The sequence below is a fragment of the Nocardioides palaemonis genome, assembly GCF_018275325.1.
In the GTDB taxonomy this organism is placed as follows: Bacteria; Actinomycetota; Actinomycetes; order Propionibacteriales; family Nocardioidaceae; genus Nocardioides; species Nocardioides palaemonis.
Map to the genome: position 1 here is coordinate 676,752 of NZ_JAGVQR010000001.1, position 110,643 is coordinate 787,394.

115 protein-coding genes (1 of these 115 cut by a window edge) are annotated in these 110,643 nt (G+C 72.8%); 55 read left to right on the plus strand and 60 right to left on the minus strand.

Annotated elements, in window-relative coordinates; all coding sequences use genetic code 11:
• Both KDN32_RS03160 and KDN32_RS03165 read left to right on the plus strand, forming a co-directional pair.
• Positions 1–618: the 3' portion of a YihY/virulence factor BrkB family protein gene (locus KDN32_RS03160; protein ID WP_307853661.1), read on the plus strand. 399 nt of this gene lie to the left of the window's left edge; 618 of the gene's 1,017 nt are visible here — the last part of the coding sequence; its start codon lies beyond the left edge, outside the window; the stop codon is at positions 616–618.
• Positions 615–1,265 carry an IMPACT family protein gene (locus tag KDN32_RS03165; protein WP_211730658.1) on the plus strand — a complete coding sequence of 217 codons (651 nt, stop codon included), beginning with the start codon at positions 615–617 and terminating at the stop codon, positions 1,263–1,265. The genes KDN32_RS03160 and KDN32_RS03165 overlap by 4 nt, the downstream gene beginning before the upstream one ends.
• Here the strand turns inward: KDN32_RS03165 and KDN32_RS03170 are convergent.
• Entirely contained in the window at positions 1,241–1,591 is a 351-nt protein-coding gene (locus KDN32_RS03170) for a YchJ family protein (protein WP_307853662.1), read from the minus strand. The genes KDN32_RS03165 and KDN32_RS03170 overlap by 25 nt on opposite strands.
• A gap of 94 nt (positions 1,592–1,685) precedes the next feature.
• On the opposite strand from KDN32_RS03170, the gene abmR reads away from it, so the two are divergent.
• The 4 genes from abmR (at position 1,686) to KDN32_RS03190 (ending at position 4,340) form a co-directional block, all read left to right on the plus strand.
• Complete coding sequence (gene abmR, locus KDN32_RS03175; protein WP_283093360.1) at positions 1,686–2,282, plus strand: ATP-binding transcription factor AbmR; 597 nt, start codon at positions 1,686–1,688, stop codon at positions 2,280–2,282.
• Positions 2,283–2,332: 50 nt separating this feature from the next.
• The gene (locus KDN32_RS03180) at positions 2,333–2,869 is read left to right on the plus strand and encodes a DinB family protein (protein WP_211730660.1); all 537 of its coding nucleotides are present in this window, start codon (positions 2,333–2,335) and stop codon (positions 2,867–2,869) included.
• 63 nt (positions 2,870–2,932) lie between these two features.
• Positions 2,933–3,586, plus strand: coding sequence for a response regulator (locus KDN32_RS03185; RefSeq protein WP_211730661.1), 654 nt, complete (start codon positions 2,933–2,935; stop codon positions 3,584–3,586).
• Between the two features lie 124 nt (positions 3,587–3,710).
• Entirely contained in the window at positions 3,711–4,340 is a 630-nt protein-coding gene (locus KDN32_RS03190; RefSeq protein WP_249216338.1) for a hypothetical protein, read from the plus strand.
• Between the two features lie 75 nt (positions 4,341–4,415).
• On the opposite strand, the gene KDN32_RS03195 is transcribed toward KDN32_RS03190, so the two are convergent.
• Together KDN32_RS03195 and KDN32_RS03200 are read right to left on the minus strand one after the other, a co-directional pair.
• A complete protein-coding gene (locus tag KDN32_RS03195) occupies positions 4,416–6,005 on the minus strand; it encodes a GAF domain-containing sensor histidine kinase (protein WP_211730662.1) in 1,590 nt (529 codons plus the stop codon).
• A gap of 41 nt (positions 6,006–6,046) precedes the next feature.
• Complete coding sequence (locus KDN32_RS03200; RefSeq protein WP_211730663.1) at positions 6,047–6,487, minus strand: pyridoxamine 5'-phosphate oxidase family protein; 441 nt, start codon at positions 6,485–6,487, stop codon at positions 6,047–6,049.
• A gap of 145 nt (positions 6,488–6,632) precedes the next feature.
• Between KDN32_RS03200 and KDN32_RS03205 the strand changes: the two genes are divergently transcribed.
• From KDN32_RS03205 to KDN32_RS03220, 4 genes are all read left to right on the plus strand, one after another.
• Positions 6,633–8,036 carry a sigma 54-interacting transcriptional regulator gene (locus KDN32_RS03205; RefSeq protein WP_211730664.1) on the plus strand — a complete coding sequence of 468 codons (1,404 nt, stop codon included), beginning with the start codon at positions 6,633–6,635 and terminating at the stop codon, positions 8,034–8,036.
• Entirely contained in the window at positions 8,029–8,553 is a 525-nt protein-coding gene (locus KDN32_RS03210; RefSeq protein ID WP_211730665.1) for a GNAT family N-acetyltransferase, read from the plus strand. Before KDN32_RS03205 ends, KDN32_RS03210 begins: the two co-directional genes overlap by 8 nt.
• The gene (locus KDN32_RS03215; protein ID WP_211730666.1) at positions 8,550–10,547 is read left to right on the plus strand and encodes a vWA domain-containing protein; all 1,998 of its coding nucleotides are present in this window, start codon (positions 8,550–8,552) and stop codon (positions 10,545–10,547) included. Before KDN32_RS03210 ends, KDN32_RS03215 begins: the two co-directional genes overlap by 4 nt.
• Positions 10,548–10,702: 155 nt before the next feature.
• Positions 10,703–11,008 carry an SRPBCC family protein gene (locus tag KDN32_RS03220; RefSeq protein ID WP_211730667.1) on the plus strand — a complete coding sequence of 102 codons (306 nt, stop codon included), beginning with the start codon at positions 10,703–10,705 and terminating at the stop codon, positions 11,006–11,008.
• Between the two features lie 166 nt (positions 11,009–11,174).
• Here KDN32_RS03220 and KDN32_RS03225 read toward each other — a convergent pair whose 3' ends face one another.
• On the minus strand, positions 11,175–11,585 hold the full coding sequence (locus KDN32_RS03225) for a nuclear transport factor 2 family protein (protein WP_211730668.1): 411 nt from the start codon (positions 11,583–11,585) through the stop codon (positions 11,175–11,177).
• Positions 11,586–11,610: 25 nt separating this feature from the next.
• Between KDN32_RS03225 and KDN32_RS03230 the strand changes: the two genes are divergently transcribed.
• The gene (locus tag KDN32_RS03230; protein ID WP_211730669.1) at positions 11,611–12,822 is read left to right on the plus strand and encodes an MFS transporter; all 1,212 of its coding nucleotides are present in this window, start codon (positions 11,611–11,613) and stop codon (positions 12,820–12,822) included.
• On the opposite strand, the gene KDN32_RS03235 is transcribed toward KDN32_RS03230, so the two are convergent.
• Entirely contained in the window at positions 12,752–14,092 is a 1,341-nt protein-coding gene (locus tag KDN32_RS03235; RefSeq protein WP_211730670.1) for an ABC1 kinase family protein, read from the minus strand. The two genes, KDN32_RS03230 and KDN32_RS03235, sit on opposite strands and share 71 nt — an antisense overlap.
• 116 nt (positions 14,093–14,208) lie before the next feature.
• Here KDN32_RS03235 and KDN32_RS03240 point away from each other — a divergent pair, with 116 nt between their 5' ends.
• From KDN32_RS03240 to KDN32_RS03250, 3 genes are all read left to right on the plus strand, one after another.
• Complete coding sequence (locus KDN32_RS03240; RefSeq protein WP_307853665.1) at positions 14,209–15,699, plus strand: S8 family serine peptidase; 1,491 nt, start codon at positions 14,209–14,211, stop codon at positions 15,697–15,699.
• 137 nt (positions 15,700–15,836) lie between these two features.
• A complete protein-coding gene (locus tag KDN32_RS03245; protein ID WP_249216340.1) occupies positions 15,837–16,118 on the plus strand; it encodes a DUF1905 domain-containing protein in 282 nt (93 codons plus the stop codon).
• An 88-nt stretch (positions 16,119–16,206) separates the two neighbouring features.
• Positions 16,207–16,752: a hypothetical protein gene (locus KDN32_RS03250; RefSeq protein WP_211730672.1), complete on the plus strand. Its 546-nt coding sequence runs from the start codon at positions 16,207–16,209 to the stop codon at positions 16,750–16,752.
• Between the two features lie 33 nt (positions 16,753–16,785).
• On the opposite strand, the gene KDN32_RS03255 is transcribed toward KDN32_RS03250, so the two are convergent.
• A complete protein-coding gene (locus KDN32_RS03255) occupies positions 16,786–17,127 on the minus strand; it encodes a YciI family protein (RefSeq protein WP_211730673.1) in 342 nt (113 codons plus the stop codon).
• A gap of 96 nt (positions 17,128–17,223) precedes the next feature.
• Between KDN32_RS03255 and KDN32_RS03260 the strand changes: the two genes are divergently transcribed.
• On the plus strand, positions 17,224–17,625 hold the full coding sequence (locus KDN32_RS03260; RefSeq protein ID WP_211730674.1) for a pilus assembly protein CpaE: 402 nt from the start codon (positions 17,224–17,226) through the stop codon (positions 17,623–17,625).
• Positions 17,626–17,712: 87 nt separating this feature from the next.
• Here the strand turns inward: KDN32_RS03260 and KDN32_RS03265 are convergent, their stop codons facing one another.
• Entirely contained in the window at positions 17,713–18,885 is a 1,173-nt protein-coding gene (locus KDN32_RS03265; RefSeq protein ID WP_211730675.1) for a TDT family transporter, read from the minus strand.
• Between the two features lie 92 nt (positions 18,886–18,977).
• On the opposite strand from KDN32_RS03265, the gene KDN32_RS03270 reads away from it, so the two are divergent.
• The gene (locus tag KDN32_RS03270; RefSeq protein ID WP_211730676.1) at positions 18,978–19,907 is read left to right on the plus strand and encodes a LysR family transcriptional regulator; all 930 of its coding nucleotides are present in this window, start codon (positions 18,978–18,980) and stop codon (positions 19,905–19,907) included.
• A gap of 8 nt (positions 19,908–19,915) precedes the next feature.
• On the opposite strand, the gene msrA is transcribed toward KDN32_RS03270, so the two are convergent.
• The gene (gene msrA / locus KDN32_RS03275; RefSeq protein ID WP_211730677.1) at positions 19,916–20,566 is read right to left on the minus strand and encodes a peptide-methionine (S)-S-oxide reductase MsrA; all 651 of its coding nucleotides are present in this window, start codon (positions 20,564–20,566) and stop codon (positions 19,916–19,918) included.
• Positions 20,567–20,734: 168 nt separating this feature from the next.
• On the opposite strand from msrA, the gene KDN32_RS03280 reads away from it, so the two are divergent.
• The 6 genes from KDN32_RS03280 to ilvA all read left to right on the plus strand — a co-directional run bounded on the left by KDN32_RS03280 (position 20,735) and on the right by ilvA (position 27,087).
• A complete protein-coding gene (locus KDN32_RS03280; RefSeq protein ID WP_211730678.1) occupies positions 20,735–21,484 on the plus strand; it encodes a hypothetical protein in 750 nt (249 codons plus the stop codon).
• Positions 21,485–21,575: 91 nt separating this feature from the next.
• Complete coding sequence (locus tag KDN32_RS03285) at positions 21,576–22,736, plus strand: cystathionine gamma-synthase (RefSeq protein WP_211730679.1); 1,161 nt, start codon at positions 21,576–21,578, stop codon at positions 22,734–22,736.
• Between the two features lie 2 nt (positions 22,737–22,738).
• Positions 22,739–23,062: a DUF202 domain-containing protein gene (locus KDN32_RS03290; protein WP_211730680.1), complete on the plus strand. Its 324-nt coding sequence runs from the start codon at positions 22,739–22,741 to the stop codon at positions 23,060–23,062.
• A complete protein-coding gene (locus tag KDN32_RS03295) occupies positions 23,059–24,486 on the plus strand; it encodes a glutamate mutase L (protein ID WP_211730681.1) in 1,428 nt (475 codons plus the stop codon). The genes KDN32_RS03290 and KDN32_RS03295 overlap by 4 nt, the downstream gene beginning before the upstream one ends.
• Positions 24,487–24,496: 10 nt before the next feature.
• Positions 24,497–25,882, plus strand: coding sequence for an AI-2E family transporter (locus KDN32_RS03300; protein WP_307853668.1), 1,386 nt, complete (start codon positions 24,497–24,499; stop codon positions 25,880–25,882).
• A complete protein-coding gene (ilvA, locus tag KDN32_RS03305; RefSeq protein ID WP_211730683.1) occupies positions 25,879–27,087 on the plus strand; it encodes a threonine ammonia-lyase in 1,209 nt (402 codons plus the stop codon). The genes KDN32_RS03300 and ilvA overlap by 4 nt, the downstream gene beginning before the upstream one ends.
• A gap of 114 nt (positions 27,088–27,201) precedes the next feature.
• On the opposite strand, the gene greA is transcribed toward ilvA, so the two are convergent.
• Positions 27,202–27,693 carry a transcription elongation factor GreA gene (gene greA, locus KDN32_RS03310; RefSeq protein WP_211730684.1) on the minus strand — a complete coding sequence of 164 codons (492 nt, stop codon included), beginning with the start codon at positions 27,691–27,693 and terminating at the stop codon, positions 27,202–27,204.
• A 234-nt stretch (positions 27,694–27,927) separates the two neighbouring features.
• A complete protein-coding gene (locus KDN32_RS03315; protein ID WP_211730685.1) occupies positions 27,928–28,317 on the minus strand; it encodes a DUF4307 domain-containing protein in 390 nt (129 codons plus the stop codon).
• Positions 28,318–28,355: 38 nt separating this feature from the next.
• On the opposite strand from KDN32_RS03315, the gene mca reads away from it, so the two are divergent.
• Entirely contained in the window at positions 28,356–29,255 is a 900-nt protein-coding gene (gene mca / locus KDN32_RS03320; RefSeq protein WP_211730686.1) for a mycothiol conjugate amidase Mca, read from the plus strand.
• Positions 29,256–29,292: 37 nt separating this feature from the next.
• Positions 29,293–29,535 carry a hypothetical protein gene (locus tag KDN32_RS03325; protein ID WP_211730687.1) on the plus strand — a complete coding sequence of 81 codons (243 nt, stop codon included), beginning with the start codon at positions 29,293–29,295 and terminating at the stop codon, positions 29,533–29,535.
• Between the two features lie 4 nt (positions 29,536–29,539).
• On the opposite strand, the gene KDN32_RS03330 is transcribed toward KDN32_RS03325, so the two are convergent.
• The 8 genes from KDN32_RS03330 to KDN32_RS03365 all read right to left on the minus strand — a co-directional run bounded on the left by KDN32_RS03330 (position 29,540) and on the right by KDN32_RS03365 (position 38,424).
• Complete coding sequence (locus KDN32_RS03330; protein ID WP_211730688.1) at positions 29,540–30,169, minus strand: SAM-dependent methyltransferase; 630 nt, start codon at positions 30,167–30,169, stop codon at positions 29,540–29,542.
• Between the two features lie 9 nt (positions 30,170–30,178).
• The gene (locus KDN32_RS03335) at positions 30,179–30,793 is read right to left on the minus strand and encodes a copper resistance CopC family protein (protein ID WP_211730689.1); all 615 of its coding nucleotides are present in this window, start codon (positions 30,791–30,793) and stop codon (positions 30,179–30,181) included.
• Entirely contained in the window at positions 30,790–32,022 is a 1,233-nt protein-coding gene (locus tag KDN32_RS03340; RefSeq protein ID WP_211730690.1) for a Dyp-type peroxidase, read from the minus strand. Before KDN32_RS03340 ends, KDN32_RS03335 begins: the two co-directional genes overlap by 4 nt.
• Entirely contained in the window at positions 32,022–32,624 is a 603-nt protein-coding gene (locus KDN32_RS03345; protein WP_211730691.1) for a copper chaperone PCu(A)C, read from the minus strand. The genes KDN32_RS03340 and KDN32_RS03345 overlap by 1 nt, the downstream gene beginning before the upstream one ends.
• Positions 32,625–32,739: 115 nt before the next feature.
• Positions 32,740–33,348, minus strand: a complete 609-nt coding sequence (locus tag KDN32_RS03350) for a hypothetical protein (protein ID WP_211730692.1) — start codon at positions 33,346–33,348, stop codon at positions 32,740–32,742.
• Between the two features lie 80 nt (positions 33,349–33,428).
• The gene (locus KDN32_RS03355) at positions 33,429–35,573 is read right to left on the minus strand and encodes an alpha-galactosidase (RefSeq protein WP_211730693.1); all 2,145 of its coding nucleotides are present in this window, start codon (positions 35,571–35,573) and stop codon (positions 33,429–33,431) included.
• Complete coding sequence (locus tag KDN32_RS03360; protein ID WP_211730694.1) at positions 35,570–36,403, minus strand: DeoR/GlpR family DNA-binding transcription regulator; 834 nt, start codon at positions 36,401–36,403, stop codon at positions 35,570–35,572. Before KDN32_RS03360 ends, KDN32_RS03355 begins: the two co-directional genes overlap by 4 nt.
• Entirely contained in the window at positions 36,403–38,424 is a 2,022-nt protein-coding gene (locus KDN32_RS03365; protein ID WP_211730695.1) for a beta-galactosidase, read from the minus strand. The genes KDN32_RS03360 and KDN32_RS03365 overlap by 1 nt, the downstream gene beginning before the upstream one ends.
• 168 nt (positions 38,425–38,592) lie before the next feature.
• On the opposite strand from KDN32_RS03365, the gene KDN32_RS03370 reads away from it, so the two are divergent.
• Genes KDN32_RS03370 through KDN32_RS03380 form a run of 3 tightly spaced genes read left to right on the plus strand, consistent with a single transcriptional unit; the run spans position 38,593 to position 41,818 of the window.
• Positions 38,593–39,921 carry an ABC transporter substrate-binding protein gene (locus KDN32_RS03370; protein WP_211730696.1) on the plus strand — a complete coding sequence of 443 codons (1,329 nt, stop codon included), beginning with the start codon at positions 38,593–38,595 and terminating at the stop codon, positions 39,919–39,921.
• A 5-nt stretch (positions 39,922–39,926) separates the two neighbouring features.
• Positions 39,927–40,874 carry a carbohydrate ABC transporter permease gene (locus KDN32_RS03375; protein ID WP_211730697.1) on the plus strand — a complete coding sequence of 316 codons (948 nt, stop codon included), beginning with the start codon at positions 39,927–39,929 and terminating at the stop codon, positions 40,872–40,874.
• Positions 40,871–41,818, plus strand: coding sequence for a carbohydrate ABC transporter permease (locus KDN32_RS03380; RefSeq protein WP_211730698.1), 948 nt, complete (start codon positions 40,871–40,873; stop codon positions 41,816–41,818). The genes KDN32_RS03375 and KDN32_RS03380 overlap by 4 nt, the downstream gene beginning before the upstream one ends.
• Here KDN32_RS03380 and nagA read toward each other — a convergent pair.
• From nagA to KDN32_RS03395, 3 genes are read right to left on the minus strand one after another with little or no spacing between them, the layout of a single operon-like run.
• On the minus strand, positions 41,793–42,944 hold the full coding sequence (gene nagA, locus KDN32_RS03385) for an N-acetylglucosamine-6-phosphate deacetylase (RefSeq protein WP_211730699.1): 1,152 nt from the start codon (positions 42,942–42,944) through the stop codon (positions 41,793–41,795). The genes KDN32_RS03380 and nagA overlap by 26 nt on opposite strands.
• Positions 42,941–44,200 (minus strand): PTS transporter subunit EIIC, encoded by a 1,260-nt coding sequence (locus KDN32_RS03390; RefSeq protein ID WP_211730700.1) that lies wholly within the window; start codon positions 44,198–44,200, stop codon positions 42,941–42,943. The genes nagA and KDN32_RS03390 overlap by 4 nt, the downstream gene beginning before the upstream one ends.
• An 11-nt stretch (positions 44,201–44,211) precedes the next feature.
• Positions 44,212–44,952 carry a GntR family transcriptional regulator gene (locus KDN32_RS03395; RefSeq protein ID WP_211730701.1) on the minus strand — a complete coding sequence of 247 codons (741 nt, stop codon included), beginning with the start codon at positions 44,950–44,952 and terminating at the stop codon, positions 44,212–44,214.
• 112 nt (positions 44,953–45,064) lie between these two features.
• Here KDN32_RS03395 and KDN32_RS03400 point away from each other — a divergent pair, with 112 nt between their 5' ends.
• From KDN32_RS03400 to KDN32_RS03415, 4 genes are read left to right on the plus strand one after another with little or no spacing between them, the layout of a single operon-like run.
• Positions 45,065–46,123 (plus strand): SIS domain-containing protein, encoded by a 1,059-nt coding sequence (locus KDN32_RS03400; protein WP_249216341.1) that lies wholly within the window; start codon positions 45,065–45,067, stop codon positions 46,121–46,123.
• Between the two features lie 42 nt (positions 46,124–46,165).
• A complete protein-coding gene (locus tag KDN32_RS03405; RefSeq protein WP_211730702.1) occupies positions 46,166–46,399 on the plus strand; it encodes a PTS sugar transporter subunit IIB in 234 nt (77 codons plus the stop codon).
• Positions 46,396–46,866, plus strand: a complete 471-nt coding sequence (locus KDN32_RS03410) for a PTS sugar transporter subunit IIA (protein WP_307853676.1) — start codon at positions 46,396–46,398, stop codon at positions 46,864–46,866. Before KDN32_RS03405 ends, KDN32_RS03410 begins: the two co-directional genes overlap by 4 nt.
• Positions 46,863–47,516 carry an HAD family hydrolase gene (locus tag KDN32_RS03415; protein WP_211730703.1) on the plus strand — a complete coding sequence of 218 codons (654 nt, stop codon included), beginning with the start codon at positions 46,863–46,865 and terminating at the stop codon, positions 47,514–47,516. Before KDN32_RS03410 ends, KDN32_RS03415 begins: the two co-directional genes overlap by 4 nt.
• A gap of 143 nt (positions 47,517–47,659) precedes the next feature.
• Here KDN32_RS03415 and KDN32_RS03420 read toward each other — a convergent pair whose 3' ends face one another.
• The 4 genes from KDN32_RS03420 to KDN32_RS03435 all read right to left on the minus strand — a co-directional run bounded on the left by KDN32_RS03420 (position 47,660) and on the right by KDN32_RS03435 (position 51,257).
• The gene (locus KDN32_RS03420; protein WP_211730704.1) at positions 47,660–48,652 is read right to left on the minus strand and encodes a YihY/virulence factor BrkB family protein; all 993 of its coding nucleotides are present in this window, start codon (positions 48,650–48,652) and stop codon (positions 47,660–47,662) included.
• Between the two features lie 34 nt (positions 48,653–48,686).
• Entirely contained in the window at positions 48,687–49,691 is a 1,005-nt protein-coding gene (locus KDN32_RS03425; protein ID WP_211730705.1) for an SRPBCC family protein, read from the minus strand.
• On the minus strand, positions 49,688–49,933 hold the full coding sequence (locus KDN32_RS03430; RefSeq protein WP_211730706.1) for a helix-turn-helix domain-containing protein: 246 nt from the start codon (positions 49,931–49,933) through the stop codon (positions 49,688–49,690). The genes KDN32_RS03425 and KDN32_RS03430 overlap by 4 nt, the downstream gene beginning before the upstream one ends.
• 196 nt (positions 49,934–50,129) lie before the next feature.
• The gene (locus KDN32_RS03435) at positions 50,130–51,257 is read right to left on the minus strand and encodes a glycosyltransferase (protein WP_211730707.1); all 1,128 of its coding nucleotides are present in this window, start codon (positions 51,255–51,257) and stop codon (positions 50,130–50,132) included.
• 62 nt (positions 51,258–51,319) lie between these two features.
• Here KDN32_RS03435 and KDN32_RS03440 point away from each other — a divergent pair, with 62 nt between their 5' ends.
• On the plus strand, positions 51,320–52,255 hold the full coding sequence (locus KDN32_RS03440; protein ID WP_211730708.1) for a DUF1353 domain-containing protein: 936 nt from the start codon (positions 51,320–51,322) through the stop codon (positions 52,253–52,255).
• Here KDN32_RS03440 and KDN32_RS03445 read toward each other — a convergent pair.
• Positions 52,242–52,616, minus strand: coding sequence for a hypothetical protein (locus KDN32_RS03445; RefSeq protein ID WP_211730709.1), 375 nt, complete (start codon positions 52,614–52,616; stop codon positions 52,242–52,244). The genes KDN32_RS03440 and KDN32_RS03445 overlap by 14 nt on opposite strands.
• A 166-nt stretch (positions 52,617–52,782) precedes the next feature.
• Entirely contained in the window at positions 52,783–53,529 is a 747-nt protein-coding gene (trhA, locus tag KDN32_RS03450; protein WP_307853679.1) for a PAQR family membrane homeostasis protein TrhA, read from the minus strand.
• 152 nt (positions 53,530–53,681) lie between these two features.
• Between trhA and KDN32_RS03455 the strand changes: the two genes are divergently transcribed.
• The 3 genes from KDN32_RS03455 to KDN32_RS03465 all read left to right on the plus strand — a co-directional run bounded on the left by KDN32_RS03455 (position 53,682) and on the right by KDN32_RS03465 (position 56,923).
• Positions 53,682–54,404 (plus strand): isoprenyl transferase, encoded by a 723-nt coding sequence (locus KDN32_RS03455; protein WP_249216586.1) that lies wholly within the window; start codon positions 53,682–53,684, stop codon positions 54,402–54,404.
• A 219-nt stretch (positions 54,405–54,623) separates the two neighbouring features.
• Positions 54,624–55,967, plus strand: a complete 1,344-nt coding sequence (phoH2, locus tag KDN32_RS03460) for an RNA 5'-3' helicase PhoH2 (RefSeq protein ID WP_211730711.1) — start codon at positions 54,624–54,626, stop codon at positions 55,965–55,967.
• Positions 55,968–56,230: 263 nt separating this feature from the next.
• Entirely contained in the window at positions 56,231–56,923 is a 693-nt protein-coding gene (locus KDN32_RS03465; RefSeq protein ID WP_211730712.1) for an aggregation-promoting factor C-terminal-like domain-containing protein, read from the plus strand.
• 21 nt (positions 56,924–56,944) lie between these two features.
• On the opposite strand, the gene KDN32_RS03470 is transcribed toward KDN32_RS03465, so the two are convergent.
• A complete protein-coding gene (locus tag KDN32_RS03470) occupies positions 56,945–57,523 on the minus strand; it encodes a DUF4396 domain-containing protein (RefSeq protein ID WP_249216343.1) in 579 nt (192 codons plus the stop codon).
• Positions 57,520–58,908, minus strand: coding sequence for a class II fumarate hydratase (locus KDN32_RS03475; protein ID WP_211730713.1), 1,389 nt, complete (start codon positions 58,906–58,908; stop codon positions 57,520–57,522). Before KDN32_RS03475 ends, KDN32_RS03470 begins: the two co-directional genes overlap by 4 nt.
• Positions 58,909–58,934: 26 nt before the next feature.
• Between KDN32_RS03475 and KDN32_RS03480 the strand changes: the two genes are divergently transcribed.
• Positions 58,935–60,818, plus strand: a complete 1,884-nt coding sequence (locus KDN32_RS03480; RefSeq protein ID WP_211730714.1) for a penicillin-binding transpeptidase domain-containing protein — start codon at positions 58,935–58,937, stop codon at positions 60,816–60,818.
• Between the two features lie 9 nt (positions 60,819–60,827).
• Here the strand turns inward: KDN32_RS03480 and KDN32_RS03485 are convergent, their stop codons facing one another.
• Complete coding sequence (locus tag KDN32_RS03485) at positions 60,828–61,505, minus strand: spermidine synthase (protein WP_211730715.1); 678 nt, start codon at positions 61,503–61,505, stop codon at positions 60,828–60,830.
• 35 nt (positions 61,506–61,540) lie between these two features.
• Between KDN32_RS03485 and KDN32_RS03490 the strand changes: the two genes are divergently transcribed.
• Positions 61,541–62,371 carry an alpha/beta fold hydrolase gene (locus KDN32_RS03490; RefSeq protein ID WP_211730716.1) on the plus strand — a complete coding sequence of 277 codons (831 nt, stop codon included), beginning with the start codon at positions 61,541–61,543 and terminating at the stop codon, positions 62,369–62,371.
• Here the strand turns inward: KDN32_RS03490 and KDN32_RS03495 are convergent, their stop codons facing one another.
• Positions 62,372–63,037, minus strand: coding sequence for an HNH endonuclease family protein (locus KDN32_RS03495; protein ID WP_211730717.1), 666 nt, complete (start codon positions 63,035–63,037; stop codon positions 62,372–62,374). It lies immediately after the preceding gene.
• Positions 63,038–63,138: 101 nt separating this feature from the next.
• A complete protein-coding gene (locus KDN32_RS03500; RefSeq protein WP_211730718.1) occupies positions 63,139–63,390 on the minus strand; it encodes a hypothetical protein in 252 nt (83 codons plus the stop codon).
• Between the two features lie 116 nt (positions 63,391–63,506).
• Between KDN32_RS03500 and KDN32_RS03505 the strand changes: the two genes are divergently transcribed.
• Positions 63,507–64,364 (plus strand): MerR family transcriptional regulator, encoded by an 858-nt coding sequence (locus KDN32_RS03505; RefSeq protein WP_211730719.1) that lies wholly within the window; start codon positions 63,507–63,509, stop codon positions 64,362–64,364.
• A gap of 9 nt (positions 64,365–64,373) precedes the next feature.
• Here KDN32_RS03505 and KDN32_RS03510 read toward each other — a convergent pair whose 3' ends face one another.
• From KDN32_RS03510 to KDN32_RS03520, 3 genes are read right to left on the minus strand one after another with little or no spacing between them, the layout of a single operon-like run.
• Positions 64,374–64,823 (minus strand): hypothetical protein, encoded by a 450-nt coding sequence (locus KDN32_RS03510; protein WP_211730720.1) that lies wholly within the window; start codon positions 64,821–64,823, stop codon positions 64,374–64,376.
• A gap of 5 nt (positions 64,824–64,828) precedes the next feature.
• The gene (locus tag KDN32_RS03515) at positions 64,829–66,523 is read right to left on the minus strand and encodes a fumarate hydratase (RefSeq protein WP_211730721.1); all 1,695 of its coding nucleotides are present in this window, start codon (positions 66,521–66,523) and stop codon (positions 64,829–64,831) included.
• A gap of 11 nt (positions 66,524–66,534) precedes the next feature.
• The gene (locus KDN32_RS03520) at positions 66,535–66,924 is read right to left on the minus strand and encodes a PLD nuclease N-terminal domain-containing protein (RefSeq protein ID WP_211730722.1); all 390 of its coding nucleotides are present in this window, start codon (positions 66,922–66,924) and stop codon (positions 66,535–66,537) included.
• A gap of 220 nt (positions 66,925–67,144) precedes the next feature.
• Between KDN32_RS03520 and KDN32_RS03525 the strand changes: the two genes are divergently transcribed.
• From KDN32_RS03525 to KDN32_RS03540, 4 genes are all read left to right on the plus strand, one after another.
• Positions 67,145–68,269, plus strand: coding sequence for an ABC transporter substrate-binding protein (locus tag KDN32_RS03525; protein WP_211730723.1), 1,125 nt, complete (start codon positions 67,145–67,147; stop codon positions 68,267–68,269).
• A gap of 119 nt (positions 68,270–68,388) precedes the next feature.
• A complete protein-coding gene (locus KDN32_RS23185) occupies positions 68,389–69,150 on the plus strand; it encodes an ABC transporter permease (protein ID WP_211730724.1) in 762 nt (253 codons plus the stop codon).
• Positions 69,147–69,938 carry an ABC transporter permease gene (locus KDN32_RS03535; RefSeq protein WP_211730725.1) on the plus strand — a complete coding sequence of 264 codons (792 nt, stop codon included), beginning with the start codon at positions 69,147–69,149 and terminating at the stop codon, positions 69,936–69,938. The genes KDN32_RS23185 and KDN32_RS03535 overlap by 4 nt, the downstream gene beginning before the upstream one ends.
• Positions 69,938–70,999 (plus strand): ABC transporter ATP-binding protein, encoded by a 1,062-nt coding sequence (locus KDN32_RS03540; RefSeq protein ID WP_211730726.1) that lies wholly within the window; start codon positions 69,938–69,940, stop codon positions 70,997–70,999. Before KDN32_RS03535 ends, KDN32_RS03540 begins: the two co-directional genes overlap by 1 nt.
• Before the next feature lie 207 nt (positions 71,000–71,206).
• Here KDN32_RS03540 and KDN32_RS03545 read toward each other — a convergent pair whose 3' ends face one another.
• Positions 71,207–71,968 (minus strand): isocitrate lyase/PEP mutase family protein, encoded by a 762-nt coding sequence (locus KDN32_RS03545; RefSeq protein ID WP_211730727.1) that lies wholly within the window; start codon positions 71,966–71,968, stop codon positions 71,207–71,209.
• 63 nt (positions 71,969–72,031) lie between these two features.
• Here KDN32_RS03545 and KDN32_RS03550 point away from each other — a divergent pair, with 63 nt between their 5' ends.
• The 3 genes from KDN32_RS03550 to KDN32_RS22785 are packed head-to-tail and all read left to right on the plus strand — an operon-like array spanning position 72,032 to position 75,557.
• Positions 72,032–73,120 carry an NAD(P)-binding domain-containing protein gene (locus KDN32_RS03550; protein ID WP_211730728.1) on the plus strand — a complete coding sequence of 363 codons (1,089 nt, stop codon included), beginning with the start codon at positions 72,032–72,034 and terminating at the stop codon, positions 73,118–73,120.
• Between the two features lie 58 nt (positions 73,121–73,178).
• Positions 73,179–74,864, plus strand: coding sequence for a CapA family protein (locus tag KDN32_RS03555; RefSeq protein ID WP_211730729.1), 1,686 nt, complete (start codon positions 73,179–73,181; stop codon positions 74,862–74,864).
• 45 nt (positions 74,865–74,909) lie between these two features.
• Positions 74,910–75,557, plus strand: a complete 648-nt coding sequence (locus tag KDN32_RS22785) for a DUF1707 SHOCT-like domain-containing protein (RefSeq protein ID WP_211730730.1) — start codon at positions 74,910–74,912, stop codon at positions 75,555–75,557.
• Here KDN32_RS22785 and KDN32_RS03565 read toward each other — a convergent pair.
• Positions 75,551–76,594: a LacI family DNA-binding transcriptional regulator gene (locus tag KDN32_RS03565; protein WP_211730731.1), complete on the minus strand. Its 1,044-nt coding sequence runs from the start codon at positions 76,592–76,594 to the stop codon at positions 75,551–75,553. The two genes, KDN32_RS22785 and KDN32_RS03565, sit on opposite strands and share 7 nt — an antisense overlap.
• A 35-nt stretch (positions 76,595–76,629) precedes the next feature.
• Between KDN32_RS03565 and KDN32_RS03570 the strand changes: the two genes are divergently transcribed.
• Complete coding sequence (locus tag KDN32_RS03570) at positions 76,630–78,018, plus strand: GH1 family beta-glucosidase (protein WP_211730732.1); 1,389 nt, start codon at positions 76,630–76,632, stop codon at positions 78,016–78,018.
• Here KDN32_RS03570 and KDN32_RS03575 read toward each other — a convergent pair.
• The 3 genes from KDN32_RS03575 to KDN32_RS03585 form a co-directional block, all read right to left on the minus strand.
• Positions 78,008–78,955 (minus strand): carbohydrate ABC transporter permease, encoded by a 948-nt coding sequence (locus KDN32_RS03575; protein WP_211730733.1) that lies wholly within the window; start codon positions 78,953–78,955, stop codon positions 78,008–78,010. The two genes, KDN32_RS03570 and KDN32_RS03575, sit on opposite strands and share 11 nt — an antisense overlap.
• Positions 78,952–79,920, minus strand: a complete 969-nt coding sequence (locus KDN32_RS03580) for a carbohydrate ABC transporter permease (protein ID WP_211730734.1) — start codon at positions 79,918–79,920, stop codon at positions 78,952–78,954. Before KDN32_RS03580 ends, KDN32_RS03575 begins: the two co-directional genes overlap by 4 nt.
• A gap of 93 nt (positions 79,921–80,013) precedes the next feature.
• On the minus strand, positions 80,014–81,399 hold the full coding sequence (locus KDN32_RS03585; protein WP_211730735.1) for an ABC transporter substrate-binding protein: 1,386 nt from the start codon (positions 81,397–81,399) through the stop codon (positions 80,014–80,016).
• 309 nt (positions 81,400–81,708) lie between these two features.
• Here KDN32_RS03585 and KDN32_RS03590 point away from each other — a divergent pair, with 309 nt between their 5' ends.
• Both KDN32_RS03590 and KDN32_RS03595 read left to right on the plus strand, forming a co-directional pair.
• On the plus strand, positions 81,709–82,794 hold the full coding sequence (locus tag KDN32_RS03590) for an ABC transporter ATP-binding protein (RefSeq protein WP_211730736.1): 1,086 nt from the start codon (positions 81,709–81,711) through the stop codon (positions 82,792–82,794).
• A 72-nt stretch (positions 82,795–82,866) separates the two neighbouring features.
• Positions 82,867–84,732, plus strand: coding sequence for an alpha-amylase family protein (locus KDN32_RS03595; protein WP_211730737.1), 1,866 nt, complete (start codon positions 82,867–82,869; stop codon positions 84,730–84,732).
• A 636-nt stretch (positions 84,733–85,368) separates the two neighbouring features.
• On the opposite strand, the gene KDN32_RS03600 is transcribed toward KDN32_RS03595, so the two are convergent.
• The 4 genes from KDN32_RS03600 to KDN32_RS03615 are packed head-to-tail and all read right to left on the minus strand — an operon-like array spanning position 85,369 to position 89,710.
• Positions 85,369–86,628: an ABC transporter ATP-binding protein gene (locus KDN32_RS03600; RefSeq protein ID WP_211730738.1), complete on the minus strand. Its 1,260-nt coding sequence runs from the start codon at positions 86,626–86,628 to the stop codon at positions 85,369–85,371.
• A gap of 7 nt (positions 86,629–86,635) precedes the next feature.
• Complete coding sequence (locus KDN32_RS03605) at positions 86,636–87,475, minus strand: carbohydrate ABC transporter permease (protein ID WP_211730739.1); 840 nt, start codon at positions 87,473–87,475, stop codon at positions 86,636–86,638.
• A gap of 1 nt (position 87,476) precedes the next feature.
• Positions 87,477–88,427 (minus strand): carbohydrate ABC transporter permease, encoded by a 951-nt coding sequence (locus tag KDN32_RS03610; RefSeq protein WP_307853685.1) that lies wholly within the window; start codon positions 88,425–88,427, stop codon positions 87,477–87,479.
• Complete coding sequence (locus KDN32_RS03615; RefSeq protein WP_211730740.1) at positions 88,424–89,710, minus strand: extracellular solute-binding protein; 1,287 nt, start codon at positions 89,708–89,710, stop codon at positions 88,424–88,426. The genes KDN32_RS03610 and KDN32_RS03615 overlap by 4 nt, the downstream gene beginning before the upstream one ends.
• Positions 89,711–89,865: 155 nt before the next feature.
• On the opposite strand from KDN32_RS03615, the gene galK reads away from it, so the two are divergent.
• The gene (gene galK, locus KDN32_RS03620) at positions 89,866–90,960 is read left to right on the plus strand and encodes a galactokinase (protein WP_307853687.1); all 1,095 of its coding nucleotides are present in this window, start codon (positions 89,866–89,868) and stop codon (positions 90,958–90,960) included.
• 6 nt (positions 90,961–90,966) lie between these two features.
• Here the strand turns inward: galK and KDN32_RS03625 are convergent, their stop codons facing one another.
• Positions 90,967–91,896, minus strand: a complete 930-nt coding sequence (locus tag KDN32_RS03625) for an alpha/beta fold hydrolase (protein WP_211730742.1) — start codon at positions 91,894–91,896, stop codon at positions 90,967–90,969.
• Positions 91,897–91,988: 92 nt separating this feature from the next.
• On the opposite strand from KDN32_RS03625, the gene KDN32_RS03630 reads away from it, so the two are divergent.
• Positions 91,989–92,819, plus strand: a complete 831-nt coding sequence (locus KDN32_RS03630; RefSeq protein ID WP_211730743.1) for an esterase/lipase family protein — start codon at positions 91,989–91,991, stop codon at positions 92,817–92,819.
• Here the strand turns inward: KDN32_RS03630 and glpX are convergent.
• From glpX to KDN32_RS03655, 5 genes are read right to left on the minus strand one after another with little or no spacing between them, the layout of a single operon-like run.
• Entirely contained in the window at positions 92,784–93,800 is a 1,017-nt protein-coding gene (gene glpX, locus KDN32_RS03635; protein ID WP_211730744.1) for a class II fructose-bisphosphatase, read from the minus strand. The two genes, KDN32_RS03630 and glpX, sit on opposite strands and share 36 nt — an antisense overlap.
• Positions 93,801–93,810: 10 nt before the next feature.
• Positions 93,811–94,776 (minus strand): sulfate/molybdate ABC transporter ATP-binding protein, encoded by a 966-nt coding sequence (locus KDN32_RS03640; protein ID WP_211730745.1) that lies wholly within the window; start codon positions 94,774–94,776, stop codon positions 93,811–93,813.
• On the minus strand, positions 94,773–95,564 hold the full coding sequence (gene modB / locus KDN32_RS03645) for a molybdate ABC transporter permease subunit (protein WP_307853689.1): 792 nt from the start codon (positions 95,562–95,564) through the stop codon (positions 94,773–94,775). Before modB ends, KDN32_RS03640 begins: the two co-directional genes overlap by 4 nt.
• The gene (modA, locus tag KDN32_RS03650; protein ID WP_211730746.1) at positions 95,561–96,325 is read right to left on the minus strand and encodes a molybdate ABC transporter substrate-binding protein; all 765 of its coding nucleotides are present in this window, start codon (positions 96,323–96,325) and stop codon (positions 95,561–95,563) included. Before modA ends, modB begins: the two co-directional genes overlap by 4 nt.
• Positions 96,322–96,729, minus strand: coding sequence for a TOBE domain-containing protein (locus tag KDN32_RS03655; protein WP_211730747.1), 408 nt, complete (start codon positions 96,727–96,729; stop codon positions 96,322–96,324). Before KDN32_RS03655 ends, modA begins: the two co-directional genes overlap by 4 nt.
• A 167-nt stretch (positions 96,730–96,896) precedes the next feature.
• Between KDN32_RS03655 and KDN32_RS03660 the strand changes: the two genes are divergently transcribed.
• Positions 96,897–97,439: a DUF4245 family protein gene (locus KDN32_RS03660; RefSeq protein WP_211730748.1), complete on the plus strand. Its 543-nt coding sequence runs from the start codon at positions 96,897–96,899 to the stop codon at positions 97,437–97,439.
• Between the two features lie 49 nt (positions 97,440–97,488).
• Here KDN32_RS03660 and KDN32_RS03665 read toward each other — a convergent pair whose 3' ends face one another.
• Complete coding sequence (locus tag KDN32_RS03665; protein WP_211730749.1) at positions 97,489–97,701, minus strand: exodeoxyribonuclease VII small subunit; 213 nt, start codon at positions 97,699–97,701, stop codon at positions 97,489–97,491.
• Positions 97,694–98,944: an exodeoxyribonuclease VII large subunit gene (xseA, locus tag KDN32_RS03670; RefSeq protein WP_211730750.1), complete on the minus strand. Its 1,251-nt coding sequence runs from the start codon at positions 98,942–98,944 to the stop codon at positions 97,694–97,696. The genes KDN32_RS03665 and xseA overlap by 8 nt, the downstream gene beginning before the upstream one ends.
• A gap of 47 nt (positions 98,945–98,991) precedes the next feature.
• On the opposite strand from xseA, the gene KDN32_RS03675 reads away from it, so the two are divergent.
• Positions 98,992–99,990: a 4-hydroxy-3-methylbut-2-enyl diphosphate reductase gene (locus KDN32_RS03675; RefSeq protein ID WP_211730751.1), complete on the plus strand. Its 999-nt coding sequence runs from the start codon at positions 98,992–98,994 to the stop codon at positions 99,988–99,990.
• Between the two features lie 7 nt (positions 99,991–99,997).
• A complete protein-coding gene (locus KDN32_RS03680; RefSeq protein ID WP_211730752.1) occupies positions 99,998–100,621 on the plus strand; it encodes an L-threonylcarbamoyladenylate synthase in 624 nt (207 codons plus the stop codon).
• A 185-nt stretch (positions 100,622–100,806) separates the two neighbouring features.
• Here the strand turns inward: KDN32_RS03680 and KDN32_RS03685 are convergent, their stop codons facing one another.
• Together KDN32_RS03685 and KDN32_RS03690 are read right to left on the minus strand one after the other, a co-directional pair.
• Complete coding sequence (locus KDN32_RS03685) at positions 100,807–101,235, minus strand: DUF6542 domain-containing protein (RefSeq protein ID WP_211730753.1); 429 nt, start codon at positions 101,233–101,235, stop codon at positions 100,807–100,809.
• A 22-nt stretch (positions 101,236–101,257) separates the two neighbouring features.
• Positions 101,258–102,424, minus strand: coding sequence for a DNA recombination protein RmuC (locus KDN32_RS03690; protein WP_211730754.1), 1,167 nt, complete (start codon positions 102,422–102,424; stop codon positions 101,258–101,260).
• A gap of 105 nt (positions 102,425–102,529) precedes the next feature.
• Between KDN32_RS03690 and KDN32_RS03695 the strand changes: the two genes are divergently transcribed.
• Complete coding sequence (locus tag KDN32_RS03695) at positions 102,530–103,831, plus strand: MFS transporter (RefSeq protein WP_307853691.1); 1,302 nt, start codon at positions 102,530–102,532, stop codon at positions 103,829–103,831.
• On the opposite strand, the gene KDN32_RS03700 is transcribed toward KDN32_RS03695, so the two are convergent.
• Positions 103,824–104,603, minus strand: a complete 780-nt coding sequence (locus tag KDN32_RS03700) for an exodeoxyribonuclease III (protein ID WP_211730756.1) — start codon at positions 104,601–104,603, stop codon at positions 103,824–103,826. The two genes, KDN32_RS03695 and KDN32_RS03700, sit on opposite strands and share 8 nt — an antisense overlap.
• 170 nt (positions 104,604–104,773) lie before the next feature.
• Here KDN32_RS03700 and KDN32_RS03705 point away from each other — a divergent pair, with 170 nt between their 5' ends.
• Positions 104,774–106,579, plus strand: coding sequence for an acyl-CoA dehydrogenase (locus KDN32_RS03705; RefSeq protein ID WP_211730757.1), 1,806 nt, complete (start codon positions 104,774–104,776; stop codon positions 106,577–106,579).
• Here the strand turns inward: KDN32_RS03705 and KDN32_RS03710 are convergent.
• From KDN32_RS03710 to KDN32_RS03730, 5 genes are all read right to left on the minus strand, one after another.
• Positions 106,576–108,123, minus strand: a complete 1,548-nt coding sequence (locus KDN32_RS03710) for a PH domain-containing protein (RefSeq protein WP_211730758.1) — start codon at positions 108,121–108,123, stop codon at positions 106,576–106,578. The genes KDN32_RS03705 and KDN32_RS03710 overlap by 4 nt on opposite strands.
• A complete protein-coding gene (locus tag KDN32_RS03715; protein ID WP_211730759.1) occupies positions 108,120–108,614 on the minus strand; it encodes a PH domain-containing protein in 495 nt (164 codons plus the stop codon). Before KDN32_RS03715 ends, KDN32_RS03710 begins: the two co-directional genes overlap by 4 nt.
• 79 nt (positions 108,615–108,693) lie before the next feature.
• A complete protein-coding gene (locus KDN32_RS03720; protein WP_211730760.1) occupies positions 108,694–109,239 on the minus strand; it encodes a hypothetical protein in 546 nt (181 codons plus the stop codon).
• Positions 109,240–109,373: 134 nt separating this feature from the next.
• Complete coding sequence (locus KDN32_RS03725) at positions 109,374–109,811, minus strand: hypothetical protein (RefSeq protein WP_211730761.1); 438 nt, start codon at positions 109,809–109,811, stop codon at positions 109,374–109,376.
• 88 nt (positions 109,812–109,899) lie between these two features.
• On the minus strand, positions 109,900–110,544 hold the full coding sequence (locus KDN32_RS03730) for a helix-turn-helix domain-containing protein (protein ID WP_211730762.1): 645 nt from the start codon (positions 110,542–110,544) through the stop codon (positions 109,900–109,902).
• Between the last annotated feature and the right edge of the window lie 99 nt (positions 110,545–110,643).

Genomic DNA, 110,643 nt, shown 5'->3' on the forward strand with positions numbered 1-110,643 from the left:
CCCAACCCGTTCTACGCACGCGTGAAGACGCTCATCCTGCTGCTCACCGCCGGCCTCTCGCTGCTGGCCGTCACGGTGGTGTCGACGGTCGCGAGCACCACGGACGTCTTCACCGACGTGATCGGCGGCGGGCTCAAGCAGCTGCTGCCGGTGCTCACCATCCTCGTGGTCGGCACCGGCCTGACCTACCTCTTCCGCTTCGCCGCCACCGGCCAGCACTCGTTCTGGCGCGCAGCGCCGGGCGGCTTCACGCTCGCCGTGCTGTGGCAGCTGCTCCAGCTCGGCGGCGCCGCCTACGTCGACCGCACGCTGGTCAACACCTCCTCGATGACAAAGACCTTCGGCCTGGTCCTCGGCCTGATCGGCTTCCTGTGGATCGGCTCGGTGATGGCGGTGCTCGCCACCGAGGTCAACGTGGTGCTCGCCCGCCGGCTCTGGCCGCGCGCCCTGCTGACGCCGTTCACCGACAACGTCCGCCTCACCGAGGCCGACAAGCGCGCCTACGTCTCCTACGCCCGCATGCAGCGCCACAAGGGGTTCGAGAAGGTGGTGGTGCGCTGGGAGCCGGGCCCGGCCGAGAAGCCCCCCGAGCCGGACAGCTCCGGCACCCGCACGTGACGTCGTACGTCACGGTGGCGCGGGCAGCGACCGGGCTGGTCGAGGACCGCGGCTCGCGGTTCTGGTGCCACGTGGCCCGGGTGTCGGACGAGGACGCCGCCCGCGAGCTGGTCGCCGGACTGCGGCGCGAGCACCACGACGCCCGGCACCACTGCTCGGCGTTCGTGCTCGGCCCGCGCGGCGAGGTCGAGCGGTCCTCCGACGACGGCGAGCCCGCCGGCACCGCAGGCGCGCCGATGCTGGACGTGCTGCGCGGCGCCGGGCTCAGCGACGTGGCGGCGGTGGTGAGCAGGTGGTTCGGCGGCACGCTGCTGGGCGCCGGCGGGCTGGTGCGGGCCTACGGCGACGCGGTGCGCGCGGCGCTCGCGGACGCGGGGACCCTGCGCCGCTCCCTGCTCACCGAGCTCGCGGTCGACCTCGACCACGCCGACGCCGGCCGGGTGGAGGGCGAGCTGCGTGCGCGCGGGGAGACCGTGCTCGACGTGGCGTACGGCGACCGGGTGCGGGTGGTGCTGGGCGCGGCCGCGGGTGACGTGGACCGGCTGCGCGAGGTCGTGGCAGCCGCGACGGGCGGGGCCGTGGTCCCGTCGCCGGTCGGGGAGCGCTGGGTCGACGGCCCCGGTCAGTCGACCTCGCCGTCGACGTAGACCCACCGCCCGGCGCGCCGCTCGAAGCGGCTCACCTCGTGCAGGGACCCGCCGTCCCACGACGCGACGAACTCGACCGTGTCACCGCTCGCCGCGAGCACCTCGAGCCCGGTCCAGCGGGTGCGCGGGTCGGGCGTCACGTCGTCGGGCCGGGTGCGCGGGTGCCAGGTCCGGAAGAGGTGGTCGGCGTCGCCGCGGACGAACGCGGTGTAGCGCGAGCGCATCAGCCGCTCCGGTGACGCGGCCTGCTCGCGGTTGGCCAGCAGCGGCCCGCAGCAGTCGTCGTAGGCCGGGCCGCGGCCGCAGGGGCAGGGGGTCGACGTCACGGCCCGAGGGTAGCCACGAGCCGGCCGGGAACAACCCGGTGGCATCCGTCGTTCAAGGGTGTAATCATGTAATAACTGCAAGAAGGAGAGGGACATGATGACCGAGAACGACGACGAGGGCCGCAGCCGACGCGGCCGTGGCCGCGGCGAGCGCGGCGAACGACGGGGTCGCCGCGGCGGCTGGCAGGTCGCCGACCTGCCGCCCGCCGACGACGCCGCGGACTGGTTCCGCGGACGGCTGCCGGACGGGTGGTTCAGCGAGGTGGACGTGCGCGCCGACCGCGAGGAGATCACCGTGCTCGGCACGCTGGCCGAGGAGCACGCCGCCGGTGCCGACGGCGCCGAGGCGGAGGGCCGGATCAGCCGGTTCCGCGCCGACACCAAGGCCGAGCGGATCGAGATCGCGCTGGAGGCGCAGGCGCGCTACGAGCGCAAGGTCTCGTGGGGCGTGCGTCTCGGCGACACCGAGGCGCTCTTCACCCACGTGGCCGCACCCGTGATGACGCGGCTGCGCCAGCCCGAGCGGCAGGTGCTCGACACCCTGGTCGACGCGGGGGTCGCGCGCTCGCGCTCCGACGCGCTGGCCTGGTCGGTCCGCCTGGTGGGCCAGCACGCCGAGGAGTGGCTCGGCCAGCTGCGCGACGCGATGTCGGAGGTCGACAAGCTGCGCGGCGAGGGCCCGTCGCTCTGACGGCCTAATCCGCTGTCGGGCCCGCACCGGGGCGCACTACGGTGCGGGCCATGACGATCGAGCGATCCGAGCCGCCCTACAGCACCGACGAGGTCGGGATGCTGCGCGCGTTCCTCGACCACTACCGCGCGACCATCCGGCTCCAGGCCGCGGGACTCACCGACGCCGAGCTCGACCAGCCGCTCGCGCCCAGCGACCTCACGCTCGGCGGGATGCTCAAGCACCTCGCGTTCGTCGAGGACTACTGGTTCTCCTACCACCTCGCCGCCCACGAGCCGGCGCCACCGTGGGACACCGCGCCGTGGGACGACGACCCCGACTGGGACTGGCACAGCGCGGCGGGTGCGACGCACGCCGAGCTCGATGCGCTGCTCGCGGCTGCGATCGAGCGCTCGGACCGCTTCCTCGACGACGCCCTGGCGGCCGACCCCGAGCTCGACCGCCCCGTCGCACGCCCGCGATCGCCCGAGAAGGGCGAGACCGCCACCGTGCGGTGGGTGCTGGTGCACATGGTGGAGGAGTACTGCCGCCACGCCGGCCACGCCGACCTGATCCGCCAGTCGATCGACGGGGCGACCGACGTGTGACGATCCGCGTCGACCTCGGTCGAGGGGGAGCGCTGCGGGCGTTCGTCTGGTGGAATGGGCCGCATGGCTGACACCATCCGCGTCTACCTCCTCGACGACCACGACGTCGTGCGGCAGGGGCTGAGGTTCCTGCTCGAGCAGCAGGACGACATCGAGGTGGTCGGCGAGTCCGCGACCGCGACCGAGGCGGCCGCCCGCATCCCGGCCCTGCGACCCGACGTCGCCGTCCTCGACGCGCGCCTGCCGGACGGCTCCGGGATCGAGGTGTGCCGCAGCGTGCGCACCGTCGACCCGTCGATCAACGCGCTCATCCTCACCTCCTACGACGACGACGAGGCGCTGTTCGCCGCGATCATGGCCGGCGCCGCGGGCTACGTGCTCAAGGAGATCCGCAGCTCCGACCTGGTCGCAGCGGTGCGCCACGTCGCGGCCGGCAAGTCGCTCATCGACCCCGCCATGACCGCGACGGTCCTGGAGCGGATCCGCAACGGGCCGGAGACCCCGGACGAGCTCGCCTCCCTCACCGACCAGGAGCGGGTGCTGCTCGGCCACATCGCCGAGGGCCTCACCAACCGCCAGATCGCCGAGCAGATGTTCCTCGCCGAGAAGACGGTCAAGAACTACGTCTCCAGCATCCTCTCCAAGCTCGGCCTCGAGCGCCGTACGCAGGCGGCCGTGCTGGCCTCCAAGCTCCTCGGCGACGGCCCCCAGCGCTGAGGGCAGGTCCCGGACGGGACCTTCGCCCCCCTCCTCCCGTGACCGCAGGCCCTGACCGCGGCCGCGTGGGCACGCGACTCTGGTGGTGACCCGGAGAAGCACACCATCGAAGGAGGGGATGACGATGAGCGTCATCCATCGCCACCGCCACGAGGCCGAGACCCGGACCCCGCCCGTGGTGGCACAGGCCGGAGCACCGGCCGCCGAGAGCCACGACCACGACCACGACCGCGGACCCTGGTTCGACCGGGCCCTGGCCACGCTGCGGATCGCCTACGGAGTCACCTTCCTGTGGGCCTTCCTCGACAAGACCTTCGCGCTCGGCTTCCACACCGGCTACGACCAGAACGGCGTGCTGGACCGGTTCGGCCCCGCTGCGTGGATCAACGGCGGCAGCCCGACCGAGGGATTCCTCTCCTTCGCCGTCCCCGCCGACAACCCGTTCCACGGCTTCTACACCGGCCTCGCCGGTCACGCGTGGGTCGACTGGCTGTTCATGGCCGGCCTGCTCGGCATCGGCGTGACGCTGCTGCTGGGAGTGGGCGTGCGGGTCGGAGCCGCGGCGGGCGCGCTGATGTACGCCTTCATGTACGCCGCGTCGCTCCCGCTCGAGAACAACCCCGTCGTCGACGACCACCTCGTCGGCATCATCGTGATGGCGGTCCTCGCCCTCGGCGCGGCCGGCACCACCTGGGGGCTGGGTCACTGGTGGAGCAGGCAGGAAGTGGTGAAGCAACACCCCGCCCTGCGCTGACACCAGGCCCCCGGTAGGCCCGACGCATCCCCCGCGTCGGGCCTTTCCGCATTCCCTTGTGTGCCGGCGTCGGGCTCAGGTGAGCGGCACCCGCCACACGAGGACCGTGCCGCGGTCCCCGACCGGGGACACCTCGAGGCTGCCGCCGAGGTCGTCGGCACGGCGGCGGGCGTTGCGCAGCCCGCTCTGCGGGGCGTCGTCGGGCACGCCCACGCCGTCGTCGGCGACCCGCAGCTCGAGGCGGTCGGCGGTGACGGTGACGTCCACCTCCGCGCTGTCGGCCAGCGCGTGCCGCGCCACGTTGGAGATCGCCTCGCGCAGCACCGCGACCAGCTGGGCGCCGAGCTCCGGCGAGACGGCCGTGTCGACCGGGCCGGACGTGCGGACCACGGGGGAGAAGCCCAGCACCGGGACGTACTCCTTGACCAGCTTGCGCACCGCCGCCCGCAGCGAGTCGCCGCTGCGGTCCTGCAGCTCGAAGATCGTGCCGCGGATCGCCTTGATGGTGTCGTCGAGGTCGGACACGGCGGCGTCGAGGCGCTCGGTGACCGGTCCGGTGCCCGACATGGCCGCGACTCCCTGCAGCTGCAGGCCGGTGGCGAAGAGCCGCTGGATGACGATGTCGTGCAGGTCGCGGGCGATCCGCTCCCGGTCGGAGATCAGGGCGAGCTCCTGGCGGTCGGCCAGGGCCTGCGTGCGGTCGAGCGACAGCGCGACCTGGTCGGCGAAGCCCGCGAAGAGGTCGCGCTCCTGCACGTCGAGCAGGCCGGAGCCGGGCTCGGTCACCGCGACGAGCGCCGACACCGGCGCGAGGTGGGAGCGCAGCGGCACCACGACGAGCCGGGCGTCGTCGACCTCGACGGTCGACACCGGGCTCCCCGTCTCGACCTCGGCGTCCTCCCGGGCCTGCGCCAGCAGGTCCGCGACCAGGTCCCGGTCGCCCTCGCGCGCGACGCTCACGGTGTCGTGCTCCGGACCCGCGGACGACCACAGCGCGACCGCCCGGGCGCGCGACACCTGGCGCGCGGTGGACACGATCTGGTGCAGCGCGGACGTGATGTCGACCGGTGGCTGCAGCACCTCGGCGAGGTAGCCGGAGGCCTCGAGCCACTGGCGCCGTCGCTCGCTGGTCGCGAAGGACCGCGCGTTGCTGACGACGTACCCGGCGGTGCGGGCGAGCTCCTCGACCAGGAGCTCGTCGGCCTCGGTGAACGGGCCGCCGCCTTCCTTCTCGGTGAGGTAGAGGTTGCCGAAGACGGTGCCGCGGATCCGCACCGGCATGCCGAGGAAGGTACGCATCGGCGGGTGGTTCGGCGGGAAGCCCACCGACCGCGGGTGCGCGGCGAGGTCGGCGACCCGCAGCCCCGACGGGTCCTCGATGATCACGCCGAGGATGCCGTGCCCGCGCGGGAGGTCGCCGATCAGCCGCCGGGTCTCCTCGTCGATCCCGGTGGTCACGAACTCGGCGAGCAGCCCGTCGCGGCCGAGCACCCCGAGCGCGCCGTAGCGCGCACCGGTGAGGACGGTCGCCGCCTCGACGATCCGGGTGAGGGCGAGGTCGAGGTCGAGGTCGCTGGCGATCGCGCTGACCGCCTGGAGCAGCGAGCGGGCGTCCGCGCCGAGGTCCGCCGACCTCGGTGCGGTCCCGTCGCTGGAGTGCGTCACGGGGCCAGTCTGGCCCACGCCCCGTGGGGGTGCCACGACCGTCAGGCGAGACGTCGTACGGGCAGGTGGTCCCAGGGGTCCCATCCGTCGCCGACCTGACGACCGCTCACCTCGGTCCACGGGATCCGGACGACCAGGTTGCGCTGTCCCGACGCCCACGGCCTCGGCTCCCAGGTGCGGGCGATGTGGGCGAGCTCGGCCGGGTCGTCCACGAAGACCGCGCGGCCGCGCACCGACACGCTCCACCCGCGCTTGTTCTCGTAGTCGAACTGGTCGATCTCGAAGCAGACCTGGGCGTCGCGTCCGTAGGTCCCGAGCAGGCTGTAGGCGGTCGTGCGGAGCAGCACCGACTCCTCGTCGACGGAGTAGTTGACCGGCAGGATGTGCGGCCCCGTCGGCGTGCTGAGCGCCACCCGACCGGCGACACCCGACGTCAGCAGCCGGGCGCACTCCTCCCGGGACAGGTCGTGGGTGGACTGCATGCGGGCCTCCTTCGCCGAGGGTTCCACCCTCCCCGAGCGGCCCCGACGCAGGCAGGGTCCAAGGTCCTGACCGCCGCGGGCCGCTGGACCGTCACGCGTGGCTTCGAGTGCGCTCCACGTTGACGGGCCGGTCTAGCGTGGAGACGTGAGCGACACCAGCCAGACCCCGCACCCCGAAGCCAGCACCCTCGGCCAGCTCCGCGCGAGCGGCCACGAGCTCAAGCCGCTGCGCGTGGAGCTGCGCGACAACCTGATCGCCCGTCTCGCCGCCGGGGAGGACCCGTGGCCCGGGCTGCACGGGTTCGAGGACACCGTCATCCCCCAGGTCGAGCGGGCGTTGCTGGCCGGTCACGACATCGTGCTGCTCGGCGAGCGCGGCCAGGGCAAGACCCGGCTGCTGCGCTCGCTGGTGGGCCTCCTCGACGAGTGGACGCCGGTGATCTCGGGCTCCGAGCTCGGCGAGCACCCCTACGAGCCGATCACCGTCACGTCGCAGCAGGCGGCCGCGACCTACGGCGACGACCTCCGCGTCTCGTGGCGGCACCGCGACGAGAGGTACGCCGAGAAGCTCGCGACGCCGGACACCTCGGTCGCCGACCTGATCGGCGACGTCGACCCGATGAAGGTCGCCGAGGGCCGCCACCTCGGCGACCCCGAGACGATCCACTTCGGCCTCATCCCGCGCAGCCACCGCGGCATCGTGGCGATCAACGAGCTGCCCGACCTCGCGGAGCGGATCCAGGTCGCGATGCTCAACGTGATGGAGGAGCGCGACATCCAGATCCGCGGCTACGTCCTGCGCCTGCCGCTCGACGTGCTGGTCGTGGCCAGCGCCAACCCGGAGGACTACACCAACCGCGGGCGGATCATCACCCCGCTCAAGGACCGCTTCGGCGCCGAGATCCGCACCCACTACCCGCGCGAGGTGGAGCAGGAGATCGCCGTCATCGACCAGGAGGCCGACCTCGTCGCCGAGGTGCCGGCGTACCTCCTCGAGGTGCTGGCCCGCTTCACCCGCAACCTGCGCGACTCCCAGTCGGTCGACCAGCGCTCCGGCGTCAGCGCCCGCTTCGCGATCGCCGGCGCAGAGACGATCGCCGCCGCCGCGCTGCACCGGGCCACCACCCAGGGCGAGGACGAGGCGGTGGCGCGCGTCGTCGACCTCGAGACGGCGGTCGACGTGCTCGGCGGCAAGATCGAGTTCGAGACCGGCGAGGAGGGCCGCGAGACCGAGATCCTCACCCACCTGCTGCGCACCGCCGTGGCCGAGACCGTCCGCGCCCACCTGGCCGGCATCGACCTGCGGCTGCTCGTCGAGGCGATCGAGGAGGGCGCGATGGTGACCACCGGAGCCCGCGTCGGCGCCCGCGACTTCCTCGCTGGTCTCCCGGTGCTGGGCGAGTCCGACCTCTACGACCAGGTCTGCGACCGGCTCGGGGCCACCAACGACGGCGAGCGCGCCGCGGCGCTCGAGCTCGCCCTCGAGGGGCTCTACCTCGCGCGGAGGATCGGCAAGGACGCCGACGCCGGGGAGACCGTCTATGGCTGAGGCGGTCCTCACCTTCCGGCCCGGCACGCTCGCCGACGTCCCGGGCTTCCGCGCGCTCGGCGAGGCCGTCGTGCCGCCGACCTACGGCCCGATCGACGCGGCGTACGCCCAGCGGATGCTCGACGAGTGGTGGATCCCGGCGCGCTTCGAGGCGTCGCTGGCGGTCAACGCCCACCTCGTCGCCGAGTGCGACGGGCAGGTCGTCGCGATGGCCGCGTTCGGCCGGCTGTCGCAGTCGCACCGCGAGTTCCCCCACGTCACCGGCGACCGCGAGGTCATGTGGAAGCTCTACGTCCACCCCGACCACCACGGGCGCGGCATCGGCAGCCGGCTGCTCGCCGAGGTCGAGGCGATGGTCGAGGGCGACGAGCTGTGGCTCGAGGTCGTCGAGGGCAACGAGCCGGCGTTCGCGTTCTACCGCGCGAAGGGCTTCGTCGAGGTCGAGCGGATCGGCGACCGGGAGTGGCCCGACGACGTGTGGCTGCGCAAGTCGTTGGAGCAGAAGGCGCTCCGATGAGCCGCTTCCGCAAGTACGAGGGCGGCGACCCGCTCGCCCCGCCGGTCGACCTCGCCGAGGCGCTCGACGCGATCGGGCAGGACGTGATGGCCGGCTACAGCCCCGAGCACGCGATGCGCGAGTTCCTGCGCCGCGGCGGCACCGACCAGGCCGGCCTCGACGAGCTCGCCCGCCGGGTGGCGGAGAAGCGGCGCGAGATCCTGCAGCGCAACAACCTCGACGGCACGATGCAGGAGGTCCGCGAGCTCCTCGACCGGGCCGTCCTCGCCGAGCGCGGCCAGCTCGCCCGTGACATCACGATGGACGACGGCGACCGGGCGTTCCGCGAGCTCATGCTCGACAACTTGCCGTCCTCGACGCCGGCTGCGGTCAGCGAGCTGTCGTCCTACGACTGGCAGTCCTCGGAGGCCCGCGAGGCGTTCGATGCGATCAAGGACCTGCTCGGGCGCGAGCTGCTCGACCAGCGCTTCGCCGGCATGAAGCAGGCCCTCGAGGGGGCCACCGACGAGGACCGGCAGGCGGTCCAGGACATGCTGTCGGACCTCAACGACCTGCTCGAGAAGCACGCGTCCGAGGGGGTGAGCGAGGAGGAGTTCGCCGACTTCATGGACAAGCACGGCGACTTCTTCCCCGAGCAGCCGAAGGACATGGACGAGCTGCTCGACTCCCTCGCCCAGCGTGCGGCTGCCGCCCAGCGGATGCTCAACTCGATGACGCCGGAGCAGCGCCAGGAGCTGATGGAGCTGTCCCAGCAGGCGTTCGGCTCCCCGCAGCTGATGGAGCAGCTCGCCCGGATGGACGCCAACCTCCAGGCGCTGCGGCCCGGCGAGGACTGGTCGGGCTCCGAGAGCTTCGAGGGCCAGGAGGGGATGGGGCTCGGCGACGGCACCGGGGCGCTGCAGGACCTCGCCCAGCTCGACGCGCTCGCCGACCAGCTCGCCCAGTCGCACCGCGGCGCCCGGATGGACGACGTCGACCTCGACGCGCTCGCCCGGCAGCTCGGCCAGGACGCGGCGGTCTCGGCCCGTGCACTGCAGGACCTCGAGCGGGCGCTGCGCGACAGCGGCTACCTCAAGCGCGGCTCCGACGGCGAGCTGCGGCTCTCGCCCAAGGCGATGCGCCAGCTCGGCAAGGCACTGCTGCGCGACGTGGCCGAGCGGATGAGCGGTCGCTCGGGCGCCCGCGAGACGCGTACGACCGGGCTGGCCGGCGAGCCCTCCGGCGCCACCCGGCGCTGGGAGTTCGGCGACACCGAGCCGTGGGACGTGCCGCGGACCATCACCAACGCGGTGCTCCGCGAGCGCGGCGCGTCGCCGGTGCGGATCCAGGTCGACGACATCGAGGTGACCGAGACCGAGGCCCGCACCCAGGCGGCCGTCGCGCTGCTGGTCGACACGTCCTTCTCGATGGCGATGGACGGCCGGTGGGTGCCGATGAAGCGCACCGCCCTGGCCCTCCACCAGCTCGTGCGCTCGCGCTTCCGCGGCGACGACCTGCAGCTGATCGCCTTCGGCCGGCACGCGCAGGTGATGGACGTCGAGCAGCTGACCGCGCTCGACGCGCGCTGGGACAAGGGCACGAACCTGCACCACGGGCTGCTCCTGGCCAACCGGTTCTTCCGCAAGCACCCCAACGCCCAACCGGTGCTGCTCGTCGTCACCGACGGCGAGCCGACCGCCCACCTCGAGCCCGACGGCGAGGTGTGGTTCTCCTACCCGCCGCACCCGCTCACCATCGCCCACTCGGTGCGCGAGCTCGACGCGGCCGCGCGGCTCGGCGCCCAGGTGACCTTCTTCCGGCTCGGGGAGGACCCGGGCCTCGCGCGCTTCATCGACTCGATGGCGCGCCGGGTCGACGGCCGGATGGTCAGCCCCGAGCTCGACGACCTCGGCGCCGCGGTCGTCGGCTCGTACCTCGGCTCGCGGGGCCCGGCCTCGTCCTACCGCGAGCAGTTCGGGGACTGGTACGGCGGTGGGCGCGGGTTCTGGGTCTAGCCTCCAGGCTGCCGTTCGGGCGCACCGCCGCCGCACGTGCGGTGGTTCTCGCCCTCGCGGACGTACCGACTCCGGCGACGTCATGGCCAGTGGCTGTTCCGGCGACCGCTCTCCATGACGTCATGACAGCTGCCGGTGCGTGGTTGGCTGGGTCCGTGACCGACCAGCTGACCGCCCGCCGCTTCCTCGAGGCCGAGCCGGCCGCCGTCTTCGCCGTCCTGACCGACCCCGAGGGGCACGTCGAGATCGACGCCTCCGGCATGCTGCAAGCGGCGACCGGCCAGCCCGTGACGGCTGTCGGCGACCGGTTCACGGTGCACATGGACCGCGAGGCCAAGGGGGACTACCCGATGGGCCGCTACGACGTCGAGGTCGTCGTCGACCGCTTCGAGCAGGATCAGGAGATCGCGTGGTGGATCGACGGCACCGTCAAGCCGCCGATCGGACACACCTACGGCTAAGTCCTCGAGCCCGGCGAGGTCGAGGACCGCGCCGGTACCTGGGTCACGTCGGTCTACGACTGGTCGCAGGTCGGCGACGACTGGCGTCCGATCTTCCCGGTGGTGACGGAGCCCGAGCTGCGCGCGACCCTCGGCATCCTCGACCGGGTCGTGCGACGCCGCGGCGTCACGGCGTAGGGCCGGCCGCCTCGAGCATCCGCATCAGCTCGGCGCCCATGTGCTCGATGACGGCGTCGAGGGCCTTCTTCGGCCGCACCATGACGGTGAAGTCGACGATCTGCCCGTCGGCGTCCCAGGTGATCATGTCGACGCCGGACACGTCGTAGCCGCCGACCCGCGTGCGGAACTGCAGGACCGCGGAGTCCTCGCCGAGCCACTCGCGCTCGTAGGCCAGCTCCGGACCGAGCACGGTGAAGGCGGCCGTGAGGTAGCCGACGACGGTGTCACGGCCCTCCTGAGGCGCGTGGACAGCAGGGCTGCGGAAGACCGCGTGCTCGGCGACCAGGGCGGGGAGGCCCGCGGGCTCGCGGCTCTCGACGACGGCGTGCCAGCGGGCGAGGGCGTCGGCTGCATCCATGACGGCATCGTGCCACCCTGACCCCGTGGACCTGCGTGACCTGCCCCGCGTCGTGTGGGCGCTGGCTGCGGCGCGGTTCGTGTCGTCGGCCTCGTCGTTCACGATGCTCTTCCTCACCCTCTACCTCACCGGTCCGCGCGACCTCGGCACCACGACCGCCGGTCTGCTCGCCGGCTCGGTCGGGGTGGGCATGCTGCTCGGCAACTTCACCGGCGGCCGCTGGGGCGACCGGCTCGGCCACCGCCGCGTACTGCTGGGGGCGAGCTCGGCCGCCGGCCTGCTGCTGGTCGTCGTGCCGGTCGTCCCCGTGTGGGTGCTGGCCGTCCTGCTGCCGGCGCAGGCCTACCTCGCGGCCACGGGCTCGGTCTCCTCCGGCGCCCTGTCGGCGCTCGCGGTGCCCCGCGGGCAGCGGCGTACGTCGGTCGCGGTCGGTCGCGCCGCCTCCAACGCGGGGTTCGTGCTCGGGCCGCCGCTCGGCGCCCTGCTGGTGACGTGGAGCTATGAGGCGATGTTCGTCGTGGACGGGCTGGCCATCGTCCTGGTCCGGCTGGCGCTGAGCCGGGCCCTGCCCCGGGAGGCGGTCCACACCGCGACCCCGGCGCAGGCTCCGGGCTTCGTCCGCACCCTGCGCGGCGACACCTCGCTGCTGGTCCTGCTGGTCGGGGTCGTGCTGGTCGACCTGGTCTACCGCCAGCTCTACTCCACGCTGCCGCTCCACCTGCGCGACGAGGGCCAGCCGGTGTGGCTCTACGCCACGGTGGTGGCCGTCGGCTCGGGCCTGATCCTGGTGCTGGAGATCCCGGTCGCCCAGCGGCTCCAGCGGCTCGGGGCGCTCGGGATCGTCGCCACCGGCTACGCCCTCGTCGGGCTCGGGACCGCGATGTTCGGCCTGCCGGTCTCGGTCGGCACCGTGCTGGCGGCGATGGTCGTCCTGACGGCTGGCGAGATCCTCTACAAGACCACCGCGACCGCGTACGTGCTCGATCGCGCGCCCGACCACCTGGTCGGGCGCTACCAGGGTCTCTACACCGGCGCCGCGACGAGCGGCACGCTCCTCGCCGCCCCGGTCGGGACGGCGGTCTACGCCTCTGCGCCGGAGCTGCTGTGGCCCCTGATGGGCGCGCTCGCGCTGCTCGCGGCCGCCGTCGTCGTGGCCGCCGACCGGCTCAGTCGGCGAAGCCCGGCAGCGACTCCTCGAGGATCTCGCGGAACGGCACCGACGCGCCGAGCTGGCTGAGCAGGCCGAGCGACCCCAGCCAGGTGCGGTGGATGAGCAGGTACGACGTCGGCAGGTTGAGCTTGGTCGCGAGCGTGAACGACTCCGCGCGCGGGTCGTTGATCCGCTCGAACTGCTCGCGCATCCAGTCGCGCGTGAAGGTGAACCGCTCCTGCCCGGCGGGCTCCACGAAGGGGGAGAGGTAGTTCAGCAGCATGCCGGGGTCGACGGTGATCCGGTCCTTGATGAAGCCCTCGGCGCGCAGCCCGGCCACCAGCGACTCCTCGTCGGAGTCGAGGGCGATCCGGATCAGGCGACCCATCGCTGACGGGAGCTGGCCGTCGGGCAGGCGCGCGACGGCCCCGAAGTCGAGCACGCCCAACCGACCGGCTCCGTCGTCCGGCACCACGCGGAAGTTCCCGGGGTGCGGGTCGGCGTGCAGCATCCCGGTGCGGTGCGGGCCCTCGAAGAGGAAGCGCACGAAGAGCTCGCCGTAATGGTCGCGCTCGGCCTGCGTGCCCTCGCGGATGACGTGGGCCAGCGAGTGCGAGGAGTCGAGCCACTCGCTGACGAGGACCTCGGTGCCGACGGCGACCACGCCCGGCACCACGATGGCGGGGTCGTCGGCGAACGCCTCGGCGTAGGCCGCCTGGGCGTCGGCCTCGAGGTGGTAGTCGAGCTCCTCGGCCGCCCGGTCCTGCAGCTCGGCGACCAGCGGCTTGACGTCGATGCCCGGGAAGACCGGCGCGACGCCCTTCGCCAGCCGGGCGATCTGGCGCAGGTCCGACATGAGGGCCTCACCCGCGCCGGGGTACTGCACCTTGACCGCGACGTCGAGCTCCTCGCCGGTCTCCTCGTCGAGCCACCGGCCGCGGTGGACCTGGCCGATCGACGCGGCCGCGGTGGGGGCGCCGTCGAGCCACACCAGCCGCTGGCCCCAGTCGGGACCGAGGTGGGTCGCGAGCTGCTCGCGGACGGTGGAGGTCGGCATCGGCGGAGCGGAGTCCTGGAGCGCGGTCAGGTGCTCGCGGTAGGGGGCGGACACCTCCTCGGGCAGCGCCGCCTCGAGGACGCTGAGCGCCTGGCCGAACTTCATCGCGCCGCCCTTGAGCTCGCCCAGGGTGCGGAACAGCTGCTCGGCGGTGCGTTGCTGGACCTCGGTCAGCACGGCCTCGGCCGGCTTGCCGCCGAGGCGCTTGCCGAGACCGACCGCCTGCCGGCCGGCGTACCCGAGGGGCAGCGCGGCCAGCCGTGCCGTGCGGGCCGCGGCCTTGCGGGGGAGCTCGGTCATGTCGCCATCATCGCCGATGGCTGGTGACCGGGGCAGGCCCGAAGGAGTGGGAGCGTGACCCCGGGCACGGTCGGTCGTTGGACGGTCACCGTTCCCACCACTCTCGGGAGGCACCAGTGCGTTCGAAGCTCCTGCTCGCCCTCGCGGCGACGACCCTCGCCGCGGCGGCGACGACCGTCGCCGGCGGCGACGCGTCCGCCGCACCCGACCGCGCCGTCGGCGCCCCGTCGGCCCCGGCGAACCTGTCCGACTTCCTCGCCGGCCAGCTGTCCCGGCTCACCGGACCGACCGCCGTCATGGTCCACGGCACGTCGATCAGCGCGGCGCGCGACGCGGTCGCCGCCACCGGCATGACGACGAAGGGCGAGTTCACCGGCATCGGCGTGGTGATCGCCCGGGCCACGAAGGCCCAGGTCGAGGCCGTCCGCACCCAGCCCGGCGTGACCTACGTCGAGGGCGGGGCCCAGCCGATCGACTTCTTCAGCCAAGACCTTGCCGAGACGTCGAACGTCGCGACCCGCGGCGCGGAGGCCGCCGCCACGCTCACCGGCGCCGACGGCACCCCGCTGACCGGCAAGGGCGTCAGCGTGGCGGTCATCGACTCGGGCGTCGACCCGACCCACCCGTACCTCCGTGAGGCCGACGGGTCGTCCGCCGTCGTCGCCAACCTCAAGGCGCTCTGCGAGCCGCTGACCGAGACCTGCAGCGTGCAGCGGCTCCCCACCGTGGTCGACACCGACACGCTGTCGGTCGGCGGCCACGGCACCCACGTCAACGGCATCGTCGCCGGCCGCCCGACCACGCTCACCGACGGCGGCAAGGTGCAGGGCGCGGCGCCCGGCGCGAACCTGGTGTCCATCTCGACGGGCGCCGGCATCGTGATCCTCGGCGCCGACAGCGCCCTCAACTGGGTGCTGGAGAACCACGAGGCGCCCTGCGGGGCGGGCGTGCCGGCCGCGACCTGCCCGCCGATCAAGGTCACCAACAACTCCTACGGCCCCACCGGCGGCGGCGCGTTCGACCCCGAGTCGGCCACCGTCAAGCTGCAGCGGGCGCTGGCCGCCGAGGGCGTCGTCACCGTCTGGGCGGCCGGCAACGACGGCGGCGACGGCTCGACCAGCCTGACCAACCCGCCCGGCCAGGACCCCACCGGCGGCATCCTCTCGGTCGCGTCCTACAACGACGGCGACACCGGCACCCGCGACGGCACCGTGTCCGACTACAGCTCCCGCGGCCTCGCCACGGACCCCTCCACGTGGCCGGACATCTCGGCGCCCGGGGAGAACATCACCTCGTCGTGCCGCCCGTACCTCGTGATCTGCGCGACCGGCCTGGACTTCCGCAACGGGCCCGGCCCGCTCGACCTCGGCACCTTCAACACCATCAGCGGCACCTCGATGGCCGCACCCCACATCGCGGGCATCGTCGCGCAGCTGTTCCAGGCCGACCCATCCGCCACCCCGGGTGACATCGAAGAGGCACTGAAGGTCTCGGCCCACACGTACGCCGACGGCGCCGCCTACCAGGCGGGTCCGCTCGGCAGCACCTCGTACGACAAGGGCTACGGCCTGGTCGACGTGGTCGCGGCCGTGGCCGCACTGCGGTGACCGGACTGCGCTGACCGGCGCACCACAGACCCCCTCCAGGGGACACCACCGCGCGACAGGGGTGCGGTGGACCGGGGCGGGCGGGAGATACAGGGCTCCCGCCCGCCCCCTCGGTCTGCTTGGGTGACGACGTGGAGATGGACTTCAGCGGGACCTTGGTCGAGTGGCGCGGTCCGGCGCCCTACCACTTCGTGCCGCTGCCGCCCGACGAGGCGGACCTCGTCGACGAGGTGAAGGCCGAGGTCGTCTACTGGGGCGTCGTCCCGGTGCGCGCCCGGATCGGCGCCACGTCGTTCACCACGTCGATGTTCCCGCGCGAGGGCACCTGGTTCCTCCCCGTGAAGGACGCGGTGCGGCGGGCCGAGGGGCTGGAGCTCGGGGACGCCGTCGAGGTCAGCCTGGCGGTCGGCCGGGACTGATCTGCGTCGGGAAGCAACCTCCCGAGCGGGTGGTGCGTCTCCTGAGTGCCTCCGACCGGAGGCGGACCCACGAGAACGGAACACCATCATGCGCAGGACCATCCTGGGCGCCGCGACCCTGGCGGTCGCCGCCCTCGCCTCCCTCCAGACCGCCCCGGCCTTCGCCGACAGCCTGACCGTCGACGACCCGCAGGACCTCCGCCACGGGGTCGACCTGCGCTCGGTGGAGGTGAAGCACGGCGGACGCAACGTCGTGGTGACCACCACCCACACCGACCTGCAGGAGTCCTACCGCAGCGGCTCGTCGGGCACGGTCTTCCTCGACACCGACCCCGACGACCCGGGCCCGGAGTACGTCTTCTCCGGCGGCTACTTCAGCGGCACCGACTACGTCCTGCTGCACACCGACGGCTTCAAGACCTCCGCGTGGGGCGAGCCGGTCGAGGGGTCGTACCGGATGCGCATCGACTACGACACCGAGCAGGTGCGGATGCGGATCGCCCGCGACGCGATCGGCTCGCCGGACGAGGTCCGGGTCGCCGTGCGCGTCGCCGGCACCCGCCCCGACGGGCGCGACACCCGCAAGGACTGGCTCGGCGACCCGCGCAGCTTCACCGACTGGGTCGCGCGCTGAGCGGCAGGCCGCGGGAGCGGGAGAGCCCGGGGATCACTTGATCTCCCGGACCTCCTGCGGCCAGCCGCACCCCTCGGCCACCTTCGCCGCCCACGCCTTCGCGGCGTCGACGTCGGGGACCTCGATGACGGTGATCCCGCCGAGGTACTCCGTGACCTCGGTGTAGGGCCCGTCGGAGACGACCATCGTCCCGCTCGTGCCGTCGGCGCTGAACGCCAGCTCCATCTCCTCGACGAGCCCGCCGGCGAAGACCAGGACGCCGGCCTCCTCCATCTCGCGCACCACGGCGCGGGACGGCTCGACCCGCCCCTGGTACCACTCGGCGGGGTGGTCGCCCACCCACTGCTGCATGAAGTAGATCGCGTAACGCGCCATCGTCGTCCCTCCGTCGCCGGCCGCCCGGTGCGGCCCGTCACCACTGTGACGGACGAGGGTGGTCCGGATCGACAGGCGACACGGCACACTGGCGAGGTGACCTCACCCGACCTCGCGCTCCGCCTGCACGACGCGGGCCTGGCCTGGTCGCCCGCCAACGGCGACCGGTTCTGGCTGCCGGACCGCGACCTCGACGAGGCCGTCTTCACCGTCAGCGACATGGTGGTCGAGGTCCGCGACCGGCCGTCGGGCCGGGTGCTCGCCTTCAACGGCACCACCGAGTGGGCGCTCGACGACGTCGAGGAGGCCGAGACCGTGTGGTTGCCGCGTCTCGACCAGCTCCTCGACGTGCTCGGCGAGCGCTTCGTCAGCCTGACCTCCCGCTCGGGCGGTCACGTCGTACGCGTCTCGCTGGGGGAGCGCGAGGAGGAGCACGTCGACGTCGGCGCCGCCGACGCGGCCGCGCGGGCGGTGCTCAGCGTGCTCGGGAGTGAGTGAAGCCCGCGGACGTCATGGGTCTCCTCGGTTCGGACCGCTGAGTCCCATGACGTCCCGGCCCGCGGCTCAGGCGCTCTCGGGTGGTGCTCATGCCGGGGCCTTCAACAGGTGTCCCTGGTAGACGCCGTGGGTGGTGCGTACGGCGACCGTTCCCCAGGCGACGAGCAGGCCGGCGTAGAAGAGGACGGCAGCGCCGGTGAACAGGTGTGCGCCGGTCGCGGCGGCGAGGCCGGAGGTGCCGGTGACGACGGTGCCGACGGGGAAGGTGAAGGACCACCAGGTCAGCGCGAACGGCATGCCGGCGCGGGCGGCGCGCACGGTGATCGTGATGGCAAGCGCGGCCCAGAGCGTGGCGAACCCCCACATCGGGACGCCGAAGACCAGGCCGGCGGCCTCGAAGGCGGTGCCGTAGGGGGCGGGGAGCACGCTGGTCGCGGTCGCGCCGAGGGTGTGGCCGGCGGTGATCGACTGGCCGAGCGGGCCGAGAACGATCCAGAGGGTGGGGATCGTGGAGGCGGCGCCGGCGCCGTGGCGGGCAAGGCGTCCCCAGATCAGGGCGATCACGACGAGACTGGCGATGATGGTCAGGCCGAACATCGCGGTGCAGAGCAGCTGCAGGGTCAGCTGCCACTGCCCGGCCGGCAGGTGCGGGATGAGTAGCGGACCGGTGGCCGCGCTGACCATGGGAGGCACGACCGGCATCAGCCAGCCGCCGAAGGCCGAGTCAGGCTCGACATCGTGGGTCATGAAGGTCTTGTAGGGCACGGCCACGGCGGTCCACAGTCCGAGGACCGTTCCGGCGGTCCAGAGCACGGCATCGAGGCCGATGGCGGCGGTGGTGCCGATGACCGGCTGACCGACGAGCACGGCGCCGGCGCCGACGGTCATCAGCGCCATCGCGGGGGCGCCGTAGAAGTGGGACATGACGGGGTTGTCCAGGTGCCCGCGCGCGGTTGCGGGGTGGCGGCTCCAGTGCATCGCGGTCGCGGCCACGATGGCGAGGAGCAGCACGACGTCGAGCACCCACACGGTCCGCGCGAAGGCCAGCAGACCAGGGAACTGGACGGGCAGGGTCGCAGCTGCGGTGGCGACGATGCCGGTACCCATGACGGAGGCGAACCAGTTCGGTCCGATGAAGCCGAACGCCGGCTGGCCCCCGAGACCGGACAGGAACGAACCGCGCCGGAACCCACGCCGCGGGGCGAGAGCGGGGGAGGAGGCGTGGCGGTCGTCGTGGTCGTGGGCCAGGAGGTTGGTCATGACTCCAGCCTCGGCGCGGCGGCGGCTCGGCAGTAGACGCCTCGATCCTGTGGAGCCACAACCGCAGCCTGTGGGTGTCGTACGGTGTGGTCATGGAGTCGTCCCACGTCCCGGACCTGGCGGGTCTGAGGCTGCTCGTCGCGATCGGGCGCACTGGCAGCATCGGCGCCGCGGCGCGGGCGAGCGGGGTCTCGCAGCAGGCCGCGTCCGAGCGGCTGCGCAGCGTCGAGGCCCAGACCGGCCTCACCCTCGTGCAGCGCGGCCCACGAGGCTCGGAGCTCACGCCGTCGGGCGTGGTGTTCACCGAGTGGGCCTCCCGGCTGATCGACCTGACCGACGAGGTCGAGACGGCCATCGTCGGCCTGCGAGGCGAACGCTCACGCGACCTGTCGGTGTGGGCGAGCATGACCATCGCGGACGCGCTCATGCCGCGCTGGCTGGTCCAGCTCCGGAGGCGTCAGGCCGCCGAGGGTGTGCCGGTCACGTCCGTCAGCCTGACGGCGTCGAACAGCCATCAGGTCGAGGACGCGGTGCGCGACGGCACTGCTCATCTCGGGTTCGTCGAGGGCGTCGAACCGCCGCTCCACCTGAGGTCGACGGTCGTCGCCCACGACGAGCTCGTCCTCGTCGTCTCACCCGACGATCCGCTCGCCCGACGCGAGCGGGCGCTCGACGCATCCGCGGTCGCCGACCTGCCGCTGACCAGCCGCGAGCCCGGGTCAGGGACGCGTGACGTGGTTGAGCGGGCCCTCGCCGCCCACGGGCTGACCATGCACGAGTCGGTCATCGAGCTCACCACCGCCACGGCCGTGCGCGAGTCGGTGCTCGCCGGCGGGGCGCCCGCGTTCCTCAGCCGCCGCGTCGTGGACCGGGAGGTCGACGCCGGCCACCTCGTCGCCGTCGCCACGACGCTCGACCTGCGCCGCGAGTTCCGCGCCGTCTGGACCGGCGGACCCCATCCGCCAGCCGGGCCCGCGCGGGACCTCGTCGCCCTCGCGCGGCGACCACGCCCGGCGGACTAGCTGCGCCGTCAGGCGGACTCGGGGAAGGCCACGCCGGTGTTGGCGTGGCAGCGGTAGCCGAACGGGTTCTTGGCGAGGTACTGCTGGTGCGCGTCCTCGGCGTAGAAGTACGGCGTCTCGGAGGCGGGGCGGATCTCGGTGGTGATCTCCCCGAGGCCGCGGCGGGCGAGCTCGTCGCCGTAGACCTTGGTCAGCTCACGGGCGGTCTGCTCCTGCTCGGGGGTGGTCCAGTAGATCGCGGAGCGGTACTGCGTGCCGACGTCGTTGCCCTGGCGCATGCCCTGCGTCGGGTCGTGGATCTCGAAGAACTTCTTCACCAGGTCGGCGTAGGACACCACCGTAGGGTCGAAGACGACGCGGATCGCCTCGGTGTGGCCGGTGCCACCGCTGCACACCTCCTCGTAGGTCGGGTTCGGCGTGCTGCCGCCGGCGTAGCCCACGGACGTCGACCAGACGCCGGGGACCTGCCAGTAGATCTCCTCCGCGCCCCAGAAGCAGCCGAGGCCGAGCAGCGCCACCTCGTGGCCGGCGGGGACCTCGTCGGTGACGACGGGCGCGTCGAGCACGACGTGCCGCCCCAGCTGCCACATCGGCTCCGCACGGCCGGGCAGGGCCTGGTCGGGCGTGGGGAGGGTGGTGGGCTTGCCGAATCCGAACATGGCTCCATTCTCCCCCTCCGGACAAGGCCGGGGCACCGCGTCTGGAGGGCGGACGCGGCGGCCGTACGTGGAATTACGTGGTCTAGACGTCGTGCTTGCACCGATGTGCTCGGGGCGTGGGGCGAGGACGGTGTTCGACGCACGCACACTCGTCGAAGGGGAACGCACATGTCGTCACGTCGCCCGGTCCGCCAGCTGCTGGTGGCCGTCCTGCTCGGGGTCCTGGTCGGCGGAGGCCTGATGGCCGTCACGCCCGCCGGGGCGGAGGTCTCGCAGGCCGCCGCCACGAGCTGGAAGAAGATCTGGAAGAAGGAGCTCAAGCCGCTCGCGGCCAAGACGTTCTACACCAAGAAGCAGTCCGATGCGGCCTACCAGCCCAAGGGCAGCTACGAGCCCGCGGGCTCCGGCTACACCAAGGCCGAGTCGGACGCGAAGTACGCCGGGGCAGGGTCGGGCTACACCAAGGCCGAGAGCGACGGGCGCTACCTCCCGAAGCAGGCCCTGATCCGCGGCCAGTACGCCGCGATCGGGACCGCCGCTGCCGCGAACGACTGGGTGGGCGACAACATCACGTTCGGCGTCACCCTGTCCGCCGCCCCGACGCCGCACTACCTGGCGGTCGGCGCTGCGCCGACTGCCGACTGCCCCGGAACCGCCGCCGCGCCGAACGCCGCGCCCGGTCAGCTGTGCTTCTACGAGCGCCAGGACATCAATGCCGCCTCGCGGTTCGTGTTTGACGCTGCTTCGGGGACGAACGGGGCGGCCAGCCCCTACGGCGCCAGCATGTACGTCTCCGCTGCTGCGGCGGGTGACACGTTCGTCTACGGCTCGTGGGCCGTGCGGCCGCTGGGCATCACTGCGGCGAGCCTGGGCAAGGGCGGAGGTGGCGCCGCCCTGACGGCACCCAGCGTGCCCTGACCCGGACCAGGGGGAGGAACGGCCGCCACGCCCCATACGTGGCGGCCGTTCCGCTGTGCCCGGCGCGGCAGGCGAGGTCTAGGCTCGCCACGTGACCCAGGAACGTGCCAACAAGGTCGGTTTCGAGACGCGTGCGATCCACGCCGGCTACGAGCCCGACGCGATGACCGGGGCGGTCAACCCGCCGATCTACGCCAGCAGCACCTACAAGCAGGACGGCGTCGGCGGGCTGCGCGGCGGCTACGAGTACAGCCGCTCGGCCAACCCCACCCGCACCGCCCTCGAGGGCGCGCTCGCGGCGGTCGAGGACGGCGAGCGCGGCTTCGCCTTCGCCTCCGGCCTGGCCGGCGAGGACGCGATCATCCGGGCGCTGACCCGCCCCGGCGACCACGTGGTCATCCCCGACGACGCCTACGGCGGCACGTTCCGCCTCTTCGACAAGGTCGCAAAGGTCTGGGGCCTCGACCACAGCCCGGCGCCGGTCGCCGACACCGAGGCGGTCGCCGCGGCGATCGAGCCCGGCCGCACGAAGCTGGTGTGGGTCGAGACGCCCACCAACCCGATGCTCACCATCGGCGACATCGAGGCGCTGGCCACGGTCGCCCACGACGCCGGTGCGCTGCTCGTCGTCGACAACACCTTCGCCTCGCCCTACCTCCAGCAGCCGCTCACGCTCGGCGCCGACGTGGTGCTCCACTCGACGACCAAGTACGTCGGCGGGCACAGCGACGTCGTGGGCGGCGCGGTGGTCGTGCGCGACCTCGACCTCGCCGAGAAGATCGGCTTCCACCAGAACGCGATGGGTGCGGTCGCCGGTCCGTTCGACGCCTTCCTCACCCACCGCGGGCTGAAGACGCTCGGCGTCCGGATGGACCGCCACTGCGACAACGCCGAGCGGATCGCGGCGTTCCTCGACGGCGACGCCCGCGTCACCGAGGTGATCTACCCCGGGCTCGCCGCCCACCCGGGCCACGAGGTCGCGGCCCGGCAGATGAAGCGCTTCGGCGGGATGATCTCGTTCCGCGTCGCCGGCGGCGAGGAGCAGGCGCTGGCCGTGTGCGAGCGGGCGGAGGTCTTCACCCTCGGCGAGTCCCTCGGCGGCGTCGAGTCGCTGATCGAGCACCCCGGCCGGATGACCCACGCCAGCGTCGCCGGCACCGACCTCGAGGTGCCCGCCGACCTGGTCCGGCTCAGCGTCGGCATCGAGAGCATCGACGACCTGCTCGCCGACCTCGACCGGGCGCTGGGGTGACGGTGCCCGGCTCCGACCCGACGGACCCGCGCTACTCGCTCGCCAACGAGCGCACCTTCCTGGCCTACGAGCGCACCGCCGTCGGCCTGCTGGTCGCGGCCGTCGGCGCGCTCAACCTGCTGCGTGACTCGTGGGCCGAGACGCTCCTCGGCGTGGCGCTGCTGGTCGCGGCCGCGCTCACTGCCGCGCTCGGGATGCGCCGCTACCGCGAGGCCGATGCGGCGATCCGTGAGGGTCGGGCCCTGCCGCCCAGCACCGCCGTGCCCGTGGTGTTCACGACCGTCGTGGTCCTCGTCCTGCTGGTCGGGCTCTCGGTGGTCGTGTGAGCCACGACTGCGTCGTCTGCGTCGACTTCGGCTCGACCTTCACCAAGGCCGCGCTCGTCGACCTCGGCACCGGTGACCTGCTCGCGACGGCGAGCCACCCGACCACGCTCCTGGACGAGGCGGGGCATGGCGACGTCCTCGACGGGTACGACGCGTGCGTGGACGCACTCGCCGAGCAGGACCCCCGTGCCCGTGACGCCGACGTGCTGGCCTGCTCCAGCGCCGGCGGCGGCCTGCGGATCGCGGTCGTCGGCAACGAGGAGCTCGTCACCGCCGAGGCGGGCCGCCGGGTCGCGCTGTCGAGCGGCGGCAAGGTGGTGCTCGTGCTCCACGGCGGCCTCGACGCGGCCAGGCTCGGCGAGCTGCGGTCCGCAGAGCCCGACGTCGTGCTGCTCGTCGGCGGGACCGACGGCGGCAACTCCGAGGTCCTCGAGGGGGATGCCGCCTTCCTGGCCGCGACGCCGTGGCCGGGTCCCGTCGTGGTCGCCGGCAACGTCGACTCCCAGGAGACGGTCTCCGCCCTCCTCACCGCCGCCGGCACGCCCCACGTCGTCGCGGCCAACGTGGTGCCGCGCATCGGCGTCCTCGCGCCCGACGGCGCGCGGCGGGCGATCCGCGAGATCTTCCTGTCCCACGTCATCGGCGGCAAGCACCTCAGCAGCCGCACCGACGCCGCGGGCCGGACCTTCACCGAGATGGTCCGGGGCGCCACCCCGGACGTCGTGCTCACCGGCGTCGAGCTCCTCGCGCACGGCCTCGACGAGCAGCACCCCGGCGCCGGCGACGTGGTGGTCGTCGACGTCGGCGGCGCCACCACCGACGTGCACAGCGTCGTCGAGCTCGACCCGGAGACGGCGTCCATCGATGGGGCGGGCCTCTCCCGCGAGGTCGTGGGAGTCACGCCCGTCACCCGGACGGTCGAGGGTGACCTCGGCATGCGCTGGTCGGCCGTGTCGACGGTCGAGGCGGCCGGCCTCGACGCCCTCCGCGACGCCGCGGCGCGTCGCCACGCCGACCCCGACCTGCTGCCGGACCACTGTCCGGACCCGGCCGCCGAGCAAGACGCCGACCTGGCGATCGCGGCCGGCGCGGTGCGGATCGCACTGGAACGCCACGCCGGCCGCAGCAAGGTCGTGGTCAGCCCCGAGGGCCGGGTCGTCGAGCGCAGCGGCAAGGACCTGCGCGAGGTCGACCTGCTGGTCGGCTCCGGCGGCGTGCTGCGCCACGGCGGCCCCGATGCGGTGGGGCGGGTGCTGCTGCCCGCCACCGGTGACGCGTTCGAGGGCGGCTGGCAGCTCCCGCGCGACCCGGTCGTGGTGGTCGACCACGACTACGTCCTGGCGGCCGCCGGACTGCTCGCCGACGACCACCCGGTCGCCGCCCACCGGCTCCTCGCCGGGCTCCGGACGGCGGGGGACCGCTAGCGTGGCCGACGTGACCGAGCAGCCCGTGCCCGACCCGGCCGAGACCGAGGACGAGAAGGTCCGGCGACGGATCTTCGCCGCCCTGGGGCGAGGCGACGAGGACGACCGGCTCGGCGAGCGGATCCTCGCCCAGTGGGCGCAGGCACGCGCCGAGCGCCGGGCCGAGCCCGCCTTCACCACCGGGCCCTCGAACTTCAGCCGGGCCCAGGTGCCGTGGGGCCTCGACCTCGCGGCCGCCTGGTCGTGGCGCCTGATCGTCATCGTCGTCGCCGCCCTCGGCCTGCTCTGGACGATGCGCTACTTCGCGGTGATCACCCTGCCGCTGGCGGTGGCGCTGCTGATCACCGCGCTGGTCGCGCCGCTGGTCGCCTGGCTGCGCCGCGTCGGCCTGCCCCGCGGTCCCGCCACCGGGATCGTGATGGTCCTCGGCATCGGGACCGTCGCGCTGCTGCTGACCTTCGTCGGCCAGCAGGTGGCGCAGGGCGCGAGCGACCTCGCCGAGTCGGTCGTCACCGGTCTCGGGCAGGTGCGCGACTGGCTGCGCACCGGTCCGCTCAACGTCTCGGACTCCCAGCTCGACGGCTACATCAAGGAGATCCAGGGGGCGGTCTCCGACAGCACCCAGACCGGAGGGGTCGTCACGCGAGTCACCGAGGTCGGCACGGCCGTCGGCCACGTCGTCGCGGGCTTCTTCATCGTGCTGTTCTCCACCTACTTCTTCCTCGCCGACGGCGACCGGATCTGGTCGTGGATGGTGCGGATCGCCCCGCGCGCGGCCCGCGAGCGCGTCGACGCCTCGGGCCGGGTCGCCTGGATCTCGCTGACCCAGTTCGTCCGGGCGACGGTGCTCGTCGCGCTCGCCGACGCGATCGGGATCATGATCGTCGCGGCGATCCTGGGCGTGCCGTTCGTGGTCGCGATCGGCGTGCTGGTCTTCCTCGGCGCCTTCGTGCCGATGATCGGTGCCACCATCGCCGGCACGGTCGCGATCCTCGTCGCGCTCGTCGACCAGGGGCCGTTCACCGCGCTGCTCATGCTCGGTGGCGTGATCCTGGTCCAGCAGATCGAGGGCCACATCCTGCAGCCCTTCCTGATGGGCCGCTTCGTGTCGATCCACCCGCTCGGCGTGATCGTCGCGATCGGCTGCGGCGTGCTGGTCGCGGGTGTGGCGGGCGCGCTCATCGCGGTGCCGTTGGTCGCCGCCGGCAACGCGGTCGTCCAGCACCTCGCGTCCTACACCGAGATCGGCGAGGACGACCCCGACGACGCGCTCGAGGACGACCTCGAGCAGGACGGCGTGCCACCCGACCCGGTGCCCGAGGACGACGGCCCGCTCGCGGGCCCCGACGAGCCCCACGACACCACCGACAGCACCCCCACGAAGGACGGACGATGACCGAGCAGGTGACCCTTGCCGACGTCGAGGCAGCACGCGAGATGCTGGCCGACGTCACGGTCGTCACGCCGATGGAGGAGTCGCGCTGGCTCTCCGCGCTCGTCGGCGGGCAGGTGTCGCTCAAGTGCGAGAACCTCCAGCGGACCGGGTCGTTCAAGTCGCGCGGGGCCTACGTCCGGATCGCCCGGCTCTCCGAGGAGGAGCGCGCCCACGGAGTCGTGGCCGCCTCCGCCGGCAACCACGCGCAGGGCGTCGCGCTCGCGGCGTCGACGCTCGGGATCCGCTCGACGGTCTTCATGCCCGAGGGCGCGCCGATCCCGAAGGAGAAGGCGACCCGCGGCTACGGCGCCGACGTGGTCTTCCACGGCCGCTACCTCGAGGACTCGCTCGCCGCGGCCCGCGACTTCGCCGACCGGACCGGCGCCGTGCTGATCCACCCCTTCGACCACGTCGACATCGTCGCCGGCCAGGGCACCCTCGGCCTCGAGGTGCTCGAGCAGTCGCCCGACGTCCGTACCGTGCTGGTGCCGACCGGCGGCGGCGGGCTGCTGGCGGGCGTCGCGGTCGCGATCAAGGCGGTGCGCCCCGACGTGCGCGTGGTCGGGGTGCAGGCCGAGGGCGCCGCGGCGTACCCGGGCTCGCTCGCCGCCGGCCACCCGGTGCCACTGGCCTCGATGAGCACCATGGCCGACGGGATCGCGGTCGGGCGTCCGGGCGACATCACCTTCGCCGCCGTCCGCGACCACGTCGACGACATCATCACCGTGTCGGAGGAGTCACTCTCGCGGGCGCTGCTCGCGCTGGTCGAACGGGCCAAGCAGGTCGTCGAGCCCGCCGGCGCGGCCGCGGTCGCGGCGATGCTCGACGACCCGACCGGCTTCGAGACGCCGGCCGTCGCGGTGCTGTCGGGCGGCAACATCGACCCGCTGCTGCTGAGCAAGGTGATCCGCCACGGCCTCGCCGCGGCCGGGCGCTACCTCTACCTCCGCGTCTGCATCCCCGACCTGCCCGGCGGCCTCGCGTCGCTGCTCGCCGAGGTCGGCGAGGCGGGCGCGAACGTCCTCGAGGTCGCCCACGAGCGGATCTCCCCGTCGCTGACCCTCAACGAGGTCGAGGTCCGCATCCAGCTCGAGACGCGGGGCGAGGCGCACGCCGAGATGCTGCTCGCGCGCCTGCGCGAGCGGGGCTACCGCCTGCCCGACTGAGCGGGCGTACGCCGTCCGGCCCACCAACGCCGAGGAGCGGTGCCCCACCCACCTTCCCGCGGCGGAGAGTGTGGGTGGGACACCGCTCCTGCGAGCGATGAGACGCGTACGCCGTCAGGCGCGGTAGGGCTCCGCGTCGACGATCGTGACGCTGAGCTCCTTGCCGTTGGGCGCGGTGTAGGTGACCTCGTCGCCCTTGGTGCGGCCGTTGATGGCGGCGCCCATGGCGGACTCGGGGGAGTAGACGTCGAGGTCGTCGCCCTCCATGAGGTTCTCGCGCGCACCGAGGAGGAACTTCTCGTGGTCGCCGCCGCCGAAGTCGACGGTCACGACCATGCCGGGCTCGACGACGCCGTCGTCGGCGGGCGTCTCGCCGACCTCGGCGCGACGGAGCATGTCCTCGAGCTGGCGGACGCGGGCCTCCTGCTGGCCCTGCTGGTCCTTGGCGGCGTGGTAGCCGCTGTTCTCCTTGAGGTCGCCCTCGTCGCGTGCCGCGGCGATCTTCTCGATGATCTCCTGGCGCTTGGGACCCTTGAGGTCGTCGAGCTCGGCCTGCAGCTTGTCGTAGGCCTCCTGGGTCAGCCAGATGGTGCCCTGGTCGGTCATGTCACTACTCCTGCTTCAACGTAGAACTTCAGGTGGTGCGAGGTGGTGTGCGCCGGGATGTGTCTCAGCGCCCCCGCACCGGGTGGGTGGTTCGTCCTCCGTCCGATCGAGGTCGGCGCGGCGGTGGGACTGGGCCAGCGCTCCCGGACGGGCGAACCCACAGGTTAGCAAGCACGCCGCCCGAGCGCAGGTCCTCTGCCCCCGGAGGGGTGGCGGGAGGGGTGGGCGTACGCCTCAGCGCGGGCGCGGCTGGTCGGCGGTGGTGCAGCCGACCTTCTCCACCGAGGTGGCCCGGCGCTCGGTGCGGATGGTCACCGTGTTGGTGCCGTCGACCGGCTCGAAGGCGAGCTCGCCGACCGTGGTGTGGTCCTCGGCGTAGGCGCGGACGCGGCAGCTGGCCGTGACGCCCTCGGTGAGGTCGACGTCGACGCGCGCGTCGATCGCGTGGTCGCTGACGACCTCGTAGGTCACCACCTCGGACGTGACCTCCGGGGTGCCGTGGAACCAGGCGGCCCACGCGAGCCAGGTGAGACCGACGACCGCGAGGGCGGCGGTCACCGCGATCGTCACCGGCCGGCGCCAGCGCGCGGGCGAGCCGTAGCGGTCGGCGAGGTCGGTGGTCACGCACGAAAGCGTAAGTGGCACCTCCTAGACTCGCGTCCATGCCCCAGCCCTCCGCGGACCGCTCCCGCAGCGGTCTCCGACTGATGCACGTGCACGCCCACCCCGACGACGAGTCGAGCAAGGGAGCGGCGTCGACCGCGAAGTACGTCGCCGAGGGGGTCGACGTCCACGTCGTCACCTGCACCGGCGGCGAGCGCGGCTCGGTCCTCAACGCGAAGATGGACCGGCCCGAGGTCTGGGAGAACATCACCGAGATCCGGCGCGAGGAGATGCACCGCGCCCGCGACATCCTCGGCATCCGCCAGGACTGGCTCGGGTTCGTCGACTCCGGCTGGCCCGAGGGTGACCCGCTGCCGCCGCTGCCCGAGGGCTGCTTCGCGCTGGTCCCGCTGGAGGAGTCGACCGAGCGCCTGGTCCGGCTGATCCGCGAGTTCCGGCCCCACGTGCTCACGACCTACGACGAGCGCGGTGGCTATCCGCACCCCGACCACATCCGCTGCCACGAGGTGTCCGTCGCCGCCTACCACGCGGCCGGCGACCCCGACCGGTTCCCCGACGCCGGGGAGCCGTGGCAGCCGCTCAAGCTCTACTACCACCACGGCTGGAGCTGGGCGAAGACCCACGCCCTCCACGAGGCGATGCTCGCCCACGGCCTGGAGTCGCCCTACGAGGAGCGGCTGGCGAAGTGGGAGCGCGAGCCGGAGTGGGACGACCGGATCACCACCCGGGTGCCGTGCGGCGACTGGTTCGGGGTGCGCGACCAGGCGCTGCTGGCCCACGCCACGCAGATCGACCCCGACGGCATGTGGTTCGCGATCCCGCGCGAGATCCAGCAGAAGACCTGGCCGACCGAGGACTACGAGCTCGTCGACTCGAAGGTCGACAGCTCGCGCCCCGAGGACGACCTGTTCGCGGGGATCCCGGTCCCCGCGCCCTGACGCACCAGCACGTGGGCCGGAGTGGGATGATGGGGTCATGCAGACGCTGGTGACCATCCTGGCCGACACCACGCCCGAGGACAGCGAGGTCGTCGCGGGCCCGCTCGGCTTCGCGATCTGGATCTTCCTGATCCTCGCCGTGGTCGTGCTGGGCTTCAGCCTGGTCAAGCAGCTGCGCAAGGCCGAGGCCGCCAAGGACGCCGGGGTCTACGGCGACGAGCCGGTGGTGCGCGACGAGGTGCCCGCCGACGAGGCAGCGCAGCAGAAGTCCGACGGCTGACCGGTCAGCGGCGTACGACCCGGACCAGGCAGTCCCAGGCGGTGCGCGACGCGTCGCCGGCGTGCTCGTGGTGGCCTGACGGCGCGGTGACCTCGCGCGCGACCCGCTCGGCACGGACCACCTCGACGTCGATGCCGTCGAGGTCGGCCAGGACGTCCTCGGCGCTCATCAGCACGGCCGGGTCCTGCGGGCCGCCGGTGCCCTCGGTGAGGTTGGTCGTGTCGTGCGCGACCAGCAGGAAGGTGCCGCCGGGGCGCAGCATCTGCACCGCGTTGCGCACCGCGAGCCGGCGCTGGTCGGCGGTGAGCTGGAGGTAGGCGACGACCACCAGGTCGACGGGCGCCTCGGGCCGCCACGTGGTGGCGTCGGCGCACGCCCACTCCAGCGCCGGTCGTGGGTCGAGGTCCTCGGCGAGCCGGCGCCCCTTGTCGAGGGCGACCTGCGAGAAGTCGACGGTGGTCGCAGCCCAGCCGCGTTGGGCGAGCCAGATCGCGTTGCGGCCCTCGCCGCCGCCGAGGTCGACGGCGACGCCCGGCTCGAGGTCGGCGAGCTCGGCCGCGACGAACTGGTTGGGCCCACGCGACCAGACCAGCTCGCTCGCGGCGTACCTCGCGTCCCAGTCGTGCGCGTCCATGCGGACAGCCTAGGACCCGGGCCGGCCGGTGGCGGGGGAACGACGGGCGGCGATCCACAGCCCCAGCGACCCGGCCAGGCACAGCGGGCCGACGGCCCACACCCACGCCGGACGGCCGCCGTCACCGGCTGACGGAGGGGCGGCGGACGCAGGGGCGGCGGACGCAACGGCCTCCGCCGTCCCGTCCGGCGCGGACGATGCACTGGCGCCGGGGCTCGACGTGTCCGCGCCGCCGGCGGAGGGCAGCTCGCCGTCGCCGACGACGAACTCGACGCGACCGGTGACCGCGTGGCCGTCGGACGACACGGCCTTGACCGCCATCAGGTAGCCGCCATCGGGACCGGGGCCCGCGAGCGACTGGGTGATGGTCGCCCCGTCGACGACGGGCTCGCCTGCAGCGAGGGAGCCCCCGTCCGGGCCGGTGACCACGACGTAGGCCGTGGGGTCCATCTCCTCGCTGAACTCGAACGTCACCTGGTCCGGCAGCGTGTCGAGCCGCTCACCTTGCTCCGGGCTGGACCCGGTCATCGAGGCGTGCGCCCACGCCGGGCCCGCCGCGACGCCGACCAGGAGGGCGGGGAGGCCGATGCCCAGGGCGAGGAGCAGCGCCGCCGCGCGCCTCACGCCATCACCCCCTGGCCCACCGGCTCGCCCTCGGCCGCGCCCGGCGGTACGGCGTAGACGGCCGACCCGATGGTGGTGACCCACTCGTTGAGCCGGTCGGACTCGGCGAGGCGCTGCTGGATCGGGACGAACTGGCGCTCGACGTCCGCGGCGAAGCAGATGAACACGAGACCGCTGTCCTCGCCCGTGCGACGGCTCGGGTCCGCGACCGTGTAGTTGTAGCCGCGACGCAGGATCTTCTCCTGTGGCGTGCGCCCCCGGGCGCGGGCGACGTGGGCGGCGGGGTCGATGACCGGCAGGCCGCTCGCGTCGGTGGCGTCGAGGTCGGGCACGTCGTCCTCGCGGGTCCCGGTCAGCGGGGCGCCGGTGTCGAGCCGCCGACCCACCGCGGCTTCCCGGCCGCGCCGGTCGACCTTGTCCCACGTCTCCATCTCGGCGCGGATGCGACGCACCACCATGAAGGTCCCTCCGGCGAAGCCGTCGGCGTCGGACCAGACGAGCCCGGCGAAGTCGGGCTCGGCCTCGCGGGGGTTGGCGGACCCGTCGACCTGACCGAGCACGTTGCGCATCGAGGTGCCGTCGGGGACGGAGCCGGCCGCGTAGCGGGTGCCGTCCTGCACCCAGCGCAGCCGGGCGAAGGCGTGGCTGTCCTTGAGGATCACCCGGCGCGCGTGCGAGACGGCGACCGGGTCGTCGGCGCAGATCTGCACCGCGAGGTCGGTCTGACCCCACGCCTCGTCGAGCCGGTCGGTGCCGAAGGCGGGCAGGTCGTCGAGGCGTACCCGGTCGCCCGGCAGCAGGTCGCGCACGACCCGCGGCCCGAAGCCGAAGGTCACCGACAGGCTGGCCGGGTGTGCGGCGAGCTCGGGCTCGGTGTCGGCGAGTGCGGGCAGTCCCCGGGTCAGGCGTGCGGCATCGTCGCTGATCAGCCGCATCAGCCGGCGCAGCGCCTCGAGGTCGACGTCGGCTCGCAGGTCGAGCCCGAGCAGAGCGAGGTGGGCCTGGGGTGGCGTTGCGACGCCCGCCTGCCGCGGACCGTGGAAGGCGACCGTGCGGTTGCCGAGCGGCGGTGCGGCCCCGACGTCCGCGGTCGCGGGGCGGGTGTCGGGTGTCGTGGACGCGGGGAGGGCCGCCGCCGCGGCGGTCCACCCGGCACCGACGCCCCCGAGGGCGACGGCACCGGAGTGGAGCAGCTGTCGACGACCCCAGGCGCGTGGGGTCCCGGGCATCAGTTGTCCCCGGAGTCCTCGGAGCCCATGTCCATGCCCTCGTCGGAGTCCATGTCCATGCCCTCGCCGTCCTGGTAGTTCTCGTCGGCGCCCGTGAACTCCTTGACCGTCGCCTCGACGTCGGTGGTGCTGCCGTCGTCGAGGGTCAGCGTGAGGGTGACCGTCTCGCCGGGCTCGACGGGTCGGGTGAGGTCCATGATCATCAGGTGGTCGCCACCGGGCGAGAGCTCGTGCTCACCGCCGGCGGGGATGACGAAGCCGCCCTCCTTGGGCTGCATGGCCATCGAGCCGTCGTCGTTCTGCACGGTCTCGTGGAGCTCCATCATGCCGGTGATGTCGGAGGCGGTGGCCGAGACCACCGTGATGTCGGAGTCGCCCTCGTTGACGAGGGTACCGAACGCCGCGGTCATGCCCTCCTCCGCGGACTTGACCCACGGGTCCGTGACGGAGAGCGACGAGGCCTCCGTGGTCTCGCTGGCCGAGGTGTCCGACCCGGACGAGGAGTCGGACGCGGTGGTCGTGGGGTCGTCGGAGCCGCAGCCCGACACGACGAGGGTGAGCGCGGCCGCGGAGAGCAGCGCGGCGAAGCGGGTGGTACGCATGGCAGATCTGTCCTTGTCTGGTGGTCCGGAGAGCGCGCAGGGTGGGCGCGCAGGGACGACCGCCCCGTCGGCGGTCGTCGGCTGGGCCGTCCCGGTCCGGGAGGACGAGACGGCGTCAGGCCACCAGCGGGGGACCTCGCCGTACGGACGGACGTGACTGCCGCAGCGCGACCCGGACGCGGGGGTAGCGGTGTGCCGTGGGGCGCGGAGGTGTGGGCGCGGGGGTGGGTTCGAGGACCAGCCGGGTGACGACCCGGAGCCGGTGGCGACACAGTCGCACCAGCGTCCAGAGGAGGCGCTCCCCGTGGCCCAGCCACAGGCCGACCGCGACGGCGGCAGCCAGGTGGGCGAGCATCATCGGCCCGTGGCCGAGCACGTGGGAGGCGGCCGCGTCGGCGAGGGAGGCGCCGCCGCCGGACGATGCGTGCTGCCCCGGCCCGTGCGCCGCCGCGTGCGTCGCGCCGGAGCCGGCGGCCAGGGTGAGCCCGAGGTGCACCGCGGTCTGCCCGGCGACCAGCATGAGCACGAGACGGAGGGCGGAGGCCTGCTGCAGCAGCAGCGGGGCGGCGAGGGCGACAGACGCGCCGGTGAGGAAGGTCATCGAGGTCGGTCCGGGCAGCAGCCCGCCCGCCGCGACGTGTCCCAGCGCTCCCAGACCGGTGGCCAGGACGCCGACGACGAGCGCACGGGGCCACAGCAGCAGCTGCGTGGCCCGCCCGTTCATGCCTGCATGGTCTCACGCACCCCTTGGGCCCGGTGCAAGGTCCGGTGCAAGGTCCGGTGCTGGTCCGGTCCGGGACGCGCCTAGGTCGCGACCACCCGCAGCACCCGTGCCTCCTCGGGGTGCAGGACAGGCAGGGCGACACCGGCGGTGGCGAGCACCCGTCCCGGCAGCACGGTGCTGACCGCCGACCAGCCGCCGCTGAGGTCGGCACCGGAGTGGGCCGGCGCCAGCTCCTCGACGAGCCGGTAGGTGGTGTCGGGGTCGAGGCCGGTGAGCCGGAGCGGGGCCGGGTGCTGGGTGTCGGTCGACGCGACCGTCGCGACGACGTAGCAGGCCTCCGAGCGGTCGGCGGCGACGACGCCGGTGACCAGGACGCCCGGGTCGGGGTGGTCGGGGTGGACGAGCGTGCCGGTGCCGACGAGCGGACGGACCCGCTTGTGCAGGTCGACCCACTGGGCGAGCTCGGCGAGCCCGGCCGGGTCGAGCCGCGACATGTCCCACTCGATGCCGAACCAGTGCAGCAGTGCCGTCGCCGCGCGGTAGCGCAGGGCGTGGGTGCGGCCCGTGGTGTGGGAGGTCGGCCCGCCGACGTGCGAGCCCATCAGCTCGGGCGGCACGAGCAGCGACGTCCAGCGCTGGAGGTGCTGGCGCTCGAGCGGGTCGATCGTGTCGCTCGGCCAGATCCGGTCGGTGCGGCTCAGCACCTCGGCGTCGACCCGCGCGCCGCCGGAGGAGCAGGACTCGATCTCCAGGCCGGGGTGGGCGGCGCGGAGCTCGTCGAGGAGGCGGTACGCGGCGAGCGTCTGCCCGTGCACGGCCGGCCGGCCGTCGTGGGTGGCGTCGGTGAGGTCGCGGTTGTGGTCCCACTTGAGGTACGCGACGTCGAGCTCGTCGAGCAGCGCGAGGAGCGCGTCGCGCAGGTCGGCGTAGGCCGCTTCGTCCTGCAGGTCCAGGACCTGCTGGTGCCGCCACGACAGCGGCTCGGTCGACCGGCCGCGCAGCACCCGCTCGGGGTGGCGCCGGGCGGTCTCGGAGTCGAGGTTGACCATCTCGGGCTCGACCCAGAGGCCGAACTCGAGGCCCGCGGCGGTGACGTGCTCGACCAGCGGTCGCAGGCCGTCGGGCCAGATGGCCGGGTCGACCGCCCAGTCGCCGAGGCCTGCGGTGTCGTCGCGGCGACCGAGGAACCAGCCGTCGTCGAGCACGAACCGCTCGACGCCCACGGTCGCGGCGGCGTCGACGAGCTCGGCGATCCGCTCGAGCGAGTGGTCGAAGTAGACCGCCTCCCACGAGTTGGCGATCACCGGCCGTTCGGTGCGCACCAGCGGCGTGATCGCACGGAGGTGGGCGTGGAAGCGGTGGCTCATCGGGTCGAGCCCCGCCGGCGACCACGACCCGAGCAGGGCGGGGGAGCGGTAGGTCTCGCCCGGGCCGAGCACGACCTCGCCCGGGGACAGCAGCTCACCACCCCCGAGCAGGCAGTCGCCCTCGGGGGTGCGCTCGGCGTAGTGGGTGTGGTTGCCGCTCCAGGCGGTGTGGACCGCCCAGACCTCGCCGGTGCCGAAGGTGAAGCCGGGCGTCCCGGCCACCATCAGGAGCGTGGCGTCGTGGCCGGTGCGGCCGTGGCGCGCGTCGCGGCGGTGGGTGCCCTGCACCCACGGGTGCCGCTGCGGCGAGCGTTCCTTGCACCAGCGACCGGTGAGGTCGAGGAGCTCGGTGGCGTGCGCCGCGACCGGCAGCGCCGACAGGACGGCGGAGAGGTGGAGGTCGCCGTCGGCGGAGTTGGTGACGCTGGTCCGGCTGTGCAGCAGGCCCGCGGCGTCGAGGGTGAGCTCGACCGCGACCGTCCAGCCCGCCTCCGCGTCGGTGGACGTGCAGGTGACGGAGGTGGGGCCGTCCGACCCGCCGTCCACGACCACGTCCCAGTCGACGAGGCTGGGCGCCGCAGCCGTGGCGCTGCCGCCGACCCGGTGACCGCCCAGCCCCGGCGTGCCGGAGTAGCCGCGGGTCCCGTCCGGCACCAGGCCGGTCCGGCGCGGGGCGTCGAACGCGGAGTGCGACACCCCGGGCCGGCGCGCCGTCGTGAGCGCGGCCAGCGCGGCCTCGTCGAGGTCGCCGAGGGCGGCACCCCAGTGCAGGACCGTCGGGATCCCGGCGTCGTCGTGGCCGAGCACGACGCTGACGCCCGCCCGGCTGAGGTGGACCGGGGAGGGGGTGTGGCTCATGCGTCGGCCTCCGGGGCGGCGTCGTCGTCGGCGTGGGAGTCGGCGGGGGAGTCGGACAGCGGGTCCACCACGACGAGCTCGCCGACGTGGTCGGCCAGCGCCCCGCTCGCCTGCGCGGAGAGCCCGGAGTCGGTGATGAGCACGGATGCCTCCGACAGCCCGGCCATGCTGCTGAGGCCCACCACGCCCCACTTGGTCGAGTCGGCGCAGACGATGAGGCGGCGCGAGCGCTCGATCATCGCCCGGTTGGTCTCCGACTCCAGCAGGTTGGGGGTGCTGAAGCCGGCGCGGACGTCCATCCCGTGCACGCCCATGAAGAAGGCGTCGACGTGCAGGCTGCGCAGCGAGGACACCGCGACCGGGCCGACCAGGGCGTCGGACGGCGTACGGAGCCCGCCGGTGAGCAGCACCGACGTGGTCGGCTCGCCGGTGCGGTGCAGCACGTCAGCCACCCAGACCGAGTTGGTGACCACCGTCAGGTGCGGGATGCGGGCGATGTGCTCGGTGAGGGCGTGGGTGGTGGTGCCGGCGGAGACCGCGATGGCCATGCCGGTGTGCACCAGCTCGGCGGCGGCCGCGGCGATGGCCTGCTTCTCCCGGAGGTGCTGGACCGACTTGGCGGCGAAGCCCGGCTCGGACGCCGACGGCTCGGCGACCGCGAGCGCACCGCCGTGGACCTTCTCCAGCAGGCCGTCGCGGTGCAGGGCGACGAGGTCGCGCCGCACCGTCATGTCGGACACGCCGAGCAGCTCGACGAGGTCGGTGACGCGGACGGTCCCGTCCCGGCTCAGCTCGGCCAGGATCCGGCCGCGGCGCTGGGCGGCGAGCATCAGGCGCCCCGCCCGTCGGCCCCGGCGCGCTCGCGGACCACGGCGACGCCACCGGGGGCGACCACCAGGTCGCCGTCGACCTCGGTGCCGGTGACCAGGTCGGTCCCGGACACCGGCACCGCTGCCTGCTCGTCGCCGTGGTTGAGGACGAACAGCCAGCTCGCACCGTCGCCGACGCGGCGCGTGACCTCGACCAGCGGGCCGGCGCCGGGCAGCCGCTCCACGCCGGCCTCGACGACCAGACGCTCGACGAGGCGGTCGGTGCCGGCCGCGTCGAGGCGGGTGGCGACGTACCACGCGGACCCGGCGCCGACGTCGCGCCGGGTGACGGCGGGCAGGCCGGCCGCGGGACCGTCGGCGTAGGTCGCGACGGCCTCGGCGGACGTGACCTCGAGGTCCTCGGTCCAGGTGTCGGCCGTGACCGCGTCGCCGAGGCCCTCGACGCGGACCCGCTCGCCGGCGAGCAGCGGCATCAGCTCGGTGGTCCGTAGGCCGAGCAGGTCGCGGAACGCGCCGGGGTAGCCGCCGAGGCGGACGTGGTCGTGCTCGTCGACCATGCCGCTGAAGTAGGTGACGACGACCGTGGCCCCGGCCTCGGCTGCCGCGGTCAGCGACGCGACGGTCTCGTCGGAGACGAGGTAGAGGGTCGGCACCACGACCAGGTCGTAGGCGGTGAGGTCGGTGCTCGGGTGCACCACGTCGGTGCCCACGCCCTGCGCCGACAGCGCGCGGTGGAGGTCCTCGGCGCGGTCGCGGTAGTGCACGTCGACGCTCGGGTGGGAGTCGAGCTGGCAGCCCCACCACGCCTCGTAGTCGAACAGGATCGCGGTGCGGTTGGCGGCGACGGACCCGGTGACCTCCTCGATCGAGTCGAGCAGGCGCGACAGCGAGACCACCTCGCGCCACTGGCGGGTGTCGGTCCCGGCGTGGGGGAGCAGGCCCGAGTGGTACTTCTCCGCGCCGGCGCGCGACGCGCGCCACTGGAAGTAGAGGACGGCGTCGGCACCGTGGGCGACGTGCGACAGGCTGTTGCGGGTCATCTCGCCGGGCCGCTTGGCACGGTTGCGGGGCTGCCAGTTGACCGCGCTGGTGGAGTGCTCCATCAGCAGCCACGGGCGTCCGCCCGCGGTGCCGCGGGTCAGGTCGGCGCTGAAGGCGAGCTCGCGGTGGCCGTCGGCCTCGGCGGCGATGAGGTAGTGGTCGTTGGAGACCACGTCCACCTCGCGGCCCCAGCGGAGGTAGTCCATCTCCATGGTCTGGCGCATCACCATGAAGTTGGTGGTGACCGGCACGCCGGGGGACAGCCGGTGCAGCACGTCGCGCTCGACGACGAAGTTGTCGAGCAGCTGGTCGGAGGAGAACCGCAGGAAGTCGAGCTGCTGCGTCGGGTTGGGGAAGGTCGGTGCCGAGCGCGGCGGCAGCACCTGCGCGAAGTCGTCGTAGCGCTGCGACCAGAACGCGGTGCCCCAGGCGTGGTTGAGGCGCTCGACGTCGTCGTCGTAGCGACGTCGGAGCCAGTCGCGGAACGCCGCGGCGCTCACGTCGCAGTAGCAGCGGGCGTTGTGGCAGCCGATCTCGTTCGACACGTGCCAGAGCGCGAGCGCGGGGTGGTCGTGGTAGCGCTCGGCGAGGCGGGTGCACAGCTCGAGGGCGTGCTCGCGGTAGACCGGGGAGCTGGGGCAGAACGCCTGCCGCCCGCCGGGCCACAGGGTGGTCCCGTCGGCCGTGACCGGCAGCATCTCGGGGTGGCGGTGGGTCAGCCACGGGGGCGGCGACGCGGTCGCGGTGGCGAGGTCGACGCGGATGCCGGCCGCGTGCAGCTCGTCCATCTGCTCGTCGAGCCACGCGAAGTCCCATGTGTCGGGTCCGGGTTGCAGCCACGCCCACGAGAACACGCCGAGGGTGACCAGGTCGACGCCGGCCTCGCCCATCAGCGCGCGGTCCTCGGCGTGGGCCTCGCGAGGCCACTGCTCGGGGTTGTAGTCGCCACCGAAGGCGAGGGCGGGCAGCGGAGTCGGCATGGCGCAACTGTGTCGACCCTCACACGGCAAAGTCAACGCCCGGCCGAGGATTTCGGTTCGGAAATGTTCGTTCTGGTGTGAATTGTGACCACGGTGAGGCTTGACGGGCCTGTGTTGGTCGTCACATGCTGTGCATCCCTGTTTGGTTTTGTCTCCAGGAGGCTCCTCGTGTCCCGTTTGATCTCCAGCGCCGTCCCCCGCTCCGCCATGGTCACGATGGAGGCCTCGCGCCGCTCCGTCCTCCGCGGCATGGCGCTCTCCGGTCTCGCCGTCGGCGGGGCCAGCCTGCTCGCCGCCTGCGGCGGTGGCGACTCGGGCCCGGCCACCGGCTCGGGCGCCACGGTGAAGTTCGGCATCAACGAGGCGGAGGGGTCCGGCGCGGCGTACGACCGGCTCAAGGCGATCGCCGACGCCTACGCCAAGGAGAGCGGCACCAAGGTCGACCTCAACGCCGTCGACCACAACACGTTCCAGGAGAGCATCAACACCTACCTCCAGGGCACGCCCGACGACGTGTTCACCTGGTTCGCCGGCTTCCGCATGTCGCAGTTCGCCGACAACGGCCTGATCACCGACCTGAGCGACCAGTGGCCCATCGACGGCCTCGGCGACTCCTTCAAGCAGGCGGCGACCGCCTCGGACGGCAAGCAGTACTTCGTGCCGATCAGCTACTACCCGTGGGCGGTCTTCTACCGGAAGTCGGTCTGGGAGAAGAACGGCTGGACCCCGCCGGAGACCAACGACGACTTCATGGCGCTCATGGACGAGATGCAGGGCAAGGGCGTCACCCCGTTCGCCTTCGGCGACAAGGACGGGTGGCCCGCGATGGGCACCTTCGACATCCTCAACATGCGGCTCAACGGCTTCGACTTCCACATGAGCCTGATGGCCGGCGACGAGGCGTGGGACGGTGACGAGGTCAAGCTCGTGTTCGACACCTGGCGCAAGCTGCTCCCCTACCACCAGGCCGACCCGCTGGGCCGCACCTGGCAGGAGGCGGCGACGTCGATGGGCAAGGGCGAGTGCGGCATGTACCTCCTCGGCACCTTCGTCGTCGACGCGCTCGGCGAGAACGGCGAGGACCTCGACTTCTTCACCTTCCCCCAGCTCGACTCCTCGATCGCCGCCGACTCCCTCGACGCCCCGATCGACGGCTTCTGCGTGGCCGCGGCGGGCAAGAACCAGGAGGCCGGCAAGGCGATGGCCAAGTGGCTCGGCAGCGCCGCCGCCGCGGACGCGGGCAACAACGGCGCCGACGCGCCGTTCATCGCCGCCAACGACGGCGCCAGCACGTCCACCTACAGCGACCTGCAGAAGAAGTCGGCCGAGGTCGTCGGCGCGGCGGCCAACATCGCGCAGTTCATGGACCGCGACACCAACGCCGACTTCGCCAACACCGTGATGATCCCGTCGATCCAGGACTTCCTGAAGAACCCCGACGACATCGACGGGGTGACGGCCAGCATCCAGGAGCAGGCCGCCTCGATCTTCGGCTGACCGACATGTCCCACACTGACGAGGCGCCGCAGCAGGCAGCTGCTGCGGCGCCCGCGCAGGCACCGCCCCAGGGCCGGGAGAAGAAGCTGCCGGCACGCGACCGGCTCACCGTGATCCTCATGGTGACGATCCCGCTGCTGCTCGTGCTGCTGCTGGTCTGGCTGCCGGCGCTGCTGTCGGTGGTGCTGTCCTTCGGCAAGTGGAACGGCTTCGGCGGCGTCGACACCATCGAGTGGGTCGGCTTCCAGAACTACGAGGACATCGCCACGATCTACCCGCCGTTCTGGCCGGCGATCCAGCACAACCTGATCTGGCTGGGGTTCCTCTTCCTGTTCCCCACGCTGCTCGGCATCCTGCTGGCGGTGATCCTCGACCGCGAGATGCGGGGCAGCCGGATCTACCAGACCGCGTTCTACATGCCGGTCGTGCTGTCGCTCGCGCTGATCGGCTTCATCTGGCAGCTGTTCTACTCGCGTGACCAAGGCCTGATCAACGACGTCTTCGGCACCCAGGTCGACTGGTACGGCGACCCGGACATCAACCTGTGGGCGGTCCTCGTCGCCACCGCCTGGCGGCACACCGGCTACATCATGCTGATCTACCTGGCCGGCCTGAAGGGCGTGGACGCGTCCCTGCGCGAGGCGGCGGCCGTCGACGGCGCCAGCGAGGTGAAGACGTTCTTCAACGTGATCTTCCCGGTGATGCGCCCGATCAACATGATCGTGGTCGTCATCGTCGTGATCGAGTCGCTGCGGGCCTTCGACCTGGTGTGGGTGGTCAACAAGGGCCGCAACGGCCTCGAGCTGATCGGCGCGCTGGTCGCCCAGAACGTGGTCGGTGAGGCCACCCGCTACGGCTTCGGCTCGGCGCTCGCGGTCATCATGATGCTGATCTCCTCGGTCTTCATCACCATCTACCTGCGCAACGTCTTCCGTGAGGAGCGTCGAGGATGAGCAGCCACGACCCCGTCCTGGTGGCGACCACGCCGCCCGACGACCAGGTGCGCGACGCCCGCACGCCCCCCAAGCGCGTGGAGGGCGGGGTGATGAGCAAGCCGCGCGGCGTCGTGGTGACCGTGATCGTCGCCCTGCTCGCGCTGGCCTGGCTGTTCCCGCTGCTGTGGGCGCTGGTCAACTCGTTCCGCGAGTACGACTACACGCAGGCCAACGGCTACCTCTCCTTCGGCGGGTGGACCTTCGCCAACTACGAGGACGCCTGGTCGCGCGGCAACTTCGGCCTGCACATGAAGAACTCGCTCCTCATCACGGTGCCCGCGGTCCTGCTGACGCTCTGGCTGTCGTCGATGGTGGCGTTCGTGCTGGCGCGCTTCAGCTATCGCTTCAACCTGACGCTGCTCGGCGTCTTCCTCGCCGCGAACCTGCTGCCCCCGCAGGCGCTGCTGATCCCGGTCTTCCGCATGTTCCGCGAGGTCCCGCTGCCCTACTTCATGAGCGACTCGGGCTCGATGCTCAACAGCTTCTGGGCGCTGATCCTCGTCAACACGGCGTTCCAGCTCGGCTTCTGCACCTTCGTGCTCAGCAACTACATGAAGACGCTGCCGCACGAGATCTACGAGTCGGCCGAGCTCGACGGCGCCAGCGTGTGGCGCCAGTACTGGCAGCTCACCATGCCGCTCGTACGTCCGGCCCTGGCCGCGCTCGCGACCTTGCAGGTGACCTGGATCTACAACGAGTTCTTCTGGGCGACGGTGCTCATCCAGCAGGGCGACAAGCTGCCGGTCACCTCGGCGCTCAACAACCTGCGCGGCCAGTTCTTCACCGACACCAACCTGGTCGCGGCGGGCTCGATCATCGTCGCGCTGCCGGTGCTGGTCGTGTTCTTCGCCCTGCAGAAGCAGTTCGTCTCCGGGCTCACCCTCGGGTCGACGAAGGGCTGACCCAGGCGCCCGACCGCATCACCCGCACCACCTCGAGGCCGGCGTCGAGCACCACCAGGTCTGCTCGGCGGCCGGCCTCGAGCGCGCCGACGTCGTCGAGCCCCCACACGCGGGCGGGTGCGGCGCTCGCGGCGTGGACGGCGTCCACGAGCGGGACCCCGGCCCCGTGCACCGCGAAGCGCACGGCGGCGTCCATGGTGAGCGTCGAGCCGGCGATCGCGCCCTGGCCGTCGTCGGAGGCGAGGCGGGCGACGCCCTCGCGCACCTCGACGTCCATGGTGCCGAGGCGGTAGTCGCCGTCCGGTGCGCCCGCGGCCGCCATCGCGTCGGTGACGAGCAGGCACCGCCCGGGCTTGGCCGCGAACACGGTGGCGAGGACGGCCGGGTGCAGGTGCACCCCGTCGGCGATCAGCTCGACGTCGGCGTCGGAGGCGAGCAGGGCGCCGACCGCGCCCGGCTCGCGGTGGTGCATCGGGCGCATCGCGTTGAACAGGTGGGTGCCGAGCCGCGCGCCGGCGTCGATCGCCGCCCGCGCCTGGTCGTGGGTCGCGTCGGTGTGCCCCACGGCGGCGACGACGCCGCGCTCGACCAGAAGGCGTACGGCGTCCAGCCCACCGGTGAGCTCCGGCGCGAGGGTGACCATCCGCACCGTGCCCTCGCCGGCGTCGAGCAGCGCCTCGACGTACGAGCGCTCCGGCAGTGCGAGGGCGCCGGGGGAGTGGGCGCCCGACCGCGTCGGGCTCAGCCACGGCCCCTCGAGGTGGAGGCCCGCGAGCAGGCCGTCGTGGACGCACTGGGCGAGCTCGCCCACGGTGTGCTCCATCACCTCGCGGGTGTCGGTGACCAGGCTGGCCGCGATCGACGTGGTGCCGTGGGCGAGGTGGGCGGCCGCGGCGGTGCGCGCCGCCTCCGGCGTGCCCGTCTCGAACGCGGCGCCGCCCCCGCCGTGGACGTGGACGTCGACGAAGCCGGGGCACACGGTGACGTCGCCCAGCGCGAGGTCGGGGCTCCGTGGCGGGTCCCCCTCGCCGACCTCGAGGACGCGGTCGCCGTCGAGGAGCAGCCACCCCGGCGCGAGGACCCGCGCCGGGGTGACGACCTGTGCGGCGGTGAGGAGGGTGGTCACGCGCTGGTGTCCGCCTCGACGAGCGAGTCCTCGTCCTCGTCCTCGCGACCCGGGGTCTTGAGGTTCCACTTCCGGATCACGGCACGGAAGAGCACGTAGTAGAGCGCTCCGTAGGCCAGGCCGATCGGGATGAGGAGGATCGGCTTGGTCGCGATGTTGAAGTTGAGCACGTAGTCGAACAGGCCGGCCGAGAAGCCGAAGCCGTCCTTGATGCCGAGCGCGTTGACCAGCGCCAGCGAGGTGCCGGTGAGGAGCGCGTGGATGACGTAGAGCGGCCACGCGACGAACATGAACGCGAACTCCAGCGGCTCGGTGACGCCGGTGAGGAAGGCGGTCAGCGCGGCCGACAGCATGATGCCGCCGACGGCCTTCTTGTGCTGCGGCTTGGCCTCGTGCCAGATGGCGAGGGCGGCGGCCGGCAGCGCGAACATCATGATCGGGAAGAAGCCGGTCATGAACGCGCCGGCGGTCGGGTCGGCGTGCAGGAAGCGGGCGATGTCGCCGGTCCACACCGCGCCGCTCGGGTCCTCGTAGGAGCCGATGAGGAACCACGGGCCGGAGTTGAGGATGTGGTGCAGCCCGAGCGGGATCAGCAGCCGGTTGAGCGTGCCGTAGACGAAGCCCCCGGTGACGTCGTTGCTGGTGACCCAGTCACCCAGCGACGTGAGGCCGGCGTCGAAGCCCTTGTAGAGGAAGCTGGTCGCGACGGCGATGAGCATCATCGTGATGGCGGTGATGATCGGGACGAACCGGCGCCCGCCGAAGAAGGCGAGGTAGGGCGGCAGCGAGATCCGGTGGTAGCGCTGCCAGAGCCAGGCGGCCACGAGGCCCGAGACGATGCCGCCGAGGACGCCGTAGTTGACCAGCTGCTGCTCGGCGTCGCCCTCCGGGAGGCCGAGGACGGTCGGCGACATCGCCTCGCCGACGCCCTTGAAGACGAGGTAGCCGACGACGGCCGCGAGCGCGGTCGAGCCGTCGGCCTTCTTCGCCATGCCGATGGCCACGCCGAGCGCGAAGAGGAGCGGCAGGTTGTCGAAGATCGCCCCGCCGGCGGCGCCGATGACAGCGGCCACGTCGTTCCAGCCGAGGCCGTCGGCGCCGAGCAGGTCGGGCTGGCCCAGGCGCAGCAGCAGCGCGGCGACGGGGAGGGCGGCGATCGGGAGCATGAGGCTGCGCCCGAACTTCTGGATCGGCGCCAGGTTGAACCGACGCCTCTCGGTGACGGTGCCGCCCGAGGCGGCGTCCTGGGTGGTCATGGTGGATCCCTTCAGGTGGTGGCGGTCGGCTCGGTCGGGCCGAGGGTCATGTGCAGCTGGTAGCGGTCGCCGCGGTAGCGGGAGACGACGTGCTCGATCGGACGTCCGTCGGCGCTCGAGACGCGGCGGAAGACGAGGAGCGGCGTGTGGACCGGCGCCTCGAGGCGGCGGGCGGTGGTGCCCTCCGCGGACTCGCCCCACAGCGTCTGCTCGGCGGCGTCGATGACCAGGTCGTAGCGCTCGGCGAAGACCGTGTAGAGCGAGCCGGAGAGGTCCTCGGTGTCGAGGTCGGGCAGCAGGGAGCGGGGGTACCACCCCTGCTCGATCGCCATCGGCTGCTCGTCGGCGAGGCGGATCCGGTCGATGCGCCACGCCGTGCCGCTCGCGCCGAGCCGGAGCGTGCGCGCGACGTCGGCGGGCGGACGCTCCTCGTCGACGCGCAGCAGCCGCGTGGCGGGCGTGAGGCCACGCCGGCGCATGTCCTGCGAGAACGACGCGAGGTGGAGCCGGCTCTCCACCCGGGGCCGGGCGACGAAGGTGCCCTTGCCCTGGATCCGCTGCAGCAGGCCGCCGGCCACGAGGCTGTCGATCGCCTTGCGGACCGTCGCACGCGACACGTCGTAGGTCGTCATCAGCTCGCGCTCGGACGGGATGGCGACGCCGGGACCGAGGTCGCGCAGCGCGAGCTCGGCCAGCACGTCGCTCAGCTGCGCGTGCTTCGGCCGGGGGCCGTCGTCGATCCTGCGGGTCATCGGGGCCTCTCGACGGGAGCGGTTCTTATTGGTACGGTCTGGTACGTACCAGTTGGAGCATGGCCGCCGCCACCGCGGCTTGTCAAGGACCTGCAGGACAGAGGACACGCCCATGAGCACCACCGAGACCACCCGGACCAGGATGGCGGCGGAGGTCGCCGAGCAGCCCGAGGCCGCCCGCCGCACGCTCGACCACCTGCTGCCGCAGCGCGAGGCGCTCCGCGACCTCGCTCGCGACCGTCGCCGCGTGCTCCTGGTCGCCCGCGGCTCGAGCGACAACGCCGCGATCTACGGGCGCTACCTCCTCGAGGTGGCCGCGGGGGTCCCGGCGGCCCTGGCCGCACCCAGCGTCGCCACCCACTACGGCGCGCGCCTCGACCTCTCCGACACCCTCGTCGTGTCGGTCTCCCAGTCGGGCTCGACCACCGAGATCGTCGACACGCAGCAGTGGGCCCGCGACTGCGGTGCCGCCACCGTGGCGGTCTCCAACGTCGAGGGCTCGCCGCTCCTCGGGGCCGCCGACCTGGCGCTCGCCACCCGGGCCGGGCCGGAGGTCGCCGTGCCGGCCACCAAGACCTACCTCACCCAGCTGCTCGCCCTCGGCGTCGTCGCGGCCGCCCTCGGCCCGCAGGACCGCGCCGAGCAGTCGGAGGCGGACCTGCGGCGGGTGCCCGATGCCGTCGCCGGCCTGCTGGACGGCGACGTGAGTGCCGCCGCGGACGCCCTCGCCGGCGCGCGCCAGGTCGTCGTGTCCGGACGCGGGCTGCTCCTCGGCACCGCGCTCGAGACGGCGCTCAAGATGGAGGAGACGTGCCTGCGGCCGGTCCGCGGCTACTCCTACGCCGACCTGCGCCACGGTCCGATCTCGGTGGTCGGCGACGGCGTCCTCGCCGTCCTCGTCGCGGCCGCGAGCGGGCCGCTCGCGGGCGCGATGGCCGAGCTCGCCGACGACCTCCACGAGCGCGGTGCGCGCGTGCTCGGCATCGGCGGCACGCCCGACTTCGCCGGGCGCTGCGACGTCCACCTCGCCGGGCCGGACCTCCCCGAGACCGTCGAGCCGGTCGCGAGCATCGTGCCGGCCCAGCTCATGATCGAGCGCCTCGCGCGCACACTGGGGCTGGACCCCGACAACCCCCGCGGACTGGCCAAGGTCACCCGGACCGACCGCTGACGCGGACCCCCGTACTCCACCACCGATCGAGAGGAACCCCTGATGAGCACGAAGGCAGAGCAGATCCTGGCCGGCCTCGGCGGCGCCGACAACGTCGTCGAGATCGAGGCCTGCATCACCCGGCTCCGCACCGAGGTCAAGGACGGCTCGCTCGTCGACCAGGCCGCCCTCAAGGCCGCCGGCGCGCACGGCGTGATGGCCAGCGGCACCGTCGTCCAGGTGGTCGTCGGCCCCGAGGCCGACAACCTGGCCGACGACATCGAGGACCTGATGTGACCTCCCCCGACAGGACCGTCCTCGCTCCCTGCCCGGGTCGGGTCGTCGCGATGGCCGACGTGCCGGATCCCGTCTTCGCCGAGGAGATGGTGGGCCCGGGCGTCGCCATCGAGCCCTCGGGCGGTCGGACCACCGTCGTGTCCCCGATCGCCGGGAAGGTGCTCAAGGTGCTGCCGCACGCCTTCGTCGTGCTCGGCGACGGCGTGGGCGTGCTGGTCCACCTCGGCATCAACACGGTCCGCCTCGAGGGCGAGGGCTTCGAGGTCCTCGCCAGCCAGGGCGCGGAGGTGGCGGCCGGCGACCCGATGATCACGTGGGACCCCTCGGCCCTCCCGCCGAGCGCCGGCGACCAGGACGTCTCGCCGGTCGTGCCGGTCGTGCTGATGGACGGCGTGAAGGGGTCGGTGACCACCGACGCGCTCGGCAGCGCCGTGGCCGCGGGCGACCCGCTGTTCGCGCTCCCGTGACGGCCGCCCCGCAGCCGGTCTCCGGGTTCCTGCTCGACCTCGACGGGACGCTCGTCGACTCCGAGCCGCTGCACCGCGCCGGCTACGAGTCGTACTTCGCGCACCGCGGCTGGGACGTGCCCGACCTGTCGGTCTTCACCGGCCGGCGCGCCGAGGACGTCTTCGCGACCGAGCCCGGCCCGTGGGCCGGCCTCGACCCGGCGGAGGTGCTGGCGGGCGTGCTCGCCCACGTGCCCGACGAGGCCGCCCGGCCGGTGCCCGGCGCTCGCGACCTGGTCGTCGCGGCGCGCGCCGGCGGGGTGCCGGTCGCGATCGTCACCTCGGCGCGTCCGGCGTGGGTGCGCCGCTCGCTCGTCGAGTCGCTCGACCTCCCCGCCGACGGCGTCGACCTCGTGGTGACCGCCGAGGACGTGGCCGACGGCAAGCCGCACCCGGCCGGGTTCGCGCTCGCCTGCGAGCGCCTCGGGATCGACCCGGCCGCCGCGGTCGCGGCTGAGGACTCGCCGGCCGGCGTGCACGCCGCGACCGGTGCAGGCGTACGTCGCGTGCACGGCATCGCGACCACCCACCCCGAGGCGGTGCTGGTCGGCGCCGGCGCCACCGCCGTCCACGACGACCTGCGCCCCCTGCTGGGGCTGCTGCCGCGCTGACGCCGCTCTCGGCTCCTGCCCCTGGGGGCCCGCCTACGCCGGTATCTGGGGACGTTCTGGTAAGCGGATCGGCGCTTTCGCCCACCATTTCGTCCCCAGATACCTGGGGTGGGGACACGGGTGGACCGCGGGCTGAGCCGGAGTCAGTCGACCGCGCCCTCGCCGACCGTACGGGCGTGGGGGCGGCCCGGGTCGCCGAGGGCGGGCGTCTCCTCGCCGGCGCGGAGCGCCTCGAGCTGGGCGCAGACGGCGGTGCCGTAGAAGAACGAGATCGAGGACAGCAGCGCCCACAGCAGGAGGGCGACCACGCCGGCCAGCGGCCCGTAGACGTCGCCGAACGACCCGCTGAGCCGGACGTAGAGCGCCAGGCCGACGGTCGCGAGGCCGATGAGCGCGACCGAGATCGCCGCGCCGAGCGCGAGCCACGACAGCGCCGGCTGGCGCCGGCGCGGCGAGTGGTCGAGGAGCACCGCGATCGTCAGCACGAGCAGGGCGACGCCGACCGGCCAGCGGACCACGTCCCACCACAGCACGGCGCGGTCGGACCAGCCGTAGCTCTCCGCCATCGCGTCGCCGAGCGCGCCGCCGCCGACGATCATCACGAAGCCCACCCCGACCGGCACGGCGAGCAGGGCGGTCAGCACCGCGGCCCGGCCGTACTTGTGGAGCGCGGGGCGGTCGCGGCGGATGCCGTAGATCCGGTTGGCGCCCCGCTCGACCTGCGCCATGGCCGTGGTCATCGACACGAGCGCGAAGCCCAGGCCGAGCACGAGCGCCACCTCGCCGGCCTCCTCGGACGTCTCGTCGGACTCCGCCACCGCCGAGGCCAGGGCGTCCGCCTTCCCCGCCCCGGGGGAGAGCGAGTCGACGACCTGGGCGACCACCGTCGCCGGCCGCTCCTCGTCGAGGTCGGAGGCGAGCCCGGTCAGCGCCAGCAGGAACGGCACCACCGCGAGGCAGGCCTGCAGCGCGAGCGCGCGCGAGTTGGTGAACCCGTCGCCGTAGCGGAACCGCACGAACGACTCGACGACGATCCGGCGCAGCCCGTGGTGGCGGGCGAGGTGCCAGGCGTCCAGCGCGTCGAGCTCGTCGCCGTCCATCTCCGTGGTGACGGGCACGGTGCGCGCGGTGGTCATGGGCGCACCCTAGGGCGCGGCGCTCGGTCGGTCGCTACCGGAAGGCCCGGCTGATGCCGCTGCCGAGCTGGGACAGCTGGAACCACAGGGCCGTGTGGAGGATCGGACGGGCTGCGAGGCGCAGTGCGCGTGCGCGCAGACCGTCGGGCGCGACCCGCTCCCAGGTCAGGGAGAGGGACAGGTCCGTGCCTCCCGTCGACGGGGCCAGCGCGACCCGGATGGTGCGGGCGTTGGACCGCGGGGAGTCGGGGTAGGTGATCCGCCAGGCGACGTGGACCCGTGGGTCCAGCTCGTGCAGCTCGACGACCTGCCGACGAAGCTCGGGCTGCACCTCGACGGGCGTCCCGTCGGGCTGCACCGTCGGCGTACGTCCCTCCCACGCGTCACCCGGTGCGGGATCCGATGCGTCCACGGCGTCCACCCGAGCCAGGCTCGCGTCCCACTCGGGCAGGCGCGCCGGGTCCGACACCAACAGCCACACCTCGTCGATCGACGCGGGAACGAAGACCTGCGACTGCCGGGTCATCGCGCCGGGGCGCGGCTCGGTGGTCGCCGGTGACTCGGGAGCGGCCGCCGCGGGTGGGGCGTCCAACCGGGCGAGCAGCGTGTCCGGCTCGACGTCGAGCCGTCGGAGGAGGGCGACGACGAGGCCGCTGGGCTCGGCCACGAGGGCGCGCAGCACCGCCGTCGCGTCGCCCTGCTGGTCGCCGCTCGCTGCCTGCTTGAGGACGTCGACGCAGCGGTCCGTCCAGGTGTAGCTGCCCGTCTCGTGGAAGACGATGCGCCCGGGGCCGGGCATCGCGACGGTCAGGCCCAGGCTCTCCAGCTGCTCCGCGTGCTGGGCGCCGACCGCGTCCCTCGCCGCGTCGAGGGTGACCCCGAGGTCGCGCAGCACCCGGCCGGCGGGCTGCTCGGAGACGGTGAGGGCGAGGAGGAGGTGGTCGATGTCGGCCTCGCGCTGGCCGAGGCGCGAGGCCTCCTCCATCGCTGCTGTCGACAGGGCGTGGGACGTCGCTGCCGTGCGGGTGAACCTGCTCATCTGCTCCTCCTCGGGACCGCGATCGTCGGATCGATCTTCCGGGCGTACTTCTTGTGGACGGCCTGGCGCGTGACGCCGAGGGCGTCGGCGACCTCCTGCCAGGACATGCCGTCCCGCAGGCCGGCCTCGACCTGCGCGAGCTCGAGCCGCTCGGTGAGCGTCCGCAACGACGACACGGCTCGCAGGCCGGCCCGCGGGTCGCGGGTGTCGGCGGCGACCCGGGCGACGTCGTTCGACTCCATGGCTGTCAACCTAGGTTGCTCGGCTTCTGGTTGTCAACCTACGTTGCTAGAGCCGCTCACTACGGCTAGGTCTCGCGGTAGTCCAGTGACGAACGGCTCCCGAACCCCGGTAGTCCAGTGGCGAACTGCTGTCCTGAGGCCGCATACGCAGCCGTTCGCCACTGGACTACCCCGGCCTCGGCGACCCGGCCCCGGACTACCGGGCGGCGGCCTCGAGCGCGGCCACGGCAGCGGAGGCGTCCGGCAGGGCCGCGACCTCGGAGGCGACCGCGCGGCAGCGGTCGCGGACGGACCCGTCGCCCAGCAGGGTCCGGGCCCGGTCCGCGACCTCCTCCGGGGTGACGGTCGCTGCATCCAGGCGCTCGGCGAGCCCCAGCTCGAGGGCCCGCGCCGCGTTGTGCGGCTGGTCGGCACCGAGAGGCACGAGCAGCGAGGGCAGACCGTGGGCGAGCGCGGCGAGCAGGCTCCCCGACCCGCCGTGGGAGACCACCAGGTCGACGGTGGGCAGGACCTCGGCCTGCGGCACGAACCGCTCCACCCGGACGTGCGGTGCGCGCGGCCCGAGCGCGGCGGGGTCGACGCCGCGGCCGACGGTCGCGACCACGTCGACGTCGAGGTCGGCGAGCCCGTCGAGGAGGCGCTCGAACAGGTCGCCCGAGCCGGCGTTGAAGATCGTGCCGAGCGTGACGTAGACGCCCGGGCGACCGTGCGGGACCCGCGCGGGCGGCCTGTCGGCGCGGTAGTGCAGCGGGTCCAGCGCCAGCGGGGCGGACGGGCTGCGGAACGAGGGCGGCGCGGCCGACAGGACCAGCCCGGACGACAGCCGCGTCAGGTGCGGGTCGGGCGCGAGGCCGTGCTCGGCGCGCACGACGTCGAGGACGGGCGCGACCAGCTCGGGCCGCAGCAGCATCCCCGACGCCAGCACGAGGTGCGTCGCGACCGGGACGCCGACGACCTCGGCGGCGATCGTGGTGCCGAGGTCGGTCTCGTCGCGCAGCACGAGGTCGGGACGGAAGTCGCGCAGCACGCCGGGCATCGCGCCCGCCATCCGGCGGGCGCCCCGGTCGCCGAAGTTGGCGGCGAACTCGACCTCGGTGGCGTGCGCGTCCATCACCTCCAGGGCCGTCCGCTCCTGGTCGACGCCCGCGTGGTGGCGCGGCTCGCTGGTGGCGTACGCCGCGAAGCCGTGCTCCTCGATCCGCTCGACCAGGCCGCCGGACCCCGCGAACGCCACGTCGTGCCCGGCTGCGCGCGCGGCGCGCGCGACGGGCAGGAGGGGCGTGAGGTGCCCGAGGCCGCCGACGAAGCTGACGAGGAGGCGCATGGACGCACCACCCTAGGCCGCGGGGCCTTCCCGGTGTCGGCGGTCGGCGCCACACTGGCCCCATGCAGGCTCGGGATCGTGTGGCGTCGATGGTCGACCCGGTGGCGCAGGAGGCCCGCCGGTTCTACGACGGCGGCACGCTGCCGGTCGACGGGCGTCCCGGCGAGCCGCCCGACCCCGGTGCGGACCCGAGGATCGTGCTCGAGCGGCACGCCGAGGAGGGCGTGGAGACCTTCGCGCTGGAGCGCCGCCTCGCCTACCGTGACCGGCTGCTGGGCGAGCTGGTGGTCCCCGACGACCCGGACTTCCGCACCGACCTCACCTCGGTGCCCGCGCTGTTCACCTGGCTGGTGCCCAAGACCGGTGCCCACCTCCCGGCGGCGCTGCTCCACGACGCGCTCGTCGCGGGGCCCGACGGTCCGTCGTCCTACGTCTCCACCGAGGGGCGCGTCGTCGACCGGGTGAGCGCCGACCGGGTCTTCCGCGACGCGATGGCCGACACCGGCACGGGCGTGGTGCGCCGGTGGATCGTGTGGACGGCGGTGACGGTCGCGACCGTCTTCGTCGGCCGCGAGGTGCCGTGGTCGCGGTCCCGGCAGTGGTCCTACCGGTTCGCGGCGGCGACGACCATCGTCGCGATCCTCTACCTCGGCTACAGCGCCACGAGCGACCTGGTCGATCGGTCCTGGGTCGGCGCCGTCGACCTGCCGTGGATGGGCGAGCGCGCGTGGTGGGTCGAGGTCGCCGGCGGCCTCAGCGGGGCGATCGTGGTGCCGCTCGCGCTGAGCCTGCTGTGGGGGCGGCTGCGGATGGCCGGGGCGATCGCCGGGGTGATGCTCGCGGTGCTGCTCCACGTCACCGTCGGGCTGGCCGTGATCGCCGCAACCTACGTCGCCGTCGAGCGGCTGGCGCGCCGCGCTCCGCTCGCGGCGCTGGTCCTCGCCGGGCTGGTGGTCGCGGCGGCGTTCGCGACGTTCGCCGTCGTCAGCCTCGGCTGAGCCCGACCTCCGCCAGCCAGCGCGCGGCGAAGGTGCCCGCCGGCAGGTCGCGGGTCACCAGCGAGACGCCGGTGTGGAGCGCGAACGCCACCAGGCCGAGCGCAGCGGCCGTGACGAGCATGCCGTTGACGTTGCGCGGGAAGCGGCTCGGGACGCTGCGGACGCGGTGCCAGCCGCCGACCAGGCCGGAGGTGACCACCGCGGAGACGATGCTCGCGACGGCCGCGCCGATGACGGTGCCGAGCAGGCCCATCCGGCCGATCAGGACGGCCGACGTCGCGGCGGCGGTGGCGCCGGCGACGAGCTGGGGGAGGCTGAGGTCGAGGAGGGGCGGGCGGTCGTTCTCGGGAGCTTCAGGCATCTCGCGTCGGGGGTCGGGGACGGGGGGCTTCCCCTGTACGACGACCCGCGCCGCGCGATGGTTTCCGGTCGTGAGCAGCCTCACGCCGGGGGCATCTGAGGACGTCCTGCAGCTCCGGAGGGCGTCGAAGCCTGCACCACGTCCTCAGATGCCCGGCGGGACCGGGTCAGCGCAGGCTGTAGGTCGCCAGCGAGACGCCGACGTAGTGCGCGGCGAAGGCCAGCACGGTGAAGGAGTGGAAGACCTCGTGGAAGCCGAACCACCGCGGCGACGGGTTGGGGCGCTTGAGGCCGTAGACCACGCCACCGAGCGTGTAGAGGATCCCGCCCGCGGCGACCAGCACGAGGGTGGCGATGGCGATGCCGGAGCTGAACTTGTCGGCGCCGTCGACGAACTGCGGGATGAAGAACACCGCCGCCCAGCCGAGCGCGATGTACATCGGGGTGTAGAGCCAGCGTGGGGCGTCGGTCCAGAACACGCGGAACACGACGCCGGCGATCGCGGCGCCCCACACCACGCTGAGCAGCGTGGTGCGCGCGGTGCCGTGCAGGAACAGCAGGGCGTAGGGCGTGTAGGTGCCGGCGATCAGCACGAAGATGTTGGCGTGGTCGAAGCGCCGCAGGAACGCCCACGTGCGCGGCGACCAGGTGCCGCGGTGGTAGATCGCGGAGACCGTGAAGACCAGCAGCGCGGACAGCGCGAACGCCGCCGAGCCCACCCGGGTCGAGGCGGTGGGGGACAGCGCGACCAGCACGATGCCGGCGGCGAGGGCGAGCGGCGCGGTGCCGGCGTGCAGCCAGCCGCGCAGCTTGGGCTTCACCTCGGCCATCTTGTCGGCCATCACCTCGCCGGCGCGCTCGACCCTGTCGGCCACCAGCTCGGAGGCACGCTCGACGCGGTCGCGGGGGGTCACGAGTCGGTCTCCATGGAGGAGAAAATACCGGCTCGGCGGTGACGCGCGCAGCCGGTCGCGCGGAGTGCTCGCTCACACGGCGTTACGATCGGTCGGTGGGCAAGGCAAAGGACGCGGTGCGACGGGTGCTCTACCCGGCCTACGAGTCCCGCATGGTGCGCAGCCTGTCCAGCGACCAGATCCCCCAGCACGTGGGCGTGATGCTCGACGGCAACCGCCGCTGGGCAAAGGCCGTCGGGCTCAACACGGCCGAGGGCTACCAGGCCGGCGCCGACAACATCCGGCCGCTCCTCGGCTGGTGCGAGGAGGTCGGGGTCGGGGTCGTCACGCTGTGGCTGCTCTCCAGCGACAACCTCACCAACCGGCCCCCCGAGCAGCTCACCGGCCTGCTCGCGATCATCGAGGGCGCCGTCGAGTCGCTCGCCGAGGCCGGCCGCTGGCGGATCCACCCGGTCGGCGCGCTCGACCTGCTGCCCACCGAGACCGCCGCGCGGCTCAAGGCGGCCGAGGAGGCGACCCGCGACATCGACGGGATCCTGGTCAACGTGGCCGTCGGCTACGGCGGACGCCGCGAGATCGCCGACGCGGTCCGCGCGCTGCTCGCCGACCACGCCACCCGCGGCACCTCGCTGGAGGAGCTCGCCGAGGTGATCGACGTCGAGCACATCGCCGAGCACCTCTACACCAAGGGCCAGCCCGACCCCGACCTGGTGATCCGCACCTCCGGCGAGCAGCGCCTCGGCGGCTTCCTGCTGTGGCAGTCGGCGAACTCGGAGTTCTACTTCTGCGAGGCGCTGTGGCCCGACTTCCGCCGCGTCGACTTCCTGCGCGCGATCCGGGCGTACGCCGCGCGCGAGCGCCGCTTCGGCGGCTGACGCAGTCGTCCACGAGACGTCACCGCGCCGTCACCTCGCGTTCGGGCGTGTCGCCCCGGATCGGGCTCCCGGCGGGCGTACGTTCCCGACATCGGCAGGTGGGGAAGCCTGCCGAACCGGGAGGCAGTCCGTGGGCACTCAGGTGGAGGCTCTCCGGTCCGTTGAATGACATCGGACCGGGGCGGGGAGTGCGCGCGCCGGTCCGCTGAGGGGACAGTCGTGGCCAGCAACTCAGCATCGCCCAGCACTGCCGCAGCTCCCGCCGGTGACCGGCTCACCTACGTCCTGGACACGAGCGTCCTGCTCGCCGACCCGGGCGCCATCAAGCGCTTCGCCGAGCACGAGGTCGTGCTGCCGGTCGTGGTGATCACCGAGCTGGAGGGCAAGCGCCACCACCCGGAGCTGGGCTTCTTCGCCCGCTCGGCGCTCCGCGCGCTCGACGAGCTGCGGATCCTGCACGGCCGGCTCGACGAGCCGGTGCCGGTCGGCACCGACGGGGGCAGCCTGCGCGTCGAGCTCAACCACACCGATCCCTCGACGCTGCCGTCGGGCTTCCGCCTCGGCGACAACGACACCCGGATCCTCGCGGTCGCGCGCAACCTCGCCGACGAGGGGCACCGGGTCACGCTGGTCTCCAAGGACCTGCCGCTGCGGATCAAGGCCTCGGCGGTCGGCCTCGACGCCCAGGAGTACCGCGCCGAGGCGATCAGCGACTCCGACACCGGCTACACCGGGATGGCCGAGCTGGAGGTGCCGGCCGCCGACCTCGACGAGCTCTACGAGGACGGCGTCATCGACCTCGCCGAGGCGCGGGACCTGCCCTGCCACAACGGCCTGGTGCTGATCTCCGAGCGCGGCACCGCGCTCGGGCGGGTGGGCGCCGACAAGCGGGTCCACCTCGTCCGCGGCGACCGCGACGCCTTCGGCATCCACGGACGCTCGGCCGAGCAGCGGGTGGCGCTGGAGATGCTGCTCGACCCCGAGGTCGGCATCGTGTCGCTCGGCGGCCGCGCCGGCACCGGCAAGTCGGCGATGGCGCTCTGCGCCGGCCTGGAGGCGGTGATGGAGCGTCGTCAGCACAAGAAGGTCGTGGTCTTCCGGCCCCTCTTCGCCGTCGGCGGCCAGGAGCTCGGCTACCTCCCCGGCTCGGAGAACGAGAAGATGTCGCCGTGGGGCCAGGCGGTGTTCGACACCCTCGGCGCGCTGACCTCGACCGACGTGATCGACGAGATCATGGACCGCGGGATGCTCGAGGTGCTGCCGCTGACCCACATCCGCGGCCGCTCGCTCCACGACGCCTTCGTCATCGTCGACGAGGCCCAGTCGCTGGAGCGCAACGTGCTGCTCACCGTGCTCTCGCGCATCGGCGCCAACTCCAAGGTGGTCCTGACCCACGACGTCGCCCAGCGCGACAACCTGCGGGTCGGGCGGCACGACGGCATCGTCGCGGTGGTGGAGAAGCTCAAGGGCCACCCGCTCTTCGCCCACGTCACCCTCACCCGCTCCGAGCGCTCGCCGATCGCGGCGCTGGTGACCGAGATGCTGGAGAACGTCACGCTCTGACACCCGGCTCGCTCGTGTGACCCGCGTCCCGGCGTGGCGGTGTGGGGCCGCCGCGTCGGGACGTACGGGACGGGTGCGTCCCCTGTGACGGCTGGGACAGATGAGGCGGGACGAGTTCGACCGTTCGGTTTGCACGCCTCCGACGCCTCATGCATGGTGGCTCGTGACCGTTCCGTGATCTTGGTCCGTGGGCACCACCCACGAGCACGTCGGTCGGCGAACCCCCGCGCCGAACGTCCCTGTCCTCTACCCCCGAGAGAACTGTGCCGAAGCCTGACAAGTACGTCCCCACGCACCGCGCCCCCGGCAAGCACAAGGCTGCTCGCCCGCACCGCAAGGCCCTGCGCACCGGTGTGGCCCTGACCGGCCTCGCTGCTGCTGCCACGGGCCTCACCGTCTCCGGTGGGCTGCTGTCCGACGACCCCTCGCTGAGCCCGGCCGCGGCCGACGTGAGCAGCCAGTCGTCCACGTCCGGGTCGTCGTCCGAGGCGTCCGAGTCGTCCGACGCGCCCACGATGAGCGCTGCCGAGCTCGAGCAGCGCCAGCAGGAGCAGACCGTGTCGCGCTCCGCGACGCGCCGCGCGCGCTCGGGCTCGGAGAAGGCCGCCGCCCTCTCGGTGTCGTCGGGCACCGCGGTCACGAAGTCCGAGAAGCTCTCCGAGGGCGACCCGCGCGACATCGCGCGTGCGCTGCTGCCGGCCTACGGCTTCTCCTCCGACCAGTTCTCCTGCCTCGACTCCCTCTACATGAGCGAGTCCGGCTGGCGCATCGACGCCGACAACCCGACGTCGTCGGCCTACGGCATCCCGCAGGCGCTGACCGAGCTGCACGACATGCCGGCCGGCTACATGACCTCCGCCGAGGTGCAGATCCGCTGGGGCCTGGAGTACATCCAGGACACCTACGGCACCCCCTGCAGCGCGTGGAGCTTCAAGCAGGGCAACGGCTGGTACTGACCGGCCCGGTACGGCGACTCGTCAGGCGGCCAGCGCGACGACGAGGCCGCCGAGCATGAAGGCGCTGATCGCCGCGACCAGCGTGGGTGTGGCGAGGTCGGGGACGTAGCGACGGGCGCCGACCGGCTCGGCGCCGTGGTACTCGTGGGTGAGTGCGTGGCCCTTGCCGCGGGCCAGCAGCCACCGGTTGACCGGCCACGCCGCGAGGAAGGCGACCACCAGCGACAGCGCCATCGACAGCCAGAACAGCGCGTCGACCAGCCCCGCCTCCATCGCCCCGGGAACCACGGCGACCACGAGGTTGTCGACGACCTCCATGGTCAGGATGGAGAGGGTGTCGGCGGCCAGCACCACGGAGAACGCCGCGCCGACGGCCAGCCCCGCACGCAGGAGCGGGAGCGTCGAGAACGTGTAGCCGAACACGAACGCCAGCCCGAACGACAGCGCGATCGTGGCCACGTTGCCGAGCGCGAGAGCGCTGCCGAGGACGAGGCCGACGACCTCCCCGGTCGCACAGCCGGTCAGGCAGTGGAGGGTGGCGGCGACGGCCATCGCGTTGGTGGCGCCGTGCTCGTGGTGCCCCGCGTGCTCCATGCTCATCGGCCCGTCATCGAGTCCACGTCGAGGGCGGCGTCGAGCTGCTCCTCGGTGAGGTCGCCGCGCTCGACGTGGCCGAGCGCGATGACGGTCTCGCGGATCGTGGCGCCGTCGGCCAGGGCCTTCTTGGCCACCGTGGCGGCCGCCTCGTAGCCGATGTGCTGGTTGAGCGGCGTGACGACCGACGGCGACGACTCGGCATAGCGCCGCATCCGCTCCGCGTCGGCGGTGATGCCGTCCACGCAGCGCTCGGCGAGCAGCACGGTCGACGTCGACAGCACGTGGATCGACTCCAGCAGCGCGTGGGCCATCACCGGCATCTGCACGTTGAGCTCGAAGGAGCCGGACGCCCCGGCCCACGCGATGGTGGCGTCGTTGCCGACGACCCGCGCACAGACCATCAGCGTCGCCTCCGGCAGCACCGGGTTGACCTTGCCGGGCATGATGCTCGACCCCGGCTGCAGGTCGGGCAGGTGGATCTCGGCCAACCCGGTCGTGGGGCCCGACGACATCCAGCGCAGGTCGTTGCAGGTCTTGGTGAGCCCGACCGCGATCGTCCGCAGCACCCCCGACAGCTCGACCAGCGAGTCGCGCGTGCCCTGCGCCTCGAAGTGGTTGCGCGCCTCGGTGAACGGCTGGCCCGTGCGCTCGGCCAGCGCGGCGATCGCCCGCTCGGCGAACGAGGCGGGCGTGTTGATGCCGGTGCCGACGGCCGTCCCGCCGAGCGGCAGCTCGCGCACGCGTGGGAGCACCGCCTCGAGCCGCTCGACGCCGAGCCGGAGCGACGCTGCGTAGGCACCCATCTCCTGCCCGAGCGTCACCGGAGTCGCGTCCATGAGGTGCGTACGACCGGCCTTCACCGTGGTCGCGAACTCGTCGGCCTTGCGCTCGAACGACGTCGCGAGCCGCTCCAGCGCGGGGACCAGGTCGTCGACCACCGCGAGGGTCGCCGCGACGTGGATGCTGGTCGGGAAGGTGTCGTTGCTGCTCTGCGAGGCGTTGACGTGGTCGTTGGGGTGGACCTCCACGCCCGCGCGCGCGGCGAGGGAGGCGAGCACCTCGTTGGCGTTCATGTTGGAGCTGGTGCCGGAACCGGTCTGGAACACGTCGAGCGGGAAGTGGTCGTCGTGCTCGCCGGCGACGACGGCGTCGGCCGCGGCGACGATCGCCTGCGCCTGCTCGGCGGTGAGCACCTCGAGCGCCTCGTTTGCGGTCGCGGCTGCGGCCTTGACGTGCCCGAGCGCCTCGACGTGGCGACGCTGCAGCCTCAGCCCGCTGATCGGGAAGTTCTCCACCGCGCGCTGGGTCTGAGCGCGCCAGAGGGCGTCGCGAGGCACCTCGACCTCGCCCATCGAGTCGTGCTCGGTGCGTGTCTCGGTCACGGTCACGACCGTACCCCCGGCACGATGGGGCCATGCGATCTCTCCGTCTCGGGGTCGTCGTCGCGCTCGTGGGGGTCTCGTCGGCCTGCTCCGTGCTCGGCGGCGACGAGGACCAGGACACCGCCGCCGCGCTCGCCGACGAGCTCGCCGCGGCGCTGTCCGACCACACGCTCGGCGACCTGCCGCTGACCGACGAGGCCGACCGGACCGCGTTCGCCGGTCAGGTCGGGCCGCTCGACGAGACCCCGGTGGCGGTCGAGGCGCGCGCGGTGCAGGAGGACGAGGACGGGCGCGCGGCGACCGCGACGCTCGGCTGGGCGTGGGACCTCGGCGGCCCGACGCCGTGGGAGTACGACACCACCGTCGCGCTCGACGGCACCGGTGAGCAGTGGCGGGTGGACTGGTCGAGCGCCTCGCTGGCTCCGGACCTCGCCGACACCGACACCCTCGGGCTGCGCACGATCGCTCCGGCTCGGGGCGACATCACCGGCGCCGACGGCGCGGTGCTGGTCACGGCGCGCCCGGTGCTGCGCTACGGCCTGGACAAGACCAAGGTCGAGGGGGCGCAGGTCGCGCGGAGCGCGCGCCGGATCGCCCGCGTGCTGGAGGTCGACCCCGGGGCGTACGTCGAGCGCGCGGAGGCGATGGGCCCCGACGCGTTCGTCGAGGCGCTGGTGCTGCGCGAGGACGACGCGCTCGAGGTGCTGCCGGAGTTCCGCGAGGTCCCGGGCGCCCTCGCGGTGCGCGACACGCTCCCGCTCGCCCCGACGCGCGAGTTCGCCGCGGCTCTGCTGGGGCGGGTCGGGCCGGCGACGGCCGAGCTCGTCGAGGGGTCCGACGGCCGGATCGTGGCCGGTGACGAGGTCGGGCTGTCCGGGCTGCAGGCCCGCTACGACGAGCAGCTGCGCGGGATGCCCGGGACGGCGGTGGTCGCGCGCGACGACCAGGACGCGCTGCGCACGCTCGTCGAGGTGCCGGCCACCGACGGCGTGGACCTGGCCACCACCCTCGACCCCGACCTGCAGGAGAAGGCCGAGGCCATCCTGGCCGGGACGGGGGAGCAGGCCCCGGCGAGCGCGCTGGTGGCCATCCGCCCCTCCGACGGCGCCGTGCTGGCCGCCGCCAACGGCCCCGGCGCGGCGGGCGCCGACCTCGCGTCGACCGGTCAGTACGCGCCGGGCTCGACCTTCAAGGTCGTCTCCGGGCTCGCTCTGCTCCGCTCGGGGCTCGCGCCCGGCGACACCGTCTCGTGCCCGGCGACGACCGTGGTCGACGGCCGGTCCTTCAAGAACTACGACGACTACCCGTCCTCGGCCCTCGGCGACGTCACCTTCACGCGAGCGATCGCGAACTCCTGCAACACCGCCATGATCGGCAACGCCGACCGCCTCGCGCCCGGCGACCTGACCGCCGCGGCGGCGGCGCTCGGCCTCGGCGTCGACCACGACCTCGGGTTCCCGGTCTACTTCGGGCAGGTGCCTCCGGCCGAGACCGAGACGGGCGCGGCGGCCGACATGATCGGCCAGGGCACCGTGCTGGCGAGCCCGTTCGCGATGGCCACCGTCGCGGCGTCGGTGTCGGCCGGGCGCGCGGTGCTGCCGGTCCTGCTCCCCGCCCACGAGGTCACCCAGATCTCGCCCGAGCGCCCCCTGACCGCCGGCGAGGCGAACCAGCTGCGCGGCCTGATGCGGGCGGTGGTGACGGAGGGCTCGGGCCGGTTCCTGCTCGACGTCGCGGGCACGGTGGGCGCCAAGACCGGCACGGCGGAGTACGGCGAGCCGGACGCGTCGGGTGCGCTGCCGACCCACACCTGGATGATCGCCACGCGGGGCGACCTCGCCGTCGCGGTCTTCGTCGAGACCGGCGAGTCCGGCTCGCAGACCGCCGGGCCGCTGCTGGAGGCGTTCCTGCGCTGAGGGTGTGGCTCAGCGCCGGGAGAGGTAGAGGTAGTACTCCTCGGGCCGGTCCTGCAGCAGCACGTGGTGCGCCTGCTCCTCGGCGTCGCCGAAGACCTCTCGCATCGCGGCGAGCAGCTCCGGCGCCGGGTTCGCCGACCAGACGACGAGGACGCCCCCGTCGCGCAGCACGTCGCGGCAGCGGCGCAGGAACGGGTGCTCGTAGACCGCCTCGTTGGCCTGGTGGACGAGGTAGCCCGGCCCGTTGTCGACGTCGAGCAGGACCAGGTCGTAGGTGGAGCGGGCCTCGGCGACCGCCATCGCGATGTCGGCGTTGACGATGCTCGCGCGGGTGTCGGCGAGCAGGGCCGGGCCGTGCGGGACCGTGCCGTCGCGCATCCACCGGACGAGCGGCTCCTCGATCTCCACGACCACGGCGCGCTCGACGCGGGGATCGGCCAGCACCCGCTGCAGCGTGAACCCCAGGCCGAGCCCACCGATCAGCACGGAGCCGGGCGAGGCGACGGCCTCCAGCGCCTGGGCGGCGAGCTCGATCTCGCTGGTGGTCTCGAGCGTGTCCATCACGAACACGCCGTTGACCCGGAGCTCGAGCACGTCGGCGCCGGTCCCGTTGGTCCGGCGACGCAGCACCACCTCGCCCCGCTCGGTCTCGGCCCGGGCGACCTCCACGGCCTGTGCGTTGTCCACGGACACATCCTGACCGACCGGGCTAGGTTGCCGGCATGCGGTGGCGAGCGGCGGACGGCAGGGTGCTCCAGGGCTGGGTCGGCGGGGCAGACCACGGGCCGCTGGTGGCGGTGCTGCACGGGTGCCCCGACACCCGGCACGTGGCGATGACCGGTGACGGCGCCGCGCGCGAGGTGGGCGTACGGCTGCTCTGCGTCAACCGGCCCGGCTACGGCGCCTCGACGCCGCACGCCTCGACCCACGTGACGGTGGCCGACGACCTCGCCGAGGTGGCCGCCGGCCTGGGGCACGACCGTTTCGCGGTGCTGGGCATGTCGGTCGGGGGCGGGTACGCCGTCGCCTGCGCGGCGCGACACCCCGACCGGGTCTCCGCGCTCGGCCTGGTCTCCGCGCAGCCACCGGGAAGCAGGACCGAGTCGCCTGAGGAGCTGGCCGAGGAGGTCGCGCCGGAGTTCCACGACTGGCGTGCGGCGGTCGGGCCGGACGAGCCCGACGACGAGGTCCTCGCCGCGCGCTGGTGCCGGGGCCTCCCCTCGGCCGACGCTGCTCTGGTCGAGGCACGCGGAGCGACAGCGGTCGCCGCGTCGGTCCGCGAGGCGCTGGCCGACCCGGCCGGCTACCTCCGCGACGCGGCGCTCGTGCTACGCCCGTGGTCCCACCGCCCGCAGGACGTGCGGTGCCCGGTCCGCGTCTGGGCGGGGGAGCTGGACGACCGCAGCAGCCCCGGTGCGCCGGAGCTGGTCGCGGGCATCGACGACGCCGTGGTCCGGGTCTGGCCGGGCACGACCCACCTGGCCGCCCTGGTGGCGCACTGGCCCGAGGTGCTGGCGGCGCTGGCGGACCCCGCCGGCACCGGGCGCGGCTGATCAGGACACGACGACGACGGTGATCGCGGAGTCGGCGCAGCCGGACGCGACGTCGCGCAGCGCCGCGATCTCGGTGGCGTCGGCGGTCAGGCTCCAGCGGATCTTGGCGGCCACCCAGTCCTTGACGTAGCGGCACTGGTTGATCGGCGGCAGCCACTCCGCGACGTCCTGGTCGCCCTTCGAGCGGTTGTAGGACGCGGTGACGCCGACGAGCGTGCGGCTGTCGCCGAGGTCGTTGGCGTAGGCCTGGCGTCGCGCCGACGTCCAGGTGCGGGCCCCGGAGTCCCACGCCTCGGCCAGGGGCACCATGTGGTCGATGTCGAGGGCGGACGCGGACGTCTGCGACGCGCCCTCGTAGTAGGAGTACCAGCGGCCGCCGGTGAGGCTGCAGCCGGACCCGACCGTCGGCGCGTCCTCGGCCTCGGCGATCAGCACCTCGTCGCGGGTGTCGCAGCCGTCGCCGTCCGCGTCGATCCAGTGGTTGAACAGGTCACGCGAGTAGCCCGTGCGGTTCTCGGTGCCGACCGGGATCGCGGAGATGCCCGAGGTGAGGGTGCCGCTCCACGTGCTGTCGGCCCGGGCCGACGTGCTGGAGAACGCCAGCAGGGTGGAGGTGAGCAGGACGGTGGATGCGGAGGTCGCGAGGACCCGCCCGAGAGAGGTCATGGCCGTCATCCTGTGGCGCGCGGACAGCCACCGGAAGGCTCAGGAACGTGCACTGCACACACCTGAGGCAGGTGGGCGTGGTACGCGGGTCAGTGCCCGTGTCAGTGCGCGGTGTCGGCCGAGGCCGGGGCGTCGCAGCCGCTGCTGAAGCCGGCGGCGTCGGCGACCCGCATGACGCAGTCCCCGTCGCCCACGGCGCCACCCGCCAGGGTGGAGTGGCTCCACACCGAGCCGAGGGCGGCGAGCAGGATCGCCACGACGCCCGCGACCCGCAGGCGACGGTGGAGGCGCTCGTCCTCGCGCGCGGCGCGCACGTCGACGGAGGCGTCCGACTGGAGCTCGATCACCGTCATGGGTCCTCCTCGACCGCGGCACGCGCGGGTTGTCCACAGTTTGTCCACTGTTGGTGGACAACGGGAGCGTAAGTCCATGTCCAAGGTTTGTCCAAAGTCGGTGTACCCTTGCGAACGTGTACACCGTCGGACGGACCGCGCAGCTCACCGGAGTGCCTCGGGAGACGCTGCGCAAGTGGGAGCAGCGCTACGGCGTGGTGAGCCCGGTCCGCACCGAGGGCAACTACCGGCTCTACGACGACGAGTCGGTCCGACGCCTCACGGTCATGCGCGACCTGGTCGACTCCGGCTGGTCTCCCAAGGAGGCGGCGCGGCGGGTGCTGCAGGCTCCGGATGCCCCGCCGTCCGCGGTCAGCGACGCCCCCGCTCCACTGGACGAGCTGGCGCGCTGTGCCGAGGCCTTCGACCTCGGCCGCGTGGAGCAGGTGCTCGACGAGGCGTTCGCGCGCTCCGACCTCGACTCGGTCATCGATGACTGGCTGATGCCCTCGCTGGTCCGCCTCGGCGAGGCCTGGCAGCGCGGGCAGGTCACCGTGGCGGGGGAGCACTTCATCAGCGCCGCGGTCCACCGCCGCCTCGCGCACGCCTTCCAGCAGCTGCCGTCGGCGGCGCCGGAGGCCCCGCGCGTCGCGGTCGGCCTCGCCCGCGGCTCGCGCCACGAGCTCGGCGTGCTGTCCTTCGCCGCCGTCCTGCGCAGCCACGGCATCGGCGTGACCTACCTCGGCAGCGACCTCCCGGTGGAGGCGTGGGTCGACATGGTGCGCGCCCTCGACCCCGCCGCCATCGTGATCGGCGTGCCGACCGTGGAGGACCTGCCCGCCGTGCGCGAGGTCGTCACGGCCGTCGCCCGGAGAAGGAGCCTGGTGCTGGTCGGCGGCGCCCACCAGGACCGCGTCGAGGGCGCTGAGCCGCTCGGGCACGCGCCCGGTGCAGGCGCGCGCAGCCTGGCCGTGCGCCTCGCCGGCGCCAGCTGACCGAGCCTCTCAGCCGCGGTGGCGGCGCCACCTGTCACGCATGACCGGTACGCCGATGGCCAGCATGAGCGCCATCAGGAACGGCGCGGTCGCCACGCTCCACCGCTCGAAGGTCGGTGAGGTCCAGCGGACCTCCCCACTGCTGGTGGTCCACACCGTGTCCTCGCCGAGGGGCACGGACGTCTTGCGGCACTTCGTCGTGGTGGTGCGGACCTCGCCCGTCGCGACGACGCGGAACCGCACCTCGTAGCGGACCTTCGGTGCCACGCACGCGTCGCCAGCCGTCGAGTCGAGGACCTCGACCGGCGTCGCCTCGCTCTGCCCGAGCAGGTGCTCGCGCTCGCCCGCGTCGAACGCGAGCACGGCACCGAGCATCACCGCGACGGCCAGCAGCGACCAGGCCAGCATGCGCGCGTAGAGCCGGACGAACGACCGTCCTCGCTCCTCCCCCGAGACCACCCTGTCTACTCGGCCGAGCGGACGCGGATCCCCGACAGCGGCACCGTGGTGGTGCCTGCGGGGTCGGTGAAGAAGTCGTTGCCCTTGTCGTCGACGACGATGAAGGCGGGGAAGTCCTCGACCTCGATCTTCCAGACCGCCTCCATGCCGAGCTCCTCGTACTCCACCACCTCGACGGACCTGATGCAGTCCTGCGCGAGCCGGGCCGCCGGGCCGCCGATCGAGCCGAGGTAGAAGCCGCCGTGGGTGCCGCACGCCTCGGTGACCTGCCTGGAGCGGTTGCCCTTGGCGAGCATCACCATCGAGCCGCCGGCTGCCTGGAACTGCTCGACGTAGGAGTCCATCCGGCCGGCCGTGGTGGGGCCGAACGAGCCCGAGGGCATGCCCTCCGGGGTCTTGGCCGGACCGGCGTAGTAGACCGGGTGGTCCTTGAGGTAGGAGGGCATCTCCTCGCCGGCGTCGAGGCGCTCCTTGATCTTCGCGTGGGCGATGTCGCGCGCGACGACGAGCGGGCCGGTGAGGGAGAGGCGCGTCTTCACCGGGTGCTTCGAGAGCTCGGCGAGGATGTCGGCCATCGGCTGGTTGAGGTCGACGGCGACCACCTCGCCGCCGGCGATGTCCTCGGCCATCCCGGCCTCGGGCATGTAGTGGGCGGGGTCGGTCTCGAGCTGCTCGAGGAAGACGCCCTCGGGCGTGATCTTGCCGAGCGCCTGGCGGTCGGCGGAGCAGGAGACCGCGATCGCGACCGGGCACGACGCGCCGTGGCGGGGGAGCCGCACCACGCGCACGTCGTGGCAGAAGTACTTGCCGCCGAACTGCGCGCCGATGCCGAAGGACTGGGTGAGCTCGAAGACCTTCTCCTCCAGCTCGGTGTCACGGATGCCGTGCGCGGCCATCGAGCCCTCGGTCGGGAGGTCGTCGAGGTAGTGCGCCGAGGCGTACTTCGCGGTCTTGAGCGCGAACTCGGCGCTCGTGCCACCGATGACGATCGCGAGGTGGTAGGGCGGGCAGGCCGCGGTGCCGAGCGAGCGGATCTTCTCGTCGAGGAACTCCATCAGGCGCGTCGGGTTGAGGACGGCCTTGGTCTCCTGGAAGAGGAACGACTTGTTGGCCGAGCCGCCGCCCTTGGCCATGAAGAGGAACTTGTACTCCGGCTGGTCCTTGGCCGGCGTGGAGTAGAGCTCGATCTGCGCCGGGAGGTTGGTGCCGGTGTTCTTCTCCTCGAACGTCGTCAGCGGGGCGAGCTGGGAGTAGCGCAGGTTGAGCCGGGTGTAGGCGTCGTAGACCCCGCGGCTGATCGCCTCGCCGTCGTCGGCACCGGTGAGCACGCCCTCGGACTTCTTGCCCATCACGATCGCGGTGCCGGTGTCCTGGCACATCGGCAGCACGCCGCCGGCCGAGATGTTGACGTTCTTGAGCAGGTCGAGCGCCACGAAGCGGTCGTTGCCCGACGCCTCGGGGTCGTCGATGATCTTCCGCAGCTGCGACAGGTGACCGGGCCGGAGGTAGTGGCTGATGTCGTGCATCGCCTCCTCGGTGAGCCGGCGGATCGCCTCCGGATCGACCTTGAGGAACGTGCGCCCGTCGACCTCGACGGTGGAGACGCCCTCGGTCGTCAGCAGCCGGTAGGGCGTCTCGTCGGCGCCGTTGGAACCGGCGGTCGGGAGGAGGTCGGAGTAGTGGAACTCAGCATCGCTCACGGCGGCTGATGCTACGCCGGGCCCGCGCCCTCGCCCGACTCGCCCTCGAGCTCGCGCCGCTTCCTCTCCCGGGCCAGGCGCCGCTGCTCCTCGGCGCGCTCGCGCACCTTCTTCAGGAATTCCTCGTCCGCGGCCGGGTCGGCCGCCGCGAACCGGCCGGGACGGTCGTACTCGGGGAACGCGGAGGCGCTGCGCTCGTGGGGGGCCGGGCGGCGTGGTGTGCGCTGGGGGCGACCGGCGGCGAGCCACGCGACGGACCCCACGAACGGGAAGAACAGGATCAGCAGGATCCACCAGGTCTTCTGGAGGTGGCGCACCTCGTCGTCGCGGCTGGTGATCGCGTCGACGAGGCAGTAGACCGTCAGCACGAGTGGCAGGACGTAGAACAGCACGATGCGCATGACGAGACCCCCGCAGGTCGGCCCTGCCGGGGCCGCGGACGCCGGGGACGACCCGGCGCGAGCGGGAGCGTAGCGCCCCCGCGACGGGATCCGGTACGAAATCGACGTTCACCGATCGGTTGCTACGAGGTCATCCGGGAGTAGCCTCCGATCCAACGGGACCGATCAGGCTCCGCGCGGCAACCCCACGACTCTCGGCACGTCACCCCCTGGAGGCACTGTGAACACCCGCAAGACACTCGTATCCCTCACCGCGCTCGCGACGCTGATGTCCGTCGCCGCCTGCGCGGCGCCGGAGAAGAAGGCGGACACCACCACCGAGAGCGGGGTCGACGCGGCCACCGCCACCTCGGCCGAGGACTTCGGCGGGATGGACGAGCTGGTCAAGGCCGCCCAGGACGAGGGCGAGCTCAACGTGATCGCGCTGCCGCCGGACTGGGCCAACTACGCCGAGATCATCTCCACGTTCGAGGACAAGTACGACATCGACGTCAACTCCGACCAGCCGGACGCTGCGTCGCAGGACGAGATCAACGCCGCCAACGACCTCAAGGGCACCGACCGCGCCCCCGACGTGTTCGACCTCGGCCAGTCCGTGGCGCTCGCCAACACCGACATGTTCGCCCCCTACAAGGTCGAGACGTTCGACGACATCCCGGCCGACTTCAAGGACGCCGACGGCACGTGGGTCAACGACTACGGCGGCTACATGTCGATCGGCTACGACTCCTCCAAGGTCCCCGACGTGACGTCGGTGCAGGACCTGCTCGGTCCCGACTTCAAGGGCAAGGTCGCGCTCAACGGCGACCCGACCCAGGCCGGCGCGGCCTTCAGCGGCGTGATGATGGCCGCCATCGCCAACGGCGGCTCCGCCGATGACATCGCCCCCGGCGTCGACTTCTTCGCCGAGCTGAAGAAGGCCGGCAACTTCCTCACCGTCGACCCCGACTCCGGCACCATCGAGCAGGGCACCACCCCGGTCGTCATCGACTGGGACTACCTCGGCTCGGCGGCCGCGGCCAACGTCGACACCTGGAAGACCGTCGTCCCGGAGGAGGCCGTCGTGGCCGGCTACTACTTCCAGGCCATCAACGCCGACGCGCCGCACCCGGCCGCCGCGCGCCTGTGGCAGGAGTTCCTCTACAGCGACGAGGGTCAGAACCTCTGGCTCAAGGGCGGCGCCCGGCCGGTCCGCGGCGACCAGATGGCCGAGGACGGCACCATTGACGCCGACCTGTGGGACGCGCTGCCCGAGGTGACCGGCGACCCGGTCATCCCCACCGACGACCAGACCACCACGGCCGGTGAGTACCTGGCGGCCAACTGGTCCAAGGCCATCCGCTGAGCACCACCGCCACCGGCGGTCCGGGGTCGGGTCGACGCAGTGCCGTCGGCCCGGCCCTCGGGCTGCTGCCCTTCCTCGTCTTCGTCCTGGTCTTCCTCGTCGTCCCCACGGTCACCGTGGTGGTCGGGGCCTTCCAGGACGGCGACGGGCGCCCGACGCTCGGCAACCTCGACGCGCTGACCAGCGACGCCGCGCTGTCGGCGCTCAAGGGCTCGCTGGTGCTGTCGGCCACGACGGCGCTGATCGGCGCCGCCCTCGGTGCGCTGCTGGCCTACCTCGTGGTCTCGCTGCCCTCGCAGAGCCTGCTGCGGCGCACCACCCTCGCGATCAGCGGCGTCCTCGCCCAGTTCGGCGGCGTCGTGCTCGCGTTCGCGTGGATCGCGACGATCGGGTCGGTCGGCATCGTGACCAAGGCGATGTCCGACGTCCTCGGCGTCGACATCTACGGCTCGGGGTGGCTCTTCGACCTCCCGGGACTGGTCGTGGTCTACGCCTACTTCCAGATCCCGCTCATGGTGATCGTCTTCGCCCCGGCCTTCGAGGGCCTGCGTCCGCAGTGGCGCGAGGCGGCGGTCAACCTCGGCGCGTCGACGTGGGACTACTGGCGCCACGTGGCCCTGCCGCTGCTGACCCCGGCGTTCCTCGGCGCGCTGCTGCTGCTCTTCGCGAACGCCTTCGCGGCCTACGCCACCGCCGCCGTGCTGGTGAGCCAGGGGCAGCCGATCGTGCCGCTGCTCATCCGGCAGGCGATCACCAGCGAGGTGCTGCTCGGCCAGGCGAACGTCGGCTTCGCGCTCGCGCTGGAGATGATCGTCGTGGTCACCATCGTGATGGTCGCCTACAACCTGCTGCTCAAGCGGACGTCGAGGTGGATGCGATGACCCCCACCCGGACCTTCAAGGTCGTACGCGCGGTCCTGCTGCTCGCCTTCGCGGCGTACTTCTTCGTGCCGCTGATCGCCATGCTCGACTTCTCCACCCAGGCCCGCGGCAGCACCGAGGGGCGCACGTGGGACAACTGGCAGTTCATGGTGACCGACGAGGACCTGCGCTCCTCGATCATCGCCTCCCTGCTGCTCGCGCTGTTCACCGTCGTGCTGATGGTGGCGCTGCTGGTCCCGACGATGGTGTGGGTGCGGCTGCGGGTGCCGCGGGCGCGCGGGCTCGTCGAGTTCCTGTGCCTGCTGCCGCTGACCATCCCGGCCCTGGTGATCGTGGTCGGCATCAGCAACGTCTACTCGTGGGTGACCTACCTGCTCGGCGACTCGCCGCTGGTGCTGACCTTCGCCTACGTCGTGCTGGTCCTCCCGTACTCCTACCGTGCGATCGACGCCGCCCTGTCGGCGATCGACGTGGCCACCCTGGCCGAGGCCGCCCGCTCGCTCGGCGCGGGCTGGTTCACCGTGATCGCACGGATCGTCCTGCCCAACATCACCGGCGGCGTGCTCGGCGCGGCGTTCATCAGCGTGGCGCTGGTGATGGGCGAGTACGTCTTCGCCTCCCTGCTGCACTTCGACACCCTGCCGGTCGCGATGGCGGGCATCTACCGGAGCAACCCGGCGGCCGCGATGGCCGCGGCACTCGCCTCGATGCTGTTCGTGGCGCTGCTGCTGGTGGGCCTCACCTTCCTCAGCCGCGACCGGCACCGGCACGACCAAGGAGCATCCTGATGACCGACGTGACCACCCGCCCCGGCACGGAGCGCGGCCTCGCCGTCGAGCTGACCGACCTCACCCGCGTCTACGGGGCGATGCGAGCGCTCGACGGCCTCACGCTCCACCTCGAGCCCGGCGAGCTGGTCTGCCTCCTCGGCCCGTCCGGCTGCGGCAAGACGACCGCGCTGCGGATCCTCGCCGGCCTCGACCACCCGACGTCCGGCTCCGTGTCGGTCGGCGGCAAGGACCTGACCAAGGTGCCGGCCAACAAGCGCGACATGGGGATGGTCTTCCAGGCCTACAGCCTCTTCCCGCACATGACGGTCGTCGACAACGTCGCGTTCGGGCTCAAGCTGCGCGGCCGCGACGCGGCGAGCCGGCGGGCACGGGCCGGGGACATGCTCGACCTCGTCGGGCTCGGCCAGCACGCCGACCGCTACGCCCACCAGCTCTCCGGCGGGCAGCAGCAGCGCGTCGCCCTCGCGCGGGCACTCGCGGTCGAGCCGTCGGTGCTGCTCCTCGACGAGCCGCTGTCGGCGCTCGACGCCAAGGTCCGGGTCCAGCTGCGCGACGAGATCCGCCGGGTCCAGGTCGAGGTCGGCACCACGACCCTCTTCGTCACCCACGACCAGGAGGAGGCGCTCGCCGTCGCCGACCGCGTGGGTGTGATGAACGCCGGCCGGCTCGAGCAGCTCGCACCGCCGTCGGAGCTCTACTCGGCCCCGGCCACCCAGTTCGTCGGCGAGTTCGTCGGGCTGAGCAACCGGATCCCCGCGCAGGTCGACGGCGCCGAGGCGTCGGTCCTCGGCCAGCGGGTCCCCGTGCTGCCGGGGTCGGCGTCCGGATCGGGCCACGCGCTCGTACGTCCCGAGGCGGTGTCGGTCACCGCCGACGCCGCCGGCCAGGCGACGGTGACGACGGTGATGTTCCTCGGCCCGCTCTCCCGGGTCACCTGTGCCCTGGCCGACGGCACCAGCGTGGTCGCCCAGCTCAACAGCTCCGACGCGCTGCGCCTCGAGCCGGGGATGCGGGTCACCCTCGGCGTCGAGCCGTCGCCGGTGCTGGTGGTCGCCTGACGGATCCGGGGGCCGGTGGGTGCTGCTTCAGCGATCCCCGGCTGACCGGGGATCGCTGAACTTGTCAGGCCGTGCACGCCCTGACAAGTTCAGCGAGAGCCTGACCGACCTGCGCCACGGGTGTGCTCGAGCGTACGTATGTGCGCTCGACGCCCGCCGTGGTCGCCCCCGGCGTACGTCCCCTCACTGACCCGCCGCGTACGCCGCTCAGCGCCAGGGCGCGACGAGCGCGGCGAGGTCGGGGGCGAGCTCCTTCATCAGCAGCGGACCGAAGGTCACGCGGTGGACGCCCATCACCTGCAGGTCCTCCAGCGAGCCGGCGGGCGAGCCGGAGCGGGGGTTGGCGGTGACGTTGACCGGGCCGTCGAGGGCGTCGAGGAGCGCCTGGAGGGCGGCCGCGTCGGGCACCCGCACGGGATAGCTGCTGCGCGACCCGGCCTGCTCGCAGGCGGTCAGCCGGGCGATCGCCTCGGCCAGCGGGTCCGCGAACCGGTCGGCGTGGATGAAGGCGTCGGTGCGGGCGTTGATCACCAGGTCGACCCCGGCCGCGTCGGCCGCCTGTCGGACGGCGCCGATGTAGTCGGCGTGCTCGGCCACCTCGCGCATCCGCCCGCCCTCGGAGTGGACGGTGTCCTCGATGTTCACCCCGACCGCTCCGGCCTCGAGCACCCTCTCGACCAGCTCGGCGGCGGGGGTGGCGTAGCCGGACTCGACGTCGGCGGTCACCGGGGTGTCGGGCACCGCGGCGCAGATCCGCCGGATGCCGTCGAGCGCGTCGTCGAGGGTCATGCCCTCGTTGTCGGCCTGCCCGCGCGAGTCGGCGAGGGGGTGGCTGCCGATGCTGAGCGCGGGGAAGCCGGCGTCGACGACGGTGCGGGCCGACCACGCGTCCCAGACCGTCGGCAGGACCAGGGTGCTCCCGGTGTGGTGGAGGTCGAGGAGGGTCGTGGCGCGGGTGGTGGTGTCCATGGTCCGAGGCTGCCACGCGCGGCCCCGCGGGCATAGAGCAACGACCGTCGGCGTTCCGTGGGCGTGGACATCCTCGACTCCGTGGTGATCGGTGCCGGCCAGGCCGGTCTCGCGGCGTCGTACTTCCTGCGCCGCCGCGGCATCGACCACGTGGTCCTCGACGCCAACCCCGGGCCGGGCGGTGCCTGGCAGCACCGGTGGGCCTCGCTGGGCATGGACGACGTGCACGGCGTCGCCGACCTCCCCGGCGCTGCTGCCCCCGGGCGGTCGCCACGCGCGGCCAACGTCGTGGTCCCGGACTACTTCGCCGGCTACGAGCGCGAGCAGGGGCTCCCCGTCGTCCGTCCGGTCCGCGTCGACCGGGTCGACGGCGAGGGCGACCTGCTCGTCGTCCGCGCGGGCGAGCGCGCATGGCGCACCCGGACCCTCGTCAACGCCACCGGCACCTGGACCCGGCCGTTCGTGCCCTACTACCCGGGGGCAGCCGACTTCACCGGCGAGCAGCTGCACACCGCCGACTACCCGGGCGCGGAGCACTTCCGCGGGCGTCGGGTCGTGGTCGTCGGGGGCGGCGCGTCCGCCGTCCAGCTGCTCGGCGAGCTCGCGCCCGTCGCCGACACGCTGTGGGTGACGCGCCGACCACCGGTGTGGCGCGACGACTTCGACGCCGCGGCCGGGCTCGCCGCCGTCACCGCCGTCGAGGAGCGCGTACGCCGTGGCCTGCCGCCGGCGAGCGTGGTCAGCGTGACCGGCCTGGCGCTGCGCCCGCAGGAGCAGGAGGCGGCCCGCCTCGGGGCCTACGACCGGCTCCCGATGTTCGCGCGGGTCGAACGGCACGGGGTCCGCTGGGCCGACGGGAGGTTCGAGGCCGTCGACGCGATCCTCTGGGCGACCGGGTTCCGCCCGGCCGTCGACCACCTCGCGCCACTGCACCTGCGCGGCCCCGAGGGCGGCATCGCGCTGCTCCCCGTCCCGGGCAACGTGCAGGGCGCCACCACGGCCGCCCGCGACCCGCGCGTCCAGCTGGTCGGCTACGGGCCGTCGGCGAGCACCATCGGCGCGCCCCGCGCCGGCCGCCAGGCGGCGCTCGCGGTCGCGCGGCAGCTGGCGTCGCCCGCGGTGCCGGGCCGCGCGGACGACCTGACCGGCTGACCCGCGCGGGACGGTCGGTCCGGACGGCCCGTGTGGAGGGGGCGGGCACACTCGGGAGATGGGAGTCCGGGCCTGGGGCGGAGCGGCGGCGGCCACGCTCGCCCTGACGGCGTGCACCTCCGCGCCCGTCGAGGACACCCGCACTCCCGGTGACGCACCGACCGCGGACGGTGCCGCGGCGGTACGCGCCGGCGGCGAGGTCACCCTCGCGCTCGCCGGGGACGTGCACTTCGAGGCCCACGTGGGCGCGTTGCTGCGCCGGGGGCTCGGTCCGATCTCCCGGACCCTCCGGGCGGCGGACGTCGCGATGGTCAACCTGGAGACGCCGGTCACCACCCGAGGGCGGCGCGACCCCAAGGAGCTCGAGCTGGCGTCCGACCGCTACCACTTCCGCGCGCCGTCCGGCGCCCTCGGCATGCTCGCGGACGCGGGGGTCGACGTGGTCAGCGTCGCCAACAACCACGCGGGTGACTACGGCCAGGTCGGGCTCGACGACACGATCAGGTCCGCCCGGCGCAGCGGGGTCGCCGTGGTGGGGGCGGGCGCCGACGCCGACGCCGCCTTCGCCCCGCACGTCCAGCGGGTGGGCGACCTCGACGTGGCGATCCTCGCCGCCGACACCGTGCAGCGCGAGGGCAGCAGCGGCGTCTGGGAGGCGGGTCCGGACAGCGCCGGCATCGCGGCCGCACGCGGGAGCCGCGACGACCTGCTGCTCGACGCCGTCGAGACCGCGGCGCAGCGCCAGGACCTGGTCGTGGTCTACCTGCACTGGGGGCGCGAGAACGAGGCCTGCCCGACGCGTGGCCAGCGTCTGCTCGCCGGCCGGCTCGCCGCGGCCGGTGCGGACGCCGTCGTCGGCAGCCACTCCCACGTCCTGGGCGGCGCCGGATGGTCCGGCGACACCTATGTCTCCTACGGCCTGGGCAACTTCGTCTGGTACCACTCGCGCCAGCCCGACACCGGCGTGCTCACCCTGCGCCTCGACGCCGACGGGGTGGTCGGCGAGGAGTGGACGCCGGCCCGGATCGCTCCCGACGGGCGGCCCGTCCCGGTGACCGGCGCGGCTCGCGACGGCGCGGTGCGGGACTGGGACGCACGGGCCCGCTGCACCGGTCTCGGCGCCACCCGCGGCGAGCCGCAGGCGGCGGACCCCGCGTACGAGGCCACGATCGCGCGCGTCGACGCGGAGCTCGCCGCACGGATGCGGGGCAGCAGCCACCGGCCCGGCTGTCCCGTCCCGCTGGCCGACCTGCGCCACCTGACCATGACCTACCGCGGCTTCGGCGGCGCGTCCCGCACCGGGGAGATGGTGGTCCACCGCCGCTTCGCCCGCGACGTCACCCGCGTCTTCGAGCGGCTCTACGACGTCGGCTTCCCGATCGCGCGCATGCGGCTGGTCGACCACTACGGCGGCGACGACGACGCGTCGATGGCCGACAACAACACCTCGGGCTACAACTGCCGCACGGTCGCGGGCCAGCGGGAGTGGTCCGACCACGCCTACGGCGCGGCGATCGACGTCAACCCGGTGCAGAACCCCTACGTGCGTCCCGGCGCGATCGACCCGCCGGCGGGCCGTCGGTTCGCCGGGATCGATCGTGGTCGGTCCGCACCGGTGCCGGTCGGGACGATCCGCCAGGACGACCTGCTCGTGCGGGCCTTCGCCCGGATCGGGTGGGAGTGGGGCGGCGACTGGATCTCCTCGCAGGACTACCAGCACGTCGCGGCGCGAGCGCGACCCTGACGCCCGTCATGGCCGGCACGCCGGACCGCTCGCTAGTCTGGGCCCATGGGGGAGATCGAGAACCGCCCGCACGATCCGTCGCAGATGCGCATCTCCGACGCCGACCGCCAGCGCGTCGCGGAGGTGCTGCGCGACGCGGCCGGTGACGGCCGCCTCGACCTCGACGAGCTCGAGGAGCGCCTCGAGCAGACGTGGGCCGCGAAGACCTACGGCGAGCTGGTCCCGATCACCCTCGACCTGCAGGCGACCGGCCCGGTCACCCCGCCGGCCGCAGCGCCCGTGCGGCGCGCACCCGGTGGCGTGCCGGCGGTCGGCCACAACTCGTCGACCGCGATCATGGGCGACTGCAAGCGCCGCGGCGTGTGGCAGGTGCCCGAGCACCACTCGGCGTTCTCCCTGATGGGCAGCGTGACCCTCGACCTGCGCGAGGCGATCCTCAGCAGCCACGACACCCAGATCAACGCGAGCGCGATCATGGGCGATGTCCAGATCATCGTCCCGGCCGACATGCACGTCGTCGTCGACGGCACCCCGATCATGGGCGACTACGGCCAGGCGAAGGACAAGGTCCCGGCCGAGGTCGGACCGGACTCGCCGACGGTGCGGGTGCGGGGGATGGCGCTGATGGGCTCGGTGCAGGTGCGCCGGCTCCCCGCCCCGGGGACCCCCAAGAAGTACCTCGGCACCTACTGAGCGGGGTGCCGGACGGGCGCGGGGCCCGTCGAGCCACGCACCACCAGGTCGGCGGGGAGCGTGAGGCAGGTGTCGTCGGGCTCGCGCCCGGAGAGCAGGTCGAGCACCATCCGGCTGGCCGCGCGGGCCTGGTCGACGACGTGCTGGTCGATCGTGGTGATGTCGAAGAGCTCGCCGAGCCCGTTGCCGTCGACCCCGACGAGGGAGAGGTCCTCCGGCACCCGGAGCCCGCGCCGCCGGGCCGCGGTGGCGGCGGCGACCGCGATGTCGTCGGAGTAGCAGAACACCGCGGTCGGCGGGTCCTCGAGCGCGAGCAGCCGCTCCATGCCCACCGCACCGGCGTCGACGCCGTAGGGGGCGGTGACGAGCAGCGCGGGGTCGTGGTCGATGCCGTGACCGGTGAGCGCCTGGAGGTAGCCGGTGCGCCGGTGCAGGTCGCTCGCCCACCGCGCGCCGTCGGTGTCGCTCGTGCGGATCATCCCGATGCGGGTGTGGCCGAGGTCGAGGAGGTGCTGGACCGCCGTCACGGCGATGGCCACGTCGTCGACGCTCACCGACGGGAAGTCGCGCAGCCGGAAGCCGGCGACCACCACCTCCACGCCCATCAGGTCGAGCCGCTCCTCCTCCTCGGGCCGGATCGGGAGGGTGATCAGGACGACCGCGTCGACCTTGCGCCGGGTGGGCAGGTCGCGGAAGAAGTGCGTGCGCTTCTCCTCGGTGCCGACCTGGTAGAGCAGCACGTCGAGGTCGGCCTGGCGCAGCCCCGCCTCGACGGTCGCGAGCATCGTCGAGGAGAACCAGCTGTCGAGCCGCGGCAGCACGACGGCGACCCGGCGGGTGGCTCCGCGCAGCGACGACGCGGCGGGGGAGACGACGTAGTCGAGCTCCTCGACGGTCGACAGGACCCGGCTGCGGGTGCGGGCGCTGACGCCCGGCAGCCCGCGCAGCGCCCGGGACACGGTGGCGATCGACACGCCGGCCCGCTCGGCCACGTCGGCCATGTTGACGTGCCCGCGTCCGTCGGGGGTCTCGGTCATCGTGGCGACCTCCCGGACCTCACTACAGTGGCGACGTGACCGGATCCTCGCCCCGCCCGCTGTCCCTCGGTGTCGCCACCGCGTCCTACCAGATCGAGGGAGCCGTCGCCGAGGACGGCCGCGGCCCGTCGATCTGGGACACCTTCGCGGCCCGTCCCGGCGCGGTGCGCGGTGGCGACGACGGCACGCACGCGTGCGACTCCTACCACCGCCTCGACGACGACGTCGCCCTCGTGCGGGACCTCGGCGTGGACGCCTACCGCTTCTCCGTCGCGTGGCCGCGGGTGCAGCCCGAGGGCACCGGCCGCATCGAGCCGCGTGGCCTGGACTACTACGAGCGGCTGGTCGACCGGCTGCTCGCCGAGGGGATCGAGCCCGTCGCCACGCTCTACCACTGGGACCTCCCGCAGCCGCTGGAGGACGCGGGGGGCTGGCCGGAGCGGCGCACCGCGGAGGCCTTCGTCGACTACGCGCGTGCCGTGCACGACCGGCTCGGCGACCGCGTGACGTCCTGGGCGACCCACAACGAGCCGTGGTGCGCGGCCTACCTCGGGTACGCCGCCGGCGTGCACGCGCCCGGGCGGCAGGAGGGCGAGGCGGCGCACCGCGCGGCCCACCACCTGGTGCTGTCGCACGCCTGGGCCGCGGAGGCCCTCGGCGACGCCCACACCGGGATCGTGCTCAACCTCGCGCCCGTCTGGGCGGAGTCCGACGACCCCGGCGACCTCGCGGTCGCGGACGGCGTCGACGCGATCCGCAACCGGGTGTGGCTCGACCCGCTGGTCGACGGCGCGTACGACGAGGGGCTGCTGCGGGTGGCGCCGGTCCTGGCCGACCCCGGGCTGGTCCGCCCCGGCGACCTCGAGGCGGCGCGCGGGTCGGCCGCCTGGCTGGGTATCAACTACTACACGCCGGTGCGTCCCCGACGCGCCCGCGGAGATGCACCGCCCCACCCCGAGCAGGGAGCCTTCCCGGGAGTGGCCGACCTCGACCTGGTGGTGCGCGAGCCCCGCACCGACATCGGGTGGGAGGTCGAGCCGCGCGGGCTCGAGGAGCTGCTGGTGCGGACCCACGAGCGCACGGGCCTCCCGCTGGTCATCACCGAGAACGGTGCGGCGTACGCCGATCAGGTCGTCGTGGACGGTCGGGTCGAGGACGCGGACCGGATCGCCTACGTGCGCGACCACCTGGCCGCGGTCGCGCGGGCGCGCGCGGCCGGCGCCGACGTGCGCGGCTACTTCGTCTGGACCCTGATGGACAACTTCGAGTGGGCCGAGGGCTACGCGAAGACGTTCGGCCTGGTGCACGTCGACCGGTCCTCTCCCTCGCTGACGCGGACGCCGAAGGCGTCCTTCCACTGGTTCGCCGAGCAGGTGGCGGCGCCGGCCCGGGGGCGCGGCGCCGCCGGGCTGGTCAGCCCTTGACGCTGCCGGCCAGGAGGCCGCGCACGAAGTAGCGCTGGAGCGCCAGGAACACCACGAGCGGGATGGCCAGCGACACGAACGCGCCCGAGGCCAGCAGCTGCCAGTCCTCACCGCGCTGACCGACCAGGCTCACCAGCTTGACCGTCATCGGCGAGACCTGCGGGCTGCTGAACACCAGGGCGACCAGCAGGTCGTTCCACACCCACAGGAACTGGAAGATGCCGAACGCCGCGATGGCGGGCATCATCAGCGGGACCATGATCTTGGTGAAGATCGCGACGTGGCCCGCCCCGTCGACCCGCGCCGACTCGATGAGCTCGCCGGGGACCTCCCGCATGAAGTTGTGCAGCAGGAAGATCGCCAGTGGCAGCGCGAAGATCGTGTGCGAGAGCCACAGCTCGTAGAGACCGCCCGCGGGTGCGTCGCGCCCGGCCAGCGGCATCAGGTTGAACGGCGGGTCGACGTAGAGCTGGAGCAGCGGCACGAGCGTGACCTGGATCGGCACGATCTGGAGCGCGAAGACCGCGACGAACAGCGTGTCGCGGCCCTTGAAGTCGATCCACGCGAAGGCGTACGCCGCGAGCGTGGCGAGGCTGATCGGGATCAGCACCGCCGGCACCGTGATCACGATCGTGTTGATCAGGTTGGTGGTGAGGGACTCGCCGGTGGATCCGCCGCTGAGGACGTCCTTGTAGTTCTGCAGGGTGAAGGACGGGTCGGTGAAGAAGTTCCACCAGCCGCTGGACTTCACGTCCTCCTCGGGGCGGAACGAGGAGATCAGCAGTCCGAAGGTCGGGATCGTCCACACCAGGGCCACGATCAGCGCGACCGCCGAGGCCCACCTGCTGGTCAGCTGCTTCTTGGCCGCGGTGGAGGCGGGGATCGCCGGTGCGGTGTCGGCCGGGACCTGGGCAGCGGTCGGGGTGCTCGTGCTCATCGGGCCTCCAGCTTGCGCATCTGACGGATGTTGTAGATCACGATCGGGACCACGAGGATGAAGATGACCACCGCGATGGTGGCCGACAGGCCCTGGTTGCCGGCCACGAAGCTCTGCCGGTAGAACTCGTAGGCCAGCACGCTGGTGTCGAAGTTGCCGCCGGTCGCGGTCTGGACGATGTCGAAGACCTTGAGGGTGGCGATCGTGATCGTCGTGAGCACGACGATCAGCGAGGGACGGATGCTCGGCACGGTGATGTGGCGGAACATCTGCCACGGCCCGGTCCCGTCGAGGCGGGCGGCCTCGACCATGTCCTCGGGGATCGCCTTGATCGACGCCGAGAGGATCGTCATCGCGAAGCCGGCCTGGATCCAGATCAGGATGATGATCAGGAAGAACGTGTTCCACGGCGGCTCGAGCAGGAAGTTGTAGGTGTCGATGCCCAGCCAGCTGAGGATCTGGTTGAGCAGGCCGATCTGGGTGCTCTCGCCGGACTTGTAGTCGTAGACGAACTTCCAGATGATCGACGCGCCGACCATCGAGATCGCCATCGGCAGGAACAGCAGCGCCTTGGCGAACTTCTCGAACGACGCGCGGTCGACCAGGACCGCGTAGACCAGGCCGATGATCGTCGAGATCGTCGGCGTCAGCAGCACCCAGAACAGGGTGTTGCGCAGCACGGTGAGCTGCTGGGAGTTGGTGAAGAGCGCGGTGTAGTTGTCGAAGCCGACGAACGGCGGGTCGAAGACGGCCGCGCCGAAGAACGACTGGTAGATCGTCACGCCGGCGGGGTAGAGGAGGCCGATGCCGATGAGGGCCAGCGAGGGCCCGAGGAACGCGGCGGCCTGGACGCGCTCGCCGTTGCGGGAGCGGAGCCGTTGGGTCAGCAGCAAGATGGCCGCCATCACGCCGTAGAAGAGCAGGACGGCGATGGCCATGTGGAAGAACTTCTCGGAGGTGGTCACGTGGTCGGCACTCCCTCGGGTCGACGGTCGGGTGTGACAGCGAGGAAGGGGGTGGCCGGGCCGGGCTCGCGCCCGCCCCGACCACCCCTCGGCTCACGATGCGGGCCAGGACTCCTCGATGTTCTTGAGGGCGTCGGAGGTCGACTCGCCGGTGATCCAGGCGGTCATCTCCTTCCAGAACGAGCCGGCGCCGACCGCGCTGGGCATCTGGTCGGAGCCGTCGAAGCGGAAGACGGCCTCCGGGTCCTGCAGGGTCTCGGCCGACAGCTTGTCGATCGGGCTCTTCAGGTTGTTGATGTCGAGGCCCGTGTTGGCGCTGACCCAGCCGCCGCCGGGCGTGGCCTTGGCCTTCTCGTTGGCCCAGACGTCGGAGGACAGGTAGGTCTGGAAGGCCTGGACCTCCGGGCGGTCGTCGAACGCCGCCACGAACTCGCCACCGCCGAGGACGGGCTTGCCGTTGTCCTCGTTGGTCGTGGGCAGGTAGAAGGCGAAGACGTCGCCGTCCTCGGCCACCGTGGTGCCCTCGGGCCACTGGGCGGCGTAGAACGACGCCTGGCGGTGCATGCCGCAGTCACCGTCGAGGATCGGCAGGCCGCCGTCCTGGAAGGCCGTCGTCGCGATCGACTTCACGTCGCCGAAGCCGCCGTTGACGTAGTCGTCGTTCTTCAGGATGCCGCCGACGAGGTCGAGGGAGTCCGCGACGCCCGCGTCGTCGAAGGCGACCTCGTGGTTGACCCACTGGTCGTAGTAGTCGGCGCCCTGCTCACGCAGCACCGCGTCCTCGAGCCAGTCGGTGGCCGGCCAGCCGGTGGCCTCGCCCGACTCGATGCCCGCGCACCAGGGCTTGATGCCCATGTCGACCATCTCGTCGGAGATCTTCAGCATGTCGTCCCAGGTCTGCGGGACCTCCCAGCCGTTGTCGGAGAACATCTTCGGGGAGTACCAGACGAAGGACTTCACGTTGGCGCCGAGCGGGGCGGCGTAGAACTTGCCGTCGACGGTGCCGTAGGACTTCCAGTCCTCGCCGAAGAACTCGTCGACGTTGTCGGCCACGGCCTGGGGCGCCTCGACGACGCTGCCGGAGCTGACGACCGTCTTGAGCAGGCCGGGCTGGGGGATGTAGGCGATGTCGGGGGCGTTGCCGGCCTTGACCCGCACCACGAGCTGGGTCTCGAACTGGTCCGAGCCCTCGTAGTCGACCTTGGCGCCGGTGCACTCGGTGAAGACCTTGTAGGAGTCCTCCTGGGCCTGCTGCTCGGGCGGGAGGATGGAGGTGTAGACCGAGACGGTCGTGCCGGTGAGGTCGCCGAACTGCTCGAGCTGGGCGCACTCGGGCTGGCCGGCGCCGGGCGCCTCGCCTCCGGCGCTGTTGCTCGACCCGTCGCTGCTGCTGTCGTCGGCGCAGGCGGCCAGGCCGAGCCCGGACATCGCGAGGACGGCGAGCGTGGCGACGCCCCGTCGGGTTCGTGTGGTGATCATCGTGGACGTGTTCCCTCTCGTTGGTGTGACCGCGTCGGGGAAGCCCCGGCTCCGGGTCTGCTCGGGTCTGCTCGGGTGGGGCCTGCACCTGGGTGTGACAGGCATCACTGAAGATGAAAACGTTTGCAGGTGTCGACGTCAACGGTGGTCCAGATCACGAATCCGTAACTCTCGGCCGGCGGACGGCCGGGGTGCCATGCGCAGACGTACGGGCTAGGGTGTCGCCACGTGTGACTGGCATCACGCCGGTCTGCGCATCCCTTCCACCACGGATCGTCCGGCACGTACCTGCCGGTGAAGGAGCACGCAATGGCATCAGTGACGTTCGAGAAGGCCCAGCGCTGGTATCCCGGCGCCGACGAACCAGCGGTCCCCGGCATCGACCTGGAGATCAAGGACGGCGAGTTCATGGTCCTCGTCGGTCCCTCCGGCTGCGGCAAGTCCACCACCCTGCGGATGCTCGCGGGGCTGGAGGAGGTCAACAGCGGCAGCATCTACATCGGCGACCGCGAGGTCACCAACGTCCCGCCCAAGGACCGCGACATCGCGATGGTCTTCCAGAACTACGCGCTCTACCCGCACATGACCGTCGAGGAGAACATGGCGTTCTCGCTCAAGATGGCCAAGGTGCCGGCGGGTGAGCGCAAGGAGCGCGTGGCCAAGGCCGCCGAGATCCTCCAGCTCACCGAGTACCTCCAGCGCAAGCCGAAGGCCCTGTCGGGCGGCCAGCGCCAGCGCGTCGCCATGGGTCGCGCCATCGTCCGCGCGCCGCAGGTGTTCTGCATGGACGAGCCGCTGTCCAACCTCGACGCCAAGATGCGTGTCGCGACCCGCACCGACATCGCCCGGCTCCAGCAGGACCTCGGCGTCACGACCGTCTACGTCACCCACGACCAGGTCGAGGCGATGACGATGGGCGACCGGGTCGCCGTCATGAAGCTCGGTGTCCTGCAGCAGGTCGACACCCCGCTCAAGCTCTACGACAAGCCCGCCAACCTCTTCGTCGCCGGGTTCATCGGCTCCCCGCAGATGAACCTCCTCGAGGGCGTCGCCGCGGAGGACGGCACGGTCAAGGTCGGTGGCTACAAGGTCCCCGTCGACCCCGCCGCCGAGCGCAAGATGTCCGGCAAGGTCACCGTCGGCGTGCGACCGGAGAACTGGCGCATCGTGTCGTCGGAGGACGGCGGCCTGCCGGTCACGGTCACGGTCGTCGAGGAGCTCGGCGCGGACAGCTTCGTCTACGGCACCTGCGACGTCGAGGGCACGCCCTCCAACGTCATCGTGCGCGTGGGGGGTCGCCAGCACCCGCAGAAGGGCGAGACCCTCTTCGTCACGACCGACCCGCACGACGTGCACGTCTTCGACACCGAGACCGGCGAGCGCCTGTCCGACTGACGCGTCGTCGTCGCGTGGCCTCCGGGGACGGCCCCGGGGGCCACGCGCCGTCCGCCGCGCCACCACACCGCGATGACAGACGTGCCCACCGACCCGTACGAGACGGCCTTCGAGGGCCGGCTCGCCGCCCTGCAGCCCGACCTCGCCCGCACGCTCGCGCGCGTCTACGCGCCCGAGGTCGTGCCGGGCGTGAGCGCCCGCCTGGTCGAGATCGCCCGCGCCGCCCACGACGCGCGGCCCGAGGAGCTGCGGCGCCTCGACGAGCGGCGGCTGGCGGAGCCCGACTGGTTCCAGCGCCCGACGATGCTGGGCTACGCCGCGTACGCCGACCGCTTCGGCGCGACCCTGCGCGGGGTCGCCGAGCGAGCGGCGTACCTGCGCGACCTCGGCGTCGGCTACCTCCACCTGATGCCGCTGCTGACACCGCGTCCGGAGCCCAACGACGGCGGCTACGCCGTGATGGACTACCGCTCGGTGCGCCCGGACCTCGGTGACGTCGACGACCTGCGCCACCTCGCGACCACCCTGCGCGAGCAGGGGATCAGCCTGTGCCTCGACCTGGTCCTCAACCACGTCGCCCGTGAGCACGCGTGGGCGCGCGCCGCCCGCGCCGGGGACGCGGAGAAGCGCGCGTGGTTCCACGTCCACCCCGACCGCGAGGTGCCCGACGCCTACGAGGCGACGCTGCCCGAGGTGTTCCCCGACTTCGCGCCCGGCAGCTTCACGTGGGACGACGAGCTCGACGGCTGGGTCTGGACGACGTTCAACCACTACCAGTGGGATCTCGACTGGTCGAACCCCGAGGTGCTCTGCGAGTTCGCCGACATCATCCTCGCGCTTGCCAACCTCGGCGTCGAGGTCTTCCGGCTCGACGCCATCGCCTTCATCTGGAAGCGGCTCGGCACCGACTGCCAGAACCAGCCCGAGGTCCACGAGCTCACCCGGGCGCTCCGCACGGTCGCCCGGATCGCGGCGCCCGCGGTGGCCTTCAAGGCCGAGGCGATCGTCGGTCCGGCCGACCTGCCGGCCTACCTCGGCGTGGGCGAGCACGCCGGACGGGTCAGCGACCTAGCCTACCACAACTCGCTGATGGTGCAGGTCTGGTCGATGCTGGCCTCCCGCGAGACCCGGCTCGCCACCCGCGCGCTCCAGCAGCTCCCGCAGCCGCCGTCCACCACCGCCTGGATCACCTACGTCCGCTGCCACGACGACATCGGCTGGGCGATCGCGGACGAGGACGCGCGCGCGGTCGGGCTCGACCCCCACCTGCACCGCCGGTTCCTGTCGGACTGGTACGCCGGCATGTTCCCGGGGTCCTGGGCGCGGGGTCTGGTGTTCCAGCAGAACGAGGTCACCGGCGACCGCCGCATCTCCGGCTCCCTGGCCTCGCTCGCCGGGCTCGAGGCCGGCGACCCCGGTGCGGCCGCGCGGATCCTGCTCGCGCACGCGATCGTGCTGTCCTACGGCGGGCTGCCGGTGATCTGGATGGGCGACGAGCTCGGCCTGCTCAACGACCAGGGGTGGGCCGACGACCCCGACCACGCCGCCGACAACCGGTGGGTGCACCGCCCGCCGATGCCGTGGGACGTCGTCGAGCGGGGCACCGACCCGCACGGCATCACCGCCGGCCTGCGGCACCTCGTCGAGGTGCGCCGGACGCTCCCGCACCTGCACGCCGCGGTGCCCACCGAGGTGTGGGACCCGCGCGACCCGCGGGTCCTGCTGGTGGTGCGCCGGCACCCGGAGGGACCGCTGCTGGCGGCGCACAACGTGTCGGACGAGGAGGCCTGGGTCGCCGCCGACGTGCTGCACTGGCTGGGACTGCACGTGCCCGGCCTGCGCGACGCGCTCACCGGGACGGCGCCCGACCTCCAGGACGGGGCGGTGCGCCTGGGGCCGTACGCCTCGGCGTGGCTTCACGACGGTCTCGGTGGTTGAGGTGCGAGCGCGATCCCTCGGTGGTTGAGGTGCGAGCGCAGCCCCTCGGTGGTTGAGGTGCGAGCGCAGCGAGCCTCGAAACCACTGCGCCGGGCTCGCGGGTTTCGAGGCTCGTCGCTGGCGCTCCTCGCACCTCAACCAGCGAGGGGAGGGGTGCTCGCGGGTTTCGAGGCTCGTCGCTGGCGCTCCTCGCACCTCAACCAGCGAGGGGAGGGGTGGTCGCGGGTTTCGAGGCTCGTCGCTGGCGCTCCTCGCACCTCAACCGGCGAGGGTTCTCGGAGGTCGGCGCGCAGTCTCGGTGGTTGAGGTGCGAGCGCAGCGAGCCTCGAAACCACTGCGCCGGGCTCGCGGGTTTCGAGGCTCGTCGCTGGCGCTCCTCGCACCTCAACCAGCGAGGGGAGGGGTGCTCGCGGGTTTCGAGGCTCGTCGCTGGCGCTCCTCGCACCTCAACCAGCGAGGGGTGGGGTGCTCGCGGGTTTCGAGGCTCGTCGCTGGCGCTCCTCGCACCTCAACCAGCGAGGGGTGGGGTGGTCGCAGATTTCGAGGCTCGTGAGACGGCAGAGGCCCCGGGAGCGGTGCTCCCGGGGCCTCGTCACGCGCCGACCTGCGGGGCCGGACACCTGGGTGGACGCTCGGTCAGGTGGTCTTCTCCGCCTGCGCCACGTCGTCCTGCTCCTCGCCGACCTCCTCGGCCTTCGCCATCGCGTTGCCGCCCGGCACGATCCCGGCGCGGTCGGCGTCCATCGTGAGGTTCTCGCCGGTCGAGGGGTCGAAGAGGTGGATCTTGCGGGCGTCGACCCAGATCTTCGCCTCGTCGCCCTCGCTGATGCGGCTGGCGCCGTCGAGCGAGATCACCATCTGGGTGCGCAGCGACTCACCGTCGAGGTCGCGCTCGAGCTCCTGCAGCTGCTTCTCCACCTCCGGCGGCGCCTCGAAGGGGATGTAGGCGTAGGCCTCGTTGCCGAGCCACTCCACCACGTCGACGGTGGCGGTGAAGGTCGCCTCCTCGGTGACCTTGTCGGAGTCGACGACGCTGGCGTCCTCGAAGTGCTCGGGTCGGATGCCGGCGATCAGCAGGTCCTTGCCGCGCGCCCTGGCGGCCTTGTCCTCCGGGATGGTGACCGTCCCGAAGGGGAGCTCGACCCGGTTGCCGTCGACCTTCGCCGGCAGGAAGTTCATCGGCGGGGAGCCGATGAAGCCGGCGACGAACAGGTTGGCGGGGTTCTCGTAGAGCTCGCGCGGCGTCGCGTGCTGCTGGAGCACGCCGCGCTTGAGCACCGCCACCCGGTCGCCCAGCGTCATCGCCTCGGTCTGGTCGTGCGTGACGTAGACCGTGGTGATGCCCAGGCGCTTCTGCAGCCGGGAGATCTCGGTGCGCATCTGCCCGCGCAGCTTGGCGTCGAGGTTCGACAGCGGCTCGTCGAAGAGGAACGCCTCGGCGTCGCGCACGATCGCGCGCCCCATCGCCACGCGCTGGCGCTGGCCGCCCGACAGGTTGCCGGGCTTGCGCTCGAGGTGCTCGTCGAGCTCGAGGGTCTTCGACGCCTCGCGCACCTTCTCGTCGACCTCGGAGTCCGGCTTGCCGGCCAGCCGCAGCGGGAACGCGATGTTCTCGTAGACGGTGAGGTGGGGGTAGAGCGCGTAGTTCTGGAAGACCATCGACAGGTTGCGCTCGCGGGGAGCGAGGTCGTTGACCTTGCGGCCGCCGATCACCATGTCGCCGCCGGTGATGTCCTCGAGGCCCACGATCATCCGCAGGAGCGTGGACTTCCCGCAGCCCGAGGGGCCGACGAGGATGAGGAACTCCCCGTCCTCCACGTCGATGCTCACGTCGTTGACGGCCGGGAAGCCGTCGCCGTACTGCTTGACGATGTTCTTCATCTCGATGCCAGCCATGAGCTGATCACCCCTTCACTGCGCCGGAGGTGAGGCCGGCGACGATCTTGCGCTGGAACAGCAGGACGATGACGATGATCGGAATCGTCGAGACGACGGCTCCGGCGGCCAGCAGTGACGCCGGCCGGTTGAACGGGTCGGCGCCGACGAAGAACGACAGCGCGGCCGGGATCGGTCGGGCGTTCTCCGTCGAGGTCAGCGAGATGCCGAAGACGAAGTCGTTCCAGGCGAAGAAGAACGTCAGGATCGCCGCGGTGAAGACGCCGGGTGCGGCGAGCGGGACGATGACCTTGCGGAACGCCTGCCACGACGTCGCGCCGTCGACCTGGGCGGCCTGCTCCATCTCCCACGGGATCTCGCGGAAGAAGGCAGACAGGGTCCAGATCGCCAGCGGCAGCGTGAACGACATGTAGGGGATGATCAGTCCCGGCCACGTGTCGTAGATCCCGAGGGTCCGCCACATGTCGAACAGCGGGCCGACGAGCGAGACCACCGGGAACATGGCGATCACGAGGGCCAGGGTGAGCACGAACCGCTTGCCGGTGAACTCGAGGCGGGCGATCGCGTAGGCCGCGAGGGTGGCGATGATGACCGACAGCGCCGTCGCGATGAGCGAGATGCCGATCGAGTTGAAGATCGCCCGGCGGAACTGCTCGTCGGCGAGCACGTCGGAGTAGTTCTGCCAGCCCGCCCCGCCTCCCTCGGAGGGCAGGAAGCCCGGGCTGCCGTTGGTGATGGCGTCCTGGCTCTTGAACGACAGCGAGATGATCCACGCCACCGGGAGCAGGCACCACACCAGGATGAGGACTGCGCCGACCACGACGCCGATCTTGTTCTTGGTGCTCATGTCAGCCCTCCTGCCGCGCCGCGGCCAGGTCGACGCGGAAGATCTTCACGATGAGGAACGCGATCAGCAGGACCGACAGGAACAGCAGGACCGACAGCGCGGACCCGATGCCGAGCTGGAACTGCTCGATCACCTGGCGGTAGGTCAGGAACGACACGGACTCCGTGCCGTTGGCGCCTGCCGTCATCACGAAGATGTTGTCGAAGATGCGGTAGGCGTCGAGGGCCCGGAACAGCACCGCGACCATGATCGCCGAGCGCATGTTGGGCAGGATCACCTTCCACAGCCGCTGCCACCACGTGGCGCCGTCGACCTTCGCCGCCTCGAGCATGTCCTCGGAGACCTGTGCCAGCCCCGCCAGCAGCAGCAGCGACATGAAGGGCGTGGTCTTCCAGATCTCGGAGACCATGATCGCCACGATGCTGCTGCCGTACTGGCCGAACCAGTTGAAGTCGTCGCCGATCAGCGGCAGCCAGCCGTTCACGAAGCCGTTGTTGTTGCTGAACGCGAACTGCCAGGCGAAGCCCGAGACCACGGTGATGATGCCGTAGGGGATCAGGATCGAGGTCCGGATGACGCCGCGGGCGAAGATCACGCGGTGCATGACCATCGCGAAGACGAAGCCGATGACGAGCTCGACGGCCACGGTCACCACCATGATCAGCACGGTGTTGAGGGTGTCGCGCCAGAACAGGCTGTCGGTCAGCGCTGTGACGTAGTTGTCGATCCCGACGAAGTCGCGCTCCTCGGGCGCGGTCAGGCTGTAGTTGTAGAGGCTGAGGTAGAGCGCCCGCAGCATCGGGAACGCGGTCACGAGCAGCATCAGGAAGATCGCCGGGGCCACGAGCTTCATGCCCAGGCTGTTCTCGGCCCGGGCGCGGTCGCTCGCCTCGGGCTTGTCCGTGCGCCGGGTCTTCCGGTCGGTGTCGGGTGCCACGGTCGTGCTCGTCACAGCAGCCTCTTTCCGGCCAGGACGTCAGCGAGGAACCGCGCCGACTCCTTCGGCGTCGAGTCGGGGTCGACCGACGTGGGGGAGTGCCAGACCGACTGCACGGCGCTGGAGATCTGGCTGTAGAACGGGCTCTTCGGCCGCGGACCGCCCTCGTCGACGCTGGTGCGGTAGAGCTCGAGCAGGTCCTCGGGGAACTCACCGCTGGAGGCGACCTCGTCGTAGGCGGAATTCGTCGAGGGCATCAACCCGTCGTTGATGGCGAGGTCGACCTGCGCCTTCGTGGAGGTGATGCACTGCGCCGCCTCCATCGCCCAGTCCGGGTGCTCGGAGTAGGCGCCGACCCCGATGTCGATGCCGCCGATCGGCGGCTTGGAGGTCTCGCCCTGCACGGTCTGGGGGTAGCGCGCCCAGCCGAGGTCCTCGAACTCCTGCTCGTCCGCCGGTCCGCCGGGCTTGCCGACCAGGCCCTTGTAGTTGGCGTAGACGAAGGTCCAGTTCGTCATGAACTCGCCTGGCCCGTCGGCCGGGAACATCTGCCCCAGGCTGGTGCCCTCGTTGGACACGGTGAAGTCGGCCTGCCGGGCGTCGCTGTCGGCGAGCTTCTTGATCACCGCCGCCGCGTCGCGGCCGGCCTCGGAGTCGAGGTCGACCTTCGCGTCGCGTCCGGCCTCGGTGTCGGAGACGATGTCGCCGCCGGCGCCCTGGACCAGCGCGTTGATCCACACCACGTAGGCCTCGTAGCGGTTGGCCTGGACCCCGACGGTGCCGCCCTCCTGCGCGGCCGCGTCGATGACCTGGTCCCAGGTCACCGGCTGGCTCATGTCGAGCCCGGCCGCGTCGGCGAGGGACTTGCGGTACCAGAGGACCTGGGTGTTGGCCCAGAGCGGGATCGCGAAGACCGTGTCGTCCCACGTGACGGTGTCGGCGGCGCCCTCGAGGTAGTCACCGCCGTCGGTGATCTTCGAGGCGACCTCCTCGGGGACCTCCTGCAGCCAGCCGGCGTTGGCGAACTCCGCCACGAACACCGGGTCGAGGTTCATGATGTCGGTCGAGGAGTCCTTCGCCGCCAGGCGCCGCGCGAGCTGGGTGCGCTGGTCGGTGGCGCTGGCGGGCAGCTGCTGCACGGCGATGTCGTAGTCGTCGGTGCTGCACTCGTCGGCGTACGTCCGGAAGGTGTCCACGCCGTCCGGGTTGACGTACCAGTTGAGCTGGGGCGTGCCGTCCCCGCCGCCGCAGGCAGCGAGCAGGCTGCTCGCGAGGGCCGCGGTCGCCAGCGACGCCACGACCCGCCGCGTTGGTGGTCGACCTCCCGTCCGGTCTCCTCGGGTCGTTGGTCGTGCTCGCATGCGCCCTCCCCGCTGTCGATGACCGGACCACTGGTCTATCTGCACCCGATAGGGTTTGGCAACCGCCCCTACGTGTGACTGCGAGGCCTGTCGTGACGCGTTTCTTCGCGCCCGGACGCATCAACCTGATCGGTGAGCACACCGACTACAACGACGGTTTCGTGCTCCCCGTCGCGCTCGCGCAGGGCTGTACCGCGACCGTCGAGGACGCCGCGTCGGGGTGGACCGTGACCTCCGCCCAGACCGACGACGAGGTGGTCGTCGAGCCGGGTGGGCTGACCGGTCGCGACGACGTCGCCGAGTGGGCGACCTACGTCCTGGGCGCCCTGTGGCTGCTCCACGACGACGGCGTGGAGGTCCCGCCGCTGCGGATCGCCGTGGACTCCGACGTGCCCACCGGCGCGGGCCTGTCGTCGTCGGCCGCGCTGGTCTGCTCGGTCGTCTCCGCCCTCGACGCCCACCTCGGGCTCGGGCTCGACCCGGCCGGGCTGCTGTCGCTGAGCCGCCGGGTGGAGAACGACGCGGTCGGTGCACCGACCGGCGGGATGGACCAGCTGGTCAGCCTCCGCGGCGAGGCCGGCCACGCGCTGTTCTGCGACATGCGCGACCTCACCTCGCAGGCCGTCCCGTTCGACCCCTTGGCCTCCGGGCTCGCGCTGCTGGTCGTCGACACGAAGGCGCCGCACCGGCTCGTCGACGGCGAGTACGCCGCGCGGCGCAGCGGGTGCGAGGAGGCGGCGCGCCGACTCGGCGTACCGGCGCTGCGCGACGTCACCGAGGACGGGCTCGGCGACGCGCTCGCCGAGCTCCACGACGACGAGCTGCGCCGCTACACCCGCCACGTCGTCACCGAGGACGCCCGCGTGCTGGCCGTGGTCGACCTGCTCGGCGCCGGTCGCCTCGACGAGGTGGGCCCGCTGCTGACCGCGTCGCACGCCTCGATGCGCGACGACTTCCGGATCACCGTGCCCGAGGTCGACCTCGCGGTCGACGCGCTGCACGAGGCGGGCGCGATCGGCGCCCGGATGACCGGCGGCGGCTTCGGCGGCTGCGTCATCGGCCTCGTGCCGGAGGACGACGTCGACGCGGCCGGGGGCGCCGTGCGCCGCGCGTTCGCCGACGCCGGCTTCGCGGCCCCGGTGCTCTTCACCGCCACCGCCGAGGCGGGCGCCCGCCGGCTCGACTGACTCCGGTCAGCCGGCGGCGCGGTCGGCCGTGCGCGAGATCGCCTCGACGAAGGTCGCGAACAGCTCGGCCGGCAGGTCGTGGCCCATGTCCTCGACGAGCAGCAGCTCGGCGTCCGGGATCGCAGCAGCGGTGGAGCGACCGCCGCTGACGTGGACCATCTTGTCGGCGGTGCCGTGGATGACGAGCGCCGGCACCCGCAGGCTGCGCAGGCGCGGGGTGCGGTCGGGCTGGGTCAGGATCGCCAGCATCTGGCGCACGGCGCCGCTGGCGCTCACGCCGCGGTCGAAGGTGTCGCCCGCCCGGGTGCGCAGCGCCTCGGGGTCGTTGGGGTAGCCGGCCGAGCCGATGAGCGACCACATCGCGACGCTGCTCTCGACGTAGGCCTCGCGCCCGGCCCTGCGCGGCGCGATCAGCCGGGGGAGGAGGGCGGGGTGCTGCCAGCCGACGCTGCGCCGTCCGGTGGTCGAGCTGATGCTGGTCAGCGACCGCACCCGCGTGGGGTGCTCGACGGCGACGGTCTGGGCGATCATCCCGCCCATCGACACGCCGACGACGTGGGCGGAGTCGAGGCCGAGGTGGTCGAGCAGGGCGACGGCGTCACCGGCGAGGTCGCCCATCGTGTAGGGCGGGCGCACCCGGCGGCCGGCGAACGCCCGCACGAGGTGGCCCCGCTTCACCCGGGCACGGATCCGCGAGGAGCGCCCGGTGTCGCGGTTGTCGTAGCGCACGACGTGGAAGCCGGCGTCCGCGAGCTGCTCGCAGAACGTCCGGTCCCACCACGTCATCGGGCCGCTGAGCCCCATCACCAGGAGCAGCGGCTCGGCATCGGGGTCGCCGAAGGTCTGGTAGCAGAGCTCGACGTCGTTGCCGACCGGAGCGAGCAGCTCGTCGGAGACGACGGGGGCCTCGGAGGAGGTGCGACGTGCGGGGGACATGCCCTCCAGTGAACACGACCGGCGTCCCCAAAACAGCGCAAGGTGACCCACATCCCCCATTCGCAGGGGGTTCTCCGCTACGTTCGACGACTGTGACCCAGCGCACAGTCGCGCCGTTCCTCACCCCGGAGGGCTTCGCCCAGCCGGCGGTGGGGGCCGTGCTGCGCGAGGGATCGGCGCTGCTGGAGGGCGGCCGGTACGCCGTCCACGCGTGGTCGTCGCGCGGGTCGCGACGGCGTACGCCCCTCGGCTCCGCACCCGTACGGGTGGGCGAGCCGGTGCTGCTGGTGCCGGGGTTCCTCGCCGGCGACTCCTCGCTCGCGCCGATGAGCCGCACCCTGCGCCACCTCGGCTTCCGCACCTACCGCGCCGACGTCCGCGCCAACGTCGGCTGCACGCTCGCCGCCGCGGCCCAGCTCGAGGAGCGGCTCGAGGAGCTCGTCCAGCGGCGCGGCACGCGCGCCCGCGTCGTGGGCCACAGCCTCGGTGGGATGCTCGCCCGCGGCGTGGCCGCGCGCCGGCCCGACCTGGTGGCCGGGATCGTCACGATGGGAAGCCCGGTGCTGGCGCCGGGCGCCCACCACGCCTCGCTCGCGCGCAGCGTCGACCTGCTGGTGCGGCTCAACCGGGCCGGGATGCGCAACCTGATGGCCGCCGACTGCGTGGCGGGGCGCTGTGCGGAGGAGAGCTTCGACCAGACCCGCAGCCCGCTCCCCGACGGCGTCGACTTCACCGCGATCTACTCGCGCCGCGACGGCATCGTCGACTGGCGCGCCTGCCTCGACCCGGCCGCGCAGACCGTCGAGGTGCGTTCGTCGCACGTCGGGATGGCGTTCGACCCCGCCGTGATCACCCTCGTGGCCTCTGCGCTGCGGCCCGGTGGGGGCTCAGCTGTCGAAGTCGATCGCGGAGAGATCGCGTAGCTTGGAGAGCCGGTGCTCGGCGGTGATCGAGCGGACCGTGCCGCTGCGCGAGCGCATCACCAGCGAGTGGGTGGTCACGCCCTCGCCGCGGTAGCGCACGCCGCGCATCAGCTCGCCGTCGGTGATGCCGGTGGCCACGAAGAACGCGTCGTCGCCGGTGACGAGGTCGTCGGTCTCCAGCACGAAGTCGGCGCTGAGGTCGTGCCCGGCATCGAGCGCGCGCTGGCGCTCGTCGTCGTCCTGCGGCCAGAGCCTGCCCTGGATCTTGCCGCCGAGACACTTCATCGCGCAGGCGGCGATGATCCCCTCGGGCGTGCCGCCGACGCCCAGCATCAGGTCGATGCCCGTGTCGGGGCGGGCCGCCATGATCGCGCCGGCGACGTCGCCGTCGGTGATGTACTTGATGCGGGCGCCGGTCTCGCGGATGTCCTCGACGAGCCGGGCGTGGCGCGGTCGGTCGAGCAGCACCACGGTGACGTCGTGCACCGAGATGCCCTTGGCCTTCGCGACGCGGGAGATGTTCTCCTTGACCGGCAGGCGGATGTCGACGCGGTCGGCCGCCTCGGGTCCGGTGACCAGCTTGTCCATGTAGAACACCGCGCTGGGGTCGTACATCGTGCCGCGCGGCGACACCGCGAGCACGGCGATGGCGTTGTTCATGCCCTTGGCGGTCAGCGTGGTCCCGTCGATCGGGTCGACCGCGACGTCGCACTCGGGGCCGGTGCCGTCGCCGACCTCCTCGCCGTTGAAGAGCATCGGGGCGTTGTCCTTCTCGCCCTCGCCGATCACGACGACGCCGCGCATCCCGATCGTCGAGATCATCTCGCGCATCGCCTCGACGGCGACCCCGTCGGCGTCGTTCTTGTCGCCGCGACCGACCCAGCGGCCGGCGGCCATGGCGGCCGCCTCGGTGACCCGCACCAGCTCGAGGGCGAGGTTGCGGTCGGGCTTCGGGGCGAGCTGGGAGGAGGTGGCGCTCATGTCGCGCATGCTAGCGGGCGGCGTACCGGCTGACGGCCGTCGCCTTCGCGGAGAGCCAGACCTCGCGGCCCGGCGCCAGCCCGAGCTCGGTCGCGGCGGCCGGGGTCACGTCGGCGAGCAGGTCGGGGGAGGCGTGCACGAGCAGGCGTACGGAGTCGCCGTGCGGCGCGACCGTCGCCACCTGCCCGCGCCAGCGCAGGCGCGAGGAGCCCACGGGCTCGTCGAGCGAGACGACCACCGAGTCGGGCGGGAAGGCCATCAGCTCCTCGCCGTCGTCGACGAGGTTGAGCCCGACCAGCCGGGCGACGTGCGAGGTGCGCGGCTCGGCAGCCACCTCCGCCGGCCGGCCGGCCTGCGCGACCCGGCCGCCGTCGAGGACCAGCACCCGGTCGGCCAGGGTGAGGGCGTCGATGGCGTCGTGGGTGACCAGCAGCGCGATCCCGGGGAAGTCGCGCAGGTGCCGTCCGAGCTCGATCCGCAGCGCCATCTGCACCGACACGTCGAGGCCGGTGAAGGGCTCGTCGAGCAGGAGCAGGGCGGGGTCGGTGGCGAGCGCGCGGGCGATCGCGACGCGCTGGGCCTGGCCGCCGGACAGCTCGCGCGGGCGGCGGCCGGCGAGGTCGGCGATGCCGAAGCGCTCGAGCCAGCCGCGGGCGACCGCCTCGGCAGCGGCGCGCGGCTCGCCGCGGGAGCGGCGGCCGAACGCGACGTTGTCGAGCGCGCTGAGGTGCGGGAAGAGGAGCTGGCCCTGGAAGACCAGGCCGACGCCGCGCTCGCGCACCGGGAGCGCGAGCAGGTCGTCGTCACCCAGCAGCGCGTACCCCTCGACCTCGACCAGCCCGGCCAGAGCGTGCAGCAGGCTGCTCTTGCCGGCGCCGTTGGGGCCGATGACGGCCAGCACCTCGCCGGGCTCGACGGTGAACGCGGCGGCGACGCGGTCCGCCACCCGCAGGTCGGCGTGCAGCGAGGCGCTCACGGCGTGCCCAGCCAGTGGTCGCGCAGGGCCACCAGGACGCCGATCGACACCACGAGCATCACCAGGCTGAGCGACAGCGCGGCGTCTTGGTCGGCCTGGCGGGTGACGTAGATCAGCGTCGGCATCGTCTGGGTGGTGCCGGGGTAGTTGCCGTTGAAGGTGATCGTCGCGCCGAACTCGCCCAGCGAGCGCGCCCAGCCGAGCACGGTGCCGGCGACGACGCCGGGCAGGGCGAGCGGCACGGTCACCCGGCGGAAGGTCGTCCAGCGCGTCGCGCCGAGCGTCGCTGCTGCGGCGTCGAAGCGCGGGTCGGCCGAGCGCAGCGCGCCCTCGATCGCGATCACGACGAAGGGCATCGAGACGAACACGTGGGCGAGCACCACGCCCCACGTGGTGAACGGGAAGGCGAACCCGGTCCACTCCAGCAGCGGCGCGCCCACCACGCCCGTACGTCCGAAGGCCGCGCGCAGCGCCACGCCCGCGACGACCGGCGGCAGCACCAGCGGCACGGTGACCAGCGCCCGCAGCGCTCCGCGTCCGCGGAAGTCGACCCGCGCGAGCAGCCACGCGAGCGGCAGCCCGAGCAGCAGGCAGACCGCGATCGCCGCGGTCGAGGTGACCAGCGACAGGCGCAGGGCATCGAGGGCGGCCGTCGACGTCAGGTGGCGCGGGAGGTCGCGCCAGCTGGTGGCGGCGACCATCGCGACGAGGGGGACGAGCAGGAGCAGCGTGGCCAGGGCCGCCGGTGCGACGAGGAGCGCCGGCGGCCTCCCGAGGCGGTCCCTCACGGGCTGCCGAAGCCGGCGTCGCCCAGGATCGACTGGCCCTCCTCCGACGTGATCCACGTGACCCAGTCTGCCGCGAGGCCGGAGTCACCGGCCTGGTCGAGGGTCGCGGCGTAGTAGGACGTCAGCTCCGCGTCGGCGCCGGGGATCTCGATCGCGTCGACGTCGTCGGACGCGGCGACCGCGTCGGTGGCGTAGACGAGACCGGCGTCGGCCTCGCCCGAGATCACCTTGTCGAGGGTCGCGCGCACGTCCTCCTCGAGGCTGGCGGGCTCGGCGGTGATGCCGTTGTCGTCGAGCACGGCGAGGGCGACCTTGCCGCACGGCACCTCGTCGGCACAGCGGACCCAGGTGGCGCCGTCGAGGTCGTCGAGCGACTCGATGCCGGCCGGGTTGCCCTTCGGCACGACGATCGTCAGCACGTTGGTGGCGAAGGTCTGCACGTCGCCGGTCACCCCGGCGTCCTCCGCGATGCCCATCGAGGTCTCGTCGGCGGTGGCGAGCACGTCGCCGGGCGCGCCGTCGGCCACCTGCTCGGCGAGGTCGGTGCTCGAGCCGAAGGAGAAGGTGACGGTCGCGTCGTGCTCCTCCTCGAAGGGTCCGGCGAGCTGGTCGAAGACGTCGGTGAGCGACGCTGCGGCGAGCACCGTGAGCTCGCCGCCGCTGTCCGACCCACCGTCGGCGCCCTCGGTCGTGTCGTCGTTGCCGCACGCCGCGAGCGGGAGCAGCAGGGCGAGGGAGAGGGCGGTCAGGGTGCGCTTCATCGGGGGACCTCCACGACGACGTTGGTGGACTTGACGCTGGCGATCGCGCGCACGCCCGGCTCGAGGCCGAGCTCGTCCGAGGCGTCGCTGCTCATGAGGGACACGACCCGGTAGGGGCCGCAGATCATCTCCACCTGCGCCATCACCTGGTCGCGCTTGACCCGGGTGACGATGCCGCTCATCCGGTTGCGGGCGCTGACGGCGCTGGCGTGGGTGCGGTCGCGCTCGGCGACCTCTCCGGAGGTGACGAGCTGCTCGGCGAGCTCGGCCAGGTCGGTGCCCGCGACCGTCGTGCGGCCCTCGGTGCGCTGCGAGGGGATCCGCCCGGCGTCGACCCAGCGGCGTACGGTGTCGTCGCTCACGGCCAGGATCTCGGCCGCCTCCGCGATTCGGTAGGTGATCACGGGAGGAGTATGCCGCACGTGCGGTTGTTTGGTGCGCAGCTCGTCCGCACGTGCAGGTCGGTGCCCCTCGTGTCTCCTGCCGGCCGTCCGTGTCGGACGGCGCCACTCGGCGTCCCCGGACGGTGCCGAGTGACACGGGCTACCGGGCGGTGGGGAGAATGAGGGGCGTGAGTGAGCAGCCCAGTCGGTACACCCGGTCGTTCAGCGGCATGGCGGGGGCGCTGATCGTCACGGTGGCCGTCGTCGTCGCGTTCGTGACCTGGCGCGGGCTGTTCCGCGGCGAGGCCGAGGAGACGACTCCGGAGCCGGTCGACTGGCAGGCCAGCGTCGGCCTCGCCGAGCAGGCCGGCTTCGCGGTGGTGCACCCGCGCGAGCTCCCGGCCGGCTGGACGGCGACGAGCGTCGACCTGGCCGCCGGCGACGACCCCCGCTGGGGGCTCGGCGTGCTCACCGACGACGGGAAGTTCATCGGCATCCGCCAGGAGGAGACCTCCTCGGTCGACGACCTCGTCGAGCTCTACGTCGACGAGAAGGCCGAGCAGGGCGACGACGCGGACGTGCCGTCCGGGGTCACCGACACCTGGCAGACGTGGTCGGACGACGGGGGCGACCACGGCTTCTCCGCCGACCTCGACGGTGAGGCGCTGCTGGTCTACGGGTCGGCGCCGGTCGCCGACGTCGAGGCCTACGTGGGGCTGCTGACCCGCTGAGGGGTCTCGTGACGGGACTTCGTCCCTCCTCGACCGGCGGAGCGGGGGCTCAGTCCTCGGCGTCGGGGCCGATCGCCTCGTCGAGCCGGCGCCGCGCGCCGTCGAGCCACTCCTGGCAGACCTTGGCGAGCGCCTCGCCGCGCTCCCACAGGGCGAGCGACTCCTCGAGGGTGGTGCCGCCGGCCTCGAGGGTGCGGACCACCTCGACGAGCTCCTCGCGCGCCTCCTCGTAGCTCGGCTGCTGGGCGGGGGCGTCACTCATCGGCGTCCTCCTCGACGTCGTGCGGCTCGATGCCGCTGGTGGTGGCGTGGATGCGGCCGTCCGCGACCCGGACCGACACGGCGGAGCCGACGGCGGCCTGGGCGACCGACGTCACGACGTGTCCGTCGGCGTCCTGGAGCACCGCGTAGCCGCGCTGCAGGGTCGCCAGGGGAGAGAGGGCCTGGGCGCGGGCGCGCTGGTGGCCGATGTCGTCGGCGGCCCGGTCGAGGCGGTGCGAGAGGGTGCGGCGGGCGCGGGCGAGGAGGGCGTCGAGCTCGTCGGTGCGGGCGTCGAGCAGGTTCCTCGGATCGGCCATCGCCGGGCGCGAGCGCAGCTGCAGCAGCCAGTCCTGCTCGCGGGCGATCCGCTGGGTGATCACCTGGCGCAGCCGGTCGCGCGCCCAGGCGACCCCGTGCGCCTCCTCGGCCATGTCGGGGACGACGAGCTTGGCGGCGTCGGTGGGCGTCGAGGCGCGGACGTCGGCGACGAGGTCGAGCAGCGGCTGGTCGGGCTCGTGGCCGATCGCCGACACCACGGGCGTGCGCAGGCCGTGGACGACGCGGACCAGCGCCTCGTCGGAGAACGGCAGCAGGTCCTCGATGGACCCGCCCCCGCGGGCCACGACGATGACGTCGACGTCGGGGTGGCGCTCGAGCCGCTCGAGCGCCTCGATGACCTCGGTCACCGAGCGCTGGCCCTGCATCGCGGCGTAGGCGACCTCGAACTGCACCGCCGGCCAGCGCCGGCGCGCGTTCTCCAGGACGTCGCGCTCGGCGGCGCTGTTGGGTGCGGTGACGAGGCCGACGCGGGTGGGCAGGAAGGGCAGGTCGCGCTTGAGCTCGGGGGCGAACAGGCCCTCGGCGGCGAGCAGCTGGCGGCGGCGCTCGAGCCGCGCGAGCAGCTCGCCGAGTCCGACCATGCGGATCTCGCGGGCGGCGAGGGAGAACGAGCCGCGGTTGGCGTAGAAGCTCGGGCGCGCGTGGACCACGACGCTCGCGCCCTCGACCAGCGGCGGGTTCATCGAGTCGAAGAGGGTGCGCGAGCAGGTGAGCGTGACCGAGATGTCGGCCACCGTGTCGCGCAGGGTCATGAAGACGGTCTGCATGCCCGGGCGCCGTGTGACCTGGGCGACCTGGCCCTCGACCCAGACGCCGCCGAGCCGGTCGATCCACTGCGCGACGGCGTTGGCGACGGCCCGCACCGGAGCCGGGGACTCGGCCGTGGCGTCGCGGAGGGTGGGCACGCGGCGAGGATAGGGGAGGGGACGGACACGCCCGTAGACTCGACCCCATGAGCACCGACCTCGGCCTGCCCCCGGTCCTCGACCCCGAGACCGCCCGCAACGTCCTGCTGGCGGCTCCCCGCGGCTACTGCGCGGGCGTCGACCGGGCCGTGATCACGGTCGAGAAGGCGCTCGACCTCTACGGCGCGCCGGTCTACGTCCGCAAGCAGATCGTGCACAACAAGCACGTCGTCGCCAACCTCGAGTCGCGGGGCGCGATCTTCGTCGAGGAGCTCGACGAGGTGCCCGAGGGCCAGACGGTGGTGTTCTCCGCCCACGGTGTCTCGCCCGCCGTGCACGCCCAGGCGTCCGAGCGCGGCCTGAAGACCATCGACGCGACCTGTCCGCTGGTGACGAAGGTGCACCACGAGGCCAAGCGGTTCGCGGCGGACGACTACGACATCCTGCTCATCGGCCACGCGGGCCACGAGGAAGTCGAGGGCACTGCCGGCGAGGCGCCCGACCACATCCAGCTGGTGGAGAGCCCGGCCGACGTCGCCCGCATCGAGGTGCGCGACCCGGCGCGGGTCGCCTGGCTGTCGCAGACCACCCTCAGCGTCGACGAGACGCTCGAGACCGTGGCCGCGATCCGTGAGAAGTTCCCGCTGCTGCTCGACCCGCCGAGCGACGACATCTGCTACGCCACGCAGAACCGCCAGCTCGCGATCAAGGAGATCTCGGCCGAGGCCGACCTGGTGATCGTGGTCGGCTCGCGCAACTCGTCGAACTCGGTGCGCCTGGTCGAGGTCGCGCTCGAGGCCGGCGCGAAGGCGTCGTACCTCGTCGACGACCACACCGAGATCGACGAGGCCTGGCTCGAGGGCGTCGAGACGGTGTCGGTCACCTCGGGGGCGTCGGTCCCGGAGGACCTGGTCGAGGGCGTCCTCGCGTTCCTGTCCGAGCGGGGCTACCCCGACGCGCGAGCCGTGCACTCGGCCGAGGAGTCGCTCATCTTCGCGCTGCCGCCCGAGCTGCGCCGCGACCTGCGCGCCGCCCAGAAGGCCTGAGACGCCGATGGCCCGCTTCCTCGACATCCACCCGGACAACCCGCAGGGCCGCCTGGTCACCCAGGTGGTGGAGGCGCTGCGCGACGATGCGCTGATCGCCTACCCCACCGACTCCGGCTACGCGCTCGGCGCCCAGCTCGGCAACCGCGAGGGCCGCGACCGGATCCTGCGCATCCGTGAGCTCGACGAGCGGCACCACTTCACGCTGATGTGCAAGGACTTCTCCCAGCTCGGCCACTTCGTCCACGTCGACAACAACGCGTTCCGGGCGATCAAGGCCACGACCCCGGGGCCGTACACCTTCATCCTCCCCGCGACCGGCGAGGTCCCGAAGCGGCTCATGCACCCCAAGAAGCGCACGGTCGGCGTCCGGATCCCCGACCACGTGCTGGTGTGCGCGCTGCTCGAGGAGCTCGGGGAGCCGATGCTCACCAGCACCCTGATCCTGCCCGGCGAGACCGAGGCGCGGACCATGGGCTGGGAGATCAAGGAGGATCTCGACCACGTGGTCGACATCGTGATCGAGTCGGGCGAGGTCACCGCCGAGCCGACCTCGGTGATCGACTGGTCGGAGGCCGAGCCGGTCGTCGTGCGCCACGGCGCCGGCGACGTCTCCCGCTTCGAGGACTGACCTCCCCCGTTCCTCGCGCTGGCTGGCGGTGGCTGAGCCACCTTTCCCCGCGGCGGAACGTGGGTGGGGCACCGCTACCCGGCATGTCGGGCTGCGGCGTGCGGGTGAGCGGTGGCTGAGCCACCTTTGCTTGCGGCGGAATGTGGGTGGGTCACCGCTGCCCCGGCATGTCGGGCCGGTCGGCGTCAGGTGAGCTCGCGGCTGAGCTCGGCGACGAGGTTGCCGCCGCGGTGCAGCCGCCAGCCCAGCCAGGCCAGGCACAACGCGTAGCCGGCACCGAGGGCGACGCCGTGGGTGGCGACGCCGGACACGACCGCCTGCAGCAGGCTGTCGGCGGGGTCGGCGACGACGTCGCGGGCGACCAGGGCGAGGAACGCGACGACGACCGTCATCAGCAGCGGCGGGAGGAACGCGACGAGGAGGAAGTCGCGCCGTCGGACGAGGGTCGCGAGCAGCAGGCACGCCGCGGTGAAGCAGAGGTCGAAGAAGATCGTCAGCCGGCCGACGAGCAGCACGTCGACGGCGACGGCCGTGAGGATCACCGCGACGCCCAGGGCGACGACCTGACGGCCGGGCTCCTGCCCGGCCTGCCAGTACGGCTCGGCGTGCGTCACGTGCCTCAACCTAGGTCCGTCGTCAGGCGCCCTCGGCGCGGCGCGCCGGGGGTGCGGCCGGCTGGTCGTCGATGAGGTCGTCGATGGTCGGGTCGCCACGGCCCGCGTCCAGCACGGTCGAGACGTCGGCCGACGAGAGCTCCGGCGCGGCGAGCGAGCGGGGGACGGTCTCGACCTGGCGGGGCGCGTCGAGGCCCTCGGAGGTGACGCCGAGCTCGGAGAAGCGGCGCGCCGAGACCAGGACGCGGCCCTCGAGGGAGCCCATCGCCTGGTTGTAGGCCACGACGCTGGCGTTGAGCGAGCGCCCGACGCGGTCGAGGTGGCCGGCCATCGAGCCGAGGCGGGAGTGGAGCTCCTGGCCGAGGCGCTGCACCTGCTCGGCCTGGGCGTTGAGCACCTCGTGCTGCCAGCCCTGGGCGACGGTGCGCAGCAGCGCGATCAGGGTCGAGGGCGTGGCCAGCACGACGTTGCGCGCCGTCGCCTGCTCGACGAGGTCGGGGACTGCCTGGAGCGCGGCCTGCAGGATCGCCTCGCCCGGAAGGAACAGCACGACGAACTCAGGCGTGCTGGTCAGCGCTTCCCAGTAGCGCCGGGACCCGAGGTCGGCGACGTGCGTGCGGACGTGCTCGCCGAGGCGGCGCAGCGCGCGGTCGTGCTCGTCGGGGTCGTCGGCGGAGGTCAGGTCGAGGAACGCCGCCAACGGGGCCTTGGCGTCGACGGCGATGGTCCGCCCGCCGGCGAGCGAGACCACGAGGTCGGGGCGCAGCCGGCCGTCGTCGACGCGGACCTGCTCGGCGAAGTCGCAGTGGTCGACGAGCCCGGCGAGCTCGACGGTGCGGCGCAGGTGGAGCTCGCCCCACTGCCCGCGCACCTGCGGCTTGCGCAGGGCCGTGGCGAGCGTGGCCGTCTCCCGGCGCAGGGTGTCGGTGGAGTGGCGCATGTCGGCCACCTGCTGGTTGAGCTGGGACTGCCAGGCGACCCGGTCGTGGGCCAGGTCGCTGAGCTGGTCCTGGAGGCGGTCGAGGCCGTCGCGCACCACCGCGTGGTCGGCCGCGCGCTGCTGGAGCGCGGCCACCGCGGGGTCGTCCGCGGGGCGGCTGCGCGACCACAGCACGCCGATCAGGGCGCCGAGCGCCAGGCCGACGGCGAGGACCAGCGCCAGGGTGAGGAGCAGGGGGAAGGTGTCCATGTCCCCAGCATGGACCGCGCCACCGACAGCCGCGTGGCCGGATCTCGTCGTCCGGTGGCGCTCCTGCCACTCGCCGGCAGCGCCCACTCGGTGCACCATCGTCCGGTGACCACCACGACGCCGTCCGGCAGCGGCCCCGACCTCGCCCGGGGCCCGCGCCTGCACTGGGCGTGGGTGGTGGCGGCGACGGCGTTCGTGACGCTCGTCGGCGCCGCCGCCTTCCGCTCCGTCCCGGGCGTCCTCGTCGAGCCGCTGCACGACGAGTTCGGCTGGTCCCACGGGCTGATCGGCTCGGCGGTGTCGGTCAACCTGATGCTCTTCGGGCTGATCTCGCCGTTCGCGGCCGCGCTGATGGACCGGTTCGGGGTCCGCCCGGTCGTGACCTTCGCGCTGCTGATGGTCGCGGTCGGCAGCGGTCTCACCGTGTTCATGACCCAGGCGTGGCAGCTGGTGGTGTGCTGGGGCCTGCTGGTCGGGATCGGTACGGGGTCGATGTCGATGGCCTTCGTCGCGACGATCACCAGCCGCTGGTTCGTCGCGCGCAGAGGTCTCGTGAGCGGCATCCTCACCGCCGGCAACGCGACCGGACAGCTGGTCTTCCTCCCGGTCGTGGCGTGGCTGGCCACCCACCACGGGTGGCGCACGGCGGCGCTCGTCGCGTCGGCCGCGGCGCTCGCCGTCGTACCGCTGGTCCTGCTCCTGCTGCGCAACCACCCGGTCGACCTCGGCCTCACGGCGTACGGCGCGACCGAGGCCGACCCCGGCCCGCCGCCCCACCAGCAGGTCGGGTCGAGCGCGGGGCGGGCCGTGTCGGTGCTGCTCGACGCCGCGCGGAGCCGTACGTTCTGGCTCCTCGCCGGGGGCTTCGCGATCTGCGGGATGACCACCAACGGGCTGATCGCCACCCACTTCGTCCCGGCCGCCCACGACCACGGCATGCCGGCCACGACGGCCGCGTCGCTGCTGGCCGTCGTCGGGGTCTTCGACGTCGTCGGCACGATCGCCTCCGGCTGGCTCACCGACAAGGTCGACCCGCGGCTCCTGCTGGTCGGCTACTACGCGCTGCGCGGCGTCGGGCTGATGACGCTCCCGGCGCTCATGTCCCCGCACGTCGAGCCGAGCATGTGGGTCTTCATCATCGTCTACGGCCTCGACTGGGTCGCGACGGTGCCGCCGACGGTGGCGATCTGCCGGGAGTGGTTCGGGGCGGCGACCGGGCCGATCGTCTTCGGCTGGGTCTTCGCCAGCCACCAGGTCGGCGCCGCGCTCGCCGCGACCGGGGCGGGCATCGTCCGGGACGTCACCGGCGGCTACGACCCGGCGTTCTACGCCGCGGCCGGGCTGTGCGTGGTGGCCGCGGTGATGTCGTACGCCATCCGGCGACGGCCGGCGGTGCCCGTCAGCTGAGGTCGACGACCACCGGGGCGTGGTCCGACGGCGAGCCGGTGCCCTGCGCAGGGTCGCGCTCGTCACGGTCGATGAAGGCGCCTGTGACCCGGGAGGCGAGGTCGGGGGAGCCGAGGACGAAGTCGATCTTGAGGCCCCGGTCGCGCTCGAAGCGCTGGCGGTAGTAGTCCCAGTAGGTGTAGCCGGGGGCGTGGGCGCGGGTGGTCTCGACCCAGCCGTCGTCGAGGAAGGCCTGGAAGGCGGCGCGCTCGGGCGGCGTCACGTGGGTCGACTTCGCGAACTGCGTGACGTCGAAGACGTCGTCGTCGGTGGGGCAGATGTTCCAGTCGCCGACCATCGCGGTCGGGGTGTCGAGCCAGCCGCCCGCCGTCTCCCGCAGCCGGGCCAGCCAGTCGAGCTTGTAGACGTAGTGCGGGTCGTCGGGCTTGCGGCCGTTGGGGACGTAGAGCGACCAGATCCGGACCCCGCCGCAGGTCGCGCCGATCGCGCGTGCCTCGGCCGCCGCCGGGTCGCCGTAGGGCGGCATGCCCTCGAAGCCGACCTCGACGTCCTCGAGCCCGACCCGGGAGAGGATCGCGACGCCGTTCCACTGGTTGACGCCGGCGACCGCGACGTCGTAGCCCATCGCCTGCAGGCCCATCAGCGGCAGCTGGTCCTCGCGGGCCTTCGTCTCCTGCAGGGCCAGGACGTCGACCTCGTGGCGGGCGAGGAACGCCTCGACGCGGTCGATGCGGGAGCGGAGGGAGTTGACGTTCCAGGTGGCGATGCGCACCGGGACACCCTAGGCAGTGTCCACAGACGTTCGGCCGAAGGGACTGACTTCGCGGCCTGGACCCGGTAGCGTCGAGGGAAGTGCGAGCGCCCCCTCTGTCCCGAGCGGAGTGGGCGCTCGTGCCGTGTGCCCCTCCTGCGGGCGGCCCTACCGAGGGGTAACGTCGGGTCGTGCCCTCCCAGCCCTCCACCATCCTCTCCGCGCGCGACCTGCAGTTCCTGCTGTTCGAGTGGCTCGACGTCGAGGCGCTGGGCGAGCGCCCGCGCTTCGCCGAGCACGACCGCGAGTCCTACGACGCCCTCCTCGAGCTCTGCGAGCAGCTCGCGACCGAGCACTTCGCGCCGCACTACCGCAAGAGCGACACCGAGGAGCCGAGCTTCGACGGCGAGAAGGTGACGCTGATCCCCGAGATCGGCGCCGCGCTCAGCCAGTTCGCCAAGGCCGACCTGCTCGGCCTGACCCTGGACGCCGAGACCGGCGGTCACCAGGTGCCGCAGACGGTGGCCGCCGCCTGCATGGCGTGGTTCACCGCCGCCAACATCGGCACCGCGGCGTACTCGTTCCTCACCGTGGCCAACGCCGGGCTGCTGCTCGCCCACGGCACCCCCGAGCAGGTCGAGCGCTACGCCGCGCCGATGCTCGAGGGCCGCTTCTTCGGGACGATGACGCTCTCCGAGCCGCACGCCGGGTCGAGCCTGGGTGACGTCGTTACGAAGGCCGTGCCGGCCGACGACGGCAGCTATCGCATCTTCGGCAACAAGATGTGGATCTCCGGCGGCGACCACGAGATGGGCGAGAACATCGTCCACCTCGTGCTGGCCAAGCTCCCCGACGCGCCCGCCGGCACCCGCGGCATCTCGCTGTTCATCGTGCCCAAGCACCTCGTCGGTGAGGACGGCTCGATCGGCGAGCGCAACGACGTGACGCTCGCCGGCATCAACCACAAGCTCGGCTCGCGCGGCACGGTCAACACCGCTCCGGTCTTCGGCAGCGGGGCCTACACGCCGGGCGGCGCCGCGGGTGCCGTCGGCTACCTCGTCGGCGAGCCGAACAAGGGCCTGTCCTACATGTTCCACATGATGAACGCGGCGCGCCTCGGCGTCGGGATGTCGGCGACCACCACCGCCTACACGGCCTACCTGAAGTCGCTGGAGTACGCGCGGGAGCGCCCGCAGGGCCGCCACCTCGCCGGCGGCGACCCCGCCGGTCCGCAGGTGCCGATCATCGAGCACGCCGACGTGCGCCGGATGCTGCTCGCGCAGAAGTCGTACGTCGAGGGCGCGCTCGCGCTCAACCTTTACTGCTCGCGGCTGCTCGACCTGCAGGTCAGCGCCGTCGACGACGACGAGCGGGTCGAGGCGAGCCGCCTGCTCGACGTGCTGACGCCGATCGCGAAGTCGTGGCCCTCGCAGTGGGGCCAGGAGTCCAACAGCCTGGCCATCCAGGTGCTCGGCGGCGCCGGCTACACCCGCGACCACGACCTCGAGGCGCACTGGCGCGACCAACGGCTCAACCCGATCCACGAGGGCACGCACGGCATCCAGGCGCTCGACCTGCTCGGCCGCAAGGTTCTCGGCGGAGGCGGCGCCGCGCTGATGGCGCTCGCCGGCCGGATCGGCGAGACGGTGCGGCGCGCCACGGCTCTCGGGGGCGAGCCCGCCGAGCACGCCGCCGCGCTGCAGGCGTCGGTCGACCGGCTCGGGGAGGTCACGATGATGCTCGCCGGTCTCGGCGACCCCGACCGCACGATGGCCAACGCGACGGTCTACCTCGAGGCCGCCGGGCACGTCGTCGTGGCGTGGATGTGGCTCGAGCAGCTCGTCGCGGTGGGGGAGCAGCAGGGCGACTTCTACGACGGCAAGCGGGCTGCCGCGCGCTACTTCTTCCGCTGGGAGCTGCCCAAGGTGGGCCCGATGCTCGACCTGCTCGCCTCGGGCGACACCACGACGCTCGAGATGCGCGCCGACTGGTTCTAGCCGGCAGTCGGCTCGGGCTCCCGGACCGGTTCGAGGAACTCGCTCAGCAGGCCGGGGGTGGCGCGGTCGGCGAGCGCGACGGCCACCTCCAGCCCGACGTCGCGGACCAGGACGTGCTCGCGGCCGGCCGCCGTGGTCGCGGTGACGTCGGCCAGGCCGATCCGGCGCTGCCACCACGACTGGGCGACGACCCAGCCGATGATCCCGTCGGTCTCCAGCACCGTGCGGATCCGGGCCAGGTCGCCCCGCCCGGCGACGAGGTGGCGCTCGCCGAGGGCGTGCCCGAGGTGGCGATAGGACGCCTCGCCGACCAGCAGGGACAGGGCGACCGCGACGACCCCGAGGGCAGCCACCCACCCCCAGCCGACGTCGAGGAAGTACGCGCCGACACCGGCCGCCACGGTGAGGACGAGGGCTCCCCGGACCTTGCGGAACCACGCGCGGCGGCGGGCGCGCGGACCGTGCGCGACCAGCGGGGCGGTGAGGGGAGCCGGGCTGTTCAGCACGGCGCCACCGACGCCGGTGGCGACGTCGCGCGGGCACGGCGGCAGCACCTGCGTGACGCCGTCCTCCACGCCGGTGGCCAGGGTGGAGAGCTCCGCCCCGCCGACGAGGCGCAGCAGGCCCGGCTCGACGAGCTCGACGCCGCGGACCTTGGCCTCCTCGACCGTGATCGACCGGGTGGTGAAGAGCCCGGACGTGAGGTGCAGCGAGCCGTGCTCGCGCACCAGCAGGAAGCGCCACCACTGGACGACGTAGCCGGCGGTCGAGATGACCACCCAGGCGGCGAGCGCGAGGACGGCGAGCACCGCCGCGACGGCCGCGACGGCGTACTGGGTGACCCACTCCCAGGCCGACGTCGCCGTGTCCTCGTTCCAGATCGGCAGGTCGTCGGCGAACTGGGAGAACGCGCCGAGCGCGCCGGCGACGATCACCAGCCGGCTCAGGCTGAAGGGGGCGAAGCGCAGCCACGACCAGTCGATGCCGGCCAGGCGCACGGGTGCCGGCACCGGCACGTGCACGGGCGCCGCGTCGTCCGGGGCACCGGCGTCGACACCCTCGGCGTCGTCGGAGGTCGTGACCGGCGCCGGCGGGACCTCGCGGCGGCGCAGCAGCGTCGTGCGCAGGGCCTGGGCGTCTGCGGCGGCCAGGGCGTCGAGGGTGATCCTGTCGTCGTCGACCCCGGTCCCGACCTCGACCTTCTGCAGGCCGAGCAGGCGGTGCAGGAGCGAGGCCTCGAGGTCGACGCTGCGGACCCGGTCGAGGGGAGCGGTCGAGGTCTTCTTGTTGAGCACCCCGCTGCGGACCTGGATCTGGGCGTCGGTCAGGCGGTAGTGGGTGGTCAGCCACGGCAGCGCGCCGAGCACGACGGGGCCGAGCACGGCGAGCGGGAAGATGATCGGCCAGTACGCCGGGTCGCTGCGGCTGACGCCGACGAGCGCGATGACCACGGGGACGATGGCCTGGCGCACTGCCTTGACGGGGTCGAGCAGGAGCTTGCGCGGGCTGAGCCTGACCCAGCCGTCGCCGGGGACGGGGATCACGTCGCGTCGCCCTCGGTGGTGGCCGTGATCGCGGTCAGCCGGCCGACCACGTCGCGCGCGACCTCGGCGTCGAGGCAGTCGACGGTGATCGGGCCGGACGCCGACGCGGTCGTGACGGTGATCGAGGCAAGCCCGAAGAGCCGCATCAGGGCGCCCTGGCGCGAGTCGACGGTCTGGACGCGGCTGATCGGCGCGATCCGGCTGGTACGTCCGACCCAGCCCTCGCGGGTGTGGACCGCGAGGTCGTTGACCTCCCAGCGGTGGACCCGGAAGCGGATCCGCGGCATCGCCACCACGTGCACGACCGACCCCACGGCGAGCAGCGCGACCAGCAGCCCGACCCAGCCCGGGACGCGGGGCACCAGCAGCCAGGCGGCGGTCGCCGCGGCCACCAGCACGACGTCGCCGAGCAGGGCCGAGACCCGCCAGTAGGCGACGGCGCGCGGCGAGACCTGGTGTGCGGGCGCGCGCAGGACGGGCGTTGCCCCCATGGTGTGCATGGTCCGAGTCTTGCAGGTCGTGCCGACGCAGAGACGCACGGGGAAGTTGTGCAAAATGAGGCATGTCCGATTATCGGTCGATTGTCTGCAGGTCAGCCAGCCGTCGCTGACCAGCAACATCCGAGCGCTTGTGGCCACCGGGGCGCTCGTCGAGTCGCCGGGCCAGGATCGACGCACTCGGGTGTACGTCATCAATGAGCCGCGCCTTCGCGAGCTCTACGCAGCGCTGGGGCAGTTCGCAATCGATCCGACCATCACAACGGATCCCGTCTGAACGCATGACGCGGGGGATCGGCGCCCAGACGCACCGCGTCCGCCAGCGCCTTCCCGGAGGACGCGTGGCGTTAGTTCTCGCAGGCAGTGCGTCGTCGTCGCGGTCAAGGTTGCGGTGGTTCTCCCAGTACACCGCACGCGCTCGGGGCGACGAGGCCGGGCGCGAGTAGCCGTCGCGCACCGCGCGCGACGCAGCAGCTGAGCTCTTCGCGACCCCGTTGGGCCACACGCGCGTCAGTGCGTCGCACGAGCGGAACTTGGGGGCCGCTGCCTGGGCCGGGGCGGAGGTCAGGACGGTGCCGGCGAGCAGCGCCGCGGCGAGGGTGGGGCCGAGGGTCTTCATGGGCAGACCGTAGAGCCTTTGCCTGCTCCCGCGTGGCACGTTCTTGCGGGGGCTTCGCCAGGCGAGCTGGGCTCACCGACGACATCGTCCTTCCCCCCGGTTGCTCCGGGGGGAAGGACGATGCCAGGTCGAGGTCAAACCCAGGCCGTGCTCATGCACCCTGCGTAGGCGTGACATGCCGTCGCGCTGACCCTCCGCACCGGCGAGTAGACCATCGCCGTGTTCCAGATGCCGCCCTGGTAGTAGTAGCCGCCGGGGTTGTAGCCGGTGTCCTGCTTGATCTGGAGGTTGGTCGGCTGCCACCGCACTTGGGCCCAGTTGGTCTGGCAGTGGGGCGACCACATCACGTCGACGCGGAGGTTCGGGTCGTAGGGGGCGTTCTTGAACGCGACCGAGTAGGCCCCGCTCGAGCACAGTCGACCGCCGGGGCCGATCGTCGTGTACGGGTTCTTGCCGCTGCAGTAGTCCCCGTAGCAGGACACAGCGGCGTTCGCCGGTGGGACCGTCAGGCCCAGAAGCGCGGCGAGGGTGAGGACGGCGAGCACGGGTGCAAGGGACAGGATGCGACGCATGGGTGCTCCTCGGGTTCGAGGCCGCGTTGTCGGCCGGAGTCGTGCCCTCAGGGTCCAGGGGACCGACGTGGTTCTGCCAGCAGAGAACCTAGCTTTGGAGGGACGTCACCTGCGCCGTGAGGCCGTAGGGGAGCGATGGGAAGAGCTCCTGGCCGGTGCTGTCGACCATCTTGTAGCGGATGATCCGCGTCCCTGGGACGAATGCACCGATCAGCGTGGTTCGCAGGGTCACCTCCTCGCCAGGGAGAACGGTCGGGATGACGATCGATGCTGCGGCACCAGGCACCTCGGGGCCGCTGCGCCGGCCGGTCCTACGTAGGTGCCGGTCAACCCACGGCACGGACCCGGAGTTCGAGATCCGCCACCACTTCTCGTGAGTCTCGCCGGCCATGAGCTCCACGTCGTCGGGGCTCTCGTCGAGGAACGTCACCTCGTCTCCCGGGACCCCCTCCGCCGCGCCTTCGGGCCGGGGCGCCGACGAAGCGGCGGCGCGAGCCGAGCTCACGCGGAGATCTTCCAGCAGGCCGATCAGAACGCCCTCACCGCCGAGGATCTCGTCATAGCGCTGCACCACTCGAGCCGATGGGGGCTTCAAACCTCTCTCCACCTCGGACAGGAAGCCCTTGGACACGCTGAGATGTTCGGCCATCGCGGGCAGGGTCACGCCGGCACCAATGCGAGTGTGACGGAGCATCTCGCACAGGAGGCTGAGCAGGCCGGCCGCTTCGGTCATGGTCGCAGTCTTCCGCTTCAGACATCCGCTATGCGACGACCTGCTCCCTAGGAGACTGCCGGGCGACGGCACTCGGGCTCGTCAGCTCGCGTTCGTGCA

Coding starts and splice junctions, on each gene's coding strand:
- KDN32_RS03375 (WP_211730697.1), top strand. CDS start 39,927: ATGTCCCACACTGACGAGGCGCCGCAGCAGGCAGCTGCTGCGGCGCCC.
- KDN32_RS03430 (WP_211730706.1), bottom strand. CDS start 49,933: ATGGAGTCGAACGACGTCGCCCGGGTCGCCGCCGACACCCGCGACCCG.
- KDN32_RS03185 (WP_211730661.1), top strand. CDS start 2,933: ATGGCTGACACCATCCGCGTCTACCTCCTCGACGACCACGACGTCGTG.
- KDN32_RS03605 (WP_211730739.1), bottom strand. CDS start 87,475: ATGAGCACCAAGAACAAGATCGGCGTCGTGGTCGGCGCAGTCCTCATC.
- KDN32_RS03595 (WP_211730737.1), top strand. CDS start 82,867: ATGACAGACGTGCCCACCGACCCGTACGAGACGGCCTTCGAGGGCCGG.
- KDN32_RS03565 (WP_211730731.1), bottom strand. CDS start 76,594: ATGACCGAGACCCCCGACGGACGCGGGCACGTCAACATGGCCGACGTG.
- KDN32_RS03210 (WP_211730665.1), top strand. CDS start 8,029: ATGGCTGAGGCGGTCCTCACCTTCCGGCCCGGCACGCTCGCCGACGTC.
- KDN32_RS03400 (WP_249216341.1), top strand. CDS start 45,065: ATGAGCACCACCGAGACCACCCGGACCAGGATGGCGGCGGAGGTCGCC.
- KDN32_RS03265 (WP_211730675.1), bottom strand. CDS start 18,885: ATGACCAACCTCCTGGCCCACGACCACGACGACCGCCACGCCTCCTCC.
- modA (WP_211730746.1), bottom strand. CDS start 96,325: ATGAAGCGCACCCTGACCGCCCTCTCCCTCGCCCTGCTGCTCCCGCTC.
- KDN32_RS03440 (WP_211730708.1), top strand. CDS start 51,320: ATGCAGGCTCGGGATCGTGTGGCGTCGATGGTCGACCCGGTGGCGCAG.
- KDN32_RS03455 (WP_249216586.1), top strand. CDS start 53,682: ATGGTGCGCAGCCTGTCCAGCGACCAGATCCCCCAGCACGTGGGCGTG.
- KDN32_RS03490 (WP_211730716.1), top strand. CDS start 61,541: ATGCGGTGGCGAGCGGCGGACGGCAGGGTGCTCCAGGGCTGGGTCGGC.
- KDN32_RS03340 (WP_211730690.1), bottom strand. CDS start 32,022: ATGCCCGGGACCCCACGCGCCTGGGGTCGTCGACAGCTGCTCCACTCC.
- KDN32_RS03590 (WP_211730736.1), top strand. CDS start 81,709: ATGGCATCAGTGACGTTCGAGAAGGCCCAGCGCTGGTATCCCGGCGCC.
- msrA (WP_211730677.1), bottom strand. CDS start 20,566: ATGTTCGGATTCGGCAAGCCCACCACCCTCCCCACGCCCGACCAGGCC.
- KDN32_RS03270 (WP_211730676.1), top strand. CDS start 18,978: ATGGAGTCGTCCCACGTCCCGGACCTGGCGGGTCTGAGGCTGCTCGTC.
- KDN32_RS03690 (WP_211730754.1), bottom strand. CDS start 102,424: ATGGACACCTTCCCCCTGCTCCTCACCCTGGCGCTGGTCCTCGCCGTC.
- KDN32_RS03520 (WP_211730722.1), bottom strand. CDS start 66,924: ATGCGCATCGTGCTGTTCTACGTCCTGCCACTCGTGCTGACGGTCTAC.
- KDN32_RS03720 (WP_211730760.1), bottom strand. CDS start 109,239: ATGAAGACCCTCGGCCCCACCCTCGCCGCGGCGCTGCTCGCCGGCACC.
- KDN32_RS22785 (WP_211730730.1), top strand. CDS start 74,910: ATGGGGGAGATCGAGAACCGCCCGCACGATCCGTCGCAGATGCGCATC.
- KDN32_RS03190 (WP_249216338.1), top strand. CDS start 3,711: ATGAGCGTCATCCATCGCCACCGCCACGAGGCCGAGACCCGGACCCCG.
- KDN32_RS03575 (WP_211730733.1), bottom strand. CDS start 78,955: ATGAGCACGAGCACCCCGACCGCTGCCCAGGTCCCGGCCGACACCGCA.
- KDN32_RS03280 (WP_211730678.1), top strand. CDS start 20,735: ATGTCGTCACGTCGCCCGGTCCGCCAGCTGCTGGTGGCCGTCCTGCTC.
- KDN32_RS03600 (WP_211730738.1), bottom strand. CDS start 86,628: ATGGCTGGCATCGAGATGAAGAACATCGTCAAGCAGTACGGCGACGGC.
- KDN32_RS03555 (WP_211730729.1), top strand. CDS start 73,179: ATGGGAGTCCGGGCCTGGGGCGGAGCGGCGGCGGCCACGCTCGCCCTG.
- KDN32_RS03680 (WP_211730752.1), top strand. CDS start 99,998: ATGGCCCGCTTCCTCGACATCCACCCGGACAACCCGCAGGGCCGCCTG.
- KDN32_RS03665 (WP_211730749.1), bottom strand. CDS start 97,701: ATGAGTGACGCCCCCGCCCAGCAGCCGAGCTACGAGGAGGCGCGCGAG.
- KDN32_RS03180 (WP_211730660.1), top strand. CDS start 2,333: ATGACGATCGAGCGATCCGAGCCGCCCTACAGCACCGACGAGGTCGGG.
- KDN32_RS03235 (WP_211730670.1), bottom strand. CDS start 14,092: ATGACCGAGCTCCCCCGCAAGGCCGCGGCCCGCACGGCACGGCTGGCC.
- KDN32_RS03325 (WP_211730687.1), top strand. CDS start 29,293: ATGCAGACGCTGGTGACCATCCTGGCCGACACCACGCCCGAGGACAGC.
- greA (WP_211730684.1), bottom strand. CDS start 27,693: ATGACCGACCAGGGCACCATCTGGCTGACCCAGGAGGCCTACGACAAG.
- KDN32_RS03380 (WP_211730698.1), top strand. CDS start 40,871: ATGAGCAGCCACGACCCCGTCCTGGTGGCGACCACGCCGCCCGACGAC.
- KDN32_RS03405 (WP_211730702.1), top strand. CDS start 46,166: ATGAGCACGAAGGCAGAGCAGATCCTGGCCGGCCTCGGCGGCGCCGAC.
- KDN32_RS03725 (WP_211730761.1), bottom strand. CDS start 109,811: ATGCGTCGCATCCTGTCCCTTGCACCCGTGCTCGCCGTCCTCACCCTC.
- KDN32_RS03255 (WP_211730673.1), bottom strand. CDS start 17,127: ATGGCGCGTTACGCGATCTACTTCATGCAGCAGTGGGTGGGCGACCAC.
- KDN32_RS03330 (WP_211730688.1), bottom strand. CDS start 30,169: ATGGACGCGCACGACTGGGACGCGAGGTACGCCGCGAGCGAGCTGGTC.
- KDN32_RS03355 (WP_211730693.1), bottom strand. CDS start 35,573: ATGAGCCACACCCCCTCCCCGGTCCACCTCAGCCGGGCGGGCGTCAGC.
- abmR (WP_283093360.1), top strand. CDS start 1,686: ATGATGACCGAGAACGACGACGAGGGCCGCAGCCGACGCGGCCGTGGC.
- KDN32_RS03545 (WP_211730727.1), bottom strand. CDS start 71,968: ATGGACACCACCACCCGCGCCACGACCCTCCTCGACCTCCACCACACC.
- KDN32_RS03445 (WP_211730709.1), bottom strand. CDS start 52,616: ATGCCTGAAGCTCCCGAGAACGACCGCCCGCCCCTCCTCGACCTCAGC.
- mca (WP_211730686.1), top strand. CDS start 28,356: ATGCCCCAGCCCTCCGCGGACCGCTCCCGCAGCGGTCTCCGACTGATG.
- KDN32_RS03390 (WP_211730700.1), bottom strand. CDS start 44,200: ATGACCACCCAGGACGCCGCCTCGGGCGGCACCGTCACCGAGAGGCGT.
- KDN32_RS03470 (WP_249216343.1), bottom strand. CDS start 57,523: ATGAGCATGGAGCACGCGGGGCACCACGAGCACGGCGCCACCAACGCG.
- KDN32_RS03435 (WP_211730707.1), bottom strand. CDS start 51,257: ATGCGCCTCCTCGTCAGCTTCGTCGGCGGCCTCGGGCACCTCACGCCC.
- KDN32_RS03365 (WP_211730695.1), bottom strand. CDS start 38,424: ATGCCGACTCCGCTGCCCGCCCTCGCCTTCGGTGGCGACTACAACCCC.
- KDN32_RS03225 (WP_211730668.1), bottom strand. CDS start 11,585: ATGGATGCAGCCGACGCCCTCGCCCGCTGGCACGCCGTCGTCGAGAGC.
- KDN32_RS03350 (WP_211730692.1), bottom strand. CDS start 33,348: ATGAACGGGCGGGCCACGCAGCTGCTGCTGTGGCCCCGTGCGCTCGTC.
- KDN32_RS03360 (WP_211730694.1), bottom strand. CDS start 36,403: ATGCTCGCCGCCCAGCGCCGCGGCCGGATCCTGGCCGAGCTGAGCCGG.
- KDN32_RS03425 (WP_211730705.1), bottom strand. CDS start 49,691: ATGAGCAGGTTCACCCGCACGGCAGCGACGTCCCACGCCCTGTCGACA.
- KDN32_RS03500 (WP_211730718.1), bottom strand. CDS start 63,390: ATGACGGTGATCGAGCTCCAGTCGGACGCCTCCGTCGACGTGCGCGCC.
- KDN32_RS03250 (WP_211730672.1), top strand. CDS start 16,207: ATGCGCAGGACCATCCTGGGCGCCGCGACCCTGGCGGTCGCCGCCCTC.
- glpX (WP_211730744.1), bottom strand. CDS start 93,800: ATGAGCGCCACCTCCTCCCAGCTCGCCCCGAAGCCCGACCGCAACCTC.
- KDN32_RS03730 (WP_211730762.1), bottom strand. CDS start 110,544: ATGACCGAAGCGGCCGGCCTGCTCAGCCTCCTGTGCGAGATGCTCCGT.
- KDN32_RS03625 (WP_211730742.1), bottom strand. CDS start 91,896: ATGTCCCCCGCACGTCGCACCTCCTCCGAGGCCCCCGTCGTCTCCGAC.
- KDN32_RS03540 (WP_211730726.1), top strand. CDS start 69,938: ATGACCGACGTGACCACCCGCCCCGGCACGGAGCGCGGCCTCGCCGTC.
- KDN32_RS03245 (WP_249216340.1), top strand. CDS start 15,837: ATGGACTTCAGCGGGACCTTGGTCGAGTGGCGCGGTCCGGCGCCCTAC.
- KDN32_RS03215 (WP_211730666.1), top strand. CDS start 8,550: ATGAGCCGCTTCCGCAAGTACGAGGGCGGCGACCCGCTCGCCCCGCCG.
- KDN32_RS03345 (WP_211730691.1), bottom strand. CDS start 32,624: ATGCGTACCACCCGCTTCGCCGCGCTGCTCTCCGCGGCCGCGCTCACC.
- KDN32_RS03535 (WP_211730725.1), top strand. CDS start 69,147: ATGACCCCCACCCGGACCTTCAAGGTCGTACGCGCGGTCCTGCTGCTC.
- KDN32_RS03585 (WP_211730735.1), bottom strand. CDS start 81,399: ATGATCACCACACGAACCCGACGGGGCGTCGCCACGCTCGCCGTCCTC.
- KDN32_RS03675 (WP_211730751.1), top strand. CDS start 98,992: ATGAGCACCGACCTCGGCCTGCCCCCGGTCCTCGACCCCGAGACCGCC.
- KDN32_RS03200 (WP_211730663.1), bottom strand. CDS start 6,487: ATGCAGTCCACCCACGACCTGTCCCGGGAGGAGTGCGCCCGGCTGCTG.
- KDN32_RS03395 (WP_211730701.1), bottom strand. CDS start 44,952: ATGACCCGCAGGATCGACGACGGCCCCCGGCCGAAGCACGCGCAGCTG.
- KDN32_RS03495 (WP_211730717.1), bottom strand. CDS start 63,037: ATGACCTCTCTCGGGCGGGTCCTCGCGACCTCCGCATCCACCGTCCTG.
- ilvA (WP_211730683.1), top strand. CDS start 25,879: ATGACCGAGCAGGTGACCCTTGCCGACGTCGAGGCAGCACGCGAGATG.
- KDN32_RS03480 (WP_211730714.1), top strand. CDS start 58,935: ATGCGATCTCTCCGTCTCGGGGTCGTCGTCGCGCTCGTGGGGGTCTCG.
- KDN32_RS03715 (WP_211730759.1), bottom strand. CDS start 108,614: ATGGGGGCAACGCCCGTCCTGCGCGCGCCCGCACACCAGGTCTCGCCG.
- KDN32_RS03420 (WP_211730704.1), bottom strand. CDS start 48,652: ATGACCACCGCGCGCACCGTGCCCGTCACCACGGAGATGGACGGCGAC.